Source organism: Streptomyces sp. NPDC002574 (assembly GCF_042889545.1).
Taxonomy (GTDB): Bacteria; Actinomycetota; Actinomycetes; order Streptomycetales; family Streptomycetaceae; genus Actinacidiphila.
The window spans coordinates 129677-237632 of the sequence record NZ_JBIARB010000008.1; the positions used below are offsets into that span (position 1 = coordinate 129677).

Sequence of the window (107956 nt, forward strand, 5' to 3'; positions counted from 1 at the left end):
ACCCCCCCCGTTTAAAACCCCCCCCCCCCCACCCCCACCCCGCCGGGTACCCGGTCCCCCCCCACCCCGTTACCCCCCCGGGCGCCGGCCCCCCCGCCCGGGGCGCCGTCGACGGGACCACGGCACGTCTCACTCGCAGACGCGCTTGGGGGCCTTCGCGCCCGGCCGCGCCCGGAAGCGCACTTCGTGGCCCGCGTCGTCGGTGAACACGGCCTCGGCCGGTGAGACCAGGGTCATCGTGCCGTGGTGCAAGGGGTTGTCCCAGCCCGCGGGCGGGTTGTCGGAGCCGCCCGAGAGCGGGTGGACCGCCTCGAACCACGTCGATCCGATGCGGACGTCGTCGATGCCGCAGTGGGTGTAGAGCTCGAACGGCATGGATGTCCCGGCAGCGGTGGCCGCCGGTTCCGGGGCGGCGGCACGCCGCGGCCGTTCGTTGTCACCGGAGCAGCCGGTGAGTACCGCGGCGGAGAGTGCCGCAATGAGGACGAGACACGTGATTCCGGGTTTCATGGCCCTTGGACGCCGCGGTCCTGGTCCCGGTTCCTGACCGGCGCGGGTCAGCCGCCGGACGGCCTCGGTCCGTGCGGGAGCAGCACGGCCCGGCCGTTCGTGGTGCCCGTCGCCTGCCGGTGCCAGGCGGCGGGAAGGCCGTCGAGGGGGACGTGTTCGTGCGCGACGGTGAGCACGCCCTCGGCGGACCGGCGGGCGATCTCGACCAGGGACGCGGCCCGTTGGGACGGCGTGAGTTCGTTGTTGGTGTAGCCGAGGACCCGCAGCGAACGGCTGCGCAGTGTGCCCGAGTCGAGCGGGCAGGTCTCCGCGGCGGAGCTGCCGAGGTTGACCAGGCGTCCACCGGTGCGGAGGGTGCGGGCGGCGGCCGCGGCCGGGGCGCCGAAGAGGGGGTCGACGACCAGGTCGACGGGGCCGTCCGCCGCGGCGGTGATGCGGGCGGCCAGTTCGCCCACGTCGTCGGTGTCGAGGACGACGACCGCGTCGGCGCCCGCGGCGTGGGCCCGCTGCCGCGCGGCCGCGGAGCGGGCCGCGGCCACGACCCGCCGGGCGCCGGCGGCGCGGGCCAGTTGCACCGCGGCCTGCCCGACGGTGCCCCCGGCGCCGAGGACGACCACCTGCTCCCCCGCGGCCAGTTCGCCCCGCCACGTCAGCGCCATGTGCGCGGCGACGGCGGACAGGCCGAGGGCGGCGACGGCCACGGGGTCGGCGCCGGGCGGCAGTTCGACCAGCGCGGCCTCGGGAACCGCCACCCGCTGGGCCATGCTGCCGTCGCCGGGCGCCATGCCCGCCGCCGTCGGGAACCAGACCGTGCGGCCGCCGTAGGTTCCCACGCCCTGGACGCCGGGCACGTACGGGGTCCGCGGGCGGCCGAAGTACGAGGTGCCGCTCGCGCACAGCAGGTCCAGGGGCGTCAGGGGCGCGGCGTGCACCTCGACCAGGACCTCGCCCTCCCCCGGCCGGGGCGGCTCCCGGTCGACCACCCGCGGTGGCCGGCCGGGCTCGGCGATCTCCGCCGCCCGCATCGTCACGTCGTGATGTCGGGGTAGGGCAGCGTCATGTGCGACAGCCGCCGGGCGTACTCCTTCTGGAACTCCAGCGGCCCGTGGTCGCGTTCGAACAGCCCGATGAAGAGCGTGATCGTGAGGAAGGGGTGGGCCCCCAGCTCGAACAGCTTCGGGTAGTCGTGGGTGGACAGCGCCTCGCGCTCGGTGTCGTCGAAGCTCAGCCATGTCGAGGCCTCGCCGTGCAGGCAGTTGAGGATGCGGTTGGCGTACTCCTCCTCCCACATCCGCACGGTGGCCACCGGCTCCTCGCGGTAGCGCTCCAGGAGCTCCGGGTCGCGGTCGACGGTGTACAGGAACTTGTTCAGCAGGTACTTGCTCACGAGCGGCCTCCGTGCGGGTACCAGGTGAAGTAGGCCTCCATGGTGTGGAACAGGTCGAACGTGTCGGTGTAGTCGGCCTTCCGGCCCTCACCGGCGACGCCCATCATCAGCATGAAGTCCATGAAGCCGTGGGTGGCGTTCCCCGGCAGGTGCAGGCTGTCGAGGGTGACCTCGGCGAGGCAGCCCTCGATGTCCCCGGACGCGATCCACTCCACGGCCCTGCGGTCGAACTCCGGGTCGGGGCCGTGCGGCCCGAACTGGCGCGGCCCGCCGAGCTCCAGGGAGAGGTGGCCGGTGCCGATGACCGCGACGCGCTGGTCGGCCGGCCAGGACTCGATCAGCTCCCGTATCGCGCGTCCGAGCTGCACGAAGCGCTTGGGCTGCGGCAGCGGCGGCGCGAAGATGTTGGTGTAGATCGGCACGATCGGCAGGTCGTTCTCCGGCCGCAGCGTGATGATCGGGCACGTGATGGAGTGGTCGATGCGCATCTCGTTGGAGAAGGCGAGGTCGAACCCGAGGTCGAGGCCGCCGCGCAGCACGTGCGAGGAGAGGTCCTCGTGGCCCGTCAGCAGCATCCGGGGCAGGCCGAACTCGCGTTCCTCGTTGAAGAAGTTCGCGTCGTAGAAGGGCGCCTTGCCCACGAGGAACTGCGGCATGTTGTCCAGCCACAGCTGGTGGAAGTGGTCGGAGCCGACCATCACCAGCACGTCGGGCCGCGCGGCGGTCAGGGTCCTGCGGAACGCCTCCACCTTGCGCACCCATTCGTCCGCGAAGGGCGGACGGTCCTCCCCGGTGGCGTTGCTCGCCCGGTAGTAGAACGGGTGGTGGGTGGACGCGATGACCGCGACCAGCTCAGCCATGCGGACCTCCGTTGGTCTCGTCGGCGGGTGCGTAGGGGTCGGGATCCACGGACCGGTTGTTCAGGTCCACGGACAGGAAGATCTCGTTGGCGACGGGGTGGCGCAGTTCCTCGGCGAGCTGCCCGATGAGGCCCGCGGTACGGGCCAGCAGAGCGAAGCCGCGCAGCAGTTGCAGCGGCAGGCCGAGGTCGGCGAGCGCGGCGCCGCACACCCCCGCGCCGTTGAGCGGCAGCGTCCTGCCCAGGACCTCGGGGTGGACCCGGCCGATCGCGGCGAACAGCGACAGGTGGGGGCCGGCCAGCCCCTCCTCCTCGGCGATCCGGAAGAGCCGGGGGGTGCGGGGGTCGCCGTTCTTGTGCACATGGTGGCCGAGGCCGGGCACGAAGCGTCCCTCGGCCCGCCGGGCCCGCACGGTGGTGAGCGCCAGCGCGTCCCAGCCGGCGTCGTCGGTGGGCCGCGGGCCGTCCAGGGCGTCGAGGACGTCGTGCAGGAAGCGGCCGCAGTCCTCCGTGACGCCGAGGAAGCGGGAGCCGCCGCCGAGCAGCCCGGCGGCAAGCGCGCCCTGCACCGAGTCCGGGGCCGACAGGTACGTGAGCCGGGTGACGATCGCGGTGGGGGTGAAGCCGTGGTCGGCCAGGGCGGCGAGCACGGCCTCGAAGACCCGGGTCTCGCCCGCCGTGGGCCGGCGCTGGGTGGCGAGCCAGAAGGCGAGCTCGCCGAAGCCGACCTTGCCCATCACGTCCTCGGCCAGGTCGTGGCCGAGGAGGGTGATGGACTCCGTCGACGAGGCACCGAGGGCGGTGGGATACGTGGGACGGGTGGACCGGTCGGACGGTGCCGGCTGCCCGGTGGTTCCGGTCATCGCTCCTCCCCGGAGTCCGCGGCGTCGGCGTCGGCCTCGGCGGGGCCGCTCAACCAGGCACGCAACTCCGGCCCGTGCTCGTCCAGTTCGGGCGGCGGCAGCCGGTATCCCGCCGGGGTGTGCGAGAAGCGGATCGGGTGCCGGGTGGTGGGCACCACGCGGTCGCCCTCGCCGACCTCGACGATCGGGTCCAGCCCGAAGCGCTCGGCCATGGCGAACCCGCCGTCGATGGTGTTGATCGGCCCGCAGGGGATGCCTGCCTCCACCAGTAGCTCGAACCACTCGACCGCGCCGCGCTCGGCCAGTTGCCCGACCAGCAGGGGGCGCAGTTCCTCGCGCCGCTCCGTGCGGTCGGCGTTGCGGGCGAAGCGCGGGTCCTCGGCGACCTCGGGGATGCCGAGGACCTCGCAGAGCTTGCGGAACTGGCCGTCGTTGGCGGCCGCCACGATGAGGTCGTTGTCGGCGGTGGGCAGCGGTTCGTACGGGAAGACGCTGGGGTGGGCGTTGCCCATCCGGTACGGGACCACGCCTCCGGCGGCGTAGGCCGAGCTGTGGTTGACCAGCCCGGTGAGCGCCGAGGACAGCAGGTTGACCTCGACGTGCTGACCGTCCCCGGTGGCGTCGCGGTGGCGCAGCGCCGCGAGGATGCCGATGGCCGCGTGGTTGCCGGCCATGACGTCGAAGACGGAGATGCCGGCGCGGAAGGGCGGCCCCGCGGGGTCGCCGGTCAGGCTCATCAGGCCGGAGATCGCCTGGACCATCAGGTCGTAGCCCGGCACGTTCCGTCCGGGGCCGGTGCCGAAACCGCTGATGGAGGCGTAGACGACACCGGGGTTCGCGGCGGACACCGAGCCGAAGTCCAGGCCGAACCGCTCCAGGCCGCCGGGCCGGAAGTTCTCGATCAGCACGTCGGCGCGGCGGGCGAGTTCCCGGGCGGCCGCGGCGTCGTCCGCGTTCCGCAGGTCCAGGGCGATCGAGCGCTTGCCGCGGTTGACGCCCAGGTAGTACGTCGAGACGTCGCCGCGCACCGGGGGCGTCCACGTCCGTGTGTCGTCTCCCTGGGGGCTCTCCACCTTGACGACGTCGGCGCCCATGTCGGCCAGCAGCATGGAGGCGTAGGGCCCGGCCAGGATGCGGGAGAAGTCGGCGACCAGCACACCGGACAGGGGCCCTGCCTGCGGGGACGGATCAGGTGGCAGGTGGGTGTTCGGCATTCGGGTCCGCCTCCATGTCCGCACAACGGACGACTGTCCGCTGTTGCGATTCTGGCACGTCACCCGCCGGCGTCAAGACCTTCGGCCGCCCGATCCCCCGGCTGCCCGCCGGCACCCCGCCCCGGCACCCCGTTCAGCCCCGCGGCAGCGCGGCCTGCGTCACGTGCGGAACGGTCTCCAGCAGGGCGAAATCGGCGCTGATCTTCCCCGCGGCCTGCAGCAGGAGCGGGAGATGGTGGTCGAGCAGGTGCTCCACGGACGTCTCGGCGGCGTGGGTGTTGACGTTCAGGGCGGCGACGACCCGGCCGGTCCCGTCGCGCAGCGGGACCGCGACCGACCTGATGCCGCGGGCGAGTTGCTCGTCGGTCAGCGCCCACCCGCGGGCCCGCACCTGGCGCAGTTCCGCGTCGCGCTCCTCGGGACCCGGCCGCCAGCGCGGCTCCAGCCCGGACCGGCTGGACTCGGCGAGCACGGCGCCGGCCTCCTCGGGCGCCAGCGCCGCCAGCAGCACCTTGCCCAGCGAGGTCTGCAGGGCCGGGAAGCGCGTCCCGATCTGCACCGCCAGGGTCACGATCTTCGGCACCGCCACGCGGGCCACGTAGACGATGTCCGGGCCGTCCAGCTGCGCGACGGAGCAGGACTCCCCGGTGCGCCCGGACAGTTCCTCCATGTGCGGGCGGGCCACGTCCCACAGGCCCATCGACCGCACATAGGCCACGCCCAGTTCGAGCACCCGGGGCGTGAGCGCGTAGCCGCCCCCGCCGGACGCGGGGCGCACGTAGCCGAGTTCCTGGAGGGTGAGCAGGATCCGCCGGGCCGTGGGCCGCGCCAGGCCGGTCGCGGTGGCCACCTCGCTCAGGGACATCGCCGGCCGGTGCGGCGCGAAGGCCGTGATCACCTCCAGGCCGCGCGCGAGCGCCTCGATGAAGTCGGGTCCGGTGCCCTCGCGTGGCATGTCGCCTCCAGCTGACGTACGGGTCGGTGCGCGGTCCATGGGAACGGTCCAGCGTAGCGTCCGCCAGGCGGACGCAGCTTCGGGCGGGCAGCCACGCGGGAGGCCGACCGCGTGTCCGCCGTTGCACCAGTTCAGGCCCGTGCCCCGCACCGGCTTGCGGACCGGCTGTCACGCGGAGTCGCTCGGCCGTCCCCTCACTCCCGCGAAGCCTCCGGCAGGCGGACACACTGCACAAGACCGCCGCACGGCGCGGGCCGCGGCACCGCGCAACAGGTGCTGACAGATTCCTTGACACCGCCGACACACCACCTCACAGTGACAGAAATTCCAAGTGACCGCTTGCCGGACGAAAGTCCGTTGATCGGCCAAGGGCGGCTGCCTGCCATGCCGCACTCATGGCGAGGAGTGGAGTTCGACGATGAACGAGCAAGCGGAGTTCCTGCCCGGCCGGCCCGTCCTGCTGCGCGGCGGCACGGTCCTGCCGATGGACGACCGGCGCCAGGTGCTCCACAACACCGACGTCCTGGTCCTCCGCGACCGGATCGCCGCGGTGGGACCGGACCTCGCCGCCCCGGACGGCGCCGTCGTCGTGGACGCCACCGGCGGCATCGTCATGCCCGGCATGATCGACACCCACCGGCACATGTGGCAGACCGCCATGCGCGGTTACGGCGCCGACTGGACGCTGACCCAGTACTTCGTCTGGTACTACCTGGAGTCCGGCCGGCTCTTCCGGCCCGAGGACATCCACGCGGGCAATCTGCTGGCCGCCCTGGAGGCCGTCGACGCGGGCGTCACCACCGTCGTGGACTGGTCGCACGGCCTGCAGACCGTCGACCACGCCGACGCGGCGGTGGACGCGCTGCGGTCCGTGCCGGGCCGTTTCGTGCTCGCCTACGGCAACATCCAGCAGCCCCCGGCCGAGTGGACCGCCGCCCCGGAGTTCCGCGACTTCGTCAACCGCCGGATCACCGGGGACGACATGCTCGGCTTCCAGCTCGCCTTCGACGTGACCGGCGACCCCGCCTTCCCGGAGAAGCCCGCCTTCGAGGTCGCCCGGGACCTCGGCGTGCCGGTCACCACGCACGCCGGCGTGTGGGGTGCCACCGGCGACGACGGCATCCGCCTGATGCACGAGCACGGCTTCATGACCGACCGCACGGTCTACGTCCACGCCGCCTCGCTGTCCGCGGACTCCTACCACCGCATCGCCGCCACCGGCGGCTCGATATCGGTCTCCACCGAGAGCGAGCAGAGCGCCGGCCAGGGATACCCTCCCACCTGGGCCGTCCGCTCCCACGGCATCCCGGTGTCGCTGTCGATGGACACCAGCGTGTGGTGGAGCGGCGACCTGTTCTCGGCGATGCGCACGACCCTCGGCGCCGACCGCGCCCGCGAGCACCACGAGGCGCACGCCAAGGGCGAGACCGTGACCCACCTGGGCCTGCGCGCCGACCAGGTCGTGGACTGGGCCACCCGCGGCGGCGCCCGCACCCTCGGCCGCGACCACGAGCTCGGCAGCGTCGAGACCGGCAAGAAGGCCGACCTCGTCCTGATCAAGAACGAGCACTCCCCGGTCTCGTTCCCGCTGCTCAACCCGTACGGCCACGTGGCCTTCCAGGCGCAGCGCGGCGACGTGCACACCGTGCTGGTCGACGGCCGGGTCGTCAAGCACGAGCACCGCCTGGTCGGCGTCGACCTCGCGGCCGCGCGCCGCGAGGTCGAGCGGACGGTGGAGCACCTGCGCTCGCAGCTCGGCGAGGAGGGCTGGGCCCGGGGCATGAACCCCGACGTCCCCGAGACGAAGATCCTCGACAATCCCTACCAGTACACCGACTACCGCAGCGGCTCCACGCACGGCCGCGCCGAGTGACGCCCCGGCCCGACCGGTCCTGACCGGCCCGGCCGCCGACCGGCCGCCACCGGCCGGCGGCCGGGTCAGGCCACGTCGACGGTCGGCGCGTAGATGTCCATCCACAGCGCGAGGTCGAGGACGCGCTCCAGCCCGTGCCGCGCGGCCTGGGTGTGCTGCGGGGCGTCGTCCTTGACCGCGCGTTCCAGCCAGACCTTGCTGACCAGGTCGAACACCGGGTGGGAGGGCTTGGTCAGCAGCTCCTTGCCGTTCTCCCGCAGCGCCACGGCGTACCGCGGGTCCTGAGTGGACGGATAGGGGCTCTTCACCCTGTCGTACACGGACTGCGGCAGCAGGTCCACGGTGGCCTCGCGCAGCAGGCTCTTCTCCCTGCCGTCGAAGGACTTCAGCGCCCAGGGCGTGTTGTAGACGTACTCCACCAGCCGGTGGTCGCAGAACGGCACCCGCACCTCCAGGCCCACCGCCATGCTGGCCCGGTCCTTGCGGTCCAGGAGGATGCGCACGAAGCGGGTGAGGTGGAGATAGCTGATGACCCGCATCCGGAACTCGAAGTCGCTCTCCCCGTCGAGGCGTTGCACCCCGGTCAGGGCCTCGCGGTAGCCGTCGTGGACATAGCCCTCCAGGTCCAGGGCCTTGGACAGGGGCTCGGTCAGGACGTTGCCGTCGTCCCCGAACTGCTGGGCGAAGTGCACCAGCCACGGGAAGGTGTCGGCCCTGCGGGCCTCCTCGTCGAAGAACTGCTGGTAGCCGCCGAACACCTCGTCCGCGGACTCACCGGACAGGGCGACGGTCGAGTGCTGCCGGATCGCCTTGAACAGCAGGTACAGGGAGCTGTCCATGTCGCCGAGCCCGGCGGGGATGTCGCGGGCGCGGATGACCCGCGCGCGTACCTCCGGGTCGGCGAGCTGATCGGAGTCGAGCACGATGTCCTGGTGCTCCGTCCCGGCCAGGGCGGCGACGTCGTGGACGAACGGCGTGTCGGGGGTGGCGCGCAGCGCGTCCGGCACGAAATGCTCCGTCTGGCCGACGAAGTCGACGGCGAAGCTGCGCACGGTCTCGCCCACGGTGGCCAGTTGGCGTGCGGCCAGCGCGGTCATCGCCGAGGAGTCGAGGCCGCCGGAGAGCAGGGTGCAGCGCGGTACGTCGGCGACGAGCTGGCGGCGGACGATGTCGTCGAGCAGCTCGCGCACGCGGGCGATCGACGTCTCCTTGTCGTCGGTGTGCCGCTTGGTCCGCAGCGACCAGTACACATGGGTGCGCAGCCCGTTGCGGTCGACGGTCACCACGGTGCCGGGCTCGACCTCGCGCATGCCGTCCCACACGGCATGGCCGGGGGTCTTGATGAACGCGAAGAGCTCGCGCAGGCCGTCGAGGGTGACATGGCGCGCGGCGAGCGGGTTGGCGAGGATCGCCTTGGGCTCGGAGCCGAACATCACGCCGTCGTCGGTCGGGTAGTAGTAGAAGGGCTTGATGCCCATGCGGTCACGGATCATGACCAGCTTCTGCTCGCGACTGTCCCAGATGGCGAAGGCGTACATGCCGTTCAGCCGTTCGGCGATCCCCTCGCCCCACTCCAGGTAGCCGTGGAGCACCACTTCGGTGTCCGAGGTGGTGGTGAAGTGGTGGCCGCGTGCGGCGAGTTCCTTGCGCAGCTCGGTGAAGTTGTACGCCTCACCGGAGTACACCATGACCGCCGTTCCGCCGTCGGGGTCCTCGGCCGCCATCGGCTGCCGGCCGCCCGGCAGGTCGATGATGGCGAGCCGTCGGTGTCCGAGCGCGGCCGGGCCCTGCACCCAGGTGCCGCGGGCGTCCGGCCCGCGGCACGCCATCGTCTCGGTCATCGCGTCCACTGTGGCCTGCTCGTTCCGCAGGTCCCGCTCGAACGAGACCCATCCCGCGATTCCGCACATGCGTCTGCCTCCGGCTCTGCCGTGCCGTTGTGTGCCGCTGTGTTCCTGCGCGGTCGGTCCCGGGATCCCGCCTGGCGACTCCGCGCCGGGAGCACCACCACTGGGAGTGATGTGTATTAAGCACCTATATGCCCGAGTCTCCGTCGGTATGCGCTATTCGTCAAACGCCCCACGCGACGGTCACCCAGGGTCGGCGGCCCGGGACTCACCGACCTGAAAGGCGACTCTGACCTGCGACGACGTCACGGCGCAGGCCGGCGCGCCGGACCCCGCGCCCAGCCGCCGGCCAAGGCGGAGGATCGGGGCGCGGACGTCCGTCCGGGTGAGCGGGGCGCCTGCGACGGCGACGGATCAGGCGCGGGCGGCGGAGACCAGCGCCCAGACGGACTTCCCGGCCTCGTCGGGCGGTGTCCAGCCCCAGGAGTCACTGAGCGAGTCGATGATGTGGAGCCCCCGCCCCGACTCCGCCAGCCAGTCGGGCTCCTTCAGCACGGGAATGCCGGTGCCGGGATCGGCGACCGTGCACAGCACGGAGGTGTCGCGCAGCAGCAGCCCCAGCCACAGCGGCCGGTCGGAGAGCGCGCACGTCGCGTCCTCCAGCCCGTAGCGCACGGCGTTGGTCAGCATCTCCGAGACGACTATCGACGCGTTGTCGACCACCCTCAGCATGCCCCACTCGCACAGCGTGGAACGGGTGAATTGCCGGGCCGCGCCGGCCGCATGGAGGTCGCCGCTCAGCCCGCAGGCGGCGAAACGCGTCCCGGGACCCTCGGGCAGGTCGAAGTCGAGGGGGGTCGCCGGGTGAGTCGTCATCGAGTACTCCGCGGAGCGTCGAGGGGGGCGCGGTGTCTACGCACTCCACTATCCCGGTCGGATCCCTACCCGTGCAAGCACATCTGCAATTACAGTCGTAAGTGCAACTGTAAGTACGTCTGCACGTGCAGATGCACGTGCAGAACGCCAAGGAGGCGTATCCATGCGGGAGTTCGAAAACGGCGTCCCGGCCACCGACATCGACGGCGCGGTCTGGCGGAAGAGCGGCCGCAGCAACCCCAGCGGCAACTGCGTGGAGCTCGCAGCGCTGCCGGGCGGCGGCTTCGCGATGCGCAACTCCCGCCACCCCGGGGGTCCCGCCCTCGTCTACACGCGCGCGGAGATCGAGGCCTTCCTCGGCGGCGTCAAGGACGGCGACTTCGACGACATGGCCGGCTGACGGGCGCCCTTCACACGTCCTTCACACCACCGATGACCTGCACTCCACCCTTTCGAAGCGCGGTCCCGTCGGCGCGCCGTCCGCGAACGCGCGCGGCGCGCCCGGGGATTTGGCTGTATTCGCACGCCCATTGGTGCGAGACTGGTTGTCTGCCCAGTCACTCACGGGAGCCGGCATGACCGCCACGCGGCCGAGCAACGAACCGTCGATAAAGCAGTACCTGGAGCACCCGCGCGGCGGCCCCACGGTTCTGCGCATCGTGCTCGGCACCCAGTTGCGCAGGCTCCGGGAAGCCGCGCACATCTCCCGCGAGGACGCCGGTGAGGCGATCCGCGGCTCCCACGCCAAGATCAGCCGGCTGGAGCTGGGCCGCGTGGGCTACAAGGAGCGCGACGTCGCCGATCTGCTCACCCTGTACGGGGTGACCGACGAGACCGAGCGCGCCGACTTCCTGAACCTCGCGAAGCAGGCCAACACGCCCGGCTGGTGGCACCGGTACGGCGACGTCCTGCCCGGCTGGTTCGAGACGCTGGTCGGCCTGGAAGAGGCCGCCTCCATCATCCGTACCTACGAGGTGCAGTTCATCCCCGGCCTGCTGCAGACCGAGGAGTACGCCCGCTCCGTGATCCGCCTGGGGCACCCGCGGGCGTCCGGCGTCGAGCTGGAACGCCGGGTGGCGCTCCGCATGGACCGTCAGCGGTTGCTGACGGCGCCGGGCGCGCCGAGGCTGTGGGCGGTCGTGGACGAGGCGGCCCTGCGCCGGACGCTGGGCGGCCGGGAGGCGATGCGCAGCCAGCTGGAACGTCTCATCGAGGTGGCCGCCCAGCCGAACGTGACGCTGCAGATCGCGCCCTTCAGCGTCGGTGGTCTCGCGACGGCAGGCGGCCCGGTCACGATCCTGCGTTTCCTGGAGCCCGACCTCCCGGACATCGTCTACCTGGAGCAGCTGACCAGCTCGCTCTACTTGGACAAGCAGGACGACGTCGACAACTACCTGGCCGTGATGGACCGCCTCAGCGCCGAGGCCGAGCCGCCGGCGCGGACGCCCGGCATCCTGAACGACATCGTGAAGCAGCTGATCTAGCCGGATCCGGCCCCGAGGATCAAGGCGTCGCGGCACCCAGTTCGGCCTCCAGGCGAGCGGGCCAACTCTCGTGGGCCAACTCGGCCGCGACCAGGAGGTCGCGCCAGTCCGTCAGGGCGAGTCGGACGGCCTCGTGGAACCGGCGCACACTCCCCTCGGCGAGCAGGACGACCGCCGCGTGCACGCGTTCACTCGCCAGGAGCTCCGGGTCATGACCCGCCGCGTCCGGGAGCCCGTCGAGTATCCGCATGACCTCCGCGCCGGATCCGTCGTTCGAGTCGCACGCTGGTCGGCACCGCACAGGTCCTCTCGACGCGTAGAGGAGATCATGCGTTCTCCCGCCGGACGGACCGGCGGCCTCCCCCGGGAACGCCGATCGGACGGCGACGTCCCGGGGCTGCGCGCGGCCGGTCAGACCTTGCGGCCGACGCCGCCGAACTCGATCCACTCCTGGGTGGCCTGACGGGGCGCCAGGTCGCTGTCGGGGCGCCAGGTGGAGACCTCCACCAGGCCGGGCTCCAGGACCTGCAGTCCGTCGAGGAAGCCGGCCACGTCCTGCTCCTGGCGCACCCGGCCCCAGTTGCCCTGCGTGCTGGCGTCCATGAACTCGGTGACGAAGTCGCGCACGGACTTGTCCTCGCTGACCAGCTGGCACACCACGAGGAAGCTGCCGGGCACCAGACGCTCCGCGACCCTCCGCACCAGACCCGCCGGGTCGTCGTCGTCGGTGATGCAGTGCATGACGGAGACGAACAGGGCGGCGACCGGCTCGCTGAAGTCGATCAGCCGCTCGACCTCCGGGTGGCCGAAGATGCCCTCGGTGTCGCGGAAGTCGGCCTGGATGACCGCGGTGTTCTCGTTCTCCTCCAGCAGCGCCCGGCCGTGCGCGAGGACGATCGGGTCGTTGTCGACGTAGACCACGCGCGAGGCGGGGTCGATTCGCTGGGCGACCTGGTGCACGTTGTCCTGCGTCGGCAGGCCGGAGCCGTGGTCGAGGAACTGCCGGATGCCGTACTCCTGCGCCAGCACGCCCACGACGCGCTGGAGGAACCGCCGGTTGTTCACGGCGAGTTCCTTGGTGCTCGGCACCACCTTGAGCAGTTCCTCGGACGCCTCGCGGTCGACCGCGTAATTGTCCTTGCCGCCGAGCAGGAAGTCGTACATCCGCGCGACGCTGGGTGTCGCCGTGTCGATCGCGGTCGGCAGCGGCTCACGTTCCTGGCTCATCCGGCCCCTCACAGTCTTCCCCACGCCCCGAACGCAGGGGTTGATCGCGGATCTCCATCCTAGGGGCAATGTCCGGTGCCGAACTGTGCTTTTCCCCTTCCGCATCAGGAATCGGCCGCACCGGAAGGGCTTCTGAAACCCTTTCAGGCAGTGCGCTAAGCGACATACCTCACGTCTCGGGGGCCCGCGCGGAACGCGCGGAGGCCGAACATCGCACGGGCCGGCCGCCGGGGCAGGACGCCGGTGGCCGCCGTACTTCGTACGGCATATCGTCACTTCCATGGAACTCGATGCGCTGGACCGCGCTCTGATCCGGGAGCTGCAGCACGACGCCCGGCAGACCAACCGGGACCTGGCGGCCAAGACGGGGGTGTCCCCGTCGACCTCACTCGAGCGTGTGCGGTTGCTGCGCGAGCGCGGCGTGATCACCGGCTTCCACGCGGCCCTGGACCTGGAGGCCGTCGGGCGGCCGGTCCAGGCCCTCATCGCCGTGCGCATCCGGCCGCCGGCCCGGCCGGTCATCGAGGGGTTCCGGGAGTGGGCGGCGCGGCTGCCGGAGACCATCGGCCTGTTCGTCACCTCGGGGGCGCACGACTTCCTGATCCACATCGCGGTGCCCGACGTGAACGGCGTGTACGCCTTCGTCATCGACCGCCTCACCGAACGCCGTGAGGTCGCGGACGTGCAGACCACGCTGGCGTACGAGCACGTGCGGTCCCCTTCCGTCGAACCGGCCGACCCGGACCGGCGCCGGACCCGCTGAGGCCGCGGTCCCCTCCCGCGGAGCCGCCGCACGGACGGGCACCGTGCGGGCCGAACGCCGCACGAACTGCGCCGGGCGGCCGCGAAACCCGGGAGCGCCCGAAGGAAGTTCGGCGGGAGCGCCGCACGGCCACATACCTGCCTAGCATCTGGCTGATCCACCGAACAGACGTGGCAGGAGGGCAGGTCATGACCGCCGAGAACATCACCCCACCCCGCACCGGAGCCGTCGGCTTCTCGCCCGAGGAGATCGACCCGACCGCACCGACCCGCGCGGCCCGGCTCAAGTGGGTCGTCGTCGTCGACAGCGACCTGCCACCGGGGCGGGCCGTCAACGCCGCCGTCTGCGCGGGCGCGGCGACCGCCGTCGCCGTGACCGGGCTCCTCGGGGAGGACGCCGCCGACTCCGAGGGCAACACCCACCCGGGGCTGCCGTGGGCCGGGTGCACGGTCCTCACCGCCGACGCCGCCGCGCTGCGGGCGATCCGCGCCAAGGCGCACGCCTCCGCGGGCACCTTCGTCGCCGGCATGCCCGAGGCGGCCCAGCGGACCCGCGTCTACGCGGACTACCTGGCCGCACTGGGCAAGACCGCGGCCGAGGACGTCCGTTACTGCGCGGTGAGCATCGTCGGGCCGCGCAACCGCGTCGACAGGATCGTCGGCAGGCTGCCGCTGCTGCCGTGATCCCCCGCGCCACGCGGACGGGCCGCGGGAAACCCGGTGGAACGGGGGCCGCCGCTCCGCCTAGGGTCGGGGCATGAGCACCCGCGTCTTCCGCATCACCGTCCGTGGCGTCTTCGACGGGCTCGGCCCCGAGCAGCGCGCCGAGCTCCTGGCCCGCGCCGGGGAGCACGACGTGCTGCACGCGGCCTTCACCCCCGAGGGCCACCTCTCGTACGACATCGCCGCCCGCCCCGCGTTCACCTTCCGCTTCCAGGACTCCGGCGAGGCCGAGGAGGACATCCTCGAGGCCACGGAGCGCGCCGAGGAGGCGGCCCGGGCGTGGCTGACCGGACGCGGCTACGGCTTCAAGAACCTCCGCGCCCTGGCCGAGGACCTCTCCCAGGCCCCGCTCGGCAAGCGGCAGCGCCGCGCCGCGGCCACAGGGAATCCGGCCTGACGACCCGGCCCGCTACGCCTCGCGCGGCGGGACGTAGAAGCCGGTCGTCGCGGCGACCGCGGCGGTGACGACGGCCTCGGGCGCGCCCGAGGCGGCGTAGGCCTCGCCCCACGCCTCGCTGCTGCGGATCATGCCCGCCCGCACCTCGTCGGACTCCGCGAACGCGGCGGCCTGCTCCGGGCCGGGGAAGTCGCCGGCCAGATAGCGGCCGAAACCGAGCAGCGCGAGGTCCCAGCCGACGCCGACGGCACCGGGTCCGAACTGGTCCCACATGCCGGGCGGGACGACCGCGACGTGCTCGAGTTCGAGGACGGTCCGCTCGTCCTCCTCGGTGAGCCGCACCGCCACCTCGCTGAAGCCCGGCGCGTCGCCCATCACCCAGCTGACGCGCAGCAGTCGGGGCGGCTCGCACTGCAGGATCTCGCCGCCCGCGTTGCCCTGCAGCTGGTAGCGGCCGCCGAGGCGCAGGTCGCCGGTGACCGGGAGGAACCAGCGCTGGATGCGCTCGGCGGTGGTGCAGGCGTCCCACACGTCGTCGATGTCCGCGTCGTAGGCGCGGCGGAGCAGGACCGTGCGTGCCTCCTCGCCGGAGACGTCGCGGGAACCGACCTGCCGGTGGGCCTGGTTGATCTGGTCGACGATGTCGCTCATGGTGCCTCTTCCTGTTCCCTCCCGGAGCGGGGGGCGTGCCCCGTCCCCGACTGTGGTCCCTGCTGCCGTTCCCCGGCGATCCGCCGCTCCCGGCGTCCGCGTGCCAGTTCCGTGCCCAGGGCGTCCAGCCGCTGTTCCCAGAAGCCCCGGAAACGCTCCAGCCAGGCGTCGACCTCGCGCAGCGGGGCGGCTTCCACGGCGTAGAGCCGCCGCGTCCCCTCCGCGCGGACGACGGCGAAGCCGTGTTCCCGCAGTACCCGCAGGTGCTGGGACACGGCCGGCTGCGAGATGCCGAACTCCTCCCGGATCGCGTCGCTGATGGCACCGGAGGGCTGCTCACCGGCGGCGAGCAGCTCCAGTATCCGGCGGCGCACCGGATCCCCGAGGACGTCGAATGCGTGCACGTGGAGCACTATGCCAGCGTCTACTTATATAAGCAACTACTTAGAGAACGTTCTCCTGGGAGCGCCGGCGGCCCGGGGCGGTCCACCGCCCCGGGCCGTCCCGGTCCGTACGAGGCGTCCCGGGGCTCACGGGGCCGCGGGGTCGCGGAGGCCGTCGTCGAGCGTGCCGTAGTTGTGCTGCGGCAGCACGTCCGCGTCGTAGTCCGCCTTGACCCAGGTACCGAGCACCATCTCGGCGGTGATGCCCGGGCCGAAGCCGGCCAGCAGACCGCGGTGGCCGTCGAGCGCCGTGCCCTCGTCGAACATCCGGGCCAGGGCGTCGAGCACGACGCAACTGGCGATGTTGCCGTACTCGGTGAGCGTGGCACGGCTGAAGCGGAACGCCTCCGGGGCGACGCCGAGGTAGCGGCTCAGGTCGTCCAGAATGCGCGGACCGCCCGCGTGGATGACGTAGAAGTCCAGCTCCGACGCGTTCCATTGGTGCTCCGCGGCCACGCGGCGCAGGACCGGCGCCAGCGGCTCCATGGTGCCGGGCACGCGCTTGTCGAGCTGGAAGTGGAATCCGGTCTGGCGCACCGCGTAGGAGATCCAGGCCTCCGTGTTGGGGATGAGGTAGGAGGAGTTGCGCTCCAGCCGCATCCCGGTGCCGCCGTTCCCCCGGACCACGGCGGCGGCGACGCCGTCGCCGAACAGCCCGTTGGACAGCAGCGTTCCGACGCTCAGGTCGGTCGGCTGGTAGCACAGCGAGCAGAACTCGCAGGCCACGATGAGGGCGTTGGCCTCGGGGTAGGCCGTGCAGAAGTCGTGCGCCCGGTTGATGGCCGCGCCGCCCGCCGCGCAACCGAGTTGGGCGATGGGCATCTGCCGGGTGTCGTGCCGGAAGCCCATCGTGTTGATGAGCCATGCCGTCAGCGACGGCATCATGAAGCCCGTGCACGAGACGTAGATGATGAGGTCGATGTCGGCGGCCGTCAACTCCGCCTCGTCCAGCGCCTGGCGCACCACCGCGGGCACGCGCGCCTTGGACTCCTCCTCGTAGATCTCGCTGCGCGCATCGAAACCCGGATGTTCCAGCACCTCGTCGATCGGACGTATCAGGTGCCGTTTCTGCACGCCGGTGTTCTCGATGAGCCTGAGGGTCAGGCCGAGTTGCGGGTGGTCTTTGTGCAGCCGTCGTGCCAGCTCGAGCGTTTGTTCGCAGGTGATAACGTTGTCGGGAACCGCGATCACCGGCTTGCACAGAACTGCCATGATTGGCTCCATTCCTGTCCCTCTGCGGGCAATGGTCCACGTGGTGCCCCGCCCCGGTGCATTTCTCCCGGGGCAGACCCGTACCTTTCACGGAAAGGCGATAGGGAGGTACGGGCATTTCACCTGCGGCGCCCCAATGGCGCCGGTATTGCACGTGGGCCCAAACGGAGTCGGATGACACATTCGGACCGGTCACCGCCGGAATGGCGTGGTGACCCATTCGGTTTCTGGTCCGCCCAACAAAAAGTACGGCAGCCGGACGGGGAGCGCACGTCGGAGGCGGGTCGGCCGCGCGCCCCACGGGCACCGCAGCACGGCGCCGGCCCCGCCCCGTACGGGCGGAACCGGCGCCGGAGGGCACTCGGGGCGGTTCGCTACCAGCCCACGTGCAGCGCCACCGGGTAGCGCCAGATCGACGTGGCGCTCCACCGCACCTCCTCGGCCGGCTTGGCCAGCCGCAGTTCGGGGAAGCGGCGCAGCAGCTCGGTGAAGGCGACCTGCAGCTCCATCGTCGCCAGCGGCGCCCCGAGGCAGTGGTGACCGCCCCAGCCGAAGGTCATGTGCGGGGCACCGGTGCGCTCCAGGTCCAGTTCGTCGGGGCGGTCGAACTTCGCGGTGTCGCGATTGGCGGTCAGGTAGGAGACGTGCACAATGTCCCCGGCCCGGATCAGGACACCGCCGAGTTCCACGTCCTCGGTGGCCACTCGCGGGATGCCGACGCCCTTGCGGAACGGGATGTGCCGCAGCATCTCCTCGATGGCCTGCGGGATCTTCTCGGGGTGCGCGCGCAGCGTCGCCAGCTCACGCGGCCGGGTCAGCAGCGTGTAGGCGATGTTGCCGATCTCGTTCGAGGTCGTGTCCTGGCCGGTGATCAGCAGCACCATGGCCATGACGGTGAGTTCCTTGTCGTTCAGGATCTCGTCGCCGTCGCGGGCCGTGGCCAGCACGCTGATCAGGTCGTCGCCGGGGTGCGCGCGCCGCTGCGCGGTCAGCTCGGCGAAGTACGCGCGCAGGTCGGCCTTGGACCGCACGGCGTCGTCACGGTTGTCGGGGCTGAAGTCCATCAGCGTGCGGGCGTGGGCGCGCAGTCGCCACCGGTCGTCCTCGGGGATGTCGAGGACCTCGCAGATCGCGGTCAGCGGCAGCGGCGCGGCCAGGTGCTCCACGAGGTCCGCCGGGGGACCCTCGGCGGCCATCGTGTCGAGCAGCTCGGTGACGACCCGCTCGATGTGCGGGCGCATGCGCTCGACCTGGCGCGGGGTGAAGCCCTTGGAGACCAGCGAACGCAGCCGGCTGCTGTCCGGCGGGTCCATCACGTTGATCGCCTCGTCCTGCACGATCGGCTCCGGGGTCATGCGGGGGAAGTCCCGGCCGACGACGCCGCGGCGGCTGAAGCGCCGGTCGGTCGTCACCGTCCGGACGTCCTCGTAGCGCGTGACGAGCCACGCCTCGCCCTCCCCGTGGGGCAGCTTGATGCGCGAGATCGGTTCGTTCTCCAGCAGGTGCTTCAACTGGGGGTCGAATTCGAGGGCCACGGCGAAGTCGAAGGGGCAGTCGTGCGCGGAGGGACCGGAATCCATGCGATGCTCCAGTGAACCTGGACGTCAGGGAACACCTCACAACAAATCGCCCCAGGGCCCCTCACGGCCACCGCAGCAAGCCCATCCGGGGGACCGGGCGGTGCGACGGCGCCGCGGCGTGACGTGGCGCGTGGTGCCGAGGGCCCGGGTCCGGCGCCCGCGTCAGGAACGACGACGGGGTTTGCCCTGCTTGCCGCCCCGGCCCGTGCCGCCCTTGGCACCTCCGGAGGCGCCGCGCGGGTTCCTGCCGCCCGCCCGGCCGGCCGTCTTCCCGGTGCTCTTCCCGGCCGCGGGCTTTCGCCGCGCGGCCCCGGCGTCCGGACGCCCGTCCTTCCCCTCGGCGGGGGCGTCGGCCCGACGGCCGCGGGTGCTGTTGACCGTCCGGCCCCGCACGACGCCGATGAAGTCGTCGACCATGTCGGTCGTCGCGTCCTCGGGCCACGACAGCGCGACGCGCGACTGCGGGGCGTCGACCAGCGTGCGGTAGGTGAGGTCCCGGCGGTGGTGGAGCCGGGCCAGGGACTGCGGGACGATCAGGAGTCCCACCCCTGCCGCCACGAGCTCGACGGCGTCCGCCGTGGTGGCGGGACGCTCGATCGCGGGCCTGCCGGGGGGCCGCTCCCAGTCGATGGTGTCGTCGAGGGGGTGGAAGACCACCTCGTCGGCCAGGTCGCCGGTGCTGACCTCCTCGACCGCCGCGATGACGTGGTCCTTCGGGACCACGACCACCGTCGTCTCGGTGTAGAGCGGGATCGCGCTGAGGTCCGTGCCGTCCACCGGGAGCCGTACGAAACCCGCGTCGGCGCCGCGGGCGCGCAGCAGTCCCGTCGCCTCGGCGGAGGAGACCGCGACGAGTTCCAGCGGGACGGCGGGGAACCGCTCCTGCCAGATCCTCACCCATTTGGCGGGTGTCACGCCCGGAACGTACGCGAGCCTGAACTGGGGGGATGCTTCCGAGCCTGTCACCAGGACAGGCTACCCGGGCCGCGGCGGCGGCGGCCCGTTCACGCGGTCGGGGGCGCCCCGCGGGGTCGATAAGCTGGACCCATGACGTCGCACCACAACACCCAGACCATGAAGCCCGCCACCGCGGCCAAGAAGCTGGGTGTGTACCTCGAGGCCACTCCCGCCGCCTTCCGGGAAGGTGTCGTCTCCCGCGACGAGCTCAACGCGCTCCAGGCCGATCCGCCGGAGTGGCTGCGGGAGCTGCGGCGCGACGGGCCGCACCCCCGTCCGGTCGTCGCGGCCAAACTGGGCATTTCCATCGCGGGCCTGGCCCGCGGCGGTGTCACCGAGCCGCTCACGACCGAGCAGATCGATGCGCTGAAGCAGGACGTCCCGGAGTGGCTGGTGCGGGAGCGCGCCACGCAGGCCGAGGTCCGCAAGGAGGCGGCGCGCCTGAAGGAGCGCGACGCCGAGCGCGCGGAGCAGACGAACCGGCAGCGTTCCTGACCCGCGGTCCCCGGGGTCCCCGAGCCATCGGGGATTCCCGGGACCCGCCCTCCGTCACACGGACGTGGGCAGCGACCCGCGGGCGACGAGGTCGAGCAGGCCGGGGAAGCGTTCCTGGAGTTCGCTCCGGCGCAGTGTGACCTTGCGGCTGTTGCCGTAGTTGACCTGCCGGATGAGCCCGGCCTCGCGCAGGACCCTGAAGTGGTGGGTCATGGTCGACTTGGAGATCGCGAGGCCGAAGGACGCGCAGGTGCGCTCGGTGCCCTCGGGTTCCCGGCACAGTTCCTCGACGACCTTGCGGCGCAGCGGGTCCGCCAGGGCGGCGAAGACGGAGCCCAGATCCATCTCCCCGATCTCGGGGTGGCCCTCGGCGTCCGGCATGGTCCCTCCTGGTCCGCTCCTGCCCTGGATACGACAATCACCTTACCTCAGGGGCAAACCCGCCCTGCGGGCCGCCACCGAGGCAGGTACGGCTTGCATCTTACCTGGAGGTGGAGGTATGGATGTATACGTACCTTCGCGCCCCGCTCCGCCGCCGTGCGCGCCGCGACCCGCCGAAAGGACCGCCCCGTGCCTCTCCCCCACGACACACCCGAGGGAGGCCGCCCGCGCCGCCCGCGCGTCCGTCGCCTCCGCCTCCCCGGCACCGTTGCCACACCCCTGCCGTGCCGCGAACTCCGCTCGGGGCGGGGGCAGTCGGGCGAGGCCGGCCCTTCCGCGCCCGCGCCGCGGGACGGCTGAGCGGACGGGGGTCCGACCGCGATATGGTGCGCCCCGGGAGGGGCCTCGGCGTGCGGCGCCGGAACGCCCGGGGAGGACGTGCCATGGGCGCACCAGACGCCGCGATCCAGCGGGCCGAGCGAGCACTCGGCGTCGCCTTCCCCGAGGACTACCGCGCGTTCCTCGCCGACCCGGGATGCGTGGCCCGGTACTTCCTGCCCGCCGGCCACTTCCTGACGCTCTGTCCGGTCGACGAACTCCTCGGCCTCAACGACGCGGCGGGCCCGGCCGGCCGCCTCCCCGGCGCGGTGGTCATCGGCGGTGACGGCGGCCGCGAACTCCTGGTCTACGACTTCCGGCAGCAGCCTCCCCCGCTCCTCCTGGTCGATTCCGCGGCCGCCACCTGGTCCGAGTGCCTGCGCCAAGCGGCCTCACTCACGGAGTTCCTGACCCGCTTCCCGGAACACGGCTGGCGCTGGCAGTAGCCGGTTACCGACTCCAAGGCGGGCTTGCACCGTCAAGCATTTTCCTGATCCCCTTGATCGGCACAGCAATCATCGCGCCCTGGCGCGCCCCTCCACAGGGCAATGCGACTAGGGCGTGAGGAGCGCGCCGGCGAGCGTCCGGGCGAGCCACTCCTCGTACGCGGCGACGCTCCAGCCGCAGACATCCACGAACCGTTCGTACACCTCGATCGAGGTGAGGACGTAGGCCTCGTCGGCGGCCCGGTCGGCCGTCAGCCCCGCGCGCAGCGCGCCCACTTCGGCGAGGTGCCCGGCGAGTCGGCGGCTGCCGGTACGACGCTGCCGCTCGGTCTCGTCGAGCAGGTCGCCGACACCGGCACCGCCCGCGGCGGCAGCGGCGCGCAGCACGCGGTGGACCGGTCCGATCCGGCCGAGGATCGCGACGGCCATCGCCGCGTACAGGCCCAGCTTCCGCACCGGGTCGGGCTCTTCGATGATCGCCTGTACCGGGGGCCGCCCGCTCTGCGGGACCTGCCGGCCGTCACCCGCAAGCGTCACGTCGTACACGAGCTTCACCAGGCCGGGCTTGCCGCCCGGGCAGGCGGCGTACAGCGTCTGCACGGCGACGCCGGCGGCCGCGGCCACGTCGCCCATCGTGGTCGCCGCGAAGCCCCGCTCGATCATCAACGCCCGCGCGGCCTCGGCGATCCGCAGCCGGGTCGCCTCGGCGTGCTCGCGCCGGAGGTCGCTGACGTAGCGCCGCTTGTGAGTGCCTTCCATCGCGGTTCATCGTGCCATAGAATTCACCAGGCACGCCTCTAATGAAAAGTGGAACCTCTAATCAATCAGGGTGGGGCACATGCGTACCGTCGTACTGGAGATCGTTCGCGCGGGGGCGGCGACGCTGCTCGGCCTCTACGCGGGCGGGGTGTTCTTCGCCGTGATCACGCCGTCCGTCGGGCGGCTCCCGGGCCCCGTGTACGTGCCGTACTGGAAGGCGCTCAACGCCGACTACGGCCGGGTGATGCCGCCGTTCCTCCTCACCTGCCTCGCGCTGCTCGTCGCGACGTGCGCGCTGTCGTACCGGCAGGGCCCGCTGGTGTTCGGCCTCAGCCTGGCCGCGGGGGTGCTCGTGCTCGCCACGATCGTGCTCACCGTGACGCAGATGGAGCCGCTCAACCGGCTCGTCGACGGCTGGAGTCCCAGCGAGCCGCCGACCGACTTCGTCGCCGTCCGCGATCGCTGGCTGACCCTGCACACCGTCCGGACGGTTCTCGCGGTGGTGGCCTTCGTCAGCCTGCTCGTAGCGCAGGGGTCCGACCGGGAGGGGCCTTCACACCCTCGGCCCGCCGCGGTCGGCGGAAGTGCCGTCGCGCCGTAGGACGCGGCTGCTCGCCTGCCTTCACGAGGCAGGCAGAGGTCGGTTCTTGACGGCCTCCGCGATCCGCCGGGCGGCCTGGGCGGGCGTGAGGTGCGTGGTGTCGACGACCTCGGCCTCGTCGTGCAACCACGTGCGGGCCGCCTCGGCGTAGGGCTCGAGGTGGGCGAGACGAAAGGCGGAGGGGCCGAGAATGGTGTCGCCCTCGATGCGCCCACGGAGGGTCTCCTGGTCGGCATGGAGGACGAAGTGCCGTACTGCAATGGCGTGTCGAGCAAGGCCCGTGCTGATCTCACGCCAGTACGGTTCGACCAGGACGGTCATCGGCACGATCAGGGTGCCACCGGTGTAGTCGAGCACCCGGCGGGCGGTCTCGACGACGAGCGGCCGCCACGGCGGCCAGTGCTGGAAGTTGTCCGCCCCGGGGCCGGGCAGACCCGGCGTGATGTCCATGAGGGTCTCGCCGACCTTCTCTGCGTCGAACACCCGTGAGTCCGCGAGCAGTCGCTGCACGAGCGCACTGGTCGTCGTCTTGCCCGCGCCATGGGTGCCGTTGAGCCATACGATCACGCGCCCACGCTAGCGGCGCGGGCGCCGCACGATCGGGCGCTGCACAAGTCCCGCACGTCACGACGCGCTTGCCGGGCGTGCGGCCCCGGCGGTACGTGCTCACCCGCGGCGTGGACAGCACGGTTACCTTCATCGCCGACCGCTCCCGCCCACCGGCCGGCAGGCCCTCTGGCCTGGCCCTGTGACGGATGCGCGGGATTTCCGGGTCGGTGACGTGCTCACGGTCGCCTGCCCCTTCACGCCGGCCAGAGTCGAGCAGGCCATGACGTGGGACTACGTGTCGGTGCGATGGCCGTGGTGGGGCCTCGACGCCGACAGCGATGCCGAGCGCTGGAACGGGATCGTGGCCCTGGACGTGACCCGTGGCGGGCGGACCGGGCCTGATGAGGAAGCGGAGCTGTTCCGGACCGACCCGCCGCCCGCGCGACTGAGGGCCGGGGACGTCTGCCGGGTCGGAGTACCGCCGGCGGTGGTGCACGTGACGGCTGTCGATCGCCACGACCCTCCGCTGGAGACAGGCTGGCTGCCACGCCCCCGTCTCACGCCGGCTGTGCTGCCTGTCGGCCGGTCCTACCGCGAGTTCCGGGACGACAGCCATCTCAACGGCACGGGCTACGACCTTCACCCCCATGACGGGATCCCCTTCACCTTCGACCTGTTGATGCGGCCGTACGCCGCTCTTCGACCCGGCGACGAGGTCGCCGACGCAGCCGGACGGGCCTGGTGCTTCGAAGGGCCCTGGGACTGGACCGCCTTCGACGGAGAGCCGGCCGGATCCGGCCCGCAGTGGCCGCTCGGCCTGCTGACCCGCGGGGGAACGCCGCGCTGCGGGGCGGACGCGGAGGCAGTGGCCGCAAGCACCGCGATCGGTTCCCACCAGGAGCCCGTCCGCCGGTGGATGCCGCTGACCGAGGCGCTTCACCCACGCCCTGCCGGACGTCACGTCGCGCGCACAGCCGGGGCTCACCTGTCGGGTGTCGTCGAGGCATCGCGTCAGGACCGGGCGAGGACGCAGAACTCGTGGCCCTCCGGATCGACCAGGCACGTCCATGGGACGTCGCCCTGGCCGACGTCCAGATCGGTGGCCCCGAGGGCCCGCAGCCGGGCCACCTCCCGCGCCTTGTCGTCACCGGGGTCCGGCACAAGGTCGAGATGGACGCGGTCCGGCACGGTCTTCACTCCCGTGCGGAGGAACTCGATGAAGGGGCCGACGCCCTCGGCGGACCGCCACACCGCGCGATCGTCGGTCACCTCGTGCAGGATCCAGTCCATCGCCTCGTCCCAGAACCGGGCCATGGCCCGCGGATCCGCGCAGTCGACCACCACCCGGGCGATCGGCCCCGTGTCCCGGTAGCTCTCCCGAGGCTCCAGCACGCAGAACTCGTTGCCCTCCGGGTCGGCGAGGACCGTCCACGGCACGTCGCCCTGACCCACGTGGGCGGGCGTCGCACCGAGACCCTCCAGGCGGGCGACCAACTCTGCTTGATGCGCCGCCGAGTCGGTGGCGAGATCGAGGTGCACGCGGTTTTTCGTCGGTGACTTGGGTTCCGGGACGGCGATGACATCGATGCAGACGCCGGCCGGGTCCAGCCAATCGAAGCCGACCGGCTGCGCGGCGGTGGCGCCGGGCTCCGCACTGGTGACACGCCAGCCGAGCGCCTCTGCCCAGAACCGGCCGACCACCGAGTCGTCCAGAGCCTTCATGTTCACCAGAACAGGGCGAAGTGTCATGCCGGCGATCCTATGCACCCGCTCGGCAACGCCTTCAGTCACAACGTCCGTGACTGATTCCCAATGACCTTCGTCAAGCGTCGAGGGTGCCTACTGGGTCGCCTGAGGTCCTGCCGACAGCACGCCGCAACCGTGCCCGCAGAGAGGTCGACAAGGTGACGCCGGAGACTTCGCCAGGAGAGCCGGCATCCTGTGATGCGGCGATAGGCTCTGCTCGGACATCGTGAGCGTCTCCGCGAAATGCAACGGCGGCCTCCCCGATCCCAACCACCTCCAGCAGGGTGTCCAGGGCCTTGTGGGCTTGCTCGTGCGGCGCGGTGAGCCGGACATACGAGACGCCGCGCGGATTGCCGTCGTGCTTGCTGATCGCGAAGCTGAAGCCTTTCAGCCTGAACAGAACGACGTCGAGATCGTCCAGCCCGTCCCAGGACCGTTCCACGTGCAGCCGTAGCCGCTGGGCCACGGGTGCACCGGCGGCTTCAACACCCCGATTATCTCGAAGAGCGGGGCGCAGTGCGCCCGGACGCTGTACTGGTAGACCGGGTTCTTGCCGGTGCAATAGGGCAGTTGCGTAGCCGGCTGTCAGTCGGGGTCAGGCCCCGGGACTTCAATCGGTCGGCGGGTTCCCCGTCGACGACTCCACACGCGACGCCGAGATGAAGCTGGACGAGCGCCTCCTGTCCGCCGCGCTCCATGCCCGCCACGCGATCCTCACGGACGCCGTTCCGTGGCGTCCGCCACGGACGCCGCCGAGGTAGGCCCTGACCGCGCGGGTCGGGTGGGGCCGATCAGGGGATGCACGGACCTCGCGTTGCGACCGTCACAGGGCTCCGGCGTCCCGGGCCGTCCAGACGCTCGGATAGATCGGCCGGAAGCCGAGCTCCCGGCGGATGCGCTGGTTGGACACGATTCCGAACCACGGGTCGGGGTCCGTGAGCTCGTGGAGCCCGGCGGGCACCTCGACGCCGTTGAGCTGGTACAGCTCGACCGTCGTGACAGGGGCGTCATCGGCGATGTTGTAGATCCGGCCGGCGATGCCCGGCGCGTACAGCAGACGCAGCAGGCCCTGGGCGACGTCCGCGTGGTGGGCCATCTGCAGGCGCTGGTGCGGCGCCCAGCCGGCGGCCCAGCGCAAGGAGTCGGCGAGGTGCGGGTCGCCCTCGCCGTAGACGAAGGGGAGCCGCCCGATGCGTACGTCCAGGCTCTCGAGCGCGAGCAACTCGCGCTCGGCCTCGGCCTTGGACTCGGGGTAGGCGCCCCACATCCCGCCGCCCGGCCGGCTCTCGTCCTCCTCGGTCAGCGGGCGGCCCCGTCCGACGCCGTACACGTTGTTCGTGCTGACCTGCACGAACCGCTCCACGCCGGAGGCCTGCGCGGCGCGGCCCAGGGCCACCGCAGCGTCCCGGTTGACGGCCCACGCCTCCTCGGCCGGCACTCCGCGGAAGGAGGCGGCGACGTTCACGACGGCGTCCACGCCGGCGAGCGCCTTGCCGAGGGTCTCCTCGTCGCGCATGTCCCCTACGGCGACCTGGGCTCCCAGCTCCGCGAAGCGCTCGCCGTGGTCCGCGTTCCGTACCAGGACCCGCACCCGCTCGCCCGGCTGCCGCTGGGCCAGCAGCCTCGGCACGAAGCGGCGTCCGACCTGCCCTGTCGTACCGGTCACCAAAGTCAGCATGACGTGCTCCTCACGCACTGTGTCGCCTGTCGTTGACGCCCAGGTTCGGCCGGTGCGGGAACGACCGGGAGAGACCTCTTCATCAGGGGATCGGGAGTCCCTGGATAAGCCGGCCGGCCTCCCGCACCCTGGAGAGGTGAACCGAGGTGAACTGGCCGACTTCCTGCGCCGCGCTCGCGCCCGCCTGCACCCCTCCGACGTGGGTCTCACGGCCGGCGCCCGCCGCCGCACGCCGGGGCTGCGCCGCGAGGAGGTGGCCCAGCTGGCCGGCATGTCCGTGGACTACTACACGCGGATGGAACAGTCCCGCGGTCCGAGCCCGTCCCGCCAGATGCTCACCGCGCTGGCCCGCGCCCTGCGCCTGACGGAGGACGAAGCCGACCACCTCTTCCACCTCACCGGTGAGCAGCCGCCGCGCCGGGAGGCGACCAGCACGCACGTGCGCCCGGGCCTGCTCCTGGTGCTGGACCGGCTGCACGACACCCCGGCGATGGTGGTGACCGACTGCGGCGAGGTCCTGGCCCAGAACGCGCTGTCACGGGCGCTGAGCGGAGACGTCCTCGCCCGCCCGCCGCAAGGACGCAACATGATCCGCCGGTTCTTCCTGGACCCGGCGGCCCAGGAGCTGTTCCCGCCCGAGGACCGCCCCGTGCGCGCCCGCGAGCAGGTCGCCGGCCTGCGAGCGGTGGCCTCGGCCCGCCCCACGGACCTTGAGCTCTCCTCTCTCGTCGCCGAACTACGCGCCGGGAGTGAGGAGTTCGCCCGCCTCTGGGACGAACACGAGGTCGCCGTACGCCGCGCCGCCACGAAACGCTTCCGGCACCCCGCGATCGGCATCCTCGAACTCGACTGCGAGGTCCTGGTCAACTCCGGCCACAACCAGCAGCTCGTCATCCACACGGCCCGCCCGGGCACGGAGTCGTACCAGCGCTTGCAGTTGCTGCGGGTGGTGGGCTTGCAGGACCTGACGCCGACGAGCTCCTGAACGCGCGCGCCCTTCAGGTGCGGCCGCCGGTGCCGCCGCGAGGGCTGTCGTGGTTCGGCTCGAACACCGACCTCGGGCGAGTCGATGGCGCGGCGGGTCAGAACTCGAGCTCGACGTAGTCGATGTCGGTGAACTCGACGTTCAGGCCCTGGGCGCGGCGGCCGCGGTCCTTGAAGTAGATCTCCTGGAGGCCCTCGGCGGCGATGGCGCGCAGCTGCTGCTCGGTGGCGCCGGCGTCCTGGGCGGCAAAAAGGCGGGCGGCGTAGGCGGGCGGGAGGGACTGGGTGATGAGGCGGGTGCGGCTGTCGTCGGTGGAGCCGGGCGCGGCGGTGAAGCCGAAGCGGGCGCGGGTCTCGATGACGATGCCGCCGCTGGTGGCGGCCCGCCGCTTGGCGCGGTCGCGGACGCGGGGCTGCCAGCGCTCGCGGACGGCAGCCTCCAGGCGGGCGGCGAGGTCCTTGCGGGGCTGCTTGAGCTGGCCCGTGAGGTAGCGCTCGACCGTGCGCTGGGAGACGCCGAGAACGGCGGCGACGCCGCGGGTGCCCTTCTCGTGCTTGACGAGGAAGCGCATGCGGGACCGGGCGGACTTGGGCAGGGGACGGGTGAAGGTGGCCGCGGTGGCCTTGTCGAGGCTGTCGCCGAGGATGCCCATGGATGTGTTCCCTACTCCCCGTCGGCGGCGGCGTCGGTGCCCTTGATGTGGCGGGCGGGATTGTGGCCGTCCTCCAGGAGTTCGGCGGCCCACATCAGGGTCTGGGTGCCCTCGTGCTTGACCATGCCGGGCGAGACCCCGAGGCGGAAGCCGCCCGGCAGGGGTTTGCCGTCGGGGGTGTACGGCAGGAAGTCCGTCGGGCCGGGGCCGTCGGAGAGGTAGACGGCGCAGTCGGAGAGGACCGCGATCGGGTGGAGCCCGACGGCCGCGAGCCTGAGCATCTTGCGGTGCATGTTGACGCGGGCGGTGGCGATGACCGCGGCCCTGATGTCCGGTCGCCAGGTGGGGCGTTCGAGGGCGGGCCAGCGTTCGCCGGGCCGGTAGCCGGCGCCCTGGGGGCGTTCGCGGAGCTTGCCGATGCCGCCCTTGACGGTGGCCTTGATCGCCGACAGCAGTGCGACGCGCGCGGGGTCGGTCCGCTTGTGGCGCTCCATCGCGGCGAGGAAGTCGGCTTCCGGCATGCCGGGGACGACGCCCAGCTCGCCCATGGTGGCCAGGTAGGCGTCGCGCAGCCGGGTGTACCAGGCGTCCAGGTACGGGCCGTGCCCGGGCCGTACGTACGCCTCCATGGGGGCGACGGCGTGGCCGAGTTCGACGGCGTAGGCGACGGTGGGCGTGGCGTACCAGGCGGGCCCCTCGGGGCGGTCGCCGTGCGGGGTGAAGGGGCTCGGCAGCCGCGGGTCCAGGTCGATGCCGGACAGGTCGACCAGCCAGCAGCCGGGCAGCGCCCTGTCGAAGGCGGGGGCCTTCACGTGCACGGGTTCGCCGAGCCCGACGGTGAGCCGGTTCGCTGCGGCGGCGAACGCCATGTTGACGTCGACGCCGACGGCGTACGGCTGCGCACACTCGGTGTCGGTGAGGAGTTCCGGGTCGCGGATCCAGTCGTACGCCTCCTCGTCCAGGACCTGGTCCGGGGTGCGCTGGTGACCGCGGGGGTGGAGCGCGGCGACGACGGGGTGCTCGTCGGGGGCCTCGGGCGGCGCGGGGTCGACGGGGCCGGTGAGGGCGCCCGGGTTCGGCCCGGACACCCACGCGCCGGTCGACGGGTCCTTCACCGGGCGGGTCGGCGGGCGCAGGGCGGTCATCAGCTCCAGCCCCGACACCGCCGTCGAGCCGCGCGGGGTCAGGACGCGGGACGCGTACGCCGCGAGGATCCTGGCGAGTTCGGGCGCCGGCAGGTCGGCGGCACCGCCCCAGGACCGCGCGTCCAGCGCGCCCCACGGCAGAACGGCCAGCTGCACGCACTGGCGCCGGCCGCCCTCCGCCGGCCGGAACACCCGGGCCCACGGGCCGAATCCGCGCTGGGTCAGTTGCCATCCGGCACGCGTGATCCGGCGGACGACCGCGTGGTCCGGGGGCAGCCGCAGGCCGCGGCGGTCCGCCAACTCCAACGGCAGACCGAGCCGTTCGGCCGCCGCCGGGGTCAGTACGACCAGCGGGTCGGCGTCCTTGCCGTTGCGGTGCAGCCGTGCCGCGCCGAGGCGGGCCTCGGTGAGCGTCCACTCCACCAGGGACGGGACGTCCGACGCGGGGCACTCCAGTACCAGGCCGCCGGCCGCGTACGCCGATCCGTCGCCGTCCAGCACGGCGAGCGGGCCGTTGACGAACCGCGCGTCGGGCGTGTCGGGTTCGGCCGGCCGGCGTCCCGCGTACGGCGCCCGCGCCGCGGGGGCAGGAGCGGGGGCCGGGGCCGGCTGCGGCTCCGGCTCGGACTGCGGTGCGTCCGCCGTGAGTTGACCGGCGATGCCCTCCAGCAGCTTGGCGTACGCGGCCCGCGTGGCGCCCTGGGGTTCGCTGCGGCCGGCCTCCCAGCCGGCGACCGTGGTGCGGGTGACCTGGAGCGCCTCGGCGATCTCGGCCTGGGTGAGCCCGTACGCGGTGCGCAGCCGGGAGCGTTCGGCCGGTTCTGGGAGGTGGGTGCGGCGGGGTCCTGACCGCAGGAGGGCGTCGACCGGGTCGGGCGCGGCGGCGGCCATGGGGTGCTGGGGCTCCTTCACTGCGTCAGACCTCCCCGGAGCGCGGGACCCCGCCCGGCGCGGCGTCGAGGAACTCGCGCAGGTGCTGGCCCGTGAGGATGCGCGCGGGGTTGCGTCCGGGGGGCAGCGGCAGCCGGTGGCCGAGGGCCCACTGGAAGCGCCGGGCCGGGGCGAGGTCGAAGACGTAACGGCCGTCCGCCGCGTCGTCGGACCGGCTCCCCCGGATCTCGAAGGCGCCGACGCACACCCCGCCGTCGACGAAGGCGAGCAGGTAGTCCCCGTGGGTCGCGACGGTGCGCGCCGCGAAGCGCCAGCCGCGCCCCGCGCCCTCCGCCACGGTCCGGCCGTCGCGCAGCGACTGCCGGACGTCGACCGCCAGCATGTGCTCCTCCGACTGCGACTACGACTCCGACTCCGACCGGTTTCGCCGTTTTCCGGCGCAACGACGGACTTTATCAGCCGATAAAGTCCGTGGCGATCATGCCCGTACGGAGCCGCCCGGTGTGTCGCGCCGCGGTCGGGCAGGCACAGGAGGCCCGGAAGGCTCAGAACACGATGGTCCAGCCCTCGCGTCCCGCCTGCCCCGCGGTGTAGGAGACGCCGTGCACCTTGCGGCCGTCCTCGTCGAGGAGGGTGATCGCGCCCCCGCGGTTGCCCAGTTGGAACGGCGCGGCGACCGTGACGGCGAGGGCCGCCCCGGCCGCGAGCGGTCCTGCGGGGACGGCGCAGGCGTTCTTCAGGCGGTCGGCCAGGGTCCAGCCGGTGAGGTCGACGGCGACGGGCGAGGCGTTGAGGAGCGTGACCGTCTCCGTCTCGGGGGCGGGACCGAGGGGGTTGGCCAGGGCGGCGACGATACGGACGGACTCCTCGGCCGCACCGGGGCGCGGGCCCGCGTCCTCGAGGGCGTGGCCGGTGATGTCGTCGGTGTGCCAGGCCTGGCTCTGGAAGGCCAGGAAGATCCCGACCCAGCGCGGCTCGCCGGGGAAGCGGATCAGGAGGCCGCCGTCCTGCCAGACGCCGTCGTCGCCGCGGAAGCGACCGCTGTTGCCCTGGTTCATGTGGATGTCGTGCACGCCGTTGCCGGGCAGGAAGCCGAACACCTTGTCCTTGACGCCCTGTTCGGGACCCCAGCGCTCACCGAAGACGTACAGCCTCGCGTCCGGGTCGGCCACGGCACGCTGCACATAGTGGTCGAGGAGGTCGGCGAGGTCGTTGTCGGGGCCCTCGGCGTCCGGCGGCAGGGTGCGCATCCGCGCGGGGTCGAGCGGATTGCCGCGGATGTAGTCGAGGTTGGGGCCGCCGGGGCCGGCCGGGAGCGTGTTCCAGCCGCCCTCCAGCGCGTCGAGGAGTGCGGTGACGGGGTGGCGGAGGTCGTCCTCGACGAGGTACAGCAGCTCGGAGGGCTCCTCCTGGGACCTGACGTTGACGGCCGCGCGGTAGTGGGTGCCGCCGTCGTCGGTCAGGTGGATCTGGTAGTGCGGGGTGTCGGAGGCGCCCTCACGGCGGACGCCGGTCGCCCGGGCGACCAGGACTCCGTACGACTTCAGGGGCATCGGGATCCGCTCCTTCGCGTGGGGCGACCGCGCGGCGCGTGCGCCGGACGGCCCCAGTGTCGCAGCGGGGCAGCGGCGTCCGGGGCGAAACCTCCCGTTGCGCCGGGGAGTTCACCGTACGGACGCGGCCGGGGGGCGTTCGCGCAGGGCGCCGTATCCGAAGAAGTACGCCGGGATCCGCCGCAGCCACCGCGAGCCGGCCATCGCGTGGGCCACGCGCCGGCCCCGCGCGGCGTCGCCGAACGGCGACTCCCCCCGCAGCACGGGGGCGATGAGCCGGGCGTGGGCGATCCGCTGGAGGGTCTGGGTGCCGGCCGTGGTGGGCCTCCTGCGGCGCTGGACCGCGCGCACGTCGCGCAGGCCCACGCTGCCGCGGCGCAGGGGCTCGACGAGGTGCCGGGCCGAGGCCACGGCGTCCTCGACGGCGAGGTTGATGCCGATGCCGAAGACCGGGGACATCGCGTGCGCGGCGTCGCCGATGCACAGCAGCCCGGGGCGGTGCCAGCGGCGCAGGCGTTCGAGGCGTACGTCGAGGAGCTTGACCTCGTCCCAGGAGCGCAGGGCGTCGGTGCGGTCCACGATCCACGGCACGGCGCCGGCGTAGTCGGTGAGGAAGCGGTCGAGGCCGGCGGTGCGGCGCTCGGCGTCGGTGCCCTTGGGGATGAGCGCGGCGCACTGCCAGTAGGCGCCGCGGTCGATCATCACGGTGAGGAAGCGGTCGCCGGCGCCGCCGACGAGTCCGTGCGGGTCGCCCTCGTGCCGGGGCAGCCGGAACCACCAGGCGTCCATGGGGCAGTCGTAGCGGCGCAGGCCCAGTTCCGGCCGGGAACGGGCCAGTGAGTCACGGCCGTCGCAGGCGACGGTGAGGTCGGCGCGCAGTTCGCCGGTGCGTCCGTCGGAGGTGCTGTAGCGCACCCCGGTCACGCGCCCGCGCTCGATGAGGAACGAGGTCGCCTCGGTGTTCATCCGCACCTGGAACGACGGCTCGCGGCGGGCCTCGTCCACGAGGAGTCCGAGCAGGTCCCACTGCGGCACCATCGCCACGTAGTTGTACGGCTCGGGCAGCACCCCGAGGTCGGCGACGGTGACCAGCGACCCGTCGGCCCCGACGGGCAACTGGAGGGTGCGCACCCGGCGCTGCGGCAGTGCCGCGAAGCGTTCGGCGAGGCCGAGGTCGTCCAGCAGGGCGAGGGTCGAGGGGTGCACGGTGTCGCCGCGGAAGTCGCGCAGGAAGTCGCCGTGCTTCTCCAGCACGGTGACCGCGATCCCGGCGCGGGCGAGCAGCAGGGCGAGCACCATGCCCGCGGGGCCGCCGCCCACCACACAGCACGTGGTCCGTTCCATCCGCGCCCTGCCCCTCCGGCGGTGCACGGGCACCGCCATATCGGTACATACTATGCTTTAAGTGATCACATCTCTGCGCGTCGGTCCTGACCCGCACCCCCACGTTCCGGAGGCACGATGAGCCGGCAACCGGTCCTTCTCCCCTACGCCGACCCGGCCTTCGTGGCGGATCCCTTCCCGTTGTACCGGCAGCTCAGCCAGGAGGGCCCGGTGCGGCGGGCCGTCATCGCGGGCGGTGTGGAGGCCTGGCTGGTGACGCGCTTCGAGGACGGCCTCGCGGCCCTGTCCGATCCGCGGCTGAGCAGCGACGTCCGCGACGCGTCCGACCCCCGGCTGATGCGGATGCTGCCCGCCACGGAGCGAGAGTCGATGCTGCGCACCATGCTGCGCTCCGACCCTCCCGACCACACCCGGCTGCGCCGGCTGGTCTCGAAGGCGTTCACCGCCCGCCGGATCGCCGAGCTGCGGCCGCGGATCCAGGAGGTCACCGACCGCCTGCTGGACGCGATCCTGCCCACGGGGCAGGCCGACCTCGTCGCGGACTTCGCGCTCCCGCTCCCGGTCACCGTGATCAGCGAGCTGCTCGGGGTGCCGTCCACCGACCAGGGCGACTTCCAGCGGTGGACCGACGAGATGATCCTGCGCGGGGCGGAGCCGCCGGACCCGGTGAAGGTCGACGCGGCCTGGCGGCAGATGCGCGCCTACCTGGTGGGTCTCCTGGACGACAAGCGCGCCCGGCCCGGCGACGACCTGCTCAGCGCGCTGATCACCGCCCGGGACGAGGAGAACCGGCTCGACGAGGACGAGCTGATCGCGATGTGCTTCCTGCTGCTGGTGGCCGGCTACATCACCACGGTCAACCTGATCGGCGGCGGCATCGCCGCGCTGCTCGCCCACCCCGAGCAGCTGCGCATGCTGCGGGACGACCCGGAGCTGCTGCCCGGCGCCATCGAGGAGTTCCTGCGCTGGGACGGTCCCGTGAGCCCCGGCATCGCGCGCTTCGCGCGGGAGGACCTCGAGATCGCGGGCACCCCCGTACCGCGCGGCGCGACCGTGCTCATCGCCTCCGCCATCGCCGACCGCGATCCGCAGCGCTTCCCCGACCCGGACCGGCTCGACATCACCCGCGGCGACAGCGCCCACCTGGCGTTCGGGCACGGCATCCACTACTGCCTCGGCGCCCCGCTGGCCCGTCTGGAGGGCCAGATCGCGATCGGCACCGCCTTGCGCCGGCTGCCCGGGCTGGCCCTCGCCGTGCCGCCGGAGGAGGTCCGCTGGCGGCTGGGCGGTCTGCGCGGGCCGTCGTGGCTGCCGGTCACCTTCACGGCGGCGGCGCCCGGTGTCCCCGGCGTCCCCGGCGGGGCGGAGGCCACGGCCGACGTGGCGTCGTAGCGGGACGCGGGGCCCCCTTCGGGGTGGGGCGCCGCGTCAGTGGCTGCGTGTGCGGGGGCGGCCGTACTGCTCGTCGGTGACCTTCTCCAGCCACGTGGTCTCCGGCCGGGCGTCGCCCAGCCCCTCCCACATCGCCAGGTGCTGCATGAACCGCTCCGGGGTCGCCCCGTGCCAGTGGTCCTCGCCTGGCGGGCAGGCCACGGTCTCGCCGGGGTGGGCCTCGAAGACCGTGCCGTCCCGGGTGCCGATCAGGGCGATGCCCTCGACGACGTGCAGGGTCTGGCCGACCGCGTGCCGATGCCAGGCGGTGTGGGCGCCCGGGGCGAAGCGCACCATGTTGGCGCGCATCCGGGAGGGCTCCTGACCGGCGCAGACGACGTCGAACCAGACGTCCCCGGTGAACCACTCCGCAGGGCCTTTTGTGGTGGGCCGCGGCTTCACGAACTCCATCGGCGTCCCTCTCCTTCGTGGTGTCGTCCGTTCGGGGTTCCCGGTTCCAGGGTCCAGGGTCCAGGTTCGCACCCGAATACGGGCACACCAAGGGGAGGATTTCCTCCTGGGCGGAAAACATCCTGGGAGGGAACTCTCCCCCTCAGCGAATGCGCTGCCGGTGCCGCACTGGGACGCATGAGTCCCGACGTGCATCTCAATGAACTCGGCGAGTTCCTCAAGGCCCGCCGGGCCGAACTCAGCCCCCGCACCGTCGGCTTGCCCGAGGGCGCGGGCAGGCGCCGGGTCACGGGGCTCCGCAGGGAGGAGGTCGCCCAGCTCGCGGCGATCTCCACCGACTACTGCACCCGCCTGGAGCAGGGCCGTATCCCCGCATCAGCCCCGGTGCTCGACGCGCTCGCGCAGGCCCTGCACCTCGACGACGGCCAGCGCAGCTACCTCTCCGGCCTCGCCGGAAAGGACACCGGACGCCCCCGCCGCCGGACACGGCAGACGGTCCAGCCGCAATTGCGCCGCCTCCTCGACGACCTCACGACCACCCCGGCCATCGTGAGGGGACGCCGTATGGACGTCATCGCCTGGAATTCCCTCGCCGCCGCGCTCGTCACGGACTTCGGGCGCATTCCGGAAAAGCACCGGAATTACATGCGCCTGCTTTTCACGGACCCGGCCGTGCGCACCCTCTACGCGGACTGGGAGACCCTGGCCCGCACCTGCGTCGCCCAGTTGCGCATGCACGCCGCGAAGTATCCCGGCGATCCGCGCCTGACCGCACTCGTCGGGGAACTGTCCGTGCAGGACCCGGACTTCCGCATGCGGTGGGCCGCCCACCACGTGACCACGCCCAGCGTCGGCACCAAGGTCCTCCACCACCCCGTCGCCGGCGAACTCGTCCTGGACCGGGACACCCTCACCGCCGGCACCGACCCCGAGCAGCAGCTCGTCATCTGGACGGCGGAGGCCGGCTCCCCCACCCACGACCGCCTGCGCATCCTCGCCTCCTGGGCCGCCGACCGGCACGTGTCCGCCGCGCCCGCGCCTCACTGAGCGGCGCCGCGCCACGCCATCGGCGTGGTCCCCGAGGGCCCGTACACGGGCGGAAGTGCCTCGATAGGCGGGGTCGATCAAGCGATAGAAAGCCGCATTTGGACAGGCGGTGGACCGGGACATCAGGCTTTCGGCGTGCCCCCGTCCTCACGGACGACGAACCCGCCGTGGTCCGGGACGTGGGGGCGAATCCGAGGTGTCCCCGTGCTGATTCCACGCGTTCCTCCGCCGTGCGCCGCGCCCGGCGTCCGCCCGACGCCCGGCCGCGACCGGGAGTGGCGTCGCCATGGCGGCTAGCCCGCCCGGGACGTCGCAAGCCGGCACGTCGCAGGTCGGGACCGCCCCGGCCGGGACCGTTCCCGCCCGCCCGGCACATCGGCCTCCGCCCCGCTGGTGGAGAACGACGGAACCGCGGCCCGCGCGGCGCACGGTCGTCTCGGCGGCCGTCACCACGTCGGTGGGCCTGGCCGTCGTGGTGGCCGTGGGGGCACTCCTCCACCAGACGGTGCTGGTGCCGCCGCTCGCGGCCACGACGGCCATCGTCACCGCGACCCCCGGCTCGCCGCTCGCGCAGCCGCGCCATGTTTTCGGTGGCCACCTGCTGTCCTGCCTCGTCTGCTTCGTGGTGCTCGCCCTGGGCTGGCACGGCCCCTGGGCCGCGGCCGCTGCGTGCGGCATCGCCTGCGGACTCGTGCTGGTGCTCAAGGCGGCCCATCCGCCCGCGATGGCAACCGCCGTCATGATCATGCTCACCGACCCGCCGGCCCACAGTTTCGTGCCCCTGCTCGCCGCGGGGCTGGCCCTGCTGGTCGGGGTGCAGATGCTCTCCTCCCGCCTGCAACGCGAGGTCTACCCCACCACGTGGTGGTGAGGCGGAGCGTCCCGGGCCGGGCCGGAGCGGTCCTTCTCGGTTTCCCCGCCCCTGGCCCAAGAGCCCGGAAAGCCTTCACCGTTCACCGCTCACGGTTCACCGGTCCCGGAACACCGGACACCGGTCATGCTTATGCGGCCGCTCATCGTCCCCGGGCCGGCAGCCGGGCTGCTCGTCGTCGCTCTCATACACGACGCACGCGCGCGTGCCCGGGGCAGCCGCCTTCGGGACTCGGCCCGGATGCCGCACGACGACAAGAACGCACGCCGCGAGGCCAGGACATGGAGGACCATCGCCGCCCGCTCCACCTCTTCGGCCCGGGACGTCGTATGGATGGCCACCCTCTTCCGCCGCGGCAAGCGCTGAGGGACCGACTGCGCCTCGGTCCGGTCTCGTTACGGGGACAGGGCCGATGGAGGCCGTGGTTCCGGGAGACGCTCGGGCCGTGAGCGACACGTGGAAGCGGTACGCCAAGTGGGCCGGGGACGCACTGGTGTCGGTGGCCCTGGTGGTGTGCGAGGCGACCGCGATGTTCGGGGTCGGGATCGTGCTGATGCTCATCGCCCAGACGGGCAGGCCGGCGTGGTGGCCCGGGCCGACATCCTTCGTGCTGCTCGCCGTGGCCGCCGGGATCATGGCAGCGGGTGCCTGGAGTGTGCGCCTGTGGGTCACGGCGGTGATGCAGATTCTGGTCGTCATGTGCCTGGCGTTCGTCCTGGTCCGCTTCGCCGTGGAGAACACATGACGGACCCGGTCGTCCACGCCGAGGGCCCGTCGACGATGTGACGAGCCCTCGGCGAGGTGGGGCGCCCGGCGCGAGCAACGCCAACGGTGGCTGCCTCTCGACCGGCACCGGAGCCGCGCAGAACGACGTCTGCCTGGCGCCGTGCGGGAACGGTCACAGCGGACAGTTCCGGACGGCCGACGGCAAACTGCTGCAGAACCAGAACCACTCGTACCTCAGTTTCTCCGGTACTGGTGCCGCCATCCACACCGTCACCACGTACGACGAGCTCACGTGCCACTGGTTCGACTACGTGGTCTGCCGCAGGCCCGCGGCGGCCCCGGCACCTCGTTGCGAGGTACCCGGGCCGCATCCGTTCTCGCCGGTGTCGAGTGAAAGGCACGTCAGCGGCAGCTGATCAGCCCGCACAGTGTCCCGAGGTCAGCCACACAGCTCGAACTACGCGCGCCCGGCGTCGCGTTCGTCGAGGGCGTCCAGGAACTGCGCCATCAGCGATCCGACGAGCAGGGCGTCGGGGCCGAAGCCCGCGGGTGCGGTGACGCCGGGCTCGCGCAGGTAGCTGCCGCTGATGTGGCGGGGCTGGCCGTCGCCGATCGCGATGCCGTCGAGTTCGGCCGCGCGGACGGCGACGTAGAGGCGGTTGAGCCATTCCAGCCACAGGTCCGCCGCCTCGTCGTCGAGCCGGGCGCGGACCAGGGGCTGCGGTGCCAAGAGGACGTCCGCGACGGACCGGTCGGAGTCCGCGACGCGGTCGGCCAGCCGCCCGCGGAGGGAGTCGGCGGCGGCGTCGGCCTCCCAGCGCCGCAGGGGGTCGTCGGCGGCGTCCTGCGCCAGTTCGACGAGGTGGTCGGGCCCCTGGACCGGGCCGGGCGCCGCGGCGACGCGGTCGGCCAGCCGGAGAAGGGTCAGCGGCAGCGGCTGCCGCAGAGCGACGAGGATCGTGTCGCCGTCGGCCGTGAAGACACCGTCATCCATGGCGCACCGTCGCCCACAGGCTCGCCGCCATCAGACGTGCGGCGACGACCTCGCAGGCGTCGCGGTCGCCGTTGAACACGGCGGTCCGGCCCTCGGTGTGCACGAGCAGCATCAGCCGGCGCGCCTCGTCCTCGCCGACCGGCAGGACGCGGACGAGGACACGGACCACGTATCCCATCAGGTTCACCGGGTCGTTCCACAGCAGGACCGCCCACGAGGACGGCGTGACGGTGTCGGTGTGCTCGTCGAGTGCCGTTCCGGAGGCGGGGGCGGCCTGGGTCGGGGTGGTCACGGTGTCCTTCGGGTCCTTCCGGGACGGGTCGGGGGCGGCCGGAACAGCAGCCGGGTGCCGGCTCCTCCACGTGGAGGAGCCGGCACCCGGGCCGATGAACTAAGTGTCGTGCGGGCCTCGTCAGTGACGGGCAGCGCGACGCTTGCGGTTCGCGAAGAGCAGACCGCCGCCGGCGAGCAGCGCGACAGCGGCGCCACCGGCGAGGAGCGGGGTGGAGCTGGAAGCACCGGTCTCGGCGAGATCGGCGGCGGGCGAGGACTCGCCGCCGGCCGGGGAGGGTGCCGCCTCGGACTCACTCGCGCTCGCGTCAACGGTCGGGGACTCGCTGGGCGCGGGCGACTCGGTGGTCGGGGTGGCCGACGGCGTCGGGCTCTGAGACGGGGACTCCGGCGTCTGCGGGGGCGTGACCTCGCAGGCAGGAGCGGATTTCGTCTCGTTGACCGAGTACTGCTCACCGTCGCCGGCCTTGACGACCAGGTTGACCTGCACCGCGCTGGTGTGCGGCGGCAGGGTCAGGTGCTCCGTGTGGAACTCCGAGCCGAAGGTCTCCGTCGGGAGAAGGGTCTTGCCGTCCACGGTGATGGTCACCGTGTTCTCCACGCGGCCGTTGTAGGCCGTGAGGTCGACGGACGTCACCTCGGAGCAGCTCACGTCCCACTTGGGAGTGTGCGCCGAGGCGGGCGCGGCACAAAGGCCGAGCCCGATGATGCTGGTGGCTGCGGCCGCTATGAGCACGCCGGGGCGCGGCCGGAATCGGGGGGATTTGGTCACTGGATCTCCAGGCTGTCGTTATCCGAGGCCATTGGCGCGCAGAGTACTCTGCCGCGTCACGCGTCCCTCAGGCGCCCCATAGGTTGACTCCTGTCATCAGCCGTGATGCCCGGCTCGTGTGCTTTCCGGGCATCGGAGCAGCCTGTGCGGGATACGCCCGTTGCGTGGCCACTCGTCCGCGCGGCCTCCGCGTGCGGATGCGCCACGGGCGGACGGACGTGCTCAGGCGGGCGGCTGACCCCGCGACAGGAGGCGGCCACGACGTTCCGTGACGCGGCCTGCCGGTCGAACCCGCAGGTCACCGGCGCCGCGACGGGCGCGGTGGGGCCGGGCGGCCTACCATCGAAGGACAGGGCAGAGCGCGGCAGGGGCCGCCGTCCCGGGCGGTCCCGTGGTGCCGCGGCCATCCGCACATCGGGAGTGATACGCATGCCGACCACGAACAGCGGCCCGAAGCTCGCCCGTCAACTCCAGCCGCACCGCGAGGGGGTGCAGCCGACGCCCACACCGCCGTGCGAGAGCAGCACCACGTCCGGCATCTCGTACACCGAGCCGCCGGAGGTGCGGACGGCGTGGGAGGTCGTCTCCCTCTTCCTGATCTTCGGCGTGGCGGCCCTCATCGCCATCGGGCTGATCGCCCGGGTCGTGGCGCTGTAGCCTCGCCGCTCCCCCGTACCGTCACCGCGTCCCCGTCAGTGCGGCGAGCAGGCCGCGGACACGCCAGGCGCAATTGCTCGTCCTTGTGGATGATCCGGTCCTGGGTCCGTGAGGCGGCGGATGTGGTCAGTGGTCAGTAGTCAGGGCCACCGTGTCGAGAGCCTCGCAGGCCCCCTCGGCGGAGGACAGGGCGGTGTCGGCCGGCGCGGCTGGGCCGATGGAATCCTGGTCCGCGACGAGCAGGCCATGGAACGGTTCCGCGCCGCATGCCCCTTGCGCTCCGGTGCCGGAGAGGCGCCCGGGCCGACGTCAGGAGGGACGGCTGACGCGCCCCGCGCCCGGGGCCGGACCTCTCGGTATGCTGCCGCGCATGGTCAGGCTGGAGCGGCTCACGGCAGGTCACGCGGGCGTGGTGCTCGCCTTCGAGCGGGCGAACCGGGAGTGGTTCGCGCGGTCGGTGCCGGACCGGGGGGACGCGTATTTCGCCGGGTTCGCCGCGCGGCACCGGGCGTTGCTCGCGGAGCAGAACGCGGGGACGTGCCATTTCCACGTCGTGCTCGACGAGCGGGACGAACTGGTGGGGCGGGTCAATCTGGTGGACGTGGCGGACGGCGCCGCCGAACTCGGTTACCGGGTCGGGGAGAGCGCGGCGGGCCGTGGGGTGGCGACGGCGGCGGTCGCGCAGGTGTGCCGACTGGCGGCCACCGCGTACGGGTTGCGGACCCTGATCGCGGTGGCCTCGCTGGACAACGCCGCCTCGCGTGCCGTGCTCGCGCGCAGCGGCTTCACCGCGGTGGCGGACGTGACGGTGAACGGCCGCCCTGCCGTCCGCTACCGGCTGCCCCTCACTGTCATGTGACGATACGTCAGTGCGCGATGCTGTCGATCAGCTCGCGCGCCCCCTGCCGCAGCAGGGCCACCGCGACCGAGGTGCCGAGCGTGGCCGGGTCGAGCGGGCCTGCCCATTCGTGCGCGTCGAGGACGGTCTTGCCGTCGGGCGAGAAGACCCGGGCGCGCAGGGAGAGTCGGCCGTCGCGTTCGGCATGGGCGTAGCCGGCGATGGGGCTGTTGCAATGACCCTGCAGGACGTGGAGGAACATGCGTTCCGCGGTGGTCTCGCGGTGGGTGGCGGGGTCGCCGAGGTCGCTGACGGCGTCGATGGTGTCCGTGTCGTCCTCGCGGCACTGCAGTGCCAGCACGCCGGCGCCGATGGGCGGGATCATCGTCTCGACCGGCAGGACCTCGGTGATGACGTCGGCCCGGCCGATGCGTTCGAGGCCGGCGACGGCGAGCAGGAGAGCGTCGGCCGCGCCCTCGGCGAGCTTCTCCAGGCGGCGGTTGGCGTTGCCGCGCAGCGGGACGCAGGTCAACTGGGGGTGCGAGGCGGCGAGCTGCGCGACGCGCCGGACCGAGGAGGTGCCGATCCGGGTCCCGTCGGGGAGCGCGTCCAGGGTGAGGCCGCCGGGGTGCACGAGGGCGTCGCGGATGTCGTCACGCTTGAGGAACGCGGCGAAGACGGTGCCGGCCGGCAGCGGGCGGTCGGCGGGGATGTCCTTGACGCAGTGCACGGCGAGGTCGGCCCGGCCCTCCAGGAGGGCGGCGTCGACCTCCTTGGTGAACGCGCCCTTGCCGCCGAGCCGGGCGAGGTCGCCCATCCAGCGGTCACCGGAGGTGGTGACGGGCACGACCTCGGTGGCGATGCCGGGATGAAGCGCGCCCAGTTCGGCGCGGACCCGCTCGACCTGGGCGAGGGCCATGGGTGAGGAGCGGGAGACGATGCGGATGAGGTCCGGGACAGCCATGTGACCACGGTACGGCGGCGGACGCCGGGCCGGGCAACCGGGGCAAAGCCGCCACCCACGGTGACGAATCCGGCTAAGCTGCGCGAGCTCCCAACAGCCAGGCCCGGCCTGCCGGTCAGGGCGTCGTGCGCCCGCACAGGAGCCCCGCGAGCGCCGCGTGCAGCATGGTGCCGAGCGACTCGGCGAAGTTGACGCGGGCATCGGCGAGGCAGGGGTCCCCGGTGGCCTCGACGACGGCGGGCGAGGGGTTGGCGAACGGCCACAGCCCCGCGGTCAGCACCACGGAGATCCGGGTCAGTTCCATCGCGGCGGCCTCGCCCAGGTCGGGAAGGCGGTCGGCTGCCATGCGGGCCAGCCGGGCGCGGTGGTCCGCCTCACGGAGCTTGAACGCGCGGACGGACTCCACGGAGACGTTGCGCTCCAGCACCGCCGCCAGGATGCTCCACAGCTCGCACAGCAGCGGCCGGCGGCCCAGCGAGTCCGCCCAGGCCCCGGCGAGCGCGCGGGCCGCGACGGCCGGCCCGTCCGGCCCCGGCACGGGCGGCAGTTCGTCCTCCAGGGCCTCGATCCAGTCGCCGATGGAGCGGTCGAGGAGTTCGAGGAAGACCGCCTCGCGGGTCTCGAAGTAGCGCACGACGTTGGACTTGGAGAGTCCGACGCGACGGCTGAGCTCGCGCAGGCTGACCTCGGCCGCGGGCATCTCGCGGAGCAGCCCCGCGGCGGCGTCGAGGATCGCCTCGCGGCGCTGCTCGCGCTGTTCGGGGCGGCGGGCGCGCTGGAACGCGGCGGCGTCCTGTGCCTGACTCACGGTTGCGGTCCCTCTCTCGGGTGCCTCGGGTGTCCCGCGGCCGGTGTGGCCACCGTTACAGCCTAACGGACCGCCGGACCCTTATTAACGGTCCAGTGGCCTGTTAACGTGGAACGCATAAGAGGCCAGCGTCCCTTTGTCCCGGGACGCGGCACCCTGCCCGCCCTCAGGAGAGAACCCCCGTGACCGTCACCCCCTCCGTCGCTCCCTCCGTCACCTCCTTCGACCGTCTGTTCATCGGCGGACGCTGGGTCGCCCCCGCCGGCCCCGGCACCATCGAGGTCCGCTCGCCCCACGACCGGCGGCTGGTCGGCGTCGTCCCCGAGGCCGTCCCCGCCGACGTCGACCAAGCCGTCGCCGCCGCCCGCGAGGCCTTCGACCACGGGCCCTGGCCGCTGACGACGCCCGCCGAGCGCCGCGCCGTGATCAGCCGCTTCGACGAGCTGCACACCGCGCGCGGCGAGGAGCTGGCCGCGCTCGTCACCGCCGAGAACGGCTCGCCCCTGTGGTTCACCCACTGGCTGCACAACGGCGGGATCGCCGAGCAGACCGCCGCCTACCTGCGGGCCTCGGAAGGGTTCGGCTGGGAGGAGGAGCTGCCCTCCGCCGGCTCCGGCCGCACCCTCGTGCGGCGCGAGGCGGTCGGCGTCGTCGCCGCGGTGATCCCGTGGAACGCCCCGCACCAGTCGGCCCTGGCGAAGGTCGTCCCGGCCCTGCTCGCGGGCTGCACGGTGATCCTCAAGGCCGCGCCCGAGACCGCGGTGGACGCCCTGGTCCTCGGCGAGCTGTTCGCGGAGGCCGGGCTGCCCGAGGGCGTCCTGAGCATCCTGCCCGCGGGACGCGAGACCAGCGCGTACCTGGTCGCCCACCCCGGCGTCGACAAGATCGCGTTCACCGGGTCCACCGCGGCGGGCCGGCGGATCGCCTCCGTCGCCGGGGAGCAGCTCAAGCGCGTCAGCCTGGAGCTGGGCGGCAAGTCCGCGGCCGTCGTCCTGGAGGACGCGGACCTGGCCGCGGTGGCCGAGGGCCTGAAGTCGGCGTCGCTCGGCAACAACGGCGAGGCCTGCATCGCCCACACCCGCATCCTCGCCCCGCGCTCGCGGTACGAGGAGGTCGTCGCGGCGGTGGCGTCGATGATGGAGGGCATCACCGTCGGCGACCCGTCCGACCCGGCCACCTACCTCGGCCCGATGGTCCGCGCCGACCAGCAGGCGCGCGTGCGGTCCTACATCGACCTCGGGATCGAGGAGGGCGCCCGCCTGGTGACCGGCGGCCCGGGGATGCCGGAGGGCCTGGAGGAGGGCTACTACGTGCGGCCCACGCTCTTCGCGGACGTGGACAACTCCATGCGCATCGCCCAGGAGGAGATCTTCGGCCCGGTGCTGGTCGTCATCCCCTTCGACGACGAGGACGACGCGGTGCGCATCGCCAACGACTCCCTGTACGGCCTGAGCGGCGGCGTGTGGACGGCCGACACCGAGCGCGGGCTCGCGGTGGCGCGGCGCATCCGCACCGGGACGTTCTCCGTCAACGGCGGCTTCGGCGGCTTCGACGGGCCGTTCGGCGGCTACAAGACCAGCGGCATCGGCCGCGAGTTCGGTGCCGCGGGCCTCGGCCAGTACGTCGAGCAGAAAACGATCAGCACGGCGTGACCCCCGCCCCCGGCCCGAGGAACGCCAGGGCGGCCGCCGTCAGGGCGGTGATGCCCGCCGGGACGGCCAGGCGCGGATCGGTGCGGAAGTCCGGGGCGTGGTTGGGGGGCAGGGCCGCCATCTTCTCGGCGGCGGCGCCCCCGGGGGTCGCGGCCCACTGGCGGGGGCCGGTGCAGCCGAACATCCAGTAGGCGGTCCGGATGCCGCCCGCGCCGTGCAGGTGCGCCCCGGCGGGGCCGAACAGCGGGAAGTCCTCGGTCGCCGTCGACGCGGGCCAGAGCGCCACGCGCCGTTCCCCGAGGGCCTGTTCGTGGGCGCGGCGCACCGTCTCCGCGGCCCCGGCGTCCGGGACGGTGGGCGGTGACTGCGCCAGCACCACGACCGACGGCTCGCGCGGGCACCGCGAGGCCGCGCACTCGGCGGCGGCGATGCGCCGCACGGCGGCCTCCACGCGGTCCAGAGCGGCATCGGTGAACGCCCGCACCGAGACCTCCAGCGTGGCCCGGTCCGGGACGACGTTGCCCCGGACACCGGCGTGCAGGGAGCCGACGGTGAGCACTACCTGCTCGGCCGGGGCGGTCTCCCGCGACACCACGGTCTGCAGCCGCAGCACGATCGCCGCGGCGGCGACGACCGGGTCCACCGACAGATGCGGGGCGGCCGCGTGCCCGCCCGAGCCGTGGACGACCACTTCGAGCAGGCGGCTGCCGGCCAGCACCGGCCCGTGCGCGTGGGCGTGCGCGACCATCCCGGCGGGCAGGGGCGCGGTGTGCTGGGCGAGGACGACGTCGGGGGTGGCGAACCGCTCGTAGAGGCCGTCCTCCAGCAGGGCGCGGGCGCCGCTCAGGGTCTCCTCGGCGGGCTGGCCGACGACCATGAGCGTGCCCGACCAGTGGTCCGCCGCGCCCGCCAGCAGGTCGGCCGTCCCCGTCAGGCAGGCGAGGTGCAGGTCGTGGCCGCAGGCGTGCATGACGCCGTCGCGCTCGCTGGCCCACGCAAGGCCGGTGGTCTCCCGCACGGGCAGCGCGTCCAGTTCGGCGCGGAGCATGACCACGGGCCCGGGGCCGTTGTCCAGCAGGCCGACGACGCCGTGCCCGCCCACGCCGCCGGTGGTCCGGTAACCGGCAGCGGTCAGACGGCCGGCGACACGGGCCGCCGTGCGCTCCTCGGCGCCGGAGAGCTCGGGGTGGCGGTGGAGGTCGAGATGGTCCTCGACGGCCGGGCGCAGGACACCGGGCAGGCCGTCGAGGACCGCGGTGGCGGCGGGGGCTGTGGGCTTCACGCCGGGGCTCCTTGTCCTTGCGTGCGGAAAGCGGGCTGAGGGGGCGGAAGGGGGCTGACAGCGAGGTGACAGCGGGACGTGGGCCATCTGCCAGCGGGCGTCGGTAGAACTGACTCCGGTACAGCGCACGGGTGTTCCGCTCGATCCACCCGGGCCTGGGCCACTCTCGCCACGTTCACGTTGAGGAGGACCACCATGTCGCCGCAGCCGAAGTCCCTCGCGTCGCTTGCCGACGAGATCCTGGAGCTCGAGTCCGAGACCTTCGAGATCACCGACTACTCCGACGCCAGCGAGGTCATGCTGGGCTCGTCCACCAGCTGCAGCAGCACCAGCACCTGCAGCAGCACCACCAGCACCACCAGCTGCACGGCCTGACCCGGCCCTCGGCCCCCTGTCCGGCGGTTCGCACCGCCGGGCAGGGGGCTTCGGCGTGCGCGCCGGCCGAGCCCGGTCGTCAGGGGAACGGGTGCGGGACCCGGCGCAGTTCGGCGTCGGACAGGTCGGTCTCCCGCAGCCCCGCCCGGCGGAAGGCCGAACGCAACCGGGGCATGTGCAGGGCACGTTGCCGGGACCAGCCGAAGTCGATCGGCAGCAGGCCGGGGACCAGGGTGCACACCGTCCGCAGGCCCATGCGCTCCTGTTCGGGTGTGGTCTGGTCGACGGCGATGACGTCGAAGCCCGCCCCGGCGAGCAGGTCCCGGCAGAGCGCGAGGTCGTCGCGGAGGTCGCCGGTGCGCGGGCGCACCTGCTCCCAATCGGCGTGCAATTCCTGCAGCGGCCGTACCGCGGCCGGTTCGAGGTAGCTCGCGGCGTACTCGGCCATCCGGGGCAGCCCGAACAGCGCCGCATGGTCGGGCAGCCGTCGCACGAGGCCGAAGTCATCGGCCATGGCGGCCAGTTCGTCCGGGCGCTCGCGGACCTGGCCGGGCAGGTGCGGGATGTAGGTGAGGATCTCGGAGACGGCGGACTCCACGGCCGTCTCGGGGTCGAAGGCGGCACCCGCGGCGAACGCCAGGGTGCCGGGACCGCCGTCGCGGCGGACCGCGAGACCGGTGGCGACGGGCACCGGAAGGTCGACGCGGTTGTCGAAGACATGCACGTCGTAGCCCTGGAGCGCGGCCCGGTCGACCATGGCGCGGGTCGTGCCGCGGGCGAGGGAGCCCAGGTCGATCTCGGTCAGGGGCGCGTTGCCGTACCAGCCGAGCAGAAAGGCGTCGCGCTCGATGAGTTCGAGCAGGCCGAAGAGGACCGCCTCCTCCGTGCAGCTGCCGATGGCGCAGCCGTTGGAGCACTCGAAGACGAAGTTGTCTGCGGCCAGGCCCGCGCTGTAGTGCACCAGGCGGGCGGGGACGAGGACGGGGCGTGCGTCGCGCAGCGACCAGCCCTCCACCCACGGGATCGGCCGGTCCGGGGCGAAGGGGCTGAGCAGGGGGTCGTCGCGGTAGGTCCCGGGGGCGTACAGGCCGCAGTCGCGCGGGTCGAGGGCGCGGTCCCCGAGGGTGTCCCAGGCGGCGGTCAGCAGGGGCGCGCGGCGCCGGCGGTGGGTGCCCGCGTAGCGTTCCAGCCCTTCCAGGAAGGCCAGGTCGCGGCTGGCCCGGAAGGAGTTGGCCTGTCCGCTCCAGGTGACGTCGGTCAGTCCCGCGTAGCCGCGCATGAAGACGCTGCCGGCGACCGGGGCGGTGGTCGGGGACTTCACGTCGGTCCAGGTGGCGGCGCCGAGCACACCGCAGACCGGGTTGGCGAGGGCCTGGGCGGGCAGTTCGTACGAGCGCGGGGAGCGCAGCCGGTAGGCGTCGGGCGAGGGCTTGGGCCGGGGTACGGTCCCCATCGGCGCGGTCGCCGCCCCGTCGGCCGGGGCGCACCGCGGGCAGAGCGGCTCGCGCAGCAGCGGCACGGTGGCGACCTGGAGGGTGGCCAGGTCGAGCCGGACGACGCGGGGCAGCGGCCCGTCGGCGCGGCGCGCGAGCCCGGCGGCGTACAGGGACGCGACGGCGTCGACGACGTACTCCGGCAGCACCGGCCACGGTCCCGCGGCGCTCGCGGAGGTGCCGGTCTCCCAGGCCTCGCGCTCGGAGCGGGTGCGCAGGCGCTGCCAGCGCATCGCCAGGCACTGGCCGCAGGCGTCCTCGGCGGGATCGGCGCCGCCGAACGGGCCGATCAGGACGGCGTCGTGGGCGAGGTGGACGCGGGCGCCCGCCCGGCGGTCCGCGTGGGGGTCGCGGCCGGGGTTGAGGGTGTCGACGGCGCCGAGCGGCACCACGTCCGGGGCCGTCGTGACATGGCGGGCGGCCAGGGCGTCCCGCAGGGCGTCGGCCGCGGCGTCGGTGGGTGTCCCGGCCACGGGGGGCGGCGCGGGCGCGGTGGGTTCGGCGGTCATCCCCGGTTGCTCCAGCGGAAGGTCCGGGCCGCGACCAGCGCGAACAGGGCGGCGAAGCCGACGAGTCCGGCGCAGGAGACGGCGAGGTCGGAGGCGCTGCCGTGGTGGGTCTGCGAGAGCACGCCGAGCACGCCGTCGTTGAAGTAGCGCAGCGGCAGGGCGAGCGCGATGTCCCGCAGCCAGCCCGGCATCAGGTCGCTGGGGTAGAACGACCCGGACAGGAACGCCATCGGCACCATGATGCAGTTGGCGATCGCGGCGACGGCCTCGGGCGTGTTGGCGAGGCTGCCGACGACGAGTCCCAGCGCCATGAACGCGGTGATGCCGAGGATCAGCACCGGGATCACCAGCGGCCAGCTGGGGGCGAGCTCGAGACCGAACAGCGGCAGCAGGGCGACACCGATGAACAGCGTGGCCTGCACCAGGCCGACGCCGATGGCGATGGCGTAGCGGGAGGCCAGCACGGACGGCAGCGAGGTGGGCGTGCGCCAGATCAGCCGGAGGATGTCGTCACGGCGCCAGTGCATCATCGTGAACGCCACGCCGAACATGGCGGCGTTGCCGACGCCCCAGGACAGCACGCCGGGCGCGATGTAGTTGATGTACGGGGGGCCGCCGTCCTCGACGGTCTGGCCCTTGAAGATCAGCCCGAAGACGACGAGGAAGAGCAGCGGGAAGGCGAAGGTGAAGAAGACGGTGGTCTGGTCCCTGACGTAGGCGCGGTAGTTGGCCCTGGTCAGTGCTGCGTACGCGCTCACGGTCAGTGCTCCGATCCGGTCAGGGCGAGGTAGGCGTCCTCGAGGGTCGCGGTGCGGGTCTGCACCGCGTCCGGGCCCGCGATGTCGTTCACGGCGACGATGACCTGGCCGGCCACCCGGGTCTCCATGACGACCTCGCCGCCCTCGACCTCGACGCGGTCCACGCCCTTGATGGCGCGGGCGCGTTCGACCGTGATGCGGTCGGCGGGGACCAGGACCCGCGTCGGGGCCTTGAGGGAGCGGACCAGGTTGGCGGGGGTGTCGAGCGCGATGACCTTGCCCGCGGACATGATCGCGACGCGGTCGCAGAGGGCCTCGGCCTCGTCCAGGTGGTGCGTGGTGTGGACGATGGTGCGTCCCTCGCGCTTCAGTTCGCGGAGCACGTTCCACAGCGAGCGGCGGGCCTCGGGGTCGAGGGCGGCGGTGGGCTCGTCCAGCATGATGAGCTCGGGGTCGTGGACGAGTGCGGTGGCGATGGCCAGCCGCTGCCGCTGACCGCCGGAGAGGTTGTCGACGCGGGTACGGGGCTGCGCGGACAGGCCCACGAGGTCCAGGGCGCGGACGGCGGCCTCGGGGCCGAGTCCGTAGAGCACGGCGACGGTCTCCAGGTGCTCCAGGGTGGTCAGCCGGGTGAAGAACGCGGACGCCTGCGTCTGGACGCCCATGCGGCTCAGCAGCGCGGTGTTGCGCGGCCACGGTGAGGAGCCGAGGACGGCGACGTCGCCGCTGTCGGCCCGGCGCAGTCCCTCGACCATCTCGATGAGGGTGGTCTTGCCCGCGCCGTTGGGCCCGAGGATCCCGAAGAACTCGCCGCGGTGCACGGTGAACGACACCCCGTCCACGGCCTGGACCGGGCCGTAGCGTTTGCGCACGTCGTCGATCACCACGGCCTCGGGGGCCGTGTCCACTGCCGTCATCTGCCGTTCCCTTGCTGTGTGGGGGTCGTCGCCGGACCGTTCGCGCGGGGCGCGCGGCGGGCCGGAAGGGGTGGTGCCGGGAGAGGGCACGGCGTCCGGCGCCGTCCGCTCTCCGTCCTGGGGGGTGTGCGCGGTGCGCCTGGCACGGGCGGCCAGGCCGAGCCGCCGGAGCACGACGGCGGCCACAAGGAGCAGGACGGGGGCCGCGCCGGCCAGGGCACCGTACCGGTCGGCCAGCCACCAGCCGGCGCCGGCCAGGACGGCGACGGCCGTCCCCGTGGTGAGGATTCCGGCCAGCAGCCCGTACAGCGTGTAGACCGCGCGGGCCCGGCGCGGATAGGCGCGCGCGCCCGGCCCTCGGCCGAACCGGCCGGCCACCGCCCGGCCGAGGAAGGTGCGGCTGCCGGCGGCCAGTTGGCCGATGCCGACGGCGTAGCCGAGCAGCTTGTAGCCGTCCAGCGGGGGCAGCGGGACGAGGTTGGCCAGCGCCACCGCGACACCGAGCAGCAGCGTCCCGCCGAGGGCGTAGTGGGTGGGGCCGTCGTCGGGCGCCCACACCCACAGCGGCCAGAACGGCAGCAGGAAGACGAGGTTCGCCGCGGGGCCGGCCGCCGCGGTGGCGATCTGGTGGCGGCGCCGGGCGAAGAACGCCACGTCCTGCACGAGGCAGTACAGGTAGGTCACCGGCAGCCGCCAGCGCAGCCCGATCTCGGCGACCGTGCCGCCGAAGGCCCGGCCGACCAGTCCGTGCGCGAGCTCGTGCAGGGCCAGGCTCACCCACAGCACCACGCCGACCGCCATCAGCAGCACGGGGCGCTGCGCCAGTTGGGACACGTCGTGCACGAGGGTGCCCAGGCGCAGGGCCAAGTGGACGAGCATGCCGAGGACCAGCGCCAGCAGCGCTCCCAGGAAGACCGGGGTGCGGGCGAAGCCGGTGCGCCGGTGCAGTGTCTCGACGAGCGCACCGGCGTCGGAGGACATCCGCACGTGGCCGTTGAGCAGGGTGGACCTGCCCTCTTGCACGCGGGGTGCGGGGGCCGGCGCGGCCGGCTCCGGGAGGGGGCCTCCGTCGAGCAGCCGGCGCGCCCCGAAGAGGGCGAGGAGTTGCTGCCAGCGGACGTCGTCCAGGCGGGCGCCGAACTCGCGGGCGTAGGCGTCGCCGATGGCGCCGAGGGTCTGTTCGCCGTCGAGCCGGGACAGGACGAAGAACTCCTTGGGCCGCAGTTCGAAACGGCGGCCGCCGACCGGGTCCTTGAGGGGGTGGACGGGGGTCGTGCCGCGCAGCACGGACGGCCCGATCAGCAGGTCGGGTCTGCGCCGCGGGCGCAGCGCGAGCAGGGAGGGTGGGGCGGTCACCGCTCCCCCTCGGGGGCGCCGGTGCCCTCGCGCAGGGCGCGGGCGAGGACGTAGGCGAGGAACGCCTCGTCGCGGATGGTCACCGAGAGCCGGTTGTTGGTCATGTGCATGTACGGCGACATGAGCATCGCCAGGGCCCGGCCGGGCTCGGTGACCGCGAACTCCTCGTCGCCGCTCCAGGACCGGAAGACCAGCTCGCCGGCGGCCGCCAGCTCCCGTACCCGGCCCGCCAGTTCACGGCAGTGCCGCGCCCAGCCGCGCAGGAAGCCGGGCAGTTCGTCCTCGGCGCCGGCGGCGATGGCGGACCGGATCCCGGCGAACCGGCGGCCCAGTTCGGCGCCCATGTCGCCGAAGGCGCGGTCGTAGCCCTTGCGCGCGGTGAACTCGGTCGCGGAGAAGGCGCCGTCCCAGAAGGCGTGGTAGCGCTCCAGGAAGTGCGCCAGCTGCTCGTCGTCGTCCAGGAAGGAGGCCGACATGACCATCATCAGCTGGGCGGCGGTGCCCAGCAGGACGGTGCGCACGTGCAGGTTCATCGTGCGCAGGGCCTCGATGACCAGGTCGCTGGAGCGCTGGAAGTGCCATTCGGCGAGCGCGACGCCGGCCGGGCCGCCGTACTTGCCGTACTCCGGCTCGTAGGGCTCGACGCTGACGGAGTTGTTGTCCCGCAGGAGCATCCGCCCGTCCGGGCCGACCAGCCGGTCGCGCTGCTCCCGCGGGTACTCCAGCTCGAACAGCTGGTTGTACAGGTCGGCGAGGAAGCCGGCCTTGACCTCGTACAGGGCCGGGCGGGTGGCGAGGAATCCCCGCACGGCCCGCAGCGCGCGCTCGCCGACCTCCTCGGCGACGTCCGGCGACGAGGGCTTCAGGCGCAGGCGGACGTGCGGTCCCTGGAGCCAGTAGTTGATGAAGAAGTACCCCGACAGCAGCCCCTCGGACTCCAGTTCCGCGACCAGCGGCCGTACGCAGTCGAGGAGCAGCGGCCGCGGGCTCGCGGCGTAGAAGACGTGCAGCGCCTGCCACGCACCGGGAGCGGCCTCGGTGGGGGCGGTACCGGTCTGGGTGGGTGAGGTCATGACCGCTCACCGTGTCCTTCCTCGTCGGGTGCGGGGCGTGCCGGGGCGGCGGGGAGGATCTCGACCGCGAGTTCGGCGACGTGCCGGCCGCGGGCGGTGCGGACGTGGAGGTCGTCCTCGGCCGGGAGCATCTCCTCCAGGACGACCTGTCCTGCGCGCTCCTTGAGCAGGCCCTCCAGGGCGACCAGGCACAGGGGGCTGTCGAAGTCGACGTAGTGCGGCTTGGAGCCACCGCCCGCCCAGCCGCCCGCGGCGCCCCGGGGCGCTCGCACGGTGGCGAACACCCGGGCGGGGACGCCGTGTTCGCGCCGCCAGCGCTGCCAGGCCAGGAACCAGCCGGCGTCGTCCTGCCCGGCGGGCCGGACGGGCAGGGCCGCGGCGTCGGCGGTCCAGCTGCGGCGGCTCAGCACGACCGACCCGTGCCGCACCCGGGGGCGGGCGGTGACCCCGCCGGCGGCGGGCGCCTCGGGCACGCCGGTCCACACGTCGAGGGCGGTCTTGGAGGTCGGGGAGAGCAGCAGCAGGGTGCGGGGGATCTCCGGGAGCACCATGGGCACCAGGTAGCCGAGGTAGAGCGGGACGACCTCCTTGCCGAGCCGCCGGGACCGCACGACCAGGCGGTCCTCGGCGGCGTCGTGCGCCACGTACAGGTCGTCCAGATGGATGCGCTGCTCGGGCGGGGCCGAGCCGGTCTCACCGGGACACAGGATCTGATAGTCCGTCATGCGACCGTGGAGATTGAGGTTCGTGGTCGCCGAGCCCGCGGTGATCTCCGCGAAGACCGCGCCCTCCGGCTGCGCCGCGCGCAGGTCGGCCAGGAGCGCCGCCGACAGTCCGGGGTCGTCACCCGCGGTGTCGAAGCAGTGGGTGAAGCGCGTGAAGGGGAAGCACAGGCCACCGTACGAGCCGTTGAGGACGACCAGGGGGTCCTCCTCCCGGGCGGCGAGCTGGAGGAAGTGGCTCTGCGCGGCGAAGCCCTCGGCGAGCGGGACGAGTTCGCCGGCGACCTCCGCCACGAACGCCTCGTCCAGCCGCAGTTCCTCCGCGCCCCGCGGCAGGTCCCGCCACAGCTCGCGCATGCGGCGCACGAAGGCGGCGCGGGCCTTGTCGAGTGCCGCGATCTGCGGCAGGCCGAGCCAGTTCTCCTCGGGGGCGTGGCCCTCGGCGGGGTCGTGGGGCCCGCGCTGCGAGGTGAACAGCAGATACTGCTCGAACAGGTCCTCGTGGAAGTCGTGGACGAGGCGCAGCAGGTCGTCGCAGCGGCCGCCGACCCCGTAGCGGGCCAGGAAGAAGCCCTTGAACGTGAGCCGCTGCGCCAGGGACACGTCGAAGGCCGGCAGGATGCGCGCCAGCGACCGCAGGGGGCCGGCGGCCAGGTCCGTCCAGGTGCGCGGGTCGGCGGCGACGGTCTCCGCGCTGACCCGCGCGTCCTCGTAGACCAGGGTCTGCGGCAGGGTCGTGCCGGAGGCGCCGAGGGACTCCACGAGCGCGGGCAGATCGCGCTTGAGGCCGGCCAGCAGCTCGCGGCGGCGGGCGAGCGGCGCGGTGGCGTACGCGTCGACGGCCGCGGCCACACCGTCCAGGCGCGCCGCGACGTCCAGCGCCCAGGGGCGGCCGACCTCGCGCAGCGCGGCCTGGAACGCACGGACCGGATCGGGGCCGTGCACATCCGGGTAGAGGCCGTCGAGCTGCACCATGCCCAGTTGCAGCAGCGCCGACAGGTAGCGTTCCGCGTCCTCCTGACTGGCGTCGCGCTCGGCGGTCAGCCACGACGTGAGGTCCCGGTGGCGCAGCCCGGGCCGCTCGCGCAGCAGGCCGAGCAGCCCCTCGAGCGCGCCGCTGCGGCGCAGGAAGAACAGCCGGTCGCGGGCGGCGTCGAAGCTGACGGGGGCGCTGTCGTCGCCCGCGGTCACCGACCGCCGGACGAAGCGCACCCGTTCGTCGTCCAGTTCCCAGCCCGAGGCCGGGCCGACGAGCAGGTCGCCGCGCCGCTCGGGGTCCGCGGCCACGGCCTCGGCGATGCGGCGCAGGACGACGACGTTGAGGCGGGCGTGCCCGGACCAGCTCTCGGTCACCTCGACGGCGCCCGCCGGGGCGGCGTCCGGCCGGAACGCGCCGAGTGCGACCCCGGTGAAGGTGCTGAAGGGGCTGGTCTTGCAGGCCGTGCGGTACAGGTAGGCGAGCAGCGACCGCTCGATCTTGCGGCCGCGCTTGCCGGACGCGGACGCGTCGCCCCGGATGTACGCGTCGAGCTGCCCGTCGAGCGTCGGGGAGGCGAGCAGCAGGCCCAGGCGCAACTGCTCGGAGTCGGCGAGTTCGCGCAGCGACGCCCGGCCGCGGCCGAACTCCTCCTCCAGCAACCCCGGTCCCCGGGCGTGCAGTTCCGCCAGGTGCCGGCGCTCGTGCAGCCAGGTGGCGAGGTCGTGGCCCGCGGGGCCTTCGAGGCGCGCGGCGAGGTCGAGAGCGGCGGGCACGTCCTGCGGGAGCCGGTTGTTGAACACGGCGCGGCGCAGGCGCAGCACCTCCCGGCGCATGCCGTCATCCTCGTTGCCGTCGACGACCGCGGCGAGCGGGTCGCTCAGGCGCGCGCCGAGCTCCCGCAGACGGGCCTCCTCGGCCAGGACCTCGTCGGCCCAGCCGCGCGCGGCGGGGCTGCGCAGCGCCTCTGCCGCCTCGACGGGCAGACCCGCGAGACGCATCATGAAGCGCGGGGAGAGCGCCGAGTCGGGCGCGGCGCCGGAGGCGCGCTCCGGCGAAGTGAGCGAGGTGGTCACCGGGCCTCGTCCTCCTGGGTCTCTTCCGGGGTGCGGCGCGGGGCGCTCGGGACCGGGGACGGCGCGAGGTCGTAGTGGAAGTCGGCGGGGCGCGGACGTTCGTTGCCCACCAGCATGAGCAGCAGGGGCAGTTCTCCCGTCCCGGCCAGCCCCAGTTCCTCGGCGAAGGCCACGCTGTCGAAGCCCAGCGCCACGCCGCAGGCGGTGTCCGAGGCGGCCGCGGCGGTGTAGACGGCCTGCGCGGCCGCGCCGATGGCGGCGCTGACGAGCCGGTAGCCGCGCTCGCCGACGGCGTCGAGCACCTGGTGCGTGCGGATCGCGGGGACGATGGCGGCGGCGGCCTGTTCGAGGTTGTAGTTGTTGAGGAAGTAGTGCGCCTGCAGGAAGGGCCCGGGCGCGCCCGGCTTGATCAGGCGCAGTTCGTCCGTGGCGGGGTCGAAGGCGTAGGTGCCCTGGGGCACGCCCTCGACGTGGTTGACGAAGACGTACAGCGAGGCGAGCCGGGGCCCGCCGGGCGGAGTGGCGTCGGTGGTCAGTTCCGTCCCCGCCGCGGCGGCCCGCAGGGCGGCGGTGAGGTGGGCGGCGGACAGCGGCCGCAGGCCGGTGAACCGCCCGAAGCTGCTGCGGCGCGAGCGCAGGGCCCGGCGCACGCTCAGGTCCATGGGTGCGGCCGGCGGCAGCGCGACCCGTTCGCCGCCGGAGGGCACCGCGGGGGCGGCGGCGCTCTCCAGGGCGCCGGGCGCGGGGCGTTCCGCGGCGTGCGCGGTGGTGGCGCGGTGCACCGTGCGCACGGTGTCGAAGGCGATGACACGGCGGGAGCGCTCCTGCTCGGTGCGGTGGACACCGGAGGTGCGGGAAGCGGCCGGCGCCCTGTCCGGGGCTGGGGCGGCGCCCTCCCATCGCAGCGGCACGACCGCGAAGACGCCCTCGTCGTCCGCGTCCGCGCCGAGCAGCCGGCCCAGGCGCGGCTCGTCGAACCACAGGACGGGGTCGATCCGCAGGCCGCGGGCGTGCGCCCACATGCTCCAGGTCTGCAGCAGCGCGCCGAGGTCCATCGTCACGACGTGGTAGCTGAAGCTGTTGTACTTGAACGCGTTCTGCCAGAACTTCACGCCGAGGACGAGGAACTGGTCCGCGTCCCGGTGCAGTCCGGCGTCGCCGACCGCCGCACGGACCTCGCCGGTCACGTCCCCGGTCAGCAGCCGCTGCACGGCGTGGTGCTGCGGCGAGTAGTGGTGGACGCCCGGCGTCAGCGGGCCCGAGGGACCGGAGACCCAGTGCACGCCCACGGGGTACAGACCGCCGCCCGAGGCCGTGCCGCGCGACCAGTTGGCCTGCGTGTACATCGGCAGCGTGCCCAGGTCGGTGTTGGCCTGCACGGCGAGGCGGCGGCCGACCAGCCCGTAGGAGTCGCGGAGCATGCCGCCGAGCAGCGGCAGGGTGAAGGGGGCGTCACCGTGCGGCAGGGACAGGCCGCGGCCGACGCCGGCGTCCTCGGGGAAGTCCCCGTCGGGCAGCGGGAAGCGTTCGGCCTCGGGGTAGAACTTCTCCTTCCGGGGACGGTCCGCCCAGTCGGGCACGAAGTCGGCGGGCTCCATCGCGACCCGGCCGCGCCGCATCACCGCGGTCGCGTACTCATGGGTCTCCCCCATGTCCGTTCCTCTCTGTCTGCTGCGGCGTCCGCTGCGGTGGGTGGGCGGTCGTTCACGGGAAGGGGTGCGGGGCGAGGTTGAGGTCCTCGTCGCGCAGGTCGTGGCCGGTGAGTCCGGCGGCGCGCGGGGCGGTACGCAGCCGGGGCATGTGCAGCGCGCGCTGGCGGTGCCAGCCGAAGTCGATGGGGATCAGTCCGGGAACCAGGACGGCGGCCGTGTGCAGCCCCGCGTCGCGCTGCTCGGGCATCGTCTGGTCGACCACGACGACGTCGAAGCCGTGCGCGGTGACGGCCCCCACGGCGGCGTCGAGGTCGTCGCGCAGGTCGGCGGCGGGCGGACGGCCGGTGCCGAGGCCGGCGACGGGGAGCAGCGGCCGTGCGGGGCCGTCCTCCCTGTCCAGCAGGAAGGCCGCGTGCCGCGCCATGCCGGGCAGCCCGTACAGCAGCGGGTGGTCGTGCAGGACGTGGACGGAACCGAAGTCGGCCGCCATCGCCTCCAGCCGGTCCCGGTCGCGTTCGGTGCGCCGCTGGAGCTTGACGGCGTCGGTGGCGATCTCGGCGAGTCCGGCGGCCAGGGCCGCCTCGGGATCCCAGGACGCGCCCGCGCCGAAGCACAGGGTGCCCGGGCCGCCGTCGATGCGCTGCGCGACGGCGGTGACGACCGGGACCGGGAAGGTGATCCGGGTGTCGAAGAAGCGGGCCCGGTAGCCGTACATCGCCAGCCGCTCGACCATGTGCCGGGTCGCGGGCCGGGTGCTGGTGGCGGGGTCGATCTCGGGCAGCGGGAGGCCGGCGTACCAGGCGATCAGGAAGGCGTCGCGCTCGACGGCCTCCATCAGCCCGAACAGGACGGCCTCCTCCGGACTGCCGCCCGAGGCGCAGCCGTTGGAGCTCTCCTGGACGAAGCGGTTCTCCAGTCCCCCGGGTGCGTGGTAGTACGCGAGGACTTCGGGGACGAGCAGCGGCCGCCGGTCGCGCAGCGAGTACCCCCACACCCAGGGGTGGGGCCGGTCCGGGTCGAAGGGCCGGACGAGGTCCTGGTGCCGGTAGAAGGCGTCGGAGTACACGCCGCAGGTGCGGGGGTCCAGCGCGTCGTCACCGAGGTCGCTCAGCGACGCGACGACGGCGGTGCGCTTGCCGCGGGCGCGCATCCCGGCGAAGCGCTCCATGCCCTCCAGCAGGCCGACGCGGACGCTGCGTCCGTAACTGCCGGTGTGTCCGCCCCAGTAGGACTCGCGCAGGTAGCTGCCCGAGCGCAGGGTGAAGGAGCCGACCGTCGAGGCGGTCGACGCCGAGGTGAGGTCCGGGGCGACGGACGGGCCGAGCATGCCGGTGACCGGGTTGACGAAGGCCTCCAGCGGGAGGTCGTAGTCGTCGATGTGCCGGGCGCGGAAACCCGCCGGGTCCGCCTTGGGAACGCTGCGTACGGTGACCGTGGCCGCCTCGGCGGTGTCGGTGACGCGGCGGTCGCAGTGCGGGCACTCCGCGTCGGGCACGAGGACGGCCCGGTTGACCTGAAGGCTCTCCAGGTCGAGGAGGTGGACGTCCCCGAACCTGCCGTCCCCCGAGGCGCGTTCGCCTGCCGCCGCGGCGAGGGCGGCGACCGCGTCGACCGCGAAGGCGGTGGTGAAGGGCCACTCCCCCGTCTCCCGGGTGCCGGAGCCCAGTTCGAGGGCGTCGCGCAACGTGCCGGGGCGCACGGCCTGCCAGCGGCGCGCCAGGCAGCGCGGGCACGGCGCGTCCGCCGCGGGGGCGGGGCCCGGGCCGACGAGTGCGTGATGCCCGTAGAGGTGGACGGGCGTGGCCCCCTCGGCATGCGCGTCGTCGGCGGGCCCGGTGGTCGCGGCCTGCTCGTCACGCAGACCGAGCACAGCGACGCGCACCTCGCCGCCACCGGGGTGGCGGCGCAGGCTGCGGGCGAGCAACGCCTCGACGCCTACGGCGCCGGGCGACCCGTCCGGGCCCGGCACGCCCTGCGGGCCAGTTGCGGATTCCGCACCCGGCACGGCCCGCCGACCCGCCACGGCCTGGGAGCCCGGCACGCCCTGCGAGCCGGAGGCAGTCCCCAACCCCGACGCCGACTCCGCGCCCGGAACCGCCTGCCCACCAAGCACGGACTGCGGAACCGTCCCGGCCTCGGGGCTCGGGACGGCCCGCGATCCCGGCGCGGTAGCCGAGCCCGACACCGCTTGCGAGCCGGACGCGGCCTCCACGCCCGACATGACCGGCCGACCCGGGGCAGCCTGGGAGCCCGGCAGGGACTCCGCACCCGGCACGACCTCGGGGTCCGGCGCAGTCCCCGGACCCGATACGCCCCGCGAGCCCGACACGGCCTGACCGCCCAACGCGCCCTGAGCGTCGGGCAGATCCTGCTCACCTGACGCGTCCCCAGCGCCCGGCACGCCCTCCGCACCCGACGTGCCCGGCCGACTGGGCGAAGCCTCGGAGCCCGGCAGGGGCTCCCTGCCCGGCACGGACCGAGGAACGGAAGCGGCCTCCGCGCCGAGCGCAGCCTGCCGAACCGGCACAGCCGGCGAACCCGATGCGACCTGCGGGTCCGGGAGAAGCCGGCGGCCCGACGCAACCCCAGCGGCCGACGGTCCCTCCGCACCCGACGCACCCTCAGCGCCCGCCGCGGTCAGAGCGGTCACAGCGGTCGCCGCACCCGACACCGCCTGCGAGCCGGACGCGGCCTCGGGGCCCGGCACGGACTCCGCGCCCGGCGCGACCCCTGCGTCGCTACGCATCCACGGCCCCGTGGGCGAGCAGGACGCGGGCGACGTGGACGCCGCCGGCCCGCAGGTCGGCAGAACCGGTGGGTACGACCAGGGCGTCCAGGCCGTGGGCGGCGAGCCGGGACGGCATGTCGGTGCGCGGGGCCCGCTCGTGCTCGGCCACGTCCTCCCCGGTGACGGCCAGCGTCATCGGGTCGAGGTCGCCCAGCAGCGGGTCGCCGGTGTCCGGGTGTGCGGCGAGGCCGGTCTCGCGGCCCAGTTGGACCTGCCCGAGGAGGTCGCGCAGCGCGGTGACGGCGGCCCGGCGGCGGGCGGCTCCGGCGCCGATGGCCCAGAACGTCCGCCCGGTGTGCGGGTCCTCCGCGCGGGCGAGCATGGCCGCGGCGGGCGCCTCGGGACCGCCGAGGTCCAGGAGTTCGGCGGCCAGGCCCAGGTTCACGGCCGAGCGACGCAGGAAGACCAGTTCGCGGTCCTCGCCCTCCCAGCCGGCCGGGAGCAGGGTGACCGCCGTTCGGCCGCGCAGCGCGAGCGTGAGGGCGTGCAGCGACAGCGCCGAGTACAGGCCGAGCGTCGCGGCCGCGGACGGGGACGCGGCGGCCGCGGAACCGGCGGACGTGGGCAGGAACGTCCGGTCGTGGTTGTCGGCGCCGAAGGTGCGCACCGCACCGGCCGGGACCAGGGCGGTACGCCCCGAGGTCAGCGACGTCGCGGGCAGCCAGGAGCGGACCCGCGCGGTGCCGGCGCCCGTGCCGGAGGCCACGTCCAGGGTGTCCGGGGCGAGCAGCGGCCACTTCTCCCGGGCGGTCTGCAGGGCGGCGCCGCGCACGACGCCGGCCGGCGGCACGACGTGCTCGGCGTAGGTCTCGGCGGCCCGGTGCAGGGCGCGCAGCCGGGCCCCGGCGACGTGGTGCACGTCGAAGGCGGTGATCTCGCGCGGCCCGCGGTGGCCTATGCCGAGCCGCACCGTGCCGACCTTGAGCGGCGTCTGCTCCCACGCGTCGTCGGCGAAGGCGGCCAGCACGCCCGCCCGGGGGTGGGTCAGCACCGACCGGGCGTCCAGCGCGGCCATCGCGGCGTCGGCGTCCGCCTCGGGAGTCACCTCGCCCGGCTCCTCCTCCTGACCGTTGCTCAGGTCCAGGACGGCGGCCGCGGGTTCTGCGACACCGTCCTCGCCACCCTCGACGTCCCGGCAGAACGGGCAGCGCGGGTGCGGCAGCAGCGGCTCGGTGACGACGTCGAGGGAGTCGAGGTCCTGGAGGACGACGCGGCCCTCGGTCTCCGGCGCGAGGACCCCGGTGATCTGCCGGAACACCTCGTACGCGAGGAGGTTGCCGAGCATCGCCGCGGGCGGACCGGACACACCGGCCGTGGCGGACCGTCCGCTCTCGCCCAGGCTCGCACCGCTCCACAGGTCGGCCGCCGCCCCGGGTTCGCCGTTGGCACCCAGGCGCAGTGCCGCGCACGCCCAGCAGCCCGCCGTGGCCGAGGTCATGACGGGGCCGGTGACCGCCTGGCCGCCGAACGTCCAGGCGGGCAGCAGCCGTACGCCCTCGGGGACGCCCGCCTCCAGGAGTCCGAGCACGGTGCGCGGGCCGCCCGTGGTGACGACCACGCCGTACCCGGCGAGGTCCGTCCATCCGGCGTCGGCGCCGGTGCCGAAGTCCCGGCGGACGATCTCGACCGGGCACCCCTCGGCCTCCAGGGCGCGCGCCTCGTCGAGGACGTCGGCGAACGGGTCGTCACCCGTGGTCAGGGGGAGGGCGATCGCCGTGCAGCCGTTGCGGACGAGGCTCAGCGCGCACCACTGGGCGACGGGGTCGTCACCGAGCACGGCGACCCGGGTGTCGCGGAAGCGGCGGAACCGGCCGCCCGCTTCGCCCACATAGTGGTCGATGTAGTCGATCTGGGGCGCGAAGCGCCGCGCGACCTCGGGGTCGAGCCGGTCCAGGCCGTCGCTGCCGGGCGTCACGTCACGCGCGAAGCCCCGTCCGTACAGGGCGCCGACCAGCTCGCCGACCATGGCCCGCTGCTGGTCGCCGAGGCCGGCGCACATCTCCTCGACGCGGTGCGTCCCGTCGAGGTGGGGCACGATCAGCGACGCGAACCGGTAGGCCGATCTGCCCTGGAGATTGAATCCTCCGTGGGCATTGTGGAATACCACGCCCGCGGGCGTCTCGGTGAAAAGCACATCACGACGGATACGGGGATACGAGTGCGCGACTTCCTCGTACGCAGCGGTCATGCCGAATTACTCCCTTGCAGGGCGCGGTGAGGGGACACACGGATTCCCGGGACGGTCGGGTGAACCGCCGGGGAACCGTTCAGGTCGTACCGGGGGACATATCGGGGCCGGTGGCATCGGAACGCATTTCCAGCGCACCCCTGGCGAGGATGCGCAGCGAGTCGTGCATTCGGTACTGGCCTTCGGGGCCCTCTTCCAGCAGCCCGGCGCCGACGAGTGTTTCGAGGACCTGCGCCGCACCCCCGGCCAGAAAGGACTTTCCCGCGTGACCGGCCTTGGCGCCGGAATCGGGACGAGCCGGGAAATGGTCTCGACCATTGGCACGGGACATCGGGAGGGCGCGGCCAGCGGGCGCCCCGGCCGTCAGCTCGTCGCCGCGCAGCACCGCGAGCTCCAGCCGCTGCAGCGCGGGACCCGGGTCGACGCCGAGCTCGGTACGCAGGTAGCTCTTCACCACTCCGTACTCGCGCAGCGCGTCGGCGCGCCGCCCCGTGTGGTGCAGGGCTGCCACGAGCTGCACCCAGAAGGGCTCGTGGGCGGGGTGGGAGCGGGCGGCGGGCCACAGCTCGGCGAGCACCTGGCGGCTGCGCCCGAGGGCCACTTCGAGGTCGAAGACCCGCTCCATGGCGCGCAGTCGCTCCTCCGTGAGCCGCGGCACGACCTCGCGCTGCAGGATCTCGGAGTGGATGTTGGCCAGCAGCGGCCCCTGCCACAGGGCGAGCGCCGCCCGCAGGGTGCGCAGCTCCTGTTCCGGGTCGGCCACCGTGTCGGCGCTGCGCAGCAGATCGCGGAAGGCGATGAGGTCGAGCGTCGCGGCGTCCGCGGTGATGCGGTAGCCGCCGGGGACGGCCTCGATGAGCCGGCTCGCGACGCCGTAACGGGCGAACAACTGCCGCAACCGCTGCACGCAGGTGTGGAGCGCGGATTTCGCGGTGACCGACCGCTCCTCTCCCCACACCACCCGCTGCAGGAATTCCACGGACACCGTGGAATTGGGATGTAAAAGAAGGGCCGCGAGGAGGTTGGCGGGTTTCGACGGCTGAAGTGCGATGACGTCGCCGCCGTCCGCTATCCGGACCGGCCCCAGCATGAGAAACCTCGGACTGAATCCCTCTGAATCGAATGACGCACCCGGTCCGGGTCCGTCAGACTCTTCTTGGACATGGTCGACAGATTGCCTTTTCTGCATTTCCGCCCACACTCCCCGCTGACGTCGGCGAAGGTACCACCGCTCACAGACCTCTCACAAGAGGACCGCAACAGGTCCGCGGGGTTTCCGGGAAGCCGTATGCACCATTTCACCTCATTCATCTACGCGTGTCGACCCGGATGTCCGAAGTATTAACAAAGACGCGCCTTCGACTGCACTCCAGGAATGGCCCACACCAATACCGGGGCGCCGCGGAACCACCCGCGGGACACCCACGTCGGACATCTCGGAACACCTCGGGCGCGGAATATGACCGGGGGAACCGCGATCCGCGCCGTCCACGGCCCCGGACCCGAACGGACCCGGTTCCGGGCCACCGCCCCTCGGCCCACGTCCTGGCCGGTCACAGGGCCGACGCCCCTGCGAAACCTCATCGACGAACAGAAGTAACCGCAGGAACGATCAGTCACGGTCAGGAACTCGCATATAGTGACCCGGAGTTCACGCGGCCCCCGGCCTCCGCCGGACGGGACGCGTGTTCTTTTGTGACGTCACCTCCTCTCGCGCCCTTTACGCACCGTCCGCACCGTCCGTCCGTCCGCACGGCCCCGAGGTCACCGATCCATGACAGCGCACACCGCGCCCACCCGACTGTGGTCCGGGCGTTCGCGAGCCGCCGCAGTGCCAGAACCGCCGCGTCCGCCGCTCCCGTACCTGGCCCGGACCGTCGCCGCCCCGGTGGCCGTCACCGGATCGGCGGGAGTCTGGCTGGTGTCCGCCGCCGACGGTGCGCGCGTGCCCGCCGCGGTCGGTGCCACGGCCGGGGTGGTGCTCCTCGCCGCGGCCGCCGTCGTGGCGGCGACGTCCTCGTGGCGGGCCCGCCGCCTGGAGGAGCAGCTCGCCCAAGAGGACGCGGAGACCGCCCGGTTCACCGACGAGCTGCTGCCGGCCCTGATCGGCCGGCTGACGCACGGCGACTCCGCGGCCTCCGCACTCGCCGCGATCGCCGTGCCCCAGGACGACACCCGGCGCCGGGCGCTGACCCTGGTCGCCGGGGAACTCGCCACCAGCGAGTCGCGCCGCGCCGCGGCCATGTCCGCGGGCTCCAACGCCGCGGGCCGCATGCAGGCGCTGACCACCAGCATGCTGGCGGACCTGCGGGAGATGGAGCACCGGCACAGCGACCCCGCGGTCCTCGGCGACCTCCTCCACCTCGACCACCGTACGGCGCAGGCCGGCCGGCTCGCTGACAGCATCGCCGTGCTCGCCGGGGCGCGTTCGGGACGCCGGTGGGCCAAGCCGATCCGGATGGAGTCGATCCTGCGCGGCGCGATGGGCCGCATCAGCGGCTACCAGCGCGTGCGGCTGCACTCCAGCAGCGAGGTGGCGATCGTCGGGCACGCGGCCGAGGGCGTGATGCACGCGCTGGCCGAACTCATGGACAACGCCGCCAACTTCTCGCCGCCGACAGCCGAGGTCCACGTCTACGTCGAGGAGGTGCCCGCCGGCGCGGTCATCACCATCGAGGACAGCGGACTGGTCATGGGCGAGGTGGCACTGCGCCGCGCCGAGAGCGCGGTCGCGGCGAACGGCTGGGACCTCACGGGACTGTCCGGCACCCGCCTCGGGCTCGTGGTGGTCGGGCGGCTCGCCCGCAAGCACGGTCTGAAGGTGTCGTTCCGGCCCTCGGCGCGCGGCGGCACCGGCGTGGTGGTGATGGTCCCCCAGGAACTGATCACCCGTCCGCGCGCCGGCGGCACCGCGGACGCCGAGTCCGCCGAGATCCTGCTCCCCGATCCGCTGCCCGTCGCGCCGCGCCCGGACCCGGCCCCGGCCGCCGCGCCTTCGCGCTCCGAGGCCGGCGAGCCGGCCTCGGAGCCGGAAACGGGGACGGGGACGGAGACGGGCACCGAGTCACCCGAGTACGGCGAGAGCGGCCTGCCCAAGCGCCGCCGCGGCCGCACCCTGGCCGCCGCCCGCCACGTCGAGCCGGCCGTCGGCGCCCGGCGGTCCGCTCCCCGCGACGACGACACGCCGGCGGCCCGCGCCGCCCGCTTGAGCAGCTTCCGGGGAGCCCTCAAGCGCAAGCCCTCCCCCGCACCAGACCCCTCCGCGGCCCCCCACCAGCAGACCGCGACGGACCCAGAAAGCGACTCCCGATGACCGCACCCGCAGCCGGCAGCACCCACGGCAGCAGCACCAGCACCGACGAGAGACTCAACTGGCTTCTGGAGAACCTGCTCGAGCGGACGCCCGGCGCCCGCCACGCACTGGTCCTGTCCCGCGACGGACTCAAGCTGTGCCGCACGCCCGAGCTCTCCGTCGACCAGGCGGACCAGCTCGCGGCGATCTCCGCCGGCATCCAGAGCCTGTCGCAGGGCGCGTCCGTCGAGTTCGGCGACGGCAGCGGCGGCGTCCGGCAGGCCATGGCCGAGTTCTACGGCGGCATCCTGTTCATCGTGGAGGCCGGTGACGGCGCCCACCTGGCCGTCGTCGCCCGCGAGGACTCCGACGTGGGCGTGATCGGCCACAACATGAGCGAGTTGGTCGAGCAGCTCGGGGAGCACCTGAGCGCGCCGCCCCGCGAGGTCGGCGGCGCGGACGGCGACAGCGGATGACCCCTCGCCCGGGCCGGGACGACAATCCGGACCGGCTCTACACCCTCACCGGAGGACGCAGCCGGCCCGCGTCGGACGTGTTCGACCTGGTGACCCTGGTGGTCGCCGAGTGCGATCCCGCGCCCGGGATGCAGTCGGAGCACCAGCTGATCCTGCGCGTGTGCCGGCAGCCGACGGCGGTGGTGGAACTCGCCGCCGACCTCGCGCTGCCGGTCGGCATCACCAAGGTCCTGCTCGGCGACCTGCTGGAGACCGGCAGGATCAGCGCCCGCCACCCCCGAACCGCCCGTACGGCGGCCCAACTGCCGGACCCCGAGATCCTGGAGCAGGTGCTCGTTGGACTACGCAACCTCTGACCACAGTCCGCCGTTCCGGCGGCCGCTCAGCGCCACCGCCGACAACGGGCTGAAGATCGTGATCACGGGCGGGTTCGGCGTGGGCAAGACGACCATGGTCCGCTCGGTCAGCGAGATCCGCCCGCTGAACACCGAGGAGACGATGACGCAGGCCGGCGAGAGCGTGGACGACCTCGCCGGTGTCCAGGCGAAGACCTCGACGACCGTGGCCTTCGACTTCGGCCGGATCAGCCTGGACCACCGCAACGTCCTCTACCTGTTCGGCGCGCCCGGGCAGCAGCGCTTCTGGTTCCTGTGGGACCGGCTGTTCAGCGGCACCCTCGGCGCCGTCGTCCTGGTCGACACCCGGCGCCTGGACGACTCCTGGTACGCCATCGACCGCCTGGAGCACCACGGGACGCCGTTCGTGGTGGCCCGCAACGACTTCGGCGGCCCCCGGCACACCGAGGAGCAGGTGCGGGACGCGCTGTCGCTCTCGGACGGAATCCCGCTGATCGAGTGCGACGCGCGTTCGCGCCAGTCCTCCAAGGACGTGCTGATCACGCTCGTCCGGCATCTGCACACCCTGTCCGCCGCCAGTCCGCGTGCCCGGGAGACGACCGCACCGTGACCACCGAGCCATCGACCACCGAGGACGCGTTCGCGGGCGCCGTGCCCTTCAGCGGCCCGCGCTTCCACGTCGAACCCGCCGAGCTCTACCGCGAGATGCGGCGCGACCACGGCGCGGTCGCCCCCGTCCTGCTCGACGGCGACGTGCCCGCCTGGCTGGTGCTGGGCTACCGGGAGCTGCTGCACGTCACCAATGATGCGGTGCTGTTCAGCCGCGACTCCGACCTGTGGAACCAGTGGGACCGCATCCCGGGCGACTGGCCGCTGCTGCCGATGATCGGCCGCAAGCAGCCGTCGATCCTCTACACGGTCGGCGAACGGCACCGTCAGCGGGCCGCGATGATGAGCCACGCCATGGAGGCGGTCGACCCGTTCGAGCTGCGGCGCACCGCCGAGCGGTACGCCGACCGGCTCATCGACTCCTTCTGCGGACGCGGCAGGGCCGATCTGCTGGCCGAGTTCGCCACGCTGCTGCCGGTGCGCGTGCTGGCCCGCATCTACGGCTTCGCCGACGAGCAGGGCCCGGCGCTGGTCAAGGCGATCAACGACCTGGTCGACAGCACCGAGGACGCCATCGCGGGCCAGACCCATGTCTTCACCGCCATGACGGAGTTGCTGGAGCGGAAGAAGGAGCGGCCCGGCCCCGACGTCGTCTCCCGGATGCTCGCCGACCGGTACGACTTCTCGGACGAGGAGATCGTGCAGGACATGATGGTGATGACCATCGCGGGCCACCAGCCGACCGCGGACTGGATCGGCAACTCGCTGCGGCTGATGCTGACCGACGACCGCTTCGCCGCGTCGTTCTCCGGCGGCCGGCACAGCGTGGGCCAGGCGATGAACGAGGTGCTGTGGGAGGACACGCCCACGCAGAACATCGCCGGCCGGTGGGCCTCGCGGGACACGCGGGTGGGCGGGCGTCAGATCCGCACCGGCGACCTGCTGATCCTCGGTTTCGCGGCGGCCAACGCCGACCCCCAGGTGCATCTGGAGGGCGGCGGCCCGACCCACGGGAACAACGCCTTCTTCTCCTTCGGGCACGGCGAGCACCGCTGCCCGTTCCCGGCCCAGGAGATCGCCGAGGTGATCGCCCGTACCGGGATCGAGGTGCTGCTCGACCGGCTGCCCGACATCGATCTCACGGTGGCGGTGCAGGGCCTGGTCCGGCGCCCCTCCCCCTGGCTGCGGGGCATGACCGAACTCCCCGTGCGCTTCACTCCCACTCCGGCCCTTGGAGACCGTCCATGAAATGCCCCGTCACCGGAGCGAGCGCCCTCGACGGCGCGCGCATCGTGCTCGACCCCCTGGTCCAGGACCTGGCCGCGGAGAGCGCGCTGCTGCGCGACGCGGGCCCGCTCGCGGCGGTCGAACTGCCCGGCGGCGTGCCCGTGTGGGCCGTCACGCACCACGCGGAGGCCCGTGCGCTGCTCACCGACCCGCGGCTGGTGAAGGACATCGCCCACTGGGACGCGTTCACCCGCGGTGAGATACCGGCCGACTGGGCGCTGATCGGCCTGGCCAACCCGGGCCGTTCGATGCTCACGGTGGACGGCGCGGACCACCGCCGGCTGCGTGGCCTGGTGGCCCAGGCGCTCACCCCCCGCCGGGTGGAGCGGATGCGCGAGCGCATCGAGGAGCTGACCGCGGGTCTGCTGGACCGGGTGGCGAAGGCCGCGCAGGACGCCGACGTCATCGACCTGAAGGCCGAGTTCGCCTATCCGCTGCCGATGTACGTCGTGCAGGAGCTGATGGGCATCGACGAGGCCCATCTGCCCCGGCTGAAGGTGCTGTTCGAGAAGTTCTTCTCGACCCAGACCCCGCCGGAGGAGGTGCTCGCCACCCTCGGTGAGCTGGCGGAGATGATGGGCGGCACGGTCGCTGCCCGCCGCGCCGAGCCGGGCGACGACCTGACGAGCGCCCTGATCGCGGCCTCCGAGGACGGTGACCACCTCACCGACGCGGAGATCCAGAGCACCCTGCAGCTGATGATCGCCGCCGGTCACGAGACCACGATCTCGCTGATCGTCAACGCGGTGGTCAACCTGCTGGCCCACCCGGACCAGCTCGAGCTCGTCCTGGCGGGCAAGGTGGCGTGGGAGGCCGTGGTGGAGGAGACGCTGCGGTACTCGACGCCGACCTCGCACGTGCTGATCCGCTTCGCCACCGAGGACGTCCCGGTCGGCGACAAGGTCATCGCCAAGGGCGAGGCGCTGATCGTCTCGTACGCGGCCATCGGCGGCGACGAGGCGCAGCACGGGCCGACGGCGGGCGCGTTCGACATCACGCGGGAGCCGATCCGGCACATCGCCTTCGGCCACGGCCCGCACGTCTGCCCCGGCGCGGCCCTGTCCCGCCTGGAAGCCGGCGTGGCACTGCCGGCGCTGTTCGCGCGCTTCCCCGGCCTGGCCCTGGCGGTCCCGGCCTCGGAACTGCGCAACAAGCCCGTCGTGACGCAGAACGACCTGTTCGAGCTCCCGGTCCGGGTCGCCGGCTGACAGCTCAGGAGCGGGCGCCGCGCACGGGACGTGTCCCGCGCGCGGCGCCCGCGGTCAGGCGTCCGGGGCCGGCCGGCCGAGCTCGTACGGGGCGAGGACGTCGGCCACGGTCCGGTTGCGGGGCGTGGGCACGCCCAGTTCCCGCCCCAGGGAGACGACTCCCCCGCTGAGCCACGGCAGTTCGAGCCGGTTCCCCCGCTCCAGGTCGTGGGCCATGGACGAGGTCATGCCGGCCGGGAGGGTGTCGACGGCGGCCATCTGCGCGTCGGCGAACGCCTCGTCGAGGTCCACACCCGAGGCACGCCCGACGGCGACGGCCTCGGCCATGACCTCGCGCAACAGCTCCCGCGTGGCGGGGTTGCCGCGGATGACGCCGATCGGCTGCCGCACGGCGGTCGTCGTCGCCGACAGGCCCGTGAGGAACACGTACTTCTCCCAGACCGTCCGCGCGATGTCCGCGCCGACCTCGGCGTCGATGCCGGCCTTCACGCAGGCCTCGTGGAACTCGGCCACTCCGTCGGCCGGGTGCCCCTGGTAGGCGCCGAGGACGATCCGCTGCATCGGCCCGCGGTGCACGACGACACCGGGTTCCTCGATGACCGCCGCGATGTAGCAGACACCGCCCCACACGGCGTCCTCGGGCAGGTGGCGGCGGAGCACCGTGTCCTTCTGCACACCGTTCTGCAGGGAGAGCACGCGGGCGCCGCCGTCGGTGAGGTGCCGCAGCCCGGCGGCGACGTCCTCGGTGTCCCACAGCTTCACCGCGACGAGGACGACGTCGGCCTGGTGCACCTCGGCCGGGGACTCCACGAAGTGCCGCGCGTCGACCCGGGCCTCGCCGAGCGGGCTGCGCACCAGCAGCGCCCCCCGTTCCCTGATCGCCGCCAGGTGCCGTCCGCGCGCGACGAAGGTGACCTCGTGGCCCGCCTCGGCCAGCCGGGCGCCGAAGTAGCCTCCGACGCCGCCCGCTCCCACAACCACGATCCGCATGACGTGCTTTCCTTCCGGTCAGGGTGATTCAGCTGCTGCCGCTGGTGGTGCCCATGTGCTGGGCCGCTCTGGTGCGCGCCGCCCTGTGCAGCAGGGCGGTCGCCGGTATGAGGAGCGCCGCCGCGGCGGCGGCGCAGACGAACAGGAGCACGGGCGGCAGGACACCGTGCAGGGCGGTCACGACGAGCGGCGTGACGAAGCCGAGGTAGGCCAGGCAGTAGAAGACCGCCGCGGCGCCCGCGAGGTCGCGCGGCGCCGCCCAGGCCTCCAGCTGGCTGAGCCCGGCCACCAGGAGCATCCCGTAGCAGGCACCGAGGGTCATGGCCGCGGGGATCAGGAGAGCGGGTTCCGCCAGCCGGACGGCTGCCGCGGCCAGCAGGAATCCGGCGACCGCGGCGGCGAGCCCCCAGTGCCGTGTCACGTGGGAGCCGCGCCGGGACAGCCGCCTCGCCAGCGGCTGGACGAGCAGGCCGGTCAGGAGCGTCAGCCCGGCGATGCCGCCGCCGACCGCGATGTCCGGGCCGTGCAGCGGCACGAGGGCCGGCAGGACGGCGAAGCTCGTGGTGGGCGCACCGAACACCAGCGGCGCCGAGGGGGCGACTTCCCAGCGGAACTCCCGTTGCAGCAGCGCGGCCCGCAGCCGGGGACGCGCCTGCGGCCGGGTGCTCGCGGCGGGCGCGGCCGGGTCGGGCGCGTGCCACACCAGTGGCGCCACGGCCGCCGTCAGGCCCAGGTGCACGAGATAGGGCAGTGCCTCGGGTCCGGCCAGCCACTGGGCCAGGAGGCCCGCCACCAGGGGGCCGCCGCCGAATCCGGCCGACAGCGCGACGGCGGCGCGCCGCGCGCCCGCGCCGGGGCCCGCGTCCGCCGACAGGTCCTTGATCCATGCCGTACCGGGTCCGAACGCCGCGCCGGACGCGACGCCGGCGACCAGCCGCCCGAGCATCAGCGCCCAGAAATGGTCGCCGCCCACCAGGAGGACGGCCGAGGCGACGGCCGACAGCAGCAGCGCGGCGCACATCACCTGCCGCCGCCCGTAGCGCTGCGCGAAGCGCGCCGCCAGCAGCAGCGCGGGGATCAGCCCGACGGCGTAGGCCGCGAACGCGGTGGTGACCACGCTCCCGGACACCCCGCTGTCGGCGCGGTAGACCAGGAGCAGTGGCGAGAACTGGTTCGCGCCCCAGCCGACGACGAACATCGCCGAGGCCGCGCGCATCCAGGGTCGCATCGTCTGTCCTTAGTAACCGGTTCCCTGGTTACTATTGTCACATGAGCGAGGAAGTCCCGGCCACCCCACGGACCCGGATCACGGCCAAGGCCCGATCCCTGCGGTTCGACTCCGGCTCGCTGTCGCTCGACCTCGTCGCCACCGTCGGCCGCAGGCCCAGCACTCCCATCGAACGTCTGGACGGGCCCGAGCGCCTGCGCGCGTGGTGCGCCGGTGTCGGTCTCGCCCCGCGGGACGAGGAGGACCCGGCCGCGCTCCTTGCCGCGCTGCGCGAACTGCGCGACGCCGCCTACGACCTCGTCACGGCCGAGCTGGACGACCGCGCCCCGCGATCGGACTCCGTGGCCCTGCTCAACACGCTGGCTGGGGTCGCCCCGCCCGCGCCCCGGCTGCGGACCGACGCGGACGGACGGCTCGCGCACGGCCCCGCTCCCCTGCTGACGACCGCCGAGCTGCTGTCCGCGGTGGCCCGGGACCTGATCGCCGTCATGGCCGACCCCCGCACGCGGGCCCTGCTGCGCACCTGCGACGCGGAGACCTGCCGCATGCTCTACCTCGACAACGGCCCCGGCACCGGCAAGCCGCGCCGATGGTGCTCCATGGAGCGGTGCGGCAACAGCGCCAAGGCGGCCCGCCACCGGCGTCGCGCCGCCCACCCCTGACGCGTCCGCCGCGGTCGCCGGTCCGCACCACCCGCTGCCACGATGGGAGAGCGGTACACGACCCGGACACCCGGAGCGGACGGGAGCGAGCCATGGGAGAACTCACCGGCAGGACGGCGATCGTCACCGGCGGCACGACGGGCATCGGCCTGGCGACGGCGCGGCGGTTCGCGGAGGAGGGCGCCCTCGTCTTCGTCACCGGCCGGCGCCAGGAGTCCGTCGACGCCGCCGTCGCCGCGATCGGCGGCGACACCGTGGGCCTGCGGGGCGATGTCTCCGACCTCGCCGACCTCGACCGGCTCTACGCCACCGTGGCCGAGCGCGGCCGGCAGGTGGACGTCGTCTTCGCCAACGCGGGCGCCGGGCGAAGGCTCCTGATCGAGGACGTCACCGAGGAGTACTTCGACGCGACCTTCGCCGCCAACGTCAAGGGCGTGTTCTTCACCGTCCAGAAGGCGCTGCCCCTCCTCGCCGACGGGGCGTCGATCGTCATCAACGCCTCCACCGAGCACACCGCGGCCAAGGAGGGCCTGAGCGTCTACTCCGCCACCAAGGGCGCGCTGCGCACCCTCACCCGCTCCCTGGCCAACGAACTGCGCCACCGCGGCGTCCGGGTCAACGCCGTCAGCCCCGGCCCGGTCGACACCCCCGGCATCGAGGGCCTGGCCCCCGACCCGGCGGCGAAGGACGCCTTCAAGTCCGCCCTGGCCTCGGGTATCCCCCTCGGCCGGCTCGGACGGCCGGAGGAGGTGGCGGAGGCGGTGCTCTTCCTCGCGTCCGACCGCAGCTCCTTCACCACCGGAGGCGAGATCTACGTGGACGGCGGGGTCAACCAGTTCCAGACGTGACGGAGCGGCCGGTGGGCCGGGGTCATTCGCCGGCCTCGTAGGTCGTGACCACACGGTTGTCCAGCAGCGGGGCGATCCGCCTGAGGACCAGCTCCTTGAAGTGCAGCGACTCCCGGTGGACCGCGAAGGCCCGCGGGGAGGCGTAGCGCTCCAGCAGGACGACGTCCCGCGCGTCGCCGAGCGCGTGGAAGACCTCGTAGGAGATGTTGCCAGGTTCGGCGCGGCTCGCCTCGGCCAACCGTGTGAGCAGGACGAACACCTCCTCCTCGTTGCCCTCGGAGACGGTGTAGCGGGCGATCACCTGCAACTCGGGCATCGAAGCGCCTTCCTGGGCGGGCGGGGGCGCGGGGCCGCGCCCGGGGTGACGGGGAAACCGGGGCACCCGCCCTCCCATCATCACCGGGGACGGGTGACGGGGCAGTTCCGAGGGAATGTGGTTGTTACACCTATTGTCCGACGTCCTCACCGCCCAGGTACCGATGCCCCTCACCGACCGATCCGACCCGCCCGACCCGCCCGACCCGTCCGGACATTCCGGCTGGTCCCGGTGGTCCAGCCGGTCCGGCCCGCGCGATCGGGCCACCGCCGCGGCGGGCCAGGGCCCGTCGGGCCGGCTCGTCCTCCTCCTGGCGATCGCCTGCGGGCTGACGGTCGCCAACCTCTACTACGCCCAGCCGCTGCTGGCCGTCCTGCGGGGGTCCCTCGGCATCAGCGCGCTGACCGCCGGGACGCTGATCACCGTGGGCCAGGCCGGCTACGCGGCCGGAATGATCTTCCTGGTCCCGCTCGGCGACCGCGTCGAGAACCGGCGGCTGACCACGATCCTGCTGGCCGTCGCCACCCTGGCGTGCGTCGCCGCAGGCACGGCGCCCGGCTTCGGGGTACTGGCGGCGGCGCTCCTGGTCGCCGGCGCCGTGTCCGTCGTCGCCCAGATCCTGGTGCCCTTCGCCGCCGGGCTCGCCCCGGACCGTCTGCGCGGGCGCGTCGTGGGCCGGGTGATGAGCGGGCTGCTGACCGGCATCCTGCTCTCCCGGACCCTGAGCAGCCTGATCACCGAGGCCGCCGGATGGCGTGTGGTGTACCTGGTCTCGGCCGGGCTGATGGCCGTACTCGCGGTGGCACTGCGCTGGACCCTCCCGGACCGCGCCCCGCCGGCCGCCCTGCCGTACGGGCGGCTGCTGCGCTCGACCGCGGGGCTGCTGCGCCGGCACGGGGTCCTGCGGCGCCGGGCGGCGTACCAGTCACTGATGTTCGGCGGGTTCAGCGCCTTCTGGACGACGGTCTCCTACGTGCTCACCGGACCGCCCTTCCACTACTCGCAGATCGGTGTGGCCGTGTTCGCGCTGGCCGGGGCGGGGGGCGCGGCGGTGGCCCCGCTGGCCGGGCACTGGGCGGACCGCGGTCTGACCCGGCCGATGACGGCCGCCGCCTTCGGCACCGGGGCGCTCGCGTTCGTCCTGGCCGGTCTCGGACGGCACCAGATCCTGCTGCTCGCGCTCGCCGCCGTGCTGATCGACATGGCCGTCCAGACCTCGCTCGTGCTCGGGCAGCACACGGTGTACCAACTCGCCCCCACCGCCCGCGCGCGTCTGAACAGCGCGTACATCGCGGTCTTCTTCGTGGGTGGCGCGCTGGGGTCCCAGCTCGGCTCCGTCGCGTACCACCTGGGCGGCTGGGTCGCGCTGAGCGGCTTCGGTGCCGGGTTGCTCGCCTTCGGGCTGCTGATGCAGGTGCCGGGGCTGCTGCCGCGCCGCAAGGACGCCGAGGCGGGCGTCAGGCCGGCCCGTCACCGGAGGGACGCGGAGCGACCATGAGGTCGATGTTCCCCTCCTGCGCGATCTCGTCGCGCTGGTTGAGCAGTTCGAACCTGCGGACCAGGATGCCCGCGTCACCGCGGCCGGTCAGGCGGGTGGAGAGGATCACGACCCGGCAGCGCACGGTGTCGCCGACCAGCAGCGGCCGGCGGAAGCGCCAGTCGTCGATGCCGAGCAGCGCGACGGAACTGCCCTCGAAGACACCGAGCCGCGAGGCCAGCCCCATGGCCACGGAGACCCCGAGCAGTCCGTGGGCGATGCGCTCGCCGAAGCGCGTCTCCGCAGCGAACCGCGCGTCGGTGTGGACGGGGTTGGTGTCCCAGCTCCACGCGGCGAAGGACGCCACGTCGGACTCGGTGAGCGTGCGGCCCTGGGTCGTGAACTCCTGGCCCGCGTGGAAGTCCTCGAAGTACAGCGGCATGTCGGCTCCCGGTGCTGTCAGCGGTCCAGTCCAGTGGCGGTGCGGGATTCAGCGTAGGGGCGCGGACGGGGCCGTCACGCGCCGCGGCCGGCGGTTCCGATCCCGGCCATCACATTGGCCACCAGGGCGGCCGCGAACTCCTCGGTGAGGGGCTCGTCGGGGATCAGCAGGCGGTGGTAGCAGGCTCCCCACAGCTGGTCGACGAGCACTTGGGCGTCGACCTCGGGGCGGATCTGGCCGCGCTGCTGGGCTCGGCCGATCACCTCGACGGCGAAGGCGCGCCGGGGGCCGGAGTAGTGCTCCCGGAAGGCCGCGGACAGGTCCGGGTCGGTCTGCGCCTGCCCGACCAGTTCCACGACGATCCGCCCGGCGCGGGTGCGGGTCATCAGGCGTACGAAGGCGCGCAGTTGGGCAGTGAGGTCCGCGGTGATGTCGCCGGTGTCGGGGAAGGCGAGGGTGTCGCGGACCGCGGTGAAGTATCCGTCGAGGGCCAGCGCGCCCTTGGAGGGCCACCACTTGTAGATGGTCATCTTGCTGGCGCCCGCCGCGTTGGCCACCCGCTCGATGGTGAACGCGGCCATGCCGTCGGCGAGCAGCAACGCGCCCGCGGCCTTGAGGATGTCGCCGCGCACCTCGTCGGCCGGCCTGCGGCCCCGGCCGCGGCGGACGGGTTCCGATGCTGATGTCATGTCGGTCCTCTTCCCTGGTCCGGAGGTCTCGGCAACATTTTATATGGACGCGGCGTCTACATCCATGCTTATATGGACTCCGCGTCCATTAAATGCCCCGCGGCCGACCGGCCACGGGAGTCCGAGACCGGAAGGACCCCCTGCCATGACCACCCCCGAGACCTCCGCGGCCGCCACCTCCTCCACCGACCGGGTCGCCATCGTCACCGGCGGCTCCGGCGGCATCGGCCGTGCCGCCGCCGAGCGCCTGGCCGCCGACGGCATGAAGGTCGTCATCGGTTACGCGGGCAACCCCGGACGCGCCAAGGAGGCCGTCGAGGCCGTCGTCGCCGCCGGCGGCACCGCCATGTCCGTCCGGGCCGACGTGGCCGACCAGGGCGAGGTCGCCGCCCTCTTCGACCAGGCCGAGCAGGCCTACGGCGGCGTCGACGTGGTGGTGAACACCGCGGGGATCATGCTGGTGAGCCCGCTGATGGAGCTGGACTTCGAGGACTTCGACCGGATGCACCGCACCAATGTGCGCGGCACCTTCGTCATGAGCCAGCAGGCCGCCCGCCGGGTGCGCGCCGGCGGCGCCATCATCAACCTCTCGACCAGCGTGACCAAGCTGGCCCTGCCGGCCTACACCGCCTACGCGGCCACCAAGGGCGCGGTGGACGCCATGACGCTGATCCTCGCCCGCGAGCTGCGCGGCCGCGACATCACCGTCAACGCCGTCGCCCCCGGCCCGACCGCCACCCCGCTGTTCCTGCAGGGCAAGGACCAGGCCACCATCGACCGCCTCTCCTCGGTCACCCCGTTCGGGCGCCTGGGGAACCCCGAGGACGCCGCCGAGGTGATCTCGTTCCTCGCCGGCCCCGCCCGCTGGGTCAACGGCCAGGTCGTCTACGCCAACGGCGGGGCCATCTGACGGCTCCCGCGCCGCCGCACCCGCACCCGCCCGATCCGCACCCGCACCCACCGGCCCCGGCGCAGCGCCGCCGGGGCCGGGCCCCACCCGCTCCGAGGAGACGTTCCACCATGCCCTCCACCGTCCTCATCACCGGCGCCGGTTCCGGATTCGGCGCCCTGACCGCCCACGCCCTGGCCGCCGCCGGCCACACCGTCTACGCGAGCATGCGCCACGTCGAGGGGCGCAACGCCGCCCGAGCGGCCGAGGTCCGCGACCGCGCCGCGCGCGAGGGCATCGACCTGCGCGTGGTCGAACTCGACGTGCTCGACCAGGACAGCGCCGACCGCGCCGTGGCCCGCGTCGTGGCGGAGACCGGCCGGCTCGACGTGCTGGTCCACAACGCCGGCCACATGGTGCTCGGCCCCGCCGAGGCCTTCACCCCGGAGCAGTTGGCCGCCGTCTACGACACCAATGTGCTCGGCACCCAGCGCGTCAATCGCGCCGCCCTGCCCCAACTGCGCGAGCAGGGCCACGGACTGCTGCTGTGGGTCGGCTCCTCCAGCACCCGCGGCGGCACCCCGCCCTACCTCGCCCCGTACTTCGCGGCGAAGGCCGCCATGGACGCGCTCGCCGTGAGCTACGCCGCCGAACTCGCCCGTTTCGGCATCGAGTCGACGATCGTCGTCCCCGGCGCCTTCACCAGCGGCACCGACCACTTCGCCAACGCGGGGCACGCCGCCGACCGCGCCGTCACGGAGGCGTACGAGGCGCGGTACGCGGGCATGACCGACCAGGTCGGCAGGGCGCTGGCGGCCATGACGCCCGAGGGCGCCGATGTCGCCGACGTGGCCCGGGAGATCGTCCGCGTGGTCGGGCTGCCCGCGGGCAACCGCCCCTTCCGCACCCACATCGACCCCGTCGACGACGGGTCGGAGGTCGTGTCGGTCGTCGCCGACCACGTCCGTGAGCGCTTCTACCACCGCCTGGGGCTGCCGGACCTGCTGGGCCCGGCCGTCGCCCCGGCCGGCGGGGCGGTCCGCGTGCCCTCGGTGTGAGCCACCGCGGGGCCGACGCCCCTGGTCCGGGTTCCCCCGCGAGCGGAGCCCGAACCAGGGGCTTTCAGTGCGTTCATATGTCTATTTGCCGGGCCCCATGGGTGTCGTCCCGGCACGCGTGTCCCACCCTTTCGTGTGCACAGTGCAGCCCTATGCTGACGAAAGCCGTAAAACGATCAAATCGGCGTGGATGGGAGCCAACGTGATCCGAGGTATCGACCGGCGCCGCTTTCTCGCCACGGGTGCGGCAGCGGTCATCGGGGCGGGGGTGGCAGCACGCGCCACGGCCCTGTCCCCCGCCGACGTGCCGCCAGGCGGCGTCATGCAGAGCAAGGCCCCGCTTCCCCGCCCCTACCAGGTGCCCCTGCCGATCCCCCCGGTGCCGAGCCCGCTCGGGTCCGCCGGTGGCACCGACACCTTCCAGATCGTGCAGCGCGAGGCGAAGCTCGAGATCCTGCCGGGTCTGCGCACCAGCTGCTGGACGTACAACGGCACCTTCCCCGGGCCCACGATCATCTCCCGCTCCGGGCGGCGGACCATCGTGCGGCACCGCAACGAACTGCAGCAGCCGACCGTCGTCCATCTGCACGGCGGCCACACCCCGTCGGAGAGCGACGGGTACCCGATCGACCTGACGATGCCCGTCAACAGCAGCCTGTCCGTCGAGGACGCGATGGCGGGCATGGACGACATGGGCGAGACGCACGGCAACATCGCCTACGGCGAGCGCTCGTACACCTATCCCATGCAGCAGCGCGCGTCCACCATGTGGTATCACGACCACCGCATGGGCTACACCGGCACGGCGGTCTGGCACGGCATGGCGGGCTTCCACCTGGTCACCGACGACGAGGAGGACGCCCTCGCGCTGCCCCGCGGCGACCGTGACATCCCCATCATGATCGCCGACCGGGCCTTCGAGGCGGACGGTTCACTGATGTACCCCGGCGACCCGGGCATGCACTCCCCCGGCGTCCCGCGCAACCACACCGCCGGCGTCCAGGGCGACGTCATCCTGGTCAACGGTGCCCCGTGGCCCGTGCACCGGGTCCAACGGGGGCGCTACCGGCTCCGGTTGCTCAACGGCTCCAACGTCCGCTACTACAAGCTCGCCCTCGACCCGCCGCCCCCCGGCGGCAAGGGCCTGGTGCAGATCGGCAGCGACGGCGGCCTGATGGAACGCCCCCTGCCCCACGACAGCCTGCGGCTGGCACCCGGTGAACGCTTCGACATCGTCGTGGACTTCTCCCGCTACCGGCCCGGCACCAAGGTCCGCGTGGTGAACCTCTTCGGCAGCCGGACCACCGCGGAGGTCATGCGCTTCGACGTCTCGCCGTCCACGCGGGCCGTCCACGACGACGCCCGCCTCCCGGACCGGCTGGCGCTGCGTGCCGAGAGCGTCCTCGACCCCGCGAAGGCGGTCGCCACCCGCTCCTTCGAGTTCCGGCACTCGGGCCGCAACGGCTGGACGATCAACGGCCGGCCGTACCTGCCGGGGCGCTCACTGACCCGCGCGAAGCTGGGCACCACCGAGATCTGGCGCTTCAGGTCGGTGTTCTTCCACTCGATCCACGTGCATCTGGACCCCTTCCGCGTGGTGTCCCGCAACGGCAAGGCACCGGGGCCGTTCGACCACGGCTGGAAGGACACGATCGCCATGGGTCCCGGCGAGACCGTCGACGTGGCCGTCCACTTCACCGACTACACGGGCCACTTCATGCTCCACTGCCACAACCTGGAGCACGAGGACATGGCGATGATGGCCGACTTCTCCACGTACTGAGTGCACCGATCACCGGTCGGCACATCCGGTCGACCGCGACCACCCGAACGAGAGGCAGGTGCCGCCGTGGCCCCTCGCATCAGTCCCGAACGCCGGGAGTGCGCGGTCTGCGTCATCGGCGGCCCCACCGCCGTCCTCGACATCGGGGGGCTGCGTCTGGTGACCGACCCCACCTTCGACGAGGCCGGGGATCACGGGTACCTCACCAAGACCGCCTCCCCGGCCGCCCACGAGGACGAACTCGGCCCCGTGGACGCCGTCCTGGTCAGCCACGACCTCCACCCCGACAACCTCGACGTGCGCGGACGGGCCTTCGCCCTGGCGTCCTCGCTGGTGCTCACCGGGCCCGCGTCCGCGCGCCGGCTCGGGCTGCCCGCCCGCGGGCTCGCGGCGTGGGAGAGCGTCGAGTTGCCGCGGCCCGGCGGGGACACCGTCACCGTCCACGCCGTACCCGCGCAGCACGGCCCCGACGACGGCGACCGGGACGAGCAGGGCCATGTGAACTGCGAGGTCACCGGCTTCGTCCTGACCGGCACGGGGCTGCCCACCGTGTACGTCAGCGGCGACAACGCCTCCGTCGGCGTCGTCGCCGAGATCGCCCGCCGCCTGCCGCCCGTCGACATCGCCGTGCTGTTCATGGGCGGCGCGCGGGTACCCGTACGCAGCCGCAACCGCCCGCTGACGCTGACCGCCGAGCGGGCGAGCGCGGCCGCCTCGGTGCTGGGCTCGCCGCTCGTGGTCCCCGCGCACTGCGACAGCTGGGCCCACTTCACCGAGGACCGCTCCGACATCGACCGGGCCTTCGACGACGCGGGGCTGACGGCGCGGCTGCGCACCGCGGAGAACGGGCAGTGGATCGACCTGGACATGCCGGGGTCCTCCGGGGCGGATCGGTCCGCCACGCGGTAGCGACAGGCTGCCACTTCGCCGAAACCGGCCCTCCCGTACCCCGGCCCGGCCCGTGTCGGCGACCGCACGGCCGCCGGCGACGACCTCGTTCCCGATCAGCGCGCGAGCCTGGGCCGACGGCCCGTCGACCCGGCCGATCGGGGTCCTACTCGCCGCGCGGATCGGCGTCGTGTCCCTCCACCGTGAGCCACTCCGGCGCGGGGTGCTCCGCCACCTCCACCCGGACGGCACCGGCGGACGACCTTCCCACGACGCGCGCGGTCACCGCGGTCCGCAACGACACGGGGCCGTCTCACCGGTAACCCGGCCCACGAGCGGGGAGACGAGCCCCTCCGGGCACGCACCTCGCGGGCGCACCGTGGGCCTCCGCCCCGACAACCCTGCCGGGCAACTCCCCCGGCGCCACCGTGCCGTGGGGCAGCGCGGCGCCCACCCACCAGGAGCAGCCCGGCGTCTGGCGAAGCCACCACCCGTCGGCGTCCTGACGGTGCCCGGCCGGCCGGGCGCGGGCCGTCCGTTCCCTGGAGCGCCCTGATCGTCTCCGTTCCAGGGGTCCGCCCGGCGTCACGCGGCGTCATCCCGTAGGCGGCGTGGAAACGGCGGGCGAAATGGCGCGCGTTGCCGAATCCGCAGCGTGTCGCGACCGCCGCGATCGTCAGGTGGTGGTCGTGCCGCACGGAGGCCGGCAACCGCCGTGCCGCTTCGAGGCGTTCGAGGCTGATGCCGGAGCAGCGGAGCAGCGCGTAGAGGTGGCGCTCAAAGACCGCGTGGCCGGCGGCGATCCGCTCGGGCGTCAGGTCGGCCTCGGTCAGGTGGCGGCGCACATAGGCCATGACGCGGGCGGGCAGGGAGTCGTCCATCACCGACCCGGTCGGACCAGGGCCTCGCGCAGCGCCTCCAGCATCCGGTAGGACGGCCCGCGCCCCTGGTGGGCGGTGTCCACCGTGATCCCCAGCGCGCTGAGCGCCGTCCGGCGCCACCCCCGGCGCCGGTCCTCGTACGCCCACCCCAGCACCCGGTCCCACCGCCTGCCCGGGCGTCCCCTCGCGCCCTTCGCCCGCCCCCTCGAACCGCACGGCGAGCCCTCGCGCGACCACGCGGTCCATGTCGGTCAGGCGGTCGGCGAGCGGGGTGCCGGCCCCGGCACCGTGTCACGGCAGTCGCGCCGCGGACCAGGCGATTTCCGTGTCGTCAGACGGTCGGCCGCGGTCGGTCCACGGCCGACGCGCCGATCCGAGGGGGGCCGCCTACCGTGGGAAGCGGGGAGATCGTCGGCGAGCGCCGCGCGCGCCCGGGCTCCGGGGCGGCAGCAGGAGGCCCCGTGATGGATCGGACACCGGAGGACGTCGACCTGCTGGTGGTGGGCGGTGGCAAGGCCGGCAAGACGCTCGCCATGGACCGGGCGCGTGCCGGGCAGCGGGTCGCGATGGTGGAACGCGGCATGATCGGCGGCACGTGCATCAACGTGGCCTGCATCCCCACCAAGTCCCTGGTGGCCTCCGCACGTGCCCGGCGCGTCGTCACGCGCGCCCGGCAGCTCGGGCTGATCGCGGAGGCGCCCGTCGTGAGCGCGGAGTCGCTGCGCGAGCACAAGAACGGCGTCGTCGACGGCATGGTCTCCCTCAACCACCGGCAGTTCCTGGACTCCGGGATGGACTTCGTGCTCGGCAGGGCCCGCTTCGTCGCCGAGCGCACCGTCGAGGTGGCGCTGAACGACGGCGGCACGCGGGTGCTGCGGGGTGCGGACGCCGTGATCAACACCGGTACCGTGCCGCACGTCCCCGGCATTCCCGGGCTGGCGGAGGCGGGGGCGCTGACGAGCGAGACCCTGCTGCGCCTGGAGCGGCTGCCCGCGCACCTCATCGTGATCGGCGGCGGCACGGTGGGCCTGGAGTTCGCGGACATGTTCGCGACCTTCGGCAGCAGGGTCACGCTCCTGGTCCGGGGCTCGCGCCTGCTGCCCGGGGAGGACGAGGACATCGCGCTGGCGGTGACGGAACTGTTGACCGCGGACGGCGTGGAGATCCTGTTCGGGCGCACCGCCGCCTCGGTCCGCCGCGGCGCCGACGGCCGCGTCACCGTGGGGCTCTCCGACGGCGCCGAGGTCAGCGGCGACGACGTGCTGGTGGCCGTCGGCCGTGACCCGGTCACCTCGGACCTGGCCCTCGACGTGGCGGGAGTACGGACGGACGCGGCGGGCTTCGTCGTCGTCGACGAGCACCTGGCGGCGGACGCGCCGCACACCTGGGCGGCCGGGGACGTCGCCGGGAGCGCGCAGTACACGCACATCTCGCTGGACGACTACCGGATCCTCAAGGCGAACCTCGCGGGCGGTTCCCGGTCGACCCGGGACCGGCTGATTCCGCACACCACCTTCCTCAGCCTCGACTTCGCCCGGATCGGCCTGACCGAGGGCGAGGCACGGGCCGCGGGGCACGACGTGGGCGTCGCCCGGCTGCCGGTCTCGGCGATCCCGCGGGCCCGCACCATGCGCGAGACGGACGGGGTCTGGAAGGCCGTCGTCGACAACGCCACTGAGCGCATCCTGGGCGTTGCCATGCTCTCCCCCGAGGCGGGCGAGACGCTGGCGACCGTGCACACCGCCATGGTCGCGGGCCTGCCGTACACGGCGCTCCGGGACATGATCATCACGCACCCGACGATGACCGAGGGCCTGAACCTGCTGTTCGCCAAGGTCGAGAACTGACCGCACCGCCCGACGCGGTGGCGTCCGCCGTCAGTCCGCCGTCAGTCCTCCGGGACCGGCTGCGGGAGCGGCGCCTCCCGGAACCGCACGTCGTCGGCCGGGACGACGGCGCCGGCGTCGTCGACGAACGCCACGCGCACCACGCGATCCCCGTTCGCGGAGCGCCGCAGGACCGTCGGCCCGACGGAGGGCGGGCGGTTCTCGTCACCCCACTGCTGGAGCGCGGCCAGCACCGGGAGCAGTTGCTTCCCGCCCGGCGTCAGGTGGTAGCTGAAGCGCGTGCGCGCGCCCGGCTCGCGGTAGGGCCGCTTCTCCATGACGCCCTCTTCCACCAGCGTGCCCAGGCGTGCCGCGAGTACGTCGGGGGCGATGCGGAGGCGGTCCCGGAAGTCGGCGAAACGGGTCGCTTCCGCCAGCGCCGCGTCGCGGAGGATCAGCATCGTCCACCGGTCCCCCACCACTTCCAGGGCACGGGCGATCGAGCACGTCTCTTCGGGGTCGCGGTCCCTCCGCGTGGCCTTGGCGGGAGTCATGGCACCAGCATACCCCTGGGTTGCGCATTCATATTCAGACGTCTAAGTTGGAGATACCTACCCAGCTTTCTCCCGAGACGAGTGACCCATGGACATCAAGAACGCAGTGGCTGTCGTGACCGGCGCGAACCGCGGTCTGGGCCGGCACCTGGCCGCCCAGCTGCTGGAGCGCGGTGCCGCGAAGGTCTATGCGGCCGCGCGCAAGCCGTCATCGGTCGACCTGCCCGGGGTCGTGCCGCTCGAAATGGACATCACGGACGTCTTCTCCGTGGAGCGGGCGGCCGAGGCCGCCCCGGACGCGACCCTGCTCATCAACAACGCGGGCATCAGCACGCACGTGGGCCTCGTGGCCGGTGACATCTCCGACATCCGCCTGGAGATGGAGACCCACTTCTTCGGCTCCCTGAACGTGACACGGGCCTTCGCCCCGGTGATCACCGCCAACGGCGGCGGGGCTGTGCTCAACATCCTGTCGGTCCTGAGCTGGGCGCACTTCCCGAACTACGGCGGCTACAGCGCCGCCAAGGCCGCCGAGCTGGCCATGACCAATGTGACGCGACAGGAGCTGGCGCCGTCCGGCATCGACGTGACCGCCCTGCACGTGGGCTACATGGACACCGACATGGCGGACTACGTCCCCGGGTCGGACAAGATCGATCCCGCCCGGGTGGCCGGGCTCGCCCTGGACGGCATCCAGTCCCGCGCCCTGGAAGTGGTGGTCGACGAGAAGAGCCGTGCCGTGCGCGCCGCGCTCTCCGGCGACCTCTCGAACCTCTACCCCGGCCTTCCCGCGGAACGCTGACCGCACGGCCGGCCGGACGCCGGGCCCCGCCGTGGGCCCGGCGCCGGCCGCCCGTATGACACGCGCCACCTCCCCGGGACGCACTTCGCGTCCGAGGACGGAACAAACGGACACTCCGGGCGGTTGGCACCCCTATCGGTCGCGGGACCGATGACCACCCACCAGCCGGAGGGGCGCTGTCACCACAGCGTGGACGAGGACACGGAAAGGTGCCCCGCATGAACAGCTCGACTGCGGAGACGTTCAAACGAGCGACGCTCTACTTCAACGGCCAGCACTACCGGGCGGCCGCGAGGGTCCTGAGCGGCATCGTCGACGTGGCGCCCCGCAACCTGGCGGTTCGCATGCTCCTGGCGCGCTCCTACTACTACTCCGCCCAGTTCACCAAGGCGGAGAAGGAACTCCGGCACATTCTGCGCACCGAGCCGAACGACCCGCACGCGCACCTGCTGCTCGGCCGCTCCCTGGAGCGCCTCGGGCGCACCGCGGAGGCGGGGCCCCACCTGCGGCTGGCGGACGCGATGACGGCCTGGGACCTCATCGTCGTCTGAGCCCCCGACGATCCGGCGGCCGACCGCTCAGGCGATCAGCCCGGCAGCCGATCAGCGGGTCAGCGGGTCACGCGCAGTAGCGGATGAGCCAGTCCGTGTCCGGGTTGCGGCCGAAGCCGGGATCGTGCGGCGCGGCAGCGGGACGGCTCTCGACGGTCTTCTCCAACGGGACGCGCTCGGGCAGCCTGCCGAATCGGGCCACGCGCAGAGCGGCGTCCACGGCGGCCTCGGCGTCGTCGTCACGCGAGGGCCGCGGGACCTGGGAGTGGGCTTCGGCGCTCATCGTTCCCTCCCTGATCACGAAGTCCGGAGCCAGACGCCCCGGGCCCCCAGAGTACTGCGGCGCTCCTACGTGATGCCGCCGATGCGGCGGATCTCCTCCAGCGGGTACGGGGTCTGTGTGCGGCCGCGCAGGAGGCTGCTCTGGAACTCCGACATCACCGCGGCGATCGGCGCGTACCGGGCGAGGATCGCCGCGGCCTCGTCCGGGACTCCTGTGGGGCGCTCGCCCTCCGCGTAGGCACGCACCCGTGCGCGGCGGCCCTCCCGGTCCTCCCTCCGGTATCCGCACAGGGCGGTGACCAGCCAGTTCACCAGGTACATGGCGGTGTAACAGCGGTCGTAGTCCTGATGGCGGTCGAAGAACTCGCCCTCCTCGCGCGACAGCTCGAACCGGGAGGACAGGGCGAGGCCGTAGTCGGCGTAGTAGAGGCGTCGTCCGTCGGTCAGGATGTTCTCGAAGTGCGCGTCGAAGTGCAGGAGTCCGCGGCCCTTCATGAACGCGGTGCCGGCCGCCAGTTCCCTCACCACCATGGCGCAGGCCCTGTTGGCGACGTCGTCCCCTCCTTCGACCTGGGTGCCCAGCCACTGGTGCAGGTTCTGCGGGATGTACTCCAGGAACAGCGCGACGCTCGCCGAGGACCGCTGGAGAGCGCGGATCCGTTCGCGCACCTGCGGTGCACCGCCCCAGAGGGCAACAGCCCGTTCCACATCGGCCAGTTCATCGGGCAGGGGCTGCGTGTCGGGCAGCACGCGCCAGTGGTACATCAGGGGAAAGCCCTCGTAGTCCCCCGCGAGCACCCAGTTCGTCGTCATGGTCTGCACGGCGAGTTCCCTCCACGCCCCGAAGCCCGGACCACCGATGCCGCCCTGGCCGATGCCGTACTGGCAGAAGACGGGCACCTCGAACAGGTTGGCCGTGGACCGGAGATGCTCGGGTCGCCTCTCCAGGTCGGTCAGGGGCACCCGCTTCACGAAGACCGGGGTTCCCTCGACCTCCAGCAGGGCCGACTTCCCGCCGATGCCGGATCCGATCGGCGCGGCCGAGTCCACGAGCTCGTGCAGGGCGCGATCACCGCGCATGGCCAGGGACGCGGAGACGGCGCCATGGGCGGCGAGACGCGCACCGCGCGACATGTCACGGACGTTCACTGCCGCCTCCCCCTGGGCGCCGGCCACCCTCCTTATGGGGCCGGTGCCACAGCATCGCAGGGAACGGCTGTTCCCGGGCGCTTCCACGCCCGCGACCGGCTCCGTACAGGGTGGTGGAGGTGGGGTACGACCGCTGACCTCGCCGGCCCCGAGGCTGCTTCAATGACCCCCGGAGGTGAGGGAATTGGTGTCCACCGACCGGCTGCTCGCATTCGCGGCCATGTCCCTGGTCGTCATCGTGATCCCGGGACCCAGCGTGCTCTTCGTCATCGGCAGGGCGCTCGCGCACGGCCGCCGCACCGCGATGGCCTCGGTCCTGGGGAACTTCCTGGGGTCCTACCTGCTCGTGGTGGCCGTCGCGCTGGGCCTCGGCTCGCTGTTCGAGCGGTCCCTGCCGCTGTTCCTGGCGGTCAAACTGGCGGGCGCCGCCTACCTGGTGCACCTCGGGGTGCGTGCCTTCCGGCACCGCGGGGAGATGACGGTCGGCACAACGGACACCGCGGCCGGGACCCCGGCGCGCGGGGACCTGCGGACGGTGGCCGACGGCTTCACCGTCGGGGTCACCAATCCCAAGGGCATCGTCTTCTTCGCCGCCGTCCTCCCCCAGTTCGTCGACCCCGCGGCCGGCCACCTGCCCGGCCAGATGCTGCTGCTCGGGCTCGTCCCCATCGGCATCGGCCTGATCACCGACACCTGCTGGGGCCTCACCGCCTCCGCCGCCCGCGCCTGGCTCGGGCGGTCCGACCGCCGGCTGTCCCTGCTCGGCGGCGCGGGCGGCCTCGCGATGATCGGCCTCGGCGTCACCGTCGCGGCCACGGGCCGGGCGGACTGACACGGGCCCGGGGTCTCCACCGGTTGCGGCCGCCGGGCATGATCGACAAGACTCGGTCCATGACCTCCGCGATCCGCCATGTGACGATCGACTGCGCCGACGCCCACCGGCTGGCGACCTTCTGGTCCCTGGTCCTGGACCGTCCACTGCACGAGGAGGACGAGCCCGGGGACCCGATGGCGCTGGTCCGGACCGAGGGGCCCGGGCTGCTCTTCATCACCGTGCCGGAGCCGAAGACCGTCAAGAACCGGGTGCACCTGGACGTGCAGCCGCAGGACCGCACCCGGGACGAGGAGGTCGAGCGGCTGCTCGCCCTCGGCGCCGCGCTGGTCGACGACCGCAGGAACCCGGACGGCACGGGCTGGGTGGTCCTCGCCGACCCGGAGGGCAACGAGTTCTGCGTCGAGCGCAGCGCCTCGGAGCGCGAGGACTGACGATGCGTCAGCGACCGCCTCAGTAGCGGACGTCGCTCTGCAACAGCGGCGGGTACACCGCGGACGTCTCGCCGTCCACGGTGGTGCCGCCGAACTGCAGCATCGCCCGCAGCGCGCCGCGCATCGGCGCCGGGTAGTCCAGGACCGGGGCCGACACCTCGTCCAGCCGCCGCAGGTGCCCGGGGGTGAGGGCGGTCTCCAGACCGGCGAGGTTGCCCTCCAGGTGCTCCAGGCGGCGGGCACCGACGATGGGCACGACGGTGCCCTCGCGGGCGCGCAGCCACGCGAGCGAGACGGCCGCGGCGGTGGTCCCGAGGTCGTCGGCGATCTCGGTGACCGCGTCGATGACCACGAAGTCCTCCTCGGTCGGCTCGCCGACGAAGGACGTACGGGCCGAGTCGGCGGTGCGCGTGCCGCGCCGGTACTTGCCCGACAGGAAGCCGTTCTTCAGCGGGCTCCACGGCACCAGCGCCATGCCCTGGTCGAGCGCGAGCGGTCCGATCTCGCCCTCGACGGTGCGGGCCAGCAGCGAGTACTCGACCTGCAGCGCGATCAGCGGGGTCCAGCCCTTGAGCAGCGCGGTCGTCTGGGCCTGGGCGGTGACCCAGGCGGGCGTGTTGGAGAAGCCGATGTAGCGGATCTTGCCGGCCCGGACCAGGTCGTCGAGCGTGCGCATCGTCTCCTCGATCGGCGTGTTCCGGTCCCAATTGTGCAACCAGTACAGGTCGATCCAGTCGGTCCGCAGCCGGCGCAGGGTCTCGTCGAGCTGGGCGATCACCGACCTGCGGCCCGCGCCACCGCCGTTGGGGTCGCCGGGGTGGAGGTTGGTGAAGAACTTCGAGGCCAGCACCACGTGTTCGCGCCGTCCGGGGCGCGCGGCGAAGAAGTCGCCGAGGATGCTCTCGGAATGGCCGTTGGTGTAGAAGTTGGCGGTGTCGATGAAGTTCCCGCCCAGGTCGAGGTAGGTCGCGAGGATCTTCTCGGACTCCTCGACGCTGCACCCGGCGCCGCCGGGATCCTCCCCGAAGGTCATCGCGCCGAGGGCGAACGGGCTGACCCGCAGCCCCGAGCGGCCGAGGGTGACGTAGTGGTCGAGCGGCATGGACGTGCTCCCGTGGGTGTCGAGACGGTCGGTGCGTCGGTCCTGACCATCGAAGCGCGGGGCGGGTCCTGGCCGGTAGGCCGAAAGAGGCGGGCTCTTGCCCGATCCTGCCGACTTCGAGCGGATCGGGCTGCACGGCCGGCGGCGGCGTTCCACCGGCACTTCCGTGACGTCTCCACCATGAGCCCGCCTGTTCGGCTCCCCGCCCGGGCAGGACGCGGCGCGGTGCCCGGCGCCGGCCGTGAGCGCCCACCTTGCCAGACCTATCGTATCTCGATAGCTTTCCATCGTTGCTCGATGGATGGAGGGGTGATGGGAAAGCTGACAGTGATCACATTGCGTGCCGTGCTCGTGGCGCTGCTCGCCGGCACGGTGCTCGTGCAGGCCGTGATGGTGCCGCTGCTGGCCATCGACATGAGGGGTCTCGACGCGGATCTCGTGTACCTGCGCGACCCGTTCCTCGTGATCGTGGTGCTGGGCATCGTGGCGGTCCAGGTCGTCCTGGTCTGCGTGTGGCGCCTGGTGACGATGGTGCGCCGCGGGACCGTGTTCTCCCCCGCCGCCTTCCCCTACGTGCACGTCGTCTTCGGCGCGGTCGTGGCGGCCGCCCTCCTGGTCTTCGCCCTCGCGGTCCTCCTGGCCCCGGGCGAGGCGGTCCCCCCGGGCATGGTCCTCCTGCTCTGCGGGGCCGCCCTGGCGGTCATGGGCGTCGCACACGTCGTACTCGTCCTGCGCACGCTGCTCGCCCAGGCCGTCGAGCGCGTCGTCGAGGCGGAGCGGCTGCGCGGCGAGCTGGCCGGGGTGATCTGACACCGGTCGGTGTCGGCATCGGTGTGATGCGAGTCCTGGCGGTGACGGAACCTACAGGCCCCTGCCGGTGACTAAGGCCGAGAAGGTGGGCGCCACTGCCCGCCGCCGGCACCGGCACCGACGGGGGTCCGTCCAGAAGTCACTGCCGACGGCACGAGGGTCCGAGGGGTCCGTCCGGTAGTCGAGCGCCAGGGCGCCGTCATCACCGGGGTTGCGCGTGATGGCGATGAGTACTGCGTGTTCGACGTCCAGCCACGGCAGATCGAGCGGGACAGTGCCACGGCTTCCGCGTGCCTGGCGAAAGAAGGCGCAATGCGGATCGTCCGCGAACAGGTCCATCGACCGGGACGCCAAGTCCATCTGCTCCGCGTCCGAGACGAAGGCGAGCAGGTCCTCGAACCAGGGGACGACCTCCGCCGACACGGCGTCGCCGGGGTGATGCCACAGATCGCGGTCGATCAGGGCGGCCAGTCGCTCGGGCAGGGCAAGTCCACGGACTGTCGAAGGCGCCATGGCGGGCAGCTTCGCACGCCCCGGCTAGGCGTGGCGCTCGTGGTCGTCCAGGACGTCCTGGATCACGCGCTGTTGGACGGCGGCCCGCGCCGGGTCGTCGTCGATGACGCCGGTGAGGACCAGCAGCGCCTTCCACAGCGCCCAGCCGCGGGCCCGGGCCCAGGTGGCGTCGTCCACGGCGACGGCGCGGCGGAACGCCTTGCGGCCGGCGCCGGAGAAGAAGTTCCAGGTGATGACCAGGTCGCAGGCGGGGTCGCCGACGCCGCAGGTGCCGAAGTCGATGACGGCCGCGAGATCGCCGTCGGCCACGAGGAGGTTCCCCGAGGCGATGTCCCCGTGGAACCAGACGGGTTCGCCCTCCCATCGCGCGGCGAGGGCGGCGTCCCAGACCGCGGTGGCGCGGGCCGTGTCCACACGGCCGCCGAGTACGGCGAGAAAGCGGCGGGTCTCGTCGTCGTAATGGGCGGGCGACGCGCCCCGGTACCAGCTGTGCTCGCCGGCGAGGGGTCCGCCGGAGGCGTCGCAGCGCTGCAGGGCGTGGAGGAACCCGGCCACGGAGACCGCGAACCGGGGCCGGTCGTCGAGGGGTCCGCGGTCGGCGGTCCGCCCGGACAGCCAGCCGCGCACGGACCACGGGTAGGGATAGCCCTCGCCCGGGGCGCCCATCGCCAGGACCGGCGGGACGGGGACGGGCAGGTGGGGGGCGAGCCGGGGCAGCCACTGGTGTTCCTTGGCCACGGCGGGGACGTAGCCGGCGCCGGTCGGCAGCCGGACCGTCATGGCGTCGCCGAGACGGTAGGTGCGGTTGTCCCAGCCGTCCTTCTCGACGGGGGTCACGGGCAGGTCCCGCCACCGCGGGAACTGGACGCTCACCAGCCGCCGTACGAGTGAGGCGTCGATCCCGGCGCGGCCGTCGGGCGGAGAGGTCGTCGGCATCCGGGGATGGTGTCCTCCGGCGGGGGCCCGCCGCAACCGGATTTCGGCGGGGGACGAGCGGACCGTCCGGCGGGCCGGGGCAGGGATGCCCGGCCCGCCGGCGGTCGTTCGGAGGGCGGCCCGTCCGCGCGGGGCGGCCCGGACGGCGGTGCGCCGTGAACGGTCAGGTCGCCGTGGCGGCCGCCGCGGCACGGCCCGCCTGACGGCCCGAGAAGAGGCAGCCACCGAGGAACGTGCCCTCCAGGGAGCGGTAGCCGTGGACTCCCCCGCCGCCGAAACCGGAGACCTCGCCGGCGGCGTACAGACCGGGAACGGGAGTGCCGCCGGCGTCCAGGACCCGGCCGGACAGATCGGTCTGCAGGCCGCCGAGGGTCTTGCGGGTCAGGATGTTGAGGCGCACGGCGATCAGCGGGCCCGCTCCCGGGTCGAGGATCTTGTGGATCTGGGCGGTGCGGCTGAGGAAGTCACCCGTGTAGGAGAGGGCATTGCGGATGCCCATGACCTGGACGTCCTTGCTGTACGGGTTGTCGATCTCGCGGTCCCGGGCGTCGATCTGCCGCTTGAGGTCGGCGAGGTCGATCAGGCCCTCCCCGGTCAGGCGGTTCATGCCCGCCACCAGGTCGGTCAGGTTGGACGCGACGACGAAATCGGCCCCGTTCTTCTTGAACCGCTCGATCGGCTCCGGGGTCTGCCAGAGCCGGGAGAGGGTGAGCGGGATGTCCTTGTTGGTGAGGTCCGGGTTCTGCTCGGAGCCGGAGAGCGCGAACTCCTTGGCGAGGATCTTCTGCGTCGTCACGAACCACGAGTAGTCGTGGCCGCTGCCGGTGATCGCCCCGAGGGTGCTCAAGGTGTCGTAGCCCGGCAGGTCCGGGGCGGAGAAGCGCTTGCCGGTGGCGTCGAACCACAAGGACGAGGGGCCGGGCAGGATGCGGATGCCGTGCTTGGCCCAGATCGGGGCGTAGTTCTGCAGCCCCTCGGTGTAGTGCCACATGCGGTCGGGGTTGACGATGCGTCCGCCCGCCGCCTCGGTGATGGCGAGCATGCGCCCGTCGACGTGCTCCGGGACCCCGGAGATCATGTTCCTGGGCGGGGCCCCCAGGCGGGCCGGCCAGTTCTGCCGGACGAGGTCGTGGTTGGCGCCGATACCGCCGGAGGTGACCACGACCACCGGGGCGCGGAACTCGAAGTCGCCGACGACGGTGCGCGAACTGCGCGTGCCCCGGGGCGCGTTGCTCGGCTCCAGCACCGCACCGCGCACTCCGGTGACGACTCCGCCGGTCCGCACGACCTCGTCCACGCGGTGGCGGAACCGGAACGCGACCTTGCCGCGGGCCACGGCGGCGCGGACCTTCTTCTCGAAGGGCTCGACAACGGCCGGGCCGGTCCCCCACGTGACGTGGAAGCGCGGCACCGAGTTGCCGTGGCCGTCCGCGAGGCCGCCCCCGCGCTCGGCCCAGCCGACGATGGGGAACCACCGCACGCCCAGCCCGTAGAGCCAGGAGCGCTTCTCCCCCGCGGCGAAGTCCACGTACGCCTGGGCCCACTTGTAGGCCCAGTGGTCCTGTCCGGCGGGGTCGCCGACCCCGCGGTCGAAGCCGGCCGCGCCCTGCCAGTCCTGCCACGCCAGGTCGCGGGAGTCCTTGACACCCATCAGGCGCTGCTCGGGGGAGTCGACGAGGAAGAGCCCGCCGAACGACCAGAAGGCCTGTCCGCCGACGTTGGTCTCCGGCTCCTGGTCCAGCAGCAGCACCTTGCGCCCGGCGTCGGCGAGTTCGGCCGTCGCGACCAGACCGGCCAGGCCGTGGCCGATGACGATCACGTCGGCGTCCTGCGCCGGCGTCGCGGCGAAGGCCGTCGCGGCCTGCGAGAAGGCGGCCGCGCCGGCGAGGACTCCGCCGGCCGCCGTCAGCAGGTGGCGGCGGCTGGGCAGGGGGGACCGTGCCGATCTGTCCGTGCTGTCCATGCTGTCCATGCTGTCCATGGAAGATGCCTTCCGGATGCGGTGGGGGGCGGAACGCACGAAGGCTGTTGTCCCGGTGACCTTGCTGTTACCTTCGGTAGCTCACAGGTAACCAGGAGGTCGCGCCGGCGCGGTAGTCGCCCGGTGTCAACGCGTCCGCACCGGCGTTGTGTCCCGCGCACAGCGCTCGGACGAAGAGGGGCGAGGCTCTTGACCGTCACCGATCAGCGCGAGCCCGTCGCCGGGATCCTGCGTGCCATGGCCGCCGACGCGGACGTGCGCGGGGAACTCGTGCACGCCGCGCGCACCCACTCCCCCGACGTGGCCCGGCTCGGCGAGGACGACACCCGTCGGCACGTCACCGCCATGGTCCGCGCCGCCGGCGGATGGCTCGGCACCCTCGACCGGGTGGACGAGCAGGACTTCGGCGCCGCGCTGGGGCTGGGCACCGACCGGGCGGCCCAGGGCGTCCCCATGACCTCCGTGCTGCGCGGCGTGCAGGCGGGGCTGACCCGCGCGGTGGAGATCACCGTCGACCGCAGCCGCTCGGCGGGCGTGCCCGACGGGATGCTGCTGACGGCGGTCCTGCGGCTCAAGGAGTACGGCGACGCGGTCGAGCGCCATGTCATCAACGGCTACCGCGCGGCGGAGCACGACAGGCCGGCGACCGGGGAGAGCGCGGCCCGGGCCCGGCTGCTGCGGCAGGTGCTCGTGAACGGCGTGCTGCCCGCCCCGCGGGACCTGGCCGGGGCGGGACTGCGGCCGGACGGCGTCTACCACTGCCTCGTCGCGGACACCCGTGCCCCCGGGGCCCTGCGACTGCCGGGGCGCGGGATCGCCGCGGTGCTGGAAGGGCGGCTCGTGGGTCTGCTGCCGTGCCGTCCGCAGCAGGCGGTCGCGGGCAGTGGTGCCGGTACAAATGCGGGCGCCGTGGTGCCGCTCGCCGTGGTCTCCCCCGCCGTTCCCCTGGCCGGCGCGGGTGCGGCGTACCACCTCTGCCTGCGGGCGCTGCAGGTCGGCGCGCGCGGCGGACGCCACGGTCTGCTGGACCTCACCGACCTCGCGGGCGAGACCGCCCTGGCGGAGCAGCCGGTGCTGGGCGCCTACCTGAGCGGCCGGCTGCTCGGCGCCCTCGACCCGGCGGACGACTTCCACCGGCAACTCGCTCTCACCGCACTGGCGTTCCTCGACCACGGCCGCCGGCTGGACCAGGCAGCGGCGGCCCTGTTCACCCACCCCAACACCGTCCGCTACCGGCTCGCGCGGCTGCGGCAGATCACCGGGGGCTCCCCGGCCGACCCCGCCGCCGAGGGCAACTCCGGCCCGATGGCCGCGCTGCACTGGTGGTGGGCGCTGTCGACATGGCTGCGGCCCGACGCGGAGCCGCCGTTCAGGCCGTCGTCGTAGGGGTGGTGCCGTGGCGGCGCCGGCGCTCGAGCAGCGTCCGGACGGCGTACTCGCCGACGAGGATGCCCAGCAGGCCGACGAGGGAGATCCACGGCGGTGCGGGCGACCGGACACCCATCAGCCAGTAGAGGACGCCCGCGAGGAATCCCACCGCGAAGGACACGGCGCTGCTCCTGGCCAGGGCCCTCATACGAAGGACTCCAGCAGCCCGTAGCCGATCAGCATCCCGGCCAGGCCCACCAGGCAGACCAGCGGCGGTGCGGGCGTCCTGACCCGCAGGAGCCCGTACATGACACCCACGGCCAGGCCCGCGCCGAGGGAGACGGCGTACTCCACGCAGGACCTCGTTCCCGTGCGCACGACGTGGACGTTCTGTCCCTTTGTAGCAGCACGCGCGGCGGCTTCCGCGTCCCGACGCGGGAGGCCCGCGGAAGCACTGCGGCGGCGCGGGGGGTCCCCCCCGCCGCCGCCGGATGCCGGGGCCCGGTGTCAGGCCGCGGTGACGGCCGTGGAGCTGAGGCGCTCGATGACCTCGGCCAGGCCGGTGACCACCTCGGCGTCGTCGATGGGGTGGGTGTCCGCGAAGCGGACGACCGAGCCGGGGATGGAGAGCTTGACGTCCTCCAGCACCGCGGCGCCGGCGATGCGGGCCGCCTTGCGGGCCTCGTCCTGCGCCCACACGCCGCCGTACTGGCCGTAGGAGGTGCCCACGACCGCGACCGGCTTGGCGGTCAGCGCGCCCTGGCCGTGCGGACGGGACAGCCAGTCGATCGCGTTCTTCAGCACCGCGGGGATGGTGCCGTTGTACTCGGGCGAGAAGAGCAGGAGGCCGTCGACCCCGCCGACGGCGGCGCGCAGGCGGGCCGCGGCCTCCGGCACCGCGCCCTCGACGTCGATGTCCTCGTTGTAGAACGGGATCTCGGCCAGGCCCTCGTAGAGCTCGATCTCGACACCGGCCGGGGCGTGCTTGACAGCGACCTCGGCGAGCTGGCGGTTGTGGGAGCCGGCGCGGAGGCTGCCGACGAGCGCGAGGATGCGGACGGACATGTGGGGTACTCCCGGGTAGCAGTGGGGTAAGCGGACCGTGGTCCGTTTCTCCATTTCTAGCATCTAAGCGGACTGCGGTCCACTTTCATTCCCCCGCTACGCTATGGCCATGACCGAGCCGCTCCCGGCCGCCCGCACCGTATTCCACGCCGCCGCGGACATCGCGCTGACCGCGGCGGGCGACCAGCCCCCGCTGCGGGCCGATGCCGCGCGCAACCGGCAGCGCCTGCTCGACGTGGCCGCCGAGCTCTCCGCCGAGCACGGGACCGCCAACGTGACCATGGAGGCGGTCGCCGCCGCCGCGGGGGTGGGCAAGGGGACGGTCTTCCGGCGGTTCGGCGACCGCGCGGGGCTGATGCTGGCGCTCCTGGACCACCACGAGCAGCAGATCCAGGCGGCCTTCCTCATGGGCCCCCCGCCGCTGGGGCCGGACGCCCCGGCCATGGACCGCCTGCGCGCCTTCGGGCCCGCGGTGATCCACCACGAGCACACCTTCCGCGACCTCTACACGGCGGTCGCGGCGCATCCGGGCCGCCGCTACAACCCCTCGTACCACATCAAGCACACCCATATCAGCCTGCTGCTGCGGGAGTCGGGGGCGCCGGGCGACATCGAGCTCGTCGCGCACACGTTGCTCGGCTACCTCAACACCACGCTCGACGACTATCTGATCAGCAGGCGCGGGATGTCCCTGGAGCGCTTGAGCGCGGGCTGGCACGAGCTCGTCGCCCGCCTGGGCGGCGGCAAGTAGACCGGTGACGCGACAGACCGGGCGGGCCGGGCCGGCGGAGGTACGGCCCGGGACGGGGGAACCCGGGACGGGACGGGCCCGCGCCGCCGCGCGGGCCGCGGCGCGGATACTGGTCAATCTGGCCCTCGGGCTGCCGGCCGCCGTGCCGCTGTACTGCGCCTGGTGGCTGCTGACCGAGTACCTGCCGATGGACTGCCGCAGCATCTCGGACGCCACCGCGCCGGGCTTCTCCGGCACTTGCGACTACCACACGCTCGACCACGCCGGCCCCGTGATGTTCCTGCTCGTGCTCTCCGGACTCCTCGTCGCGGCCCTGGTCCTCCTGGTCGACGTGGTCCGCCCTCGCTCCCAGGGCCGGCCGGTGCGCCCCTGGATCCTCTCCGGGCTGCTGGTCCCGGTCCCGTTCCTCGCGCTCCTGCTCGCCGCGCACATGTGACGTGATCCCGACAGGCGTCGCAAAGACGCCGCTGGTCAACGCGGCGTTCCCGCTTCTTTGAAACGTTCAAGTCACTAGCATGCGGCGGACATTGGACGGATCTAGCGTGAAGGACCCATGTGAGACCGCTCTTTCGGGGCCGTTCGGGCCTGCAGACCATCGCGGGCGCCGCGGGCGTCGCGGCCGTGCTGATGGCGATCCCACCGGCATCGGCCAGTGACCACGCCACCGCTTCCACCCCCACCCCCACGCACCGGACCGCGACCGTCGAGGGAGCCCCCAGCGGCTCCCCTTCACGGACCGTCACCCTCCTCACCGGCGACCGGGTCACCCTCACCCCCGGCGGCTCCGGCCCCGCCGCCCTGACCGTGGAGGGCCCGGACGGCGGGCGCGCCGACGCCCGCATCACCACGCGGGACGGCGACACCTACGTCTACCCGGCCGCGGCAGAGCGGTACGTGGCCGCCGGGCTCCTCGACACCGACCTGTTCAACGTCACCCGGCTGATAGCCGACGGCTACGACGACGCCCGCTCGCAGGGGCTGCCCGTCATCCTCACCTACGCCTCCGACGCCCGCCGCAGGCTCGCGGCCCCGTCGCTGCCCGATGGCGCCACCGGCGCGCGGGCGCTGACCAGCATCGGCGGCACAGCCCTCACCGAGAACCACGACCGCGCCACGGACTTCTGGGCCGACCTCACACGGCAGGCGCCCGCAGCGTCCGGCGCCCGGGCCGCCGCCAGGGCCGCGGCGGAGCGCCCGGCGCTGACCGGCGACGTCCGCAAGGTGTGGCTGGACGGCAAGGTCGAGGCCGACCTCGCGGACAGCGTCGCGCAGATCGGCGCCCCCGAGGTGTGGGCGGGCGGCGACACCGGGCAGGGCGTGGACGTGGCCGTCCTCGACACCGGTTACGACACCGGGCACCCCGACCTCGACGGCGTGGTCTCCGATTCCCGCAGCTTCGTCCCCGGCGAGGACGTCACCGACCACCACGGGCACGGCACCCACGTGGCCTCGACCATCGCCGGCAACGGCGCGGCCTCCGGGGGCAAGGAGAAGGGCGTCGCCCCCGGCGTGCGGCTGCACGTGGGCAAGGTCCTCAACAACGCGGGCAGCGGCGCCGACTCGTGGATCATCAGCGGCATGGAGTGGGCCGCCCGCGACGCCGGGGCCCGCGTGGTCAGCCTGAGCCTCGGCAGCGACCGGCCGTCCGACGGCACCGACCCCATGAGCCAGGCCGTGAACGAACTCAGCGCCGAGACCGGCGCGCTGTTCACCATCGCGGCGGGCAACGCCGGCCCCGGCGAGGCCACCGTCGCCGCTCCCGGCGCGGCGGACGCCGCCCTCACGGTCGGCGCCGTGGACGCCTCCGACACCGTCGCCGACTTCTCCAGCCGCGGTCCCCGCTTCCGGGACGACGCGCTCAAGCCGGAGGTCACCGCCCCCGGTGTGGACATCCTGGCCGCCCGCTCGCAGTACGCGACCTTCGGATCCGGCCCGTACGCCACGCTGAGCGGCACCTCCATGGCCACCCCGCACGTGGCGGGCGTCGCCGCCCTCGTCGCGGCGCGGCACCCGGACTGGTCCGGCGCCACGATCAAGAACGCCCTGGTCAGCACGGCCAAGGCAACGCCCGCCAATCCCGCCGACGCGGGCGGCAACGGCCGGGTCGACGCGGTCGCCGCCACCGGCAGTGCCCTGGTGGCCACCGGAGTCGCCGACGCGGGCATCCACTCCCTCGGCGGCGCGCCCGGCGAGACCGTGGCCCGCACCGTCGAGTGGACCAACCCCGGTGACTCGCCGGTCACCCTCACGGCACGCGTCGACGCGCCGGACGCCCCGGAGGGGCTCTTCACCCTGACGGATCGTCAACTCACGGTACCGGCGCACGGCACGGCCTCCACCACCGTGACCACCGCGCTGGACCGCGCCCCGGCCGGCGGCCGGTGGACCGGCCAGGTCGAGGCGGCCGTGGACGGCAGGGTCGTCACGCGCACCCTCCTCGCGGTCAGCACCCGCGAGGAGATGCACCACCTGCGGGTCCACGTCACCGACCGCGCCGGCGCCCCCGTCTCGGACCTCGTGATGTACCAGCGCAAGGGCGACGAGTACGCCCAGGCCGCCTACAGCGACCTCGACGGCACGCTCGACGCGGTCGTGCCCTCCGGCACGTACACGGTGTGGACCTGGATCGCCGTCCGCGGAACGCACGGCGAGTCGTCGTTCGGCCGCGCGCTGATGGCCAGGACCGGCGTCGTGATGCGCGGCACCGACACCGACGCCGCGCTCGACGGCACGAAGCTGCGCAGGACCGAGGTCGTCACCCCGCGGACGTCCACGGACAGCGACATCCGCATGGACTTCAGTCAGTCCTTCAAGGACGGCACGCCGGCCGTCACCGACACCGTGACCGTCGGCGACGGCTTCGACAGCGTGTGGGCGCTGCCCGTCGCCAAGCCGTCCTCCGGCGACCTGGCGTACACCGTCCGCTGGCGCATGCAGCAGCCGCTGCTGGCCCTCTCCTCCGGTGCGCAGGAGTTCGACGACCTGTGGCTGCAGCCCGGTTCCGGCCGGCCCGCGGAGGGCACCCGCACCCTGCCGGCCGTGTTCGCGGGCAACGGCACGGCCGCGGAGTACGCGGCCGCCGGCGCCAAGGGCAAGGCCGCCGTCGTCCGCTATGTGGAACCGGCGGACGATGACGACGACCGGTCCGCGGCGACCGCCGCGACCGACGACCAGTACACCGCCGCGCAGAAGGCGGGCGTCGCCCTGCTGGTGGTGGTGAACGACCTGGGCGGCCGGCTGCGCGAGCCGGTGCGCCGCACCGACCTCGTCATCGCCGGCATCTCGCACACCGAGGGCGAGACCCTGATCGGACGCATCCAGGACAGCCGTTCGGGCTCCGTGCCGATGCGGGTCGCCGGGCACGCCGAGACGGACTACCTGTACGACCTGGTGCACACCTGGCGCGGCGGCATCCCGGCGACCCAGCGCTACGCGCCCGCCGAGCACCGCCTCGCGCGGGTCGACGTCGGCTTCCGGGCCGAACCCGGCACCGAGGTCGACGAGTTCCGCTACGACATCCAGCCGTACCTGGGGGTGAAGGTGGGCGGTCAGCGGCTGTCCACCGCCGGGGCGGAGCGCACGGACTGGGTCACCCCGGCCGGCGAGGCCACCTGGATGGAGGAGGCCTCCAACGGCATCCGGTCCATCCAGTTCTCCGGGCAGGTCGGCTACCCGGCCGGCCGCGCCACGGACGTCCAGTGGTTCGGTCCCGTCGAGCACCCGCGGATCAACGAGAGCCAGCGGCTGCCGCAGCGCACGGGCGACTGGCTGGACGTGACCGTGCCGGGCTGGGGCGACGGCGGCCGCGACCACATGGGCGTGGTGGGCCCGGGCACCACGTCCGAGGTGAACGAGCTGTACCGCAACGGCACTTTGGTGACCCGCACGGACGGCCCTTGGCTGGGCACCGACCTGCCGGGCGCCTCTGCCCGCTACCGCCTGGCCACCTCCACCGAACGGACGGAGGGCTACCCGTACTCGACGGCCACCCGCACCGAGTGGGCCTTCTCCTCGGCCACCCCGCACGGGGACGCCCCGCAGACGCTCCCGCTGGTGCAGCTCGACTACGGGATCGCGACGCGCGCGGACGGCACGGCGCGCCGTGACGCCGAACTCGTCGTCACACCCTCGCAGTTGCCTGGTGTGTCCCGCGCACCGCTGCGCACGGACTCCGTCGAGGTCTCCTACGACGACGGGCGCACCTGGCGCCGGACCACGCCGCGGGACGCCGGCTCCGGTGCCGCCCGTGTCCGGCTCGACGCCCCGCGCGGCGCCGCGTTCCTGTCCCTGCGGGTCCGGGCCTCGGACACGCGCGGGAACACCGTGAAGCAGACGGTCGTCCGGGCCACCGGCCTCGGCTGACCTCCGCCGTCCCGTCAGGAGGTGCCGGTCCCCGCCGCGGGGGCCGGCACCTCCGGCGTCACGGGTGCGGCCGTCCCGGCGTCAGGTGCCGGGCATCCGCTCGCCGAGCACGGGGAGCAGTTGCAGCTTCTCGTGACTCTCCGAGCCGGGCGTGGCGGTGTAGACCAGGAGCGACTGGGCCTGGTCGGCGTCGTGCAGCACCTGGCAGTGCAGCTCCAGCAGACCCAGCTCCGGGTGCAGCATGCGCTTGGGATCGGCGCGGCGGACGCCGATCTCGTGGGCCTCCCACAGTCCCCGGAACTCCGGGCTCCGCGCCAGCAGCCCCTCGACGAGGGTGCCGGCCCGGGAGCCCGCCCCGTGCCGGGAGTAGACCGCGCGCAGGTCGGAGACGAACTGACGGCCCAGTTCGGGGTGGTCGTCCTCGGGGAACCCCAGCCGGGCGGCGGGATCGGTGAACCAGCGGTGCACGACGCTGCGGGCCGGTCCGGTGAACCGCGTCTCGTCCCCGACCAGGGCCACCGACAACCGGGTCTGCAGCAACGTCTCCCCCAGGGCGGTGACCACCTGGGCAGGGGTGTCCGCGAGCCGGTCCAGGATGCGCATCATCCCCGGGCTCACGTGGTCGCCCCGCAGCGCCCGGCTGGGGGTGTTGTGCCCGGCCAGCCGGAACAGGTGGTCGCGCTCGTCCATGGACAGCCGCAGGCCGCGGGCGATGGCCGCGAGCATCGGGTCGGACGGCTGCGGGCCGCGCCGCTGCTCCAGCCGCGCGTAGTAGTCCGTGGACATACCGCAGACCGCGGCCGCCTCCTCGCGGCGCAGGCCCCGGGTGCGCCGCCGGGGGCCGCGCGGCAGGCCGACGTCCTCGGGCTGGAGGGCCTCGCGCCGGGTGTGCAGGAAGTCGGCCAGTTGTGCTCGGTCCATGTCGGGATGCTTTCGGTTCTCGGCGTCAGCGGTCGGGGGGCGTCGGAGCCGCTGGATTCGAAGGGTACGCCCGGGGACGAGGACGGGGCCCCGCCCCCGGGGCCGGGCCTAGAGGCGGGTGCCGCCGGAGGCCTCGACGCGCTGGCCGGTGAGCCAGCCGGTTCCCGGTGCCAGCAGCGCGGCGACCACCGGCCCGATGTCCTGCGGCTCCCCGATCCGGCCCAGGGCCGCGTGCGCCGCCATCACCGTGCGCAGCTCCTCGTCGTCACGGAGCACACCGCCGCCGAAGTCGGTGGCGATCGGCCCCGGCGCGACCGCGTTGACGCTGATGCGCCGCGGGCCGAGCTCCACGGCCAAGTACCTCGTGTACGTCTCGACGGCCGACTTGACCGCCGCGTAGACCGACCAGCCCTCCCCGACGAAGCGGGTCAGCCCCGTCGAGGTGTTCACGATCCGGCCGCCGTCCGCGAGCAGCGGCAGCAGTTCCTGGGTCAGGAAGAACACCCCCTTGAAGTGCACGTCGACCAGCAGGTCGAATGCCTCGGCGCCGGTGGCGCCCAGCGGGGTCAGCGCCGCCACGCCGGCGTTGTTGACCAGGAAGTCGAACGACTCGCGCCCCCACGTGGCGCGCAGGGTTTCGCCCAGCGTCCGGGCGAAGCCGGGGAAGTCCTCGAACACGGTGGTGTCCAGTGGCAGGGCGGCGGCCTTGCGCCCCATCCCGGTCAGTGCCTCGACCACCTCCGCGGCTTCCTTCTCGTTGCTCCTGTACGTCAGGACGACGTCCGTCCCCGCCTCGCCCAGCGCGAGGGCGGTGGCCCGGCCCAGTCCCCGGTTGCCTCCGGTGATCACCGCGATCGTGTTCCGGCTCATGTTCGGCTCTCCTGCTCCATCGGTTCGCGGCCGGGCCCGGACGGGCTCCGGAACCGCTCACCACCAGATTCGGCGCCGCCGCCGCGCCGATGAAGGCATCACTGATCCAGGGAGCGCCGCTCCCCCTTTCGCCCCGCTGCCCGCCAACGCGGTGTACACCGCATGGGTGCGGACGGCTGCCGCGATCCGCGGGCCCGGGGCCGTGCCGACGGCAGTGCTCACCCGCTACCGGGCCCGGGAGACGGGGCCGCGCCCGTGGCTGCCGCTGCAGCTGACGCCGGTGGCCGCGGGAGGCCGGTGTCCTCGACGCGCTGCTGGGCCGAGCGCCGCCGCGTCGCCCGCGGGGGCGGGTGGGGCCGCGTACTCAGCCCGTGGTCGAGGCGTCCAGCAGCGCGCGCACCTCCTCCGCGCTGCTCTCCCGCAGGTCCTCCCCGACGAGCACCCAGCGGGTGGTGCCGATGGCCTCCAGGAACGGCAGGTCGTGGCCTGCCACCACCAGCGCGCCCTCGAAGCCGGCCAGCGCGCCGGTCAGCTGCCGCACACTGGCCGCGTCCAGATTGTTGGTGGGCTCGTCCAGCATGAGCAACTGCGGGGCGGGCGCCGCGAGCATCGCCGCGGCCAGCGCGGCGCGGAAGCGCTCGCCCCCGGAGAGCGTGCCCGCCGGCCGGTCGGCGCGGGCGCCCCGGAAGAGGAAGTGCGCGAGCCGGGCCCGGATCTCGTTCTCGCCGGCGCCGGGTGCGGCGCGAGCCACGTTCGCCGCCACGCTCAGCCCGTCGTCCAGCACGTCCAGTCGCTGCGGCAGGAAGCGCAACGGTACGGAGGTCCTGGCCTCGCCGGACAGCGGTGCCAGTTCGCCCGCGAGGGTGCGCAGCAACGTCGTTTTGCCGGCGCCGTTGCGGCCGACGAGCGCGACACGTTCGGGGCCGTGCACATGCAGGTCGCCCGCCCGCAGCCTGCCGTGGGCTGGGCGCAGCCCGCGCAGTTCCAGTACGGTGCGGCCCGCGGGCACGGCGGTGCCCGGCAGGCTCACGCGGATCTCCGCGTCGTCCCGCACGGCCTCCGCCGCCTCCTCGCGCCGTTCGCGCGCCTCGCGCAGCCGTTCCTCGTGCAGGCGGCGCAGGGCGGCGCCGGACTCCTGGGCGGACCGCTTGCGTTCACCGGCGACGATGCGCGGGGCCCGCCGCTGCGCGTCCATCTTCTTGGTGTGCCGCTGTCTGCGGGCGACCTTGATCTGCGTCTCCTCCAACTCGCGCTTCTGGCGCCGGACGTCGGCCTCGGCGACGCGCAGCATCCGCCCGGCCGCTTCCTGCTGTCCGGCCACGGCCTCCTCGTACGCGGACCAGCCGCCGCCGTACCAGTTCACGGAGCCGGAGCGCAGTTCGGCGATGCGGTCGACGTGTTCGAGGAGTTCGCGGTCGTGGCTGACGACGACCAGCACACCCGAGCGCCACGAGCCCACGGCCTCGTGGAGCCGGCGGCGCGCGAACAGGTCGAGGTTGTTGGTCGGTTCGTCGAGGAGCAGGACGTCGGGACGGTCCAGCAGCAGCGCGGCCAGTCGCAGCAGGACCGTCTCGCCACCGGACAACTCGCCCACGGTGCGGTCGAGTTCCACGCCGGCCAGGCCGAGCGAGCCGAGGGTGGCCAGGGCGCGCTCCTCGACGTCCCAGTCGTCGCCGATCGTCTCGAAGTGGTGCTCGGCGACGTCGCCGGACTCGATCGCGCGCAGCGCGGCCCGCCGTGCGTCGATGCCGAGCGCCTGGTCGACGCGGAGGGTCGTCTCCAGGGTGAGGTTCTGCGGCAGGTAGCCGAGGCGGCCGCCGACCGTCACCGATCCCCGGGTGGGGCGCAGGAGGCCGGCGAGCAGCCGCAGCAGTGTGGACTTGCCCGTTCCGTTGGCGCCGACCAGGCCCGTCCTTCCCGGGCTCGCGGTCAGGGAGACGTCGTCGAGGACGGGGGTGCCGTCCGGCCACTGGAAGGACAGCGCGGAACAGGTCAGCGAGGGGCCGGGGGTGCCAGGGGTGCCGGGGGTTCCGGAAAGTGACATGGGGTTCTCGCAGTCGCGGTCGCGATGGGTGGGGGGCTTGGTGTGCGAGCACCGCGCGGCCGTGGGGCGAGAAGGGGGAGCCACGTCCCGTGAAGGTGAGGGACGGCTCTGGCACCGAGGTCGCGGAGGGGGCGCGGGTCACGGGCGGCAGGAACGCCGACAAGGTGACGGGCGTACGGCCGGGGCCGTACGGCGCGATGATCGCGGACCTCAGACGAGCAACGTCCACCTCTATCGGAGACGACAGGACCTCTGCACTGTACCTCAGGCGCCCACGCGGCGGGCCGGCCGCCGTCGGTGCCCCTGCCGCCGCACGAGCAGGCCGGGGTCCGGAACGTCAGGTCAGAGCGCGCGGGTCCGGACGTCCAGGACCATCGTGTCCGAGCCTCCATTGCGCCCGACCCGGGTGAAGCCGAGGGAGGTGTAGAGACGCACGGCGGAGTTGCCGTCCTCGACACTCAGGCTGAGGCGGGCGACCGGGGCCGGCCCCTCGGCAGCCGCCCGGATCAGCGCCTCCATCAGTGCCCTGCCGTGCCCGCGGCCACGGTGTCCGGGCAGCACGCCGAGGGTCAGCTCGGGGACGTCCGGGGCGACGAAGCCGTACCCGGGCTCGTCCTCGGGCAGGCATCGTGCCCAGGCCGCGCCGACCGGTTCCCCGGCGTCGGTCTCCGCGACGACCCCGAAGTCGCCCCCGCGCGGCCAACCCGCGAGGTAGCGCGCGGCGTGCGGGTCGGCGGCGAGCTGCTCGGCGGTGAACCGCTGCTCGCCGTCCCAGTTGTACGCCTCCAGCAGTACGCTCCGGAGCACATCGGCGTCGCGAGCGAGGGCAGGGCGAACAGGCATCGACGGCCTCCGGGCCGGGAGTGACGCGGGTGGCTGACGATAGGTCATCACCGGCCCGGCGGGCAATGGGACCCAGCGCCGGGGCGACCCGCCGGACGGGCCCCCAGCGGAGCTGGGGGCCCGTGACGACCAGAGGCCTATCCCGCGGCCTCGACGGGGGCGCCCTCGTAGGCGGAGCGGGCCGTGCTCAGCAGGTCGCGCCAGGAGGTGACGGTCGGGCGGCGGCGCAGGAGGGCGCGGCGCTCGCGCTCGGTCATGCCGCCCCAGATGCCGAATTCGATGCGGTTGTCCAGCGCGTCGGCGAGGCACTCGGTACGGACCGGGCAGCCCGCGCACAGGGCCTTGACCCTGTTCTGCGCGGATCCCTGTACGAACAGCTCGTCCGGGTCGGACACGCGGCAAACGGCCTGGGCGCCCCAGTTCTCCACCCACGCCTGCCCTGCCACATCAAGCTTCATCCGTGCCTCTCTTCCGCTCAATCCCCGCGGTTGACGTCGCTCTCTGATACGGGTTCCCTGGCGGAAGCGTTCAACTCCGGTCGTGCATGGCCAATAGATTTCATCAATTGTCGCGGCCACGGTATGACATGAGGGCACATCACACCCGCGCATGCACGGGCGGACGCGCGCGGGCCCCGGCCGCGAAGGCGGCCGGGGCCCGGGGACGACCGGTGCCGGTCAGGAGGCGGCGGGCGCGAAGTCCGTGGACAGGGCCACCTCGCGCCAGGCGTCGATGTCGCCCGCCACCTCGGCGAGCTTGTTCTCGACGTCGGTGACGCTGGCCTTGCCCAGCGGCACGCGGGCCGGCATCCGCTCCGCCGCGGCGACGGTGACGATGGCCGCGGCCGCCCTCACCGGGTCGCCGTCCTGGGCGTGGTTGCTCTCGTCGGCCCAGGCACGCATGCCGCCCGAGCTCGCCTCGTAGTCGTCGATGACGCGCTCGGTGCGGTGCAGCGAGGAGGAGTCGAGGAAGTCGGTGCGGAACGGGCCCGGTTCGATGGAGGTCGCCTGGATGCCCAGCGGGGCGAGCTCCAGCCGCAGGGCCTCGGTGACCGCCTCGACGGAGAACTTGGTCGCGCAGTACAGGCCCCAGCCCGCCCAGCCCACGAATCCGCCGACCGAGCTCAGGTTGACGATGCGGCCGGACCGCTGCGCCCGCATGACCGGCAGCACGGCCCGGGTCACCGTCAGCAGGCCGAAGACATTGGTGTCGAAGACCGCCCGCGCCTCGGCGTCGCTGGTCTCCTCCACCGCGCCCAGCAGGCCCCGGCCCGCGTTGTTGACCAGGACGTCGATGCCGCCGAACCGTTCGACGGCCGCCTCGACCGCGGCCTTGGCCTGCCGCTCGTCGTTGACGTCCAGCGGGACGGCCAGGACGCGGTCGCCGTGCCCGGCCAGGGCGTCGTGAAGCGGGCGCGGGTCCCGGGCCGTGGCCACGACGTTGTGGCCCTGCTCCAGGGCCTGTCGTGCGATCTCCAGACCGAAACCGCGGGACGCGCCGGTGATGAACCACGTGGTCATGGTGGTGTGCTCCTCATGGATACAGGGATCGGCTGGTGCGTCGATCGATGTCCAGCGTGCGGCCGCCGCCGGGAGCGGACCAGAGAAGCCTTGACCGTAGGTGACGCCTGCCTGGGACCGGTGGTACCAGGCAGGCGTGGCTCATCGGGCCGCCGGCGTCACCGCCGCGCGGCCTCGGGGGCCGAGGAGGACCAGGTGGCCAGGAAGCGCAGCGCCTCGTAGGACGGCGTGTCCGGCTGCGCCGAGTAGACGAAGACCGTCCGGTCGGGCTCGTCCCCCAGCACCAGGCTCTGGAAGTCCAGCGTCATGGCGCCCGCGACCGGGTGCCGGAAGCTCTTGGTGCCCACCGCCCGCGTCCGCACCCGGTGGTCCGACCACCAGCGCCGGAAGTCGGCATCGGCGGTGGACAACTCCTCCACGAGCGCGAGCAGTTGCGGGTCCTCGGGGTCGTGCGCCATGCCCATGCGCAGATACCCCACGCACTCGCGCGCCACGTGCCGCCAGTCCGTGTAGAGCTCCCGGAAGCGCGGGTCCAGGAACGCCAGCCGTACGAGATTGCGCTCCTCCTCCGGGAGGGCGCCGAAATCGATCCCCAGCAGGGCCGCGCCGAGCGCGTTCCACGCCAGTACGTCCAGCCGGGGCCCCAGCAGCATCGCGGGAAAGGCCCAGCCGTCGAGCAGCGTCCTGGTCTGCGGCCGGACGGCGGACGCGGCGGGATGCGGCACCGGCGCGTGCGACGCCGCGCCCGCCTCGGCGATCCGCAGCAGGTAGTCCCGCTCGTCGGGCCGCAGCCGCAGGGCCCGGGCCAGCGACTGCAGCACCGCCGTCGACACGTTCGCCGTACGGCCCTGCTCCAGACGCACCACGTAGTCGACACTGACGTTCGCCAGTTGCGCCAGCTCCTCGCGCCGCAGCCCCGGCACCCTGCGGTGGCGCCCGTCGTCGGGCAGCCCCGCCTCGACAGGATGCACCCGCGCGCGGCAGGCCCGCAGGAAGTCGCCCAGCGTCGGA

General features: G+C 73.2%; 109 protein-coding genes and 1 pseudogene (1 of these 110 only partly in view). 43 read left to right on the forward strand and 67 right to left on the reverse strand.

The window, feature by feature from the left end:
• Positions 1-129: 129 nt before the first annotated feature.
• From ACFYXS_RS20600 to ACFYXS_RS20630, 7 genes are all read right to left on the reverse strand, one after another.
• The gene (locus ACFYXS_RS20600) at positions 130-510 is read right to left on the reverse strand and encodes a hypothetical protein (protein ID WP_389250109.1); all 381 of its coding nucleotides are present in this window, start codon (positions 508-510) and stop codon (positions 130-132) included.
• A gap of 47 nt (positions 511-557) precedes the next feature.
• On the reverse strand, positions 558-1535 hold the full coding sequence (locus ACFYXS_RS20605) for a zinc-binding alcohol dehydrogenase family protein (RefSeq protein ID WP_389250826.1): 978 nt from the start codon (positions 1533-1535) through the stop codon (positions 558-560).
• A gap of 2 nt (positions 1536-1537) precedes the next feature.
• Positions 1538-1897 (reverse strand): hypothetical protein, encoded by a 360-nt coding sequence (locus ACFYXS_RS20610; protein WP_389250111.1) that lies wholly within the window; start codon positions 1895-1897, stop codon positions 1538-1540.
• Positions 1894-2757, reverse strand: a complete 864-nt coding sequence (locus ACFYXS_RS20615) for an extradiol ring-cleavage dioxygenase (RefSeq protein WP_389250114.1) — start codon at positions 2755-2757, stop codon at positions 1894-1896. Before ACFYXS_RS20615 ends, ACFYXS_RS20610 begins: the two co-directional genes overlap by 4 nt.
• Complete coding sequence (locus ACFYXS_RS20620) at positions 2750-3619, reverse strand: citryl-CoA lyase (RefSeq protein ID WP_389250115.1); 870 nt, start codon at positions 3617-3619, stop codon at positions 2750-2752. Before ACFYXS_RS20620 ends, ACFYXS_RS20615 begins: the two co-directional genes overlap by 8 nt.
• Positions 3616-4833, reverse strand: coding sequence for a CaiB/BaiF CoA transferase family protein (locus ACFYXS_RS20625; protein WP_389250118.1), 1218 nt, complete (start codon positions 4831-4833; stop codon positions 3616-3618). Before ACFYXS_RS20625 ends, ACFYXS_RS20620 begins: the two co-directional genes overlap by 4 nt.
• Before the next feature lie 133 nt (positions 4834-4966).
• Positions 4967-5788 carry an IclR family transcriptional regulator C-terminal domain-containing protein gene (locus tag ACFYXS_RS20630; protein ID WP_389250120.1) on the reverse strand — a complete coding sequence of 274 codons (822 nt, stop codon included), beginning with the start codon at positions 5786-5788 and terminating at the stop codon, positions 4967-4969.
• Positions 5789-6206: 418 nt separating this feature from the next.
• Between ACFYXS_RS20630 and ACFYXS_RS20635 the strand changes: the two genes are divergently transcribed.
• Entirely contained in the window at positions 6207-7661 is a 1455-nt protein-coding gene (locus ACFYXS_RS20635; protein WP_389250122.1) for an amidohydrolase family protein, read from the forward strand.
• Positions 7662-7726: 65 nt separating this feature from the next.
• On the opposite strand, the gene asnB is transcribed toward ACFYXS_RS20635, so the two are convergent.
• Entirely contained in the window at positions 7727-9571 is a 1845-nt protein-coding gene (gene asnB / locus ACFYXS_RS20640; protein WP_389250124.1) for an asparagine synthase (glutamine-hydrolyzing), read from the reverse strand.
• Between the two features lie 351 nt (positions 9572-9922).
• The gene (locus ACFYXS_RS20645; RefSeq protein ID WP_389250126.1) at positions 9923-10384 is read right to left on the reverse strand and encodes an ATP-binding protein; all 462 of its coding nucleotides are present in this window, start codon (positions 10382-10384) and stop codon (positions 9923-9925) included.
• A gap of 163 nt (positions 10385-10547) precedes the next feature.
• Between ACFYXS_RS20645 and ACFYXS_RS20650 the strand changes: the two genes are divergently transcribed.
• A complete protein-coding gene (locus tag ACFYXS_RS20650; protein ID WP_389250128.1) occupies positions 10548-10784 on the forward strand; it encodes a DUF397 domain-containing protein in 237 nt (78 codons plus the stop codon).
• Positions 10785-10959: 175 nt separating this feature from the next.
• On the forward strand, positions 10960-11868 hold the full coding sequence (locus ACFYXS_RS20655) for a helix-turn-helix domain-containing protein (protein ID WP_389250130.1): 909 nt from the start codon (positions 10960-10962) through the stop codon (positions 11866-11868).
• A gap of 19 nt (positions 11869-11887) precedes the next feature.
• Here ACFYXS_RS20655 and ACFYXS_RS20660 read toward each other — a convergent pair whose 3' ends face one another.
• Both ACFYXS_RS20660 and ACFYXS_RS20665 read right to left on the reverse strand, forming a co-directional pair.
• Positions 11888-12118, reverse strand: a complete 231-nt coding sequence (locus tag ACFYXS_RS20660) for a hypothetical protein (RefSeq protein WP_389250132.1) — start codon at positions 12116-12118, stop codon at positions 11888-11890.
• Positions 12119-12279: 161 nt separating this feature from the next.
• On the reverse strand, positions 12280-13095 hold the full coding sequence (locus ACFYXS_RS20665) for an SAM-dependent methyltransferase (protein ID WP_389250134.1): 816 nt from the start codon (positions 13093-13095) through the stop codon (positions 12280-12282).
• Positions 13096-13375: 280 nt separating this feature from the next.
• Here ACFYXS_RS20665 and ACFYXS_RS20670 point away from each other — a divergent pair, with 280 nt between their 5' ends.
• The 3 genes from ACFYXS_RS20670 to ACFYXS_RS20680 all read left to right on the forward strand — a co-directional run bounded on the left by ACFYXS_RS20670 (position 13376) and on the right by ACFYXS_RS20680 (position 14977).
• Positions 13376-13858: an Lrp/AsnC family transcriptional regulator gene (locus tag ACFYXS_RS20670; protein WP_389250136.1), complete on the forward strand. Its 483-nt coding sequence runs from the start codon at positions 13376-13378 to the stop codon at positions 13856-13858.
• A 188-nt stretch (positions 13859-14046) separates the two neighbouring features.
• Entirely contained in the window at positions 14047-14541 is a 495-nt protein-coding gene (locus tag ACFYXS_RS20675; protein ID WP_389250138.1) for a DUF2000 domain-containing protein, read from the forward strand.
• A gap of 73 nt (positions 14542-14614) precedes the next feature.
• Positions 14615-14977 (forward strand): DUF6204 family protein, encoded by a 363-nt coding sequence (locus ACFYXS_RS20680; protein WP_389250141.1) that lies wholly within the window; start codon positions 14615-14617, stop codon positions 14975-14977.
• 12 nt (positions 14978-14989) lie between these two features.
• Here the strand turns inward: ACFYXS_RS20680 and ACFYXS_RS20685 are convergent, their stop codons facing one another.
• The 5 genes from ACFYXS_RS20685 to ACFYXS_RS20705 form a co-directional block, all read right to left on the reverse strand.
• Entirely contained in the window at positions 14990-15628 is a 639-nt protein-coding gene (locus ACFYXS_RS20685) for an SRPBCC family protein (protein ID WP_389250143.1), read from the reverse strand.
• The gene (locus ACFYXS_RS20690; RefSeq protein WP_389250144.1) at positions 15625-16032 is read right to left on the reverse strand and encodes an ArsR/SmtB family transcription factor; all 408 of its coding nucleotides are present in this window, start codon (positions 16030-16032) and stop codon (positions 15625-15627) included. The genes ACFYXS_RS20685 and ACFYXS_RS20690 overlap by 4 nt, the downstream gene beginning before the upstream one ends.
• A gap of 126 nt (positions 16033-16158) precedes the next feature.
• A complete protein-coding gene (locus tag ACFYXS_RS20695) occupies positions 16159-17283 on the reverse strand; it encodes a type III polyketide synthase (RefSeq protein ID WP_389250146.1) in 1125 nt (374 codons plus the stop codon).
• A gap of 374 nt (positions 17284-17657) precedes the next feature.
• Positions 17658-18863, reverse strand: coding sequence for a cytochrome P450 (locus tag ACFYXS_RS20700; RefSeq protein ID WP_389250148.1), 1206 nt, complete (start codon positions 18861-18863; stop codon positions 17658-17660).
• 162 nt (positions 18864-19025) lie between these two features.
• Entirely contained in the window at positions 19026-19829 is an 804-nt protein-coding gene (locus ACFYXS_RS20705; RefSeq protein ID WP_389250150.1) for a LysR family substrate-binding domain-containing protein, read from the reverse strand.
• An 81-nt stretch (positions 19830-19910) separates the two neighbouring features.
• On the opposite strand from ACFYXS_RS20705, the gene ACFYXS_RS20710 reads away from it, so the two are divergent.
• On the forward strand, positions 19911-20315 hold the full coding sequence (locus tag ACFYXS_RS20710; protein ID WP_389250153.1) for a DUF5997 family protein: 405 nt from the start codon (positions 19911-19913) through the stop codon (positions 20313-20315).
• A 54-nt stretch (positions 20316-20369) separates the two neighbouring features.
• Here the strand turns inward: ACFYXS_RS20710 and ACFYXS_RS20715 are convergent, their stop codons facing one another.
• Positions 20370-20696 carry an ArsR/SmtB family transcription factor gene (locus ACFYXS_RS20715; protein WP_389250155.1) on the reverse strand — a complete coding sequence of 109 codons (327 nt, stop codon included), beginning with the start codon at positions 20694-20696 and terminating at the stop codon, positions 20370-20372.
• Positions 20697-21139: 443 nt separating this feature from the next.
• Here ACFYXS_RS20715 and ACFYXS_RS20720 point away from each other — a divergent pair, with 443 nt between their 5' ends.
• On the forward strand, positions 21140-21520 hold the full coding sequence (locus tag ACFYXS_RS20720) for an SMI1/KNR4 family protein (RefSeq protein WP_389250157.1): 381 nt from the start codon (positions 21140-21142) through the stop codon (positions 21518-21520).
• Positions 21521-21628: 108 nt separating this feature from the next.
• On the opposite strand, the gene ACFYXS_RS20725 is transcribed toward ACFYXS_RS20720, so the two are convergent.
• Entirely contained in the window at positions 21629-22279 is a 651-nt protein-coding gene (locus tag ACFYXS_RS20725; RefSeq protein WP_389250159.1) for a TetR family transcriptional regulator, read from the reverse strand.
• Between the two features lie 79 nt (positions 22280-22358).
• Between ACFYXS_RS20725 and ACFYXS_RS20730 the strand changes: the two genes are divergently transcribed.
• A complete protein-coding gene (locus ACFYXS_RS20730) occupies positions 22359-22880 on the forward strand; it encodes an anthrone oxygenase family protein (RefSeq protein WP_389250161.1) in 522 nt (173 codons plus the stop codon).
• 21 nt (positions 22881-22901) lie between these two features.
• Here ACFYXS_RS20730 and ACFYXS_RS20735 read toward each other — a convergent pair whose 3' ends face one another.
• The 4 genes from ACFYXS_RS20735 to ACFYXS_RS20750 form a co-directional block, all read right to left on the reverse strand.
• A complete protein-coding gene (locus ACFYXS_RS20735; protein ID WP_389250163.1) occupies positions 22902-23447 on the reverse strand; it encodes an ATP-binding protein in 546 nt (181 codons plus the stop codon).
• A 993-nt stretch (positions 23448-24440) separates the two neighbouring features.
• Positions 24441-25178 carry a VOC family protein gene (locus tag ACFYXS_RS20740; RefSeq protein ID WP_389250165.1) on the reverse strand — a complete coding sequence of 246 codons (738 nt, stop codon included), beginning with the start codon at positions 25176-25178 and terminating at the stop codon, positions 24441-24443.
• Between the two features lie 73 nt (positions 25179-25251).
• Entirely contained in the window at positions 25252-25641 is a 390-nt protein-coding gene (locus tag ACFYXS_RS20745) for a hypothetical protein (RefSeq protein WP_389250167.1), read from the reverse strand.
• Between the two features lie 357 nt (positions 25642-25998).
• Positions 25999-26853 carry an NAD-dependent epimerase/dehydratase family protein gene (locus tag ACFYXS_RS20750; RefSeq protein ID WP_389250169.1) on the reverse strand — a complete coding sequence of 285 codons (855 nt, stop codon included), beginning with the start codon at positions 26851-26853 and terminating at the stop codon, positions 25999-26001.
• Positions 26854-26989: 136 nt separating this feature from the next.
• Between ACFYXS_RS20750 and ACFYXS_RS20755 the strand changes: the two genes are divergently transcribed.
• Positions 26990-27838: a helix-turn-helix transcriptional regulator gene (locus ACFYXS_RS20755; protein ID WP_389250172.1), complete on the forward strand. Its 849-nt coding sequence runs from the start codon at positions 26990-26992 to the stop codon at positions 27836-27838.
• Between the two features lie 97 nt (positions 27839-27935).
• On the opposite strand, the gene tpg is transcribed toward ACFYXS_RS20755, so the two are convergent.
• The 5 genes from tpg to ACFYXS_RS20780 all read right to left on the reverse strand — a co-directional run bounded on the left by tpg (position 27936) and on the right by ACFYXS_RS20780 (position 33423).
• Positions 27936-28490 (reverse strand): telomere-protecting terminal protein Tpg, encoded by a 555-nt coding sequence (tpg, locus tag ACFYXS_RS20760; RefSeq protein WP_389250174.1) that lies wholly within the window; start codon positions 28488-28490, stop codon positions 27936-27938.
• Positions 28491-28501: 11 nt separating this feature from the next.
• Positions 28502-30526, reverse strand: a complete 2025-nt coding sequence (tap, locus tag ACFYXS_RS20765) for a telomere-associated protein Tap (protein ID WP_389250828.1) — start codon at positions 30524-30526, stop codon at positions 28502-28504.
• Positions 30527-30551: 25 nt separating this feature from the next.
• Positions 30552-30908, reverse strand: a complete 357-nt coding sequence (locus ACFYXS_RS20770) for a hypothetical protein (RefSeq protein WP_389250176.1) — start codon at positions 30906-30908, stop codon at positions 30552-30554.
• A gap of 163 nt (positions 30909-31071) precedes the next feature.
• Positions 31072-32079 carry a DUF2278 family protein gene (locus tag ACFYXS_RS20775; RefSeq protein WP_389250178.1) on the reverse strand — a complete coding sequence of 336 codons (1008 nt, stop codon included), beginning with the start codon at positions 32077-32079 and terminating at the stop codon, positions 31072-31074.
• A gap of 111 nt (positions 32080-32190) precedes the next feature.
• Positions 32191-33423 (reverse strand): FAD-dependent oxidoreductase, encoded by a 1233-nt coding sequence (locus ACFYXS_RS20780; protein ID WP_389250180.1) that lies wholly within the window; start codon positions 33421-33423, stop codon positions 32191-32193.
• A 117-nt stretch (positions 33424-33540) separates the two neighbouring features.
• Between ACFYXS_RS20780 and ACFYXS_RS20785 the strand changes: the two genes are divergently transcribed.
• The gene (locus tag ACFYXS_RS20785) at positions 33541-34815 is read left to right on the forward strand and encodes a cytochrome P450 (RefSeq protein ID WP_389250182.1); all 1275 of its coding nucleotides are present in this window, start codon (positions 33541-33543) and stop codon (positions 34813-34815) included.
• 36 nt (positions 34816-34851) lie between these two features.
• On the opposite strand, the gene ACFYXS_RS20790 is transcribed toward ACFYXS_RS20785, so the two are convergent.
• Positions 34852-35265, reverse strand: a complete 414-nt coding sequence (locus ACFYXS_RS20790) for a cupin domain-containing protein (protein ID WP_389250184.1) — start codon at positions 35263-35265, stop codon at positions 34852-34854.
• Between the two features lie 177 nt (positions 35266-35442).
• Here ACFYXS_RS20790 and ACFYXS_RS20795 point away from each other — a divergent pair, with 177 nt between their 5' ends.
• The 5 genes from ACFYXS_RS20795 to ACFYXS_RS20815 all read left to right on the forward strand — a co-directional run bounded on the left by ACFYXS_RS20795 (position 35443) and on the right by ACFYXS_RS20815 (position 38325).
• Positions 35443-36312, forward strand: coding sequence for a helix-turn-helix domain-containing protein (locus ACFYXS_RS20795; RefSeq protein ID WP_389250186.1), 870 nt, complete (start codon positions 35443-35445; stop codon positions 36310-36312).
• Positions 36313-36598: 286 nt separating this feature from the next.
• Positions 36599-37183, forward strand: a complete 585-nt coding sequence (locus ACFYXS_RS20800) for an HPP family protein (RefSeq protein WP_389250188.1) — start codon at positions 36599-36601, stop codon at positions 37181-37183.
• Positions 37184-37423: 240 nt separating this feature from the next.
• Positions 37424-37549 (forward strand): hypothetical protein, encoded by a 126-nt coding sequence (locus tag ACFYXS_RS20805; RefSeq protein ID WP_389250190.1) that lies wholly within the window; start codon positions 37424-37426, stop codon positions 37547-37549.
• A 79-nt stretch (positions 37550-37628) separates the two neighbouring features.
• Positions 37629-37928: a hypothetical protein gene (locus tag ACFYXS_RS20810; RefSeq protein WP_389250192.1), complete on the forward strand. Its 300-nt coding sequence runs from the start codon at positions 37629-37631 to the stop codon at positions 37926-37928.
• Positions 37929-37965: 37 nt separating this feature from the next.
• Entirely contained in the window at positions 37966-38325 is a 360-nt protein-coding gene (locus ACFYXS_RS20815; RefSeq protein ID WP_389250194.1) for a hypothetical protein, read from the forward strand.
• Positions 38326-38366: 41 nt separating this feature from the next.
• Here ACFYXS_RS20815 and ACFYXS_RS20820 read toward each other — a convergent pair whose 3' ends face one another.
• The 3 genes from ACFYXS_RS20820 to ACFYXS_RS20830 form a co-directional block, all read right to left on the reverse strand.
• A complete protein-coding gene (locus ACFYXS_RS20820) occupies positions 38367-38903 on the reverse strand; it encodes a hypothetical protein (protein ID WP_389250196.1) in 537 nt (178 codons plus the stop codon).
• Positions 38896-39195 carry an ATP-dependent Clp protease adaptor ClpS gene (locus ACFYXS_RS20825; RefSeq protein WP_389250198.1) on the reverse strand — a complete coding sequence of 100 codons (300 nt, stop codon included), beginning with the start codon at positions 39193-39195 and terminating at the stop codon, positions 38896-38898. Before ACFYXS_RS20825 ends, ACFYXS_RS20820 begins: the two co-directional genes overlap by 8 nt.
• A gap of 120 nt (positions 39196-39315) precedes the next feature.
• Positions 39316-39966, reverse strand: a complete 651-nt coding sequence (locus ACFYXS_RS20830) for an LAETG motif-containing sortase-dependent surface protein (protein ID WP_389250200.1) — start codon at positions 39964-39966, stop codon at positions 39316-39318.
• A gap of 429 nt (positions 39967-40395) precedes the next feature.
• Here ACFYXS_RS20830 and ACFYXS_RS20835 point away from each other — a divergent pair, with 429 nt between their 5' ends.
• Together ACFYXS_RS20835 and ACFYXS_RS20840 are read left to right on the forward strand one after the other, a co-directional pair.
• Positions 40396-40623: a DUF6480 family protein gene (locus ACFYXS_RS20835; RefSeq protein WP_389250202.1), complete on the forward strand. Its 228-nt coding sequence runs from the start codon at positions 40396-40398 to the stop codon at positions 40621-40623.
• A gap of 370 nt (positions 40624-40993) precedes the next feature.
• Positions 40994-41482: a GNAT family N-acetyltransferase gene (locus tag ACFYXS_RS20840; protein WP_389250204.1), complete on the forward strand. Its 489-nt coding sequence runs from the start codon at positions 40994-40996 to the stop codon at positions 41480-41482.
• A gap of 7 nt (positions 41483-41489) precedes the next feature.
• Here ACFYXS_RS20840 and hemC read toward each other — a convergent pair whose 3' ends face one another.
• Together hemC and ACFYXS_RS20850 are read right to left on the reverse strand one after the other, a co-directional pair.
• Positions 41490-42425 (reverse strand): hydroxymethylbilane synthase, encoded by a 936-nt coding sequence (hemC, locus tag ACFYXS_RS20845; protein WP_389250206.1) that lies wholly within the window; start codon positions 42423-42425, stop codon positions 41490-41492.
• 115 nt (positions 42426-42540) lie between these two features.
• Complete coding sequence (locus ACFYXS_RS20850) at positions 42541-43233, reverse strand: TetR family transcriptional regulator (RefSeq protein WP_389250208.1); 693 nt, start codon at positions 43231-43233, stop codon at positions 42541-42543.
• 182 nt (positions 43234-43415) lie between these two features.
• Here ACFYXS_RS20850 and ACFYXS_RS20855 point away from each other — a divergent pair, with 182 nt between their 5' ends.
• Positions 43416-44885 carry an aldehyde dehydrogenase gene (locus ACFYXS_RS20855; RefSeq protein ID WP_389250210.1) on the forward strand — a complete coding sequence of 490 codons (1470 nt, stop codon included), beginning with the start codon at positions 43416-43418 and terminating at the stop codon, positions 44883-44885.
• Here ACFYXS_RS20855 and ACFYXS_RS20860 read toward each other — a convergent pair.
• On the reverse strand, positions 44872-46167 hold the full coding sequence (locus ACFYXS_RS20860) for an amidohydrolase (protein ID WP_389250212.1): 1296 nt from the start codon (positions 46165-46167) through the stop codon (positions 44872-44874). The two genes, ACFYXS_RS20855 and ACFYXS_RS20860, sit on opposite strands and share 14 nt — an antisense overlap.
• Positions 46168-46362: 195 nt before the next feature.
• Here ACFYXS_RS20860 and ACFYXS_RS20865 point away from each other — a divergent pair, with 195 nt between their 5' ends.
• Complete coding sequence (locus ACFYXS_RS20865; protein ID WP_319659509.1) at positions 46363-46542, forward strand: thiazolylpeptide-type bacteriocin; 180 nt, start codon at positions 46363-46365, stop codon at positions 46540-46542.
• Positions 46543-46621: 79 nt separating this feature from the next.
• On the opposite strand, the gene ACFYXS_RS20870 is transcribed toward ACFYXS_RS20865, so the two are convergent.
• The 9 genes from ACFYXS_RS20870 to ACFYXS_RS20910 all read right to left on the reverse strand — a co-directional run bounded on the left by ACFYXS_RS20870 (position 46622) and on the right by ACFYXS_RS20910 (position 63140).
• Positions 46622-48544: a TOMM precursor leader peptide-binding protein gene (locus ACFYXS_RS20870; RefSeq protein WP_389250214.1), complete on the reverse strand. Its 1923-nt coding sequence runs from the start codon at positions 48542-48544 to the stop codon at positions 46622-46624.
• Positions 48541-49302, reverse strand: coding sequence for an ABC transporter permease (locus tag ACFYXS_RS20875; protein WP_389250216.1), 762 nt, complete (start codon positions 49300-49302; stop codon positions 48541-48543). Before ACFYXS_RS20875 ends, ACFYXS_RS20870 begins: the two co-directional genes overlap by 4 nt.
• A gap of 2 nt (positions 49303-49304) precedes the next feature.
• A complete protein-coding gene (locus tag ACFYXS_RS20880) occupies positions 49305-50219 on the reverse strand; it encodes an ABC transporter ATP-binding protein (protein ID WP_389250830.1) in 915 nt (304 codons plus the stop codon).
• Positions 50220-51571: 1352 nt separating this feature from the next.
• On the reverse strand, positions 51572-52648 hold the full coding sequence (locus tag ACFYXS_RS20885; RefSeq protein ID WP_389250218.1) for a lantibiotic dehydratase C-terminal domain-containing protein: 1077 nt from the start codon (positions 52646-52648) through the stop codon (positions 51572-51574).
• Positions 52645-55350, reverse strand: a complete 2706-nt coding sequence (locus ACFYXS_RS20890; RefSeq protein WP_389250832.1) for a lantibiotic dehydratase — start codon at positions 55348-55350, stop codon at positions 52645-52647. Before ACFYXS_RS20890 ends, ACFYXS_RS20885 begins: the two co-directional genes overlap by 4 nt.
• Positions 55351-55418: 68 nt before the next feature.
• Positions 55419-57074 carry a nitroreductase family protein gene (locus ACFYXS_RS20895; RefSeq protein ID WP_389250220.1) on the reverse strand — a complete coding sequence of 552 codons (1656 nt, stop codon included), beginning with the start codon at positions 57072-57074 and terminating at the stop codon, positions 55419-55421.
• 52 nt (positions 57075-57126) lie between these two features.
• Positions 57127-59043: a TOMM precursor leader peptide-binding protein gene (locus tag ACFYXS_RS20900; RefSeq protein WP_389250222.1), complete on the reverse strand. Its 1917-nt coding sequence runs from the start codon at positions 59041-59043 to the stop codon at positions 57127-57129.
• A 769-nt stretch (positions 59044-59812) separates the two neighbouring features.
• Positions 59813-62050, reverse strand: coding sequence for a TOMM precursor leader peptide-binding protein (locus ACFYXS_RS20905; protein WP_389250224.1), 2238 nt, complete (start codon positions 62048-62050; stop codon positions 59813-59815).
• A gap of 79 nt (positions 62051-62129) precedes the next feature.
• Positions 62130-63140 carry a BTAD domain-containing putative transcriptional regulator gene (locus ACFYXS_RS20910; RefSeq protein ID WP_389250226.1) on the reverse strand — a complete coding sequence of 337 codons (1011 nt, stop codon included), beginning with the start codon at positions 63138-63140 and terminating at the stop codon, positions 62130-62132.
• Between the two features lie 684 nt (positions 63141-63824).
• Between ACFYXS_RS20910 and ACFYXS_RS20915 the strand changes: the two genes are divergently transcribed.
• The 6 genes from ACFYXS_RS20915 to ACFYXS_RS20940 are packed head-to-tail and all read left to right on the forward strand — an operon-like array spanning position 63825 to position 69278.
• Positions 63825-65363: an ATP-binding protein gene (locus tag ACFYXS_RS20915; protein WP_389250228.1), complete on the forward strand. Its 1539-nt coding sequence runs from the start codon at positions 63825-63827 to the stop codon at positions 65361-65363.
• Positions 65360-65818 carry a roadblock/LC7 domain-containing protein gene (locus ACFYXS_RS20920; RefSeq protein WP_319659517.1) on the forward strand — a complete coding sequence of 153 codons (459 nt, stop codon included), beginning with the start codon at positions 65360-65362 and terminating at the stop codon, positions 65816-65818. The genes ACFYXS_RS20915 and ACFYXS_RS20920 overlap by 4 nt, the downstream gene beginning before the upstream one ends.
• Positions 65815-66174, forward strand: a complete 360-nt coding sequence (locus ACFYXS_RS20925) for a DUF742 domain-containing protein (protein ID WP_389250229.1) — start codon at positions 65815-65817, stop codon at positions 66172-66174. Before ACFYXS_RS20920 ends, ACFYXS_RS20925 begins: the two co-directional genes overlap by 4 nt.
• A complete protein-coding gene (locus ACFYXS_RS20930) occupies positions 66155-66784 on the forward strand; it encodes an ATP/GTP-binding protein (RefSeq protein WP_389250231.1) in 630 nt (209 codons plus the stop codon). Before ACFYXS_RS20925 ends, ACFYXS_RS20930 begins: the two co-directional genes overlap by 20 nt.
• Positions 66781-68031: a cytochrome P450 gene (locus ACFYXS_RS20935; protein ID WP_389250233.1), complete on the forward strand. Its 1251-nt coding sequence runs from the start codon at positions 66781-66783 to the stop codon at positions 68029-68031. The genes ACFYXS_RS20930 and ACFYXS_RS20935 overlap by 4 nt, the downstream gene beginning before the upstream one ends.
• Positions 68028-69278 (forward strand): cytochrome P450, encoded by a 1251-nt coding sequence (locus tag ACFYXS_RS20940; RefSeq protein WP_389250235.1) that lies wholly within the window; start codon positions 68028-68030, stop codon positions 69276-69278. The genes ACFYXS_RS20935 and ACFYXS_RS20940 overlap by 4 nt, the downstream gene beginning before the upstream one ends.
• A 54-nt stretch (positions 69279-69332) precedes the next feature.
• Here ACFYXS_RS20940 and ACFYXS_RS20945 read toward each other — a convergent pair whose 3' ends face one another.
• Together ACFYXS_RS20945 and ACFYXS_RS20950 are read right to left on the reverse strand one after the other, a co-directional pair.
• On the reverse strand, positions 69333-70268 hold the full coding sequence (locus ACFYXS_RS20945; RefSeq protein WP_389250237.1) for a ketopantoate reductase family protein: 936 nt from the start codon (positions 70266-70268) through the stop codon (positions 69333-69335).
• A 28-nt stretch (positions 70269-70296) separates the two neighbouring features.
• Positions 70297-71496, reverse strand: coding sequence for an MFS transporter (locus ACFYXS_RS20950; protein WP_389250239.1), 1200 nt, complete (start codon positions 71494-71496; stop codon positions 70297-70299).
• A 41-nt stretch (positions 71497-71537) separates the two neighbouring features.
• Here ACFYXS_RS20950 and ACFYXS_RS20955 point away from each other — a divergent pair, with 41 nt between their 5' ends.
• Positions 71538-72158, forward strand: coding sequence for a CGNR zinc finger domain-containing protein (locus tag ACFYXS_RS20955; protein ID WP_389250241.1), 621 nt, complete (start codon positions 71538-71540; stop codon positions 72156-72158).
• Positions 72159-72250: 92 nt separating this feature from the next.
• Positions 72251-73006: a glucose 1-dehydrogenase gene (locus ACFYXS_RS20960; RefSeq protein WP_389250243.1), complete on the forward strand. Its 756-nt coding sequence runs from the start codon at positions 72251-72253 to the stop codon at positions 73004-73006.
• 22 nt (positions 73007-73028) lie between these two features.
• Here ACFYXS_RS20960 and ACFYXS_RS20965 read toward each other — a convergent pair whose 3' ends face one another.
• Complete coding sequence (locus ACFYXS_RS20965) at positions 73029-73322, reverse strand: putative quinol monooxygenase (RefSeq protein ID WP_389250245.1); 294 nt, start codon at positions 73320-73322, stop codon at positions 73029-73031.
• 163 nt (positions 73323-73485) lie between these two features.
• On the opposite strand from ACFYXS_RS20965, the gene ACFYXS_RS20970 reads away from it, so the two are divergent.
• Complete coding sequence (locus tag ACFYXS_RS20970) at positions 73486-74820, forward strand: MFS transporter (RefSeq protein ID WP_389250247.1); 1335 nt, start codon at positions 73486-73488, stop codon at positions 74818-74820.
• Here ACFYXS_RS20970 and ACFYXS_RS20975 read toward each other — a convergent pair.
• Both ACFYXS_RS20975 and ACFYXS_RS20980 read right to left on the reverse strand, forming a co-directional pair.
• A complete protein-coding gene (locus ACFYXS_RS20975; RefSeq protein ID WP_389250249.1) occupies positions 74780-75241 on the reverse strand; it encodes a MaoC/PaaZ C-terminal domain-containing protein in 462 nt (153 codons plus the stop codon). The two genes, ACFYXS_RS20970 and ACFYXS_RS20975, sit on opposite strands and share 41 nt — an antisense overlap.
• A gap of 74 nt (positions 75242-75315) precedes the next feature.
• Complete coding sequence (locus ACFYXS_RS20980) at positions 75316-75930, reverse strand: TetR/AcrR family transcriptional regulator C-terminal ligand-binding domain-containing protein (RefSeq protein ID WP_389250251.1); 615 nt, start codon at positions 75928-75930, stop codon at positions 75316-75318.
• A 145-nt stretch (positions 75931-76075) separates the two neighbouring features.
• Between ACFYXS_RS20980 and ACFYXS_RS20985 the strand changes: the two genes are divergently transcribed.
• From ACFYXS_RS20985 to ACFYXS_RS21000, 4 genes are all read left to right on the forward strand, one after another.
• Positions 76076-76840, forward strand: a complete 765-nt coding sequence (locus ACFYXS_RS20985; protein ID WP_389250253.1) for an SDR family oxidoreductase — start codon at positions 76076-76078, stop codon at positions 76838-76840.
• Positions 76841-76950: 110 nt separating this feature from the next.
• Positions 76951-77877 carry an SDR family NAD(P)-dependent oxidoreductase gene (locus ACFYXS_RS20990; protein ID WP_389250255.1) on the forward strand — a complete coding sequence of 309 codons (927 nt, stop codon included), beginning with the start codon at positions 76951-76953 and terminating at the stop codon, positions 77875-77877.
• A gap of 202 nt (positions 77878-78079) precedes the next feature.
• Positions 78080-79660 carry a multicopper oxidase family protein gene (locus tag ACFYXS_RS20995; RefSeq protein ID WP_389250257.1) on the forward strand — a complete coding sequence of 527 codons (1581 nt, stop codon included), beginning with the start codon at positions 78080-78082 and terminating at the stop codon, positions 79658-79660.
• A gap of 66 nt (positions 79661-79726) precedes the next feature.
• A complete protein-coding gene (locus tag ACFYXS_RS21000) occupies positions 79727-80569 on the forward strand; it encodes an MBL fold metallo-hydrolase (RefSeq protein WP_389250259.1) in 843 nt (280 codons plus the stop codon).
• A gap of 575 nt (positions 80570-81144) precedes the next feature.
• Here the strand turns inward: ACFYXS_RS21000 and ACFYXS_RS21005 are convergent.
• Together ACFYXS_RS21005 and ACFYXS_RS21010 are read right to left on the reverse strand one after the other, a co-directional pair.
• Positions 81145-81429, reverse strand: a pseudogene (locus ACFYXS_RS21005) (AraC family transcriptional regulator); the annotation flags it as partial.
• On the reverse strand, positions 81429-81584 hold the full coding sequence (locus ACFYXS_RS21010) for a hypothetical protein (RefSeq protein ID WP_389250261.1): 156 nt from the start codon (positions 81582-81584) through the stop codon (positions 81429-81431). The gene ACFYXS_RS21010 and the pseudogene ACFYXS_RS21005, both read right to left, overlap by 1 nt.
• 309 nt (positions 81585-81893) lie before the next feature.
• Here ACFYXS_RS21010 and ACFYXS_RS21015 point away from each other — a divergent pair, with 309 nt between their 5' ends.
• Positions 81894-83276 carry a dihydrolipoyl dehydrogenase family protein gene (locus ACFYXS_RS21015; RefSeq protein ID WP_389250263.1) on the forward strand — a complete coding sequence of 461 codons (1383 nt, stop codon included), beginning with the start codon at positions 81894-81896 and terminating at the stop codon, positions 83274-83276.
• Positions 83277-83317: 41 nt separating this feature from the next.
• Here ACFYXS_RS21015 and ACFYXS_RS21020 read toward each other — a convergent pair whose 3' ends face one another.
• Positions 83318-83809, reverse strand: a complete 492-nt coding sequence (locus ACFYXS_RS21020) for a winged helix-turn-helix transcriptional regulator (RefSeq protein ID WP_389250265.1) — start codon at positions 83807-83809, stop codon at positions 83318-83320.
• An 88-nt stretch (positions 83810-83897) separates the two neighbouring features.
• Between ACFYXS_RS21020 and ACFYXS_RS21025 the strand changes: the two genes are divergently transcribed.
• Both ACFYXS_RS21025 and ACFYXS_RS21030 read left to right on the forward strand, forming a co-directional pair.
• Entirely contained in the window at positions 83898-84611 is a 714-nt protein-coding gene (locus ACFYXS_RS21025; RefSeq protein ID WP_389250267.1) for an SDR family oxidoreductase, read from the forward strand.
• Positions 84612-84829: 218 nt separating this feature from the next.
• Positions 84830-85162: a tetratricopeptide repeat protein gene (locus ACFYXS_RS21030; RefSeq protein WP_389250269.1), complete on the forward strand. Its 333-nt coding sequence runs from the start codon at positions 84830-84832 to the stop codon at positions 85160-85162.
• A gap of 67 nt (positions 85163-85229) precedes the next feature.
• Here the strand turns inward: ACFYXS_RS21030 and ACFYXS_RS21035 are convergent, their stop codons facing one another.
• Positions 85230-85445 (reverse strand): hypothetical protein, encoded by a 216-nt coding sequence (locus ACFYXS_RS21035; RefSeq protein ID WP_319659542.1) that lies wholly within the window; start codon positions 85443-85445, stop codon positions 85230-85232.
• 65 nt (positions 85446-85510) lie between these two features.
• Positions 85511-86578: a protein kinase family protein gene (locus ACFYXS_RS21040; protein ID WP_389250834.1), complete on the reverse strand. Its 1068-nt coding sequence runs from the start codon at positions 86576-86578 to the stop codon at positions 85511-85513.
• 199 nt (positions 86579-86777) lie between these two features.
• On the opposite strand from ACFYXS_RS21040, the gene ACFYXS_RS21045 reads away from it, so the two are divergent.
• Both ACFYXS_RS21045 and ACFYXS_RS21050 read left to right on the forward strand, forming a co-directional pair.
• On the forward strand, positions 86778-87425 hold the full coding sequence (locus ACFYXS_RS21045; RefSeq protein ID WP_389250272.1) for a LysE family translocator: 648 nt from the start codon (positions 86778-86780) through the stop codon (positions 87423-87425).
• A gap of 59 nt (positions 87426-87484) precedes the next feature.
• A complete protein-coding gene (locus ACFYXS_RS21050; protein WP_389250274.1) occupies positions 87485-87859 on the forward strand; it encodes a VOC family protein in 375 nt (124 codons plus the stop codon).
• 19 nt (positions 87860-87878) lie between these two features.
• Here the strand turns inward: ACFYXS_RS21050 and ACFYXS_RS21055 are convergent, their stop codons facing one another.
• Complete coding sequence (locus ACFYXS_RS21055; protein WP_389250277.1) at positions 87879-88961, reverse strand: aldo/keto reductase; 1083 nt, start codon at positions 88959-88961, stop codon at positions 87879-87881.
• A gap of 312 nt (positions 88962-89273) precedes the next feature.
• Between ACFYXS_RS21055 and ACFYXS_RS21060 the strand changes: the two genes are divergently transcribed.
• Positions 89274-89771, forward strand: a complete 498-nt coding sequence (locus ACFYXS_RS21060) for a DUF2975 domain-containing protein (protein WP_389250279.1) — start codon at positions 89274-89276, stop codon at positions 89769-89771.
• Positions 89772-89822: 51 nt separating this feature from the next.
• On the opposite strand, the gene ACFYXS_RS21065 is transcribed toward ACFYXS_RS21060, so the two are convergent.
• From ACFYXS_RS21065 to ACFYXS_RS21075, 3 genes are all read right to left on the reverse strand, one after another.
• Positions 89823-90284 carry a hypothetical protein gene (locus tag ACFYXS_RS21065; protein ID WP_389250281.1) on the reverse strand — a complete coding sequence of 154 codons (462 nt, stop codon included), beginning with the start codon at positions 90282-90284 and terminating at the stop codon, positions 89823-89825.
• Positions 90285-90308: 24 nt separating this feature from the next.
• Positions 90309-91220: an aminoglycoside phosphotransferase family protein gene (locus tag ACFYXS_RS21070; RefSeq protein WP_389250283.1), complete on the reverse strand. Its 912-nt coding sequence runs from the start codon at positions 91218-91220 to the stop codon at positions 90309-90311.
• Between the two features lie 163 nt (positions 91221-91383).
• Entirely contained in the window at positions 91384-93183 is a 1800-nt protein-coding gene (locus tag ACFYXS_RS21075; protein ID WP_389250285.1) for an FAD-binding dehydrogenase, read from the reverse strand.
• Between the two features lie 207 nt (positions 93184-93390).
• Between ACFYXS_RS21075 and ACFYXS_RS21080 the strand changes: the two genes are divergently transcribed.
• Positions 93391-94587, forward strand: coding sequence for a PucR family transcriptional regulator (locus ACFYXS_RS21080; RefSeq protein ID WP_389250287.1), 1197 nt, complete (start codon positions 93391-93393; stop codon positions 94585-94587).
• On the opposite strand, the gene ACFYXS_RS21085 is transcribed toward ACFYXS_RS21080, so the two are convergent.
• The 3 genes from ACFYXS_RS21085 to ACFYXS_RS21095 all read right to left on the reverse strand — a co-directional run bounded on the left by ACFYXS_RS21085 (position 94571) and on the right by ACFYXS_RS21095 (position 95634).
• A complete protein-coding gene (locus tag ACFYXS_RS21085; protein ID WP_389250289.1) occupies positions 94571-94750 on the reverse strand; it encodes a DUF1427 family protein in 180 nt (59 codons plus the stop codon). The genes ACFYXS_RS21080 and ACFYXS_RS21085 overlap by 17 nt on opposite strands.
• A 23-nt stretch (positions 94751-94773) precedes the next feature.
• On the reverse strand, positions 94774-94947 hold the full coding sequence (locus tag ACFYXS_RS21090) for a DUF1427 family protein (RefSeq protein ID WP_389250291.1): 174 nt from the start codon (positions 94945-94947) through the stop codon (positions 94774-94776).
• Between the two features lie 129 nt (positions 94948-95076).
• Positions 95077-95634 (reverse strand): NADPH-dependent FMN reductase, encoded by a 558-nt coding sequence (locus ACFYXS_RS21095; RefSeq protein WP_389250293.1) that lies wholly within the window; start codon positions 95632-95634, stop codon positions 95077-95079.
• Between the two features lie 109 nt (positions 95635-95743).
• Here ACFYXS_RS21095 and ACFYXS_RS21100 point away from each other — a divergent pair, with 109 nt between their 5' ends.
• From ACFYXS_RS21100 to ACFYXS_RS21110, 3 genes are all read left to right on the forward strand, one after another.
• Positions 95744-96385, forward strand: coding sequence for a TetR/AcrR family transcriptional regulator (locus ACFYXS_RS21100; protein ID WP_389250295.1), 642 nt, complete (start codon positions 95744-95746; stop codon positions 96383-96385).
• Positions 96386-96389: 4 nt separating this feature from the next.
• The gene (locus ACFYXS_RS21105) at positions 96390-96821 is read left to right on the forward strand and encodes a hypothetical protein (RefSeq protein WP_389250297.1); all 432 of its coding nucleotides are present in this window, start codon (positions 96390-96392) and stop codon (positions 96819-96821) included.
• Between the two features lie 119 nt (positions 96822-96940).
• Positions 96941-100747 (forward strand): S8 family serine peptidase, encoded by a 3807-nt coding sequence (locus ACFYXS_RS21110; protein ID WP_389250299.1) that lies wholly within the window; start codon positions 96941-96943, stop codon positions 100745-100747.
• Positions 100748-100828: 81 nt separating this feature from the next.
• On the opposite strand, the gene ACFYXS_RS21115 is transcribed toward ACFYXS_RS21110, so the two are convergent.
• The 7 genes from ACFYXS_RS21115 to ACFYXS_RS21145 all read right to left on the reverse strand — a co-directional run.
• Positions 100829-101668, reverse strand: a complete 840-nt coding sequence (locus ACFYXS_RS21115) for a helix-turn-helix transcriptional regulator (protein ID WP_389250301.1) — start codon at positions 101666-101668, stop codon at positions 100829-100831.
• A 108-nt stretch (positions 101669-101776) separates the two neighbouring features.
• Complete coding sequence (locus tag ACFYXS_RS21120; RefSeq protein ID WP_389250303.1) at positions 101777-102538, reverse strand: SDR family NAD(P)-dependent oxidoreductase; 762 nt, start codon at positions 102536-102538, stop codon at positions 101777-101779.
• A 364-nt stretch (positions 102539-102902) separates the two neighbouring features.
• Positions 102903-104582, reverse strand: coding sequence for an ABC-F family ATP-binding cassette domain-containing protein (locus ACFYXS_RS21125; RefSeq protein WP_389250305.1), 1680 nt, complete (start codon positions 104580-104582; stop codon positions 102903-102905).
• Between the two features lie 342 nt (positions 104583-104924).
• Positions 104925-105425, reverse strand: coding sequence for a GNAT family N-acetyltransferase (locus ACFYXS_RS21130; RefSeq protein ID WP_389250307.1), 501 nt, complete (start codon positions 105423-105425; stop codon positions 104925-104927).
• Positions 105426-105562: 137 nt separating this feature from the next.
• Positions 105563-105883, reverse strand: a complete 321-nt coding sequence (locus ACFYXS_RS21135; RefSeq protein ID WP_389250309.1) for a WhiB family transcriptional regulator — start codon at positions 105881-105883, stop codon at positions 105563-105565.
• A 219-nt stretch (positions 105884-106102) separates the two neighbouring features.
• A complete protein-coding gene (locus ACFYXS_RS21140; protein ID WP_389250311.1) occupies positions 106103-106945 on the reverse strand; it encodes an oxidoreductase in 843 nt (280 codons plus the stop codon).
• A gap of 158 nt (positions 106946-107103) precedes the next feature.
• A protein-coding gene (locus ACFYXS_RS21145) for a helix-turn-helix domain-containing protein (RefSeq protein WP_389250313.1) crosses the window boundary here: on the reverse strand, positions 107104-107956 show its 3' portion. It continues 23 nt past the right edge of the window; the window shows 853 of its 876 coding nt (coding positions 24-876); its start codon lies beyond the right edge, outside the window; it ends in the stop codon at positions 107104-107106.

What these genes read in the sequence shown, in the direction of transcription:
- ACFYXS_RS20915 (WP_389250228.1), top strand. Translation starts at nt 63,825, where the DNA reads ATGACAGCGCACACCGCGCCCACCCGACTGTGGTCCGGGCGTTCGCGA.
- ACFYXS_RS21050 (WP_389250274.1), top strand. Translation starts at nt 87,485, where the DNA reads ATGACCTCCGCGATCCGCCATGTGACGATCGACTGCGCCGACGCCCAC.
- ACFYXS_RS20910 (WP_389250226.1), bottom strand. Translation starts at nt 63,140, where the DNA reads ATGCTGGGGCCGGTCCGGATAGCGGACGGCGGCGACGTCATCGCACTT.
- ACFYXS_RS21115 (WP_389250301.1), bottom strand. Translation starts at nt 101,668, where the DNA reads ATGGACCGAGCACAACTGGCCGACTTCCTGCACACCCGGCGCGAGGCC.
- ACFYXS_RS20780 (WP_389250180.1), bottom strand. Translation starts at nt 33,423, where the DNA reads ATGGAACGGACCACGTGCTGTGTGGTGGGCGGCGGCCCCGCGGGCATG.
- ACFYXS_RS20885 (WP_389250218.1), bottom strand. Translation starts at nt 52,648, where the DNA reads ATGACCTCACCCACCCAGACCGGTACCGCCCCCACCGAGGCCGCTCCC.
- ACFYXS_RS20945 (WP_389250237.1), bottom strand. Translation starts at nt 70,268, where the DNA reads ATGCGGATCGTGGTTGTGGGAGCGGGCGGCGTCGGAGGCTACTTCGGC.
- ACFYXS_RS20645 (WP_389250126.1), bottom strand. Translation starts at nt 10,384, where the DNA reads ATGACGACTCACCCGGCGACCCCCCTCGACTTCGACCTGCCCGAGGGT.
- ACFYXS_RS20865 (WP_319659509.1), top strand. Translation starts at nt 46,363, where the DNA reads ATGTCGCCGCAGCCGAAGTCCCTCGCGTCGCTTGCCGACGAGATCCTG.
- ACFYXS_RS20625 (WP_389250118.1), bottom strand. Translation starts at nt 4,833, where the DNA reads ATGCCGAACACCCACCTGCCACCTGATCCGTCCCCGCAGGCAGGGCCC.
- ACFYXS_RS20730 (WP_389250161.1), top strand. Translation starts at nt 22,359, where the DNA reads ATGCGTACCGTCGTACTGGAGATCGTTCGCGCGGGGGCGGCGACGCTG.
- ACFYXS_RS21015 (WP_389250263.1), top strand. Translation starts at nt 81,894, where the DNA reads ATGGATCGGACACCGGAGGACGTCGACCTGCTGGTGGTGGGCGGTGGC.
- ACFYXS_RS20925 (WP_389250229.1), top strand. Translation starts at nt 65,815, where the DNA reads ATGACCCCTCGCCCGGGCCGGGACGACAATCCGGACCGGCTCTACACC.
- ACFYXS_RS20600 (WP_389250109.1), bottom strand. Translation starts at nt 510, where the DNA reads ATGAAACCCGGAATCACGTGTCTCGTCCTCATTGCGGCACTCTCCGCC.
- ACFYXS_RS21140 (WP_389250311.1), bottom strand. Translation starts at nt 106,945, where the DNA reads ATGACCACGTGGTTCATCACCGGCGCGTCCCGCGGTTTCGGTCTGGAG.
- ACFYXS_RS20805 (WP_389250190.1), top strand. Translation starts at nt 37,424, where the DNA reads ATGCCGCACGACGACAAGAACGCACGCCGCGAGGCCAGGACATGGAGG.
- asnB (WP_389250124.1), bottom strand. Translation starts at nt 9,571, where the DNA reads ATGTGCGGAATCGCGGGATGGGTCTCGTTCGAGCGGGACCTGCGGAAC.
- ACFYXS_RS21060 (WP_389250279.1), top strand. Translation starts at nt 89,274, where the DNA reads ATGGGAAAGCTGACAGTGATCACATTGCGTGCCGTGCTCGTGGCGCTG.
- ACFYXS_RS20790 (WP_389250184.1), bottom strand. Translation starts at nt 35,265, where the DNA reads ATGGAGTTCGTGAAGCCGCGGCCCACCACAAAAGGCCCTGCGGAGTGG.
- ACFYXS_RS20890 (WP_389250832.1), bottom strand. Translation starts at nt 55,350, where the DNA reads ATGATGCGTCTCGCGGGTCTGCCCGTCGAGGCGGCAGAGGCGCTGCGC.
- ACFYXS_RS21035 (WP_319659542.1), bottom strand. Translation starts at nt 85,445, where the DNA reads ATGAGCGCCGAAGCCCACTCCCAGGTCCCGCGGCCCTCGCGTGACGAC.
- ACFYXS_RS20820 (WP_389250196.1), bottom strand. Translation starts at nt 38,903, where the DNA reads ATGGATGACGGTGTCTTCACGGCCGACGGCGACACGATCCTCGTCGCT.
- ACFYXS_RS21135 (WP_389250309.1), bottom strand. Translation starts at nt 105,883, where the DNA reads ATGAAGCTTGATGTGGCAGGGCAGGCGTGGGTGGAGAACTGGGGCGCC.
- ACFYXS_RS20905 (WP_389250224.1), bottom strand. Translation starts at nt 62,050, where the DNA reads ATGACCGCTGCGTACGAGGAAGTCGCGCACTCGTATCCCCGTATCCGT.
- ACFYXS_RS21065 (WP_389250281.1), bottom strand. Translation starts at nt 90,284, where the DNA reads ATGGCGCCTTCGACAGTCCGTGGACTTGCCCTGCCCGAGCGACTGGCC.
- ACFYXS_RS20670 (WP_389250136.1), top strand. Translation starts at nt 13,376, where the DNA reads ATGGAACTCGATGCGCTGGACCGCGCTCTGATCCGGGAGCTGCAGCAC.
- ACFYXS_RS20675 (WP_389250138.1), top strand. Translation starts at nt 14,047, where the DNA reads ATGACCGCCGAGAACATCACCCCACCCCGCACCGGAGCCGTCGGCTTC.
- ACFYXS_RS20895 (WP_389250220.1), bottom strand. Translation starts at nt 57,074, where the DNA reads ATGGGGGAGACCCATGAGTACGCGACCGCGGTGATGCGGCGCGGCCGG.
- ACFYXS_RS20750 (WP_389250169.1), bottom strand. Translation starts at nt 26,853, where the DNA reads ATGCTGACTTTGGTGACCGGTACGACAGGGCAGGTCGGACGCCGCTTC.
- ACFYXS_RS21095 (WP_389250293.1), bottom strand. Translation starts at nt 95,634, where the DNA reads ATGTCCGTCCGCATCCTCGCGCTCGTCGGCAGCCTCCGCGCCGGCTCC.
- ACFYXS_RS20615 (WP_389250114.1), bottom strand. Translation starts at nt 2,757, where the DNA reads ATGGCTGAGCTGGTCGCGGTCATCGCGTCCACCCACCACCCGTTCTAC.
- ACFYXS_RS20955 (WP_389250241.1), top strand. Translation starts at nt 71,538, where the DNA reads ATGAGCGAGGAAGTCCCGGCCACCCCACGGACCCGGATCACGGCCAAG.
- ACFYXS_RS20665 (WP_389250134.1), bottom strand. Translation starts at nt 13,095, where the DNA reads ATGAGCCAGGAACGTGAGCCGCTGCCGACCGCGATCGACACGGCGACA.
- ACFYXS_RS21120 (WP_389250303.1), bottom strand. Translation starts at nt 102,538, where the DNA reads ATGAGCCGGAACACGATCGCGGTGATCACCGGAGGCAACCGGGGACTG.
- ACFYXS_RS20725 (WP_389250159.1), bottom strand. Translation starts at nt 22,279, where the DNA reads ATGGAAGGCACTCACAAGCGGCGCTACGTCAGCGACCTCCGGCGCGAG.
- ACFYXS_RS21025 (WP_389250267.1), top strand. Translation starts at nt 83,898, where the DNA reads ATGGACATCAAGAACGCAGTGGCTGTCGTGACCGGCGCGAACCGCGGT.
- ACFYXS_RS20870 (WP_389250214.1), bottom strand. Translation starts at nt 48,544, where the DNA reads ATGACCGCCGAACCCACCGCGCCCGCGCCGCCCCCCGTGGCCGGGACA.
- ACFYXS_RS20835 (WP_389250202.1), top strand. Translation starts at nt 40,396, where the DNA reads ATGCCGACCACGAACAGCGGCCCGAAGCTCGCCCGTCAACTCCAGCCG.
- ACFYXS_RS20620 (WP_389250115.1), bottom strand. Translation starts at nt 3,619, where the DNA reads ATGACCGGAACCACCGGGCAGCCGGCACCGTCCGACCGGTCCACCCGT.
- ACFYXS_RS21020 (WP_389250265.1), bottom strand. Translation starts at nt 83,809, where the DNA reads ATGACTCCCGCCAAGGCCACGCGGAGGGACCGCGACCCCGAAGAGACG.
- ACFYXS_RS20720 (WP_389250157.1), top strand. Translation starts at nt 21,140, where the DNA reads ATGGGCGCACCAGACGCCGCGATCCAGCGGGCCGAGCGAGCACTCGGC.
- ACFYXS_RS21130 (WP_389250307.1), bottom strand. Translation starts at nt 105,425, where the DNA reads ATGCCTGTTCGCCCTGCCCTCGCTCGCGACGCCGATGTGCTCCGGAGC.
- ACFYXS_RS20605 (WP_389250826.1), bottom strand. Translation starts at nt 1,535, where the DNA reads ATGCGGGCGGCGGAGATCGCCGAGCCCGGCCGGCCACCGCGGGTGGTC.
- ACFYXS_RS21070 (WP_389250283.1), bottom strand. Translation starts at nt 91,220, where the DNA reads ATGCCGACGACCTCTCCGCCCGACGGCCGCGCCGGGATCGACGCCTCA.
- tpg (WP_389250174.1), bottom strand. Translation starts at nt 28,490, where the DNA reads ATGGGCATCCTCGGCGACAGCCTCGACAAGGCCACCGCGGCCACCTTC.
- ACFYXS_RS20795 (WP_389250186.1), top strand. Translation starts at nt 35,443, where the DNA reads ATGAGTCCCGACGTGCATCTCAATGAACTCGGCGAGTTCCTCAAGGCC.
- ACFYXS_RS20685 (WP_389250143.1), bottom strand. Translation starts at nt 15,628, where the DNA reads ATGAGCGACATCGTCGACCAGATCAACCAGGCCCACCGGCAGGTCGGT.
- ACFYXS_RS20700 (WP_389250148.1), bottom strand. Translation starts at nt 18,863, where the DNA reads ATGGATTCCGGTCCCTCCGCGCACGACTGCCCCTTCGACTTCGCCGTG.
- ACFYXS_RS20960 (WP_389250243.1), top strand. Translation starts at nt 72,251, where the DNA reads ATGGGAGAACTCACCGGCAGGACGGCGATCGTCACCGGCGGCACGACG.
- ACFYXS_RS20650 (WP_389250128.1), top strand. Translation starts at nt 10,548, where the DNA reads ATGCGGGAGTTCGAAAACGGCGTCCCGGCCACCGACATCGACGGCGCG.
- ACFYXS_RS20800 (WP_389250188.1), top strand. Translation starts at nt 36,599, where the DNA reads ATGGCGGCTAGCCCGCCCGGGACGTCGCAAGCCGGCACGTCGCAGGTC.
- ACFYXS_RS20635 (WP_389250122.1), top strand. Translation starts at nt 6,207, where the DNA reads ATGAACGAGCAAGCGGAGTTCCTGCCCGGCCGGCCCGTCCTGCTGCGC.
- ACFYXS_RS20940 (WP_389250235.1), top strand. Translation starts at nt 68,028, where the DNA reads ATGAAATGCCCCGTCACCGGAGCGAGCGCCCTCGACGGCGCGCGCATC.
- ACFYXS_RS20980 (WP_389250251.1), bottom strand. Translation starts at nt 75,930, where the DNA reads ATGACATCAGCATCGGAACCCGTCCGCCGCGGCCGGGGCCGCAGGCCG.
- ACFYXS_RS21125 (WP_389250305.1), bottom strand. Translation starts at nt 104,582, where the DNA reads ATGTCACTTTCCGGAACCCCCGGCACCCCTGGCACCCCCGGCCCCTCG.
- ACFYXS_RS20920 (WP_319659517.1), top strand. Translation starts at nt 65,360, where the DNA reads ATGACCGCACCCGCAGCCGGCAGCACCCACGGCAGCAGCACCAGCACC.
- ACFYXS_RS20710 (WP_389250153.1), top strand. Translation starts at nt 19,911, where the DNA reads ATGACGTCGCACCACAACACCCAGACCATGAAGCCCGCCACCGCGGCC.
- ACFYXS_RS20950 (WP_389250239.1), bottom strand. Translation starts at nt 71,496, where the DNA reads ATGCGACCCTGGATGCGCGCGGCCTCGGCGATGTTCGTCGTCGGCTGG.
- ACFYXS_RS20840 (WP_389250204.1), top strand. Translation starts at nt 40,994, where the DNA reads ATGGTCAGGCTGGAGCGGCTCACGGCAGGTCACGCGGGCGTGGTGCTC.
- ACFYXS_RS20975 (WP_389250249.1), bottom strand. Translation starts at nt 75,241, where the DNA reads ATGCCGCTGTACTTCGAGGACTTCCACGCGGGCCAGGAGTTCACGACC.
- ACFYXS_RS20785 (WP_389250182.1), top strand. Translation starts at nt 33,541, where the DNA reads ATGAGCCGGCAACCGGTCCTTCTCCCCTACGCCGACCCGGCCTTCGTG.
- ACFYXS_RS20695 (WP_389250146.1), bottom strand. Translation starts at nt 17,283, where the DNA reads ATGGCAGTTCTGTGCAAGCCGGTGATCGCGGTTCCCGACAACGTTATC.
- ACFYXS_RS20775 (WP_389250178.1), bottom strand. Translation starts at nt 32,079, where the DNA reads ATGCCCCTGAAGTCGTACGGAGTCCTGGTCGCCCGGGCGACCGGCGTC.
- ACFYXS_RS20715 (WP_389250155.1), bottom strand. Translation starts at nt 20,696, where the DNA reads ATGCCGGACGCCGAGGGCCACCCCGAGATCGGGGAGATGGATCTGGGC.
- ACFYXS_RS21100 (WP_389250295.1), top strand. Translation starts at nt 95,744, where the DNA reads ATGACCGAGCCGCTCCCGGCCGCCCGCACCGTATTCCACGCCGCCGCG.
- ACFYXS_RS20630 (WP_389250120.1), bottom strand. Translation starts at nt 5,788, where the DNA reads ATGCCACGCGAGGGCACCGGACCCGACTTCATCGAGGCGCTCGCGCGC.
- ACFYXS_RS20660 (WP_389250132.1), bottom strand. Translation starts at nt 12,118, where the DNA reads ATGCGGATACTCGACGGGCTCCCGGACGCGGCGGGTCATGACCCGGAG.
- ACFYXS_RS20655 (WP_389250130.1), top strand. Translation starts at nt 10,960, where the DNA reads ATGACCGCCACGCGGCCGAGCAACGAACCGTCGATAAAGCAGTACCTG.
- tap (WP_389250828.1), bottom strand. Translation starts at nt 30,526, where the DNA reads ATGGCCGCCGCCGCGCCCGACCCGGTCGACGCCCTCCTGCGGTCAGGA.
- ACFYXS_RS20770 (WP_389250176.1), bottom strand. Translation starts at nt 30,908, where the DNA reads ATGCTGGCGGTCGACGTCCGGCAGTCGCTGCGCGACGGCCGGACCGTG.
- ACFYXS_RS20985 (WP_389250253.1), top strand. Translation starts at nt 76,076, where the DNA reads ATGACCACCCCCGAGACCTCCGCGGCCGCCACCTCCTCCACCGACCGG.
- ACFYXS_RS21075 (WP_389250285.1), bottom strand. Translation starts at nt 93,183, where the DNA reads ATGGACAGCACGGACAGATCGGCACGGTCCCCCCTGCCCAGCCGCCGC.
- ACFYXS_RS20740 (WP_389250165.1), bottom strand. Translation starts at nt 25,178, where the DNA reads ATGACACTTCGCCCTGTTCTGGTGAACATGAAGGCTCTGGACGACTCG.
- ACFYXS_RS20680 (WP_389250141.1), top strand. Translation starts at nt 14,615, where the DNA reads ATGAGCACCCGCGTCTTCCGCATCACCGTCCGTGGCGTCTTCGACGGG.
- ACFYXS_RS20965 (WP_389250245.1), bottom strand. Translation starts at nt 73,322, where the DNA reads ATGCCCGAGTTGCAGGTGATCGCCCGCTACACCGTCTCCGAGGGCAAC.
- hemC (WP_389250206.1), bottom strand. Translation starts at nt 42,425, where the DNA reads ATGGCTGTCCCGGACCTCATCCGCATCGTCTCCCGCTCCTCACCCATG.
- ACFYXS_RS21030 (WP_389250269.1), top strand. Translation starts at nt 84,830, where the DNA reads ATGAACAGCTCGACTGCGGAGACGTTCAAACGAGCGACGCTCTACTTC.
- ACFYXS_RS20880 (WP_389250830.1), bottom strand. Translation starts at nt 50,219, where the DNA reads ATGACGGCAGTGGACACGGCCCCCGAGGCCGTGGTGATCGACGACGTG.
- ACFYXS_RS21040 (WP_389250834.1), bottom strand. Translation starts at nt 86,578, where the DNA reads ATGTCGCGCGGTGCGCGTCTCGCCGCCCATGGCGCCGTCTCCGCGTCC.
- ACFYXS_RS20990 (WP_389250255.1), top strand. Translation starts at nt 76,951, where the DNA reads ATGCCCTCCACCGTCCTCATCACCGGCGCCGGTTCCGGATTCGGCGCC.
- ACFYXS_RS20970 (WP_389250247.1), top strand. Translation starts at nt 73,486, where the DNA reads ATGCCCCTCACCGACCGATCCGACCCGCCCGACCCGCCCGACCCGTCC.
- ACFYXS_RS21055 (WP_389250277.1), bottom strand. Translation starts at nt 88,961, where the DNA reads ATGCCGCTCGACCACTACGTCACCCTCGGCCGCTCGGGGCTGCGGGTC.